Annotated in this window: 113 protein-coding genes, 1 tRNA gene, 1 other RNA gene and 3 pseudogenes (2 of these 118 running past the window's edge); 42 read left to right on the forward strand and 76 right to left on the reverse strand. The window is 51.0% G+C overall.

Annotated elements, in window-relative coordinates; translation table 11 throughout:
- Positions 1 to 226 carry the 3' portion of a BolA family protein gene (locus L2Y54_RS15870; RefSeq protein WP_236497519.1) on the forward strand. It extends 89 nt beyond the left edge of the window, so only the last 226 of its 315 coding nucleotides appear in the window; the start codon falls outside the window, past its left edge; the stop codon is at positions 224 to 226.
- Positions 227 to 338: 112 nt separating this feature from the next.
- Here L2Y54_RS15870 and L2Y54_RS15875 read toward each other — a convergent pair whose 3' ends face one another.
- Together L2Y54_RS15875 and L2Y54_RS15880 are read right to left on the reverse strand one after the other, a co-directional pair.
- The gene (locus L2Y54_RS15875; protein ID WP_236497522.1) at positions 339 to 842 is read right to left on the reverse strand and encodes an Rrf2 family transcriptional regulator; all 504 of its coding nucleotides are present in this window, start codon (positions 840 to 842) and stop codon (positions 339 to 341) included.
- A gap of 136 nt (positions 843 to 978) precedes the next feature.
- A complete protein-coding gene (locus L2Y54_RS15880; protein ID WP_236497524.1) occupies positions 979 to 2,145 on the reverse strand; it encodes a tetratricopeptide repeat protein in 1,167 nt (388 codons plus the stop codon).
- A gap of 156 nt (positions 2,146 to 2,301) precedes the next feature.
- On the opposite strand from L2Y54_RS15880, the gene L2Y54_RS15885 reads away from it, so the two are divergent.
- The 5 genes from L2Y54_RS15885 (at position 2,302) to L2Y54_RS15905 (ending at position 9,829) form a co-directional block, all read left to right on the forward strand.
- A complete protein-coding gene (locus L2Y54_RS15885) occupies positions 2,302 to 2,961 on the forward strand; it encodes an NBR1-Ig-like domain-containing protein (RefSeq protein WP_236497527.1) in 660 nt (219 codons plus the stop codon).
- Positions 2,962 to 2,986: 25 nt separating this feature from the next.
- Entirely contained in the window at positions 2,987 to 4,951 is a 1,965-nt protein-coding gene (locus L2Y54_RS15890; protein ID WP_236497530.1) for a TonB-dependent receptor, read from the forward strand.
- Complete coding sequence (locus L2Y54_RS15895) at positions 4,952 to 5,704, forward strand: HesA/MoeB/ThiF family protein (protein ID WP_236497532.1); 753 nt, start codon at positions 4,952 to 4,954, stop codon at positions 5,702 to 5,704.
- A 139-nt stretch (positions 5,705 to 5,843) separates the two neighbouring features.
- Complete coding sequence (gene mscL / locus L2Y54_RS15900) at positions 5,844 to 6,254, forward strand: large-conductance mechanosensitive channel protein MscL (RefSeq protein WP_236497534.1); 411 nt, start codon at positions 5,844 to 5,846, stop codon at positions 6,252 to 6,254.
- Between the two features lie 149 nt (positions 6,255 to 6,403).
- Positions 6,404 to 9,829, forward strand: coding sequence for a DEAD/DEAH box helicase (locus tag L2Y54_RS15905; protein ID WP_414718432.1), 3,426 nt, complete (start codon positions 6,404 to 6,406; stop codon positions 9,827 to 9,829).
- Here the strand turns inward: L2Y54_RS15905 and L2Y54_RS15910 are convergent.
- The 11 genes from L2Y54_RS15910 to L2Y54_RS15960 form a co-directional block, all read right to left on the reverse strand.
- Entirely contained in the window at positions 9,809 to 10,618 is an 810-nt protein-coding gene (locus L2Y54_RS15910; protein WP_236497540.1) for an SGNH hydrolase domain-containing protein, read from the reverse strand. The genes L2Y54_RS15905 and L2Y54_RS15910 overlap by 21 nt on opposite strands.
- An 11-nt stretch (positions 10,619 to 10,629) precedes the next feature.
- Positions 10,630 to 11,757 carry an acyltransferase family protein gene (locus L2Y54_RS15915; RefSeq protein WP_236497543.1) on the reverse strand — a complete coding sequence of 376 codons (1,128 nt, stop codon included), beginning with the start codon at positions 11,755 to 11,757 and terminating at the stop codon, positions 10,630 to 10,632.
- A gap of 7 nt (positions 11,758 to 11,764) precedes the next feature.
- A complete protein-coding gene (locus tag L2Y54_RS15920) occupies positions 11,765 to 12,691 on the reverse strand; it encodes a nucleoside/nucleotide kinase family protein (RefSeq protein ID WP_236497545.1) in 927 nt (308 codons plus the stop codon).
- 117 nt (positions 12,692 to 12,808) lie between these two features.
- Positions 12,809 to 13,276 (reverse strand): hypothetical protein, encoded by a 468-nt coding sequence (locus L2Y54_RS15925; protein ID WP_236497547.1) that lies wholly within the window; start codon positions 13,274 to 13,276, stop codon positions 12,809 to 12,811.
- 36 nt (positions 13,277 to 13,312) lie between these two features.
- Entirely contained in the window at positions 13,313 to 13,495 is a 183-nt protein-coding gene (locus L2Y54_RS15930; protein WP_236497549.1) for a hypothetical protein, read from the reverse strand.
- On the reverse strand, positions 13,455 to 14,156 hold the full coding sequence (locus L2Y54_RS15935) for a Crp/Fnr family transcriptional regulator (protein ID WP_236497550.1): 702 nt from the start codon (positions 14,154 to 14,156) through the stop codon (positions 13,455 to 13,457). The genes L2Y54_RS15930 and L2Y54_RS15935 overlap by 41 nt, the downstream gene beginning before the upstream one ends.
- A 138-nt stretch (positions 14,157 to 14,294) precedes the next feature.
- Positions 14,295 to 14,996, reverse strand: coding sequence for a c-type cytochrome (locus L2Y54_RS15940; RefSeq protein WP_236497552.1), 702 nt, complete (start codon positions 14,994 to 14,996; stop codon positions 14,295 to 14,297).
- Positions 14,993 to 16,345: an NAD(P)/FAD-dependent oxidoreductase gene (locus L2Y54_RS15945; protein ID WP_236497554.1), complete on the reverse strand. Its 1,353-nt coding sequence runs from the start codon at positions 16,343 to 16,345 to the stop codon at positions 14,993 to 14,995. Before L2Y54_RS15945 ends, L2Y54_RS15940 begins: the two co-directional genes overlap by 4 nt.
- Entirely contained in the window at positions 16,342 to 16,899 is a 558-nt protein-coding gene (locus L2Y54_RS15950; RefSeq protein WP_236497556.1) for a c-type cytochrome, read from the reverse strand. Before L2Y54_RS15950 ends, L2Y54_RS15945 begins: the two co-directional genes overlap by 4 nt.
- 10 nt (positions 16,900 to 16,909) lie before the next feature.
- Positions 16,910 to 18,133, reverse strand: coding sequence for a hypothetical protein (locus L2Y54_RS15955; protein ID WP_236497558.1), 1,224 nt, complete (start codon positions 18,131 to 18,133; stop codon positions 16,910 to 16,912).
- A gap of 3 nt (positions 18,134 to 18,136) precedes the next feature.
- Positions 18,137 to 19,534: a c-type cytochrome gene (locus L2Y54_RS15960; RefSeq protein WP_236497559.1), complete on the reverse strand. Its 1,398-nt coding sequence runs from the start codon at positions 19,532 to 19,534 to the stop codon at positions 18,137 to 18,139.
- A gap of 270 nt (positions 19,535 to 19,804) precedes the next feature.
- On the opposite strand from L2Y54_RS15960, the gene petA reads away from it, so the two are divergent.
- The 7 genes from petA (at position 19,805) to L2Y54_RS15995 (ending at position 25,898) form a co-directional block, all read left to right on the forward strand.
- A complete protein-coding gene (gene petA / locus L2Y54_RS15965; protein WP_236497562.1) occupies positions 19,805 to 20,401 on the forward strand; it encodes a ubiquinol-cytochrome c reductase iron-sulfur subunit in 597 nt (198 codons plus the stop codon).
- 31 nt (positions 20,402 to 20,432) lie between these two features.
- The gene (locus tag L2Y54_RS15970; RefSeq protein ID WP_236497564.1) at positions 20,433 to 21,332 is read left to right on the forward strand and encodes a hypothetical protein; all 900 of its coding nucleotides are present in this window, start codon (positions 20,433 to 20,435) and stop codon (positions 21,330 to 21,332) included.
- A complete protein-coding gene (locus L2Y54_RS15975; RefSeq protein ID WP_236497567.1) occupies positions 21,329 to 22,198 on the forward strand; it encodes an alpha/beta hydrolase in 870 nt (289 codons plus the stop codon). The genes L2Y54_RS15970 and L2Y54_RS15975 overlap by 4 nt, the downstream gene beginning before the upstream one ends.
- A 29-nt stretch (positions 22,199 to 22,227) precedes the next feature.
- Positions 22,228 to 22,692 carry a peroxiredoxin gene (locus L2Y54_RS15980; protein ID WP_236497568.1) on the forward strand — a complete coding sequence of 155 codons (465 nt, stop codon included), beginning with the start codon at positions 22,228 to 22,230 and terminating at the stop codon, positions 22,690 to 22,692.
- Positions 22,693 to 22,789: 97 nt separating this feature from the next.
- A complete protein-coding gene (locus tag L2Y54_RS15985; RefSeq protein WP_236497570.1) occupies positions 22,790 to 23,176 on the forward strand; it encodes a DUF6858 family protein in 387 nt (128 codons plus the stop codon).
- Positions 23,177 to 23,184: 8 nt separating this feature from the next.
- Positions 23,185 to 24,153: an SLAC1 anion channel family protein gene (locus L2Y54_RS15990; protein WP_236497571.1), complete on the forward strand. Its 969-nt coding sequence runs from the start codon at positions 23,185 to 23,187 to the stop codon at positions 24,151 to 24,153.
- 77 nt (positions 24,154 to 24,230) lie between these two features.
- The gene (locus tag L2Y54_RS15995) at positions 24,231 to 25,898 is read left to right on the forward strand and encodes a glutamine--tRNA ligase/YqeY domain fusion protein (protein WP_236497574.1); all 1,668 of its coding nucleotides are present in this window, start codon (positions 24,231 to 24,233) and stop codon (positions 25,896 to 25,898) included.
- A 54-nt stretch (positions 25,899 to 25,952) separates the two neighbouring features.
- On the opposite strand, the gene L2Y54_RS16000 is transcribed toward L2Y54_RS15995, so the two are convergent.
- The 7 genes from L2Y54_RS16000 to L2Y54_RS16030 all read right to left on the reverse strand — a co-directional run bounded on the left by L2Y54_RS16000 (position 25,953) and on the right by L2Y54_RS16030 (position 31,571).
- Positions 25,953 to 26,237 (reverse strand): hypothetical protein, encoded by a 285-nt coding sequence (locus L2Y54_RS16000; RefSeq protein WP_236497576.1) that lies wholly within the window; start codon positions 26,235 to 26,237, stop codon positions 25,953 to 25,955.
- Between the two features lie 43 nt (positions 26,238 to 26,280).
- A complete protein-coding gene (locus tag L2Y54_RS16005; protein ID WP_236497578.1) occupies positions 26,281 to 27,945 on the reverse strand; it encodes a PqiB family protein in 1,665 nt (554 codons plus the stop codon).
- Entirely contained in the window at positions 27,938 to 28,573 is a 636-nt protein-coding gene (locus tag L2Y54_RS16010) for a paraquat-inducible protein A (protein WP_236497580.1), read from the reverse strand. The genes L2Y54_RS16005 and L2Y54_RS16010 overlap by 8 nt, the downstream gene beginning before the upstream one ends.
- Complete coding sequence (locus tag L2Y54_RS16015; protein WP_236497582.1) at positions 28,566 to 29,180, reverse strand: paraquat-inducible protein A; 615 nt, start codon at positions 29,178 to 29,180, stop codon at positions 28,566 to 28,568. Before L2Y54_RS16015 ends, L2Y54_RS16010 begins: the two co-directional genes overlap by 8 nt.
- A gap of 84 nt (positions 29,181 to 29,264) precedes the next feature.
- Positions 29,265 to 29,657, reverse strand: coding sequence for a hypothetical protein (locus L2Y54_RS16020; RefSeq protein ID WP_236497583.1), 393 nt, complete (start codon positions 29,655 to 29,657; stop codon positions 29,265 to 29,267).
- 30 nt (positions 29,658 to 29,687) lie between these two features.
- Positions 29,688 to 30,575 carry an MvdC/MvdD family ATP grasp protein gene (locus L2Y54_RS16025; protein WP_236497585.1) on the reverse strand — a complete coding sequence of 296 codons (888 nt, stop codon included), beginning with the start codon at positions 30,573 to 30,575 and terminating at the stop codon, positions 29,688 to 29,690.
- Positions 30,576 to 30,587: 12 nt separating this feature from the next.
- Positions 30,588 to 31,571, reverse strand: coding sequence for a DUF6174 domain-containing protein (locus L2Y54_RS16030; RefSeq protein ID WP_236497586.1), 984 nt, complete (start codon positions 31,569 to 31,571; stop codon positions 30,588 to 30,590).
- Between the two features lie 206 nt (positions 31,572 to 31,777).
- Between L2Y54_RS16030 and L2Y54_RS16035 the strand changes: the two genes are divergently transcribed.
- Positions 31,778 to 33,955, forward strand: coding sequence for a hypothetical protein (locus L2Y54_RS16035; protein ID WP_236497587.1), 2,178 nt, complete (start codon positions 31,778 to 31,780; stop codon positions 33,953 to 33,955).
- Between the two features lie 58 nt (positions 33,956 to 34,013).
- Here the strand turns inward: L2Y54_RS16035 and L2Y54_RS16040 are convergent, their stop codons facing one another.
- Together L2Y54_RS16040 and L2Y54_RS16045 are read right to left on the reverse strand one after the other, a co-directional pair.
- Entirely contained in the window at positions 34,014 to 35,174 is a 1,161-nt protein-coding gene (locus tag L2Y54_RS16040; protein WP_236497588.1) for a mechanosensitive ion channel, read from the reverse strand.
- Between the two features lie 48 nt (positions 35,175 to 35,222).
- Entirely contained in the window at positions 35,223 to 36,098 is an 876-nt protein-coding gene (locus tag L2Y54_RS16045) for an OmpA family protein (protein ID WP_236497589.1), read from the reverse strand.
- Between the two features lie 256 nt (positions 36,099 to 36,354).
- Between L2Y54_RS16045 and L2Y54_RS21980 the strand changes: the two are divergent.
- Positions 36,355 to 37,223, forward strand: a pseudogene (locus L2Y54_RS21980) (IS982 family transposase).
- 138 nt (positions 37,224 to 37,361) lie between these two features.
- Here the strand turns inward: L2Y54_RS21980 and L2Y54_RS16060 are convergent.
- The 9 genes from L2Y54_RS16060 to rpsF all read right to left on the reverse strand — a co-directional run bounded on the left by L2Y54_RS16060 (position 37,362) and on the right by rpsF (position 46,119).
- Positions 37,362 to 37,718 (reverse strand): Spy/CpxP family protein refolding chaperone, encoded by a 357-nt coding sequence (locus L2Y54_RS16060; protein WP_236497592.1) that lies wholly within the window; start codon positions 37,716 to 37,718, stop codon positions 37,362 to 37,364.
- A 121-nt stretch (positions 37,719 to 37,839) separates the two neighbouring features.
- Positions 37,840 to 38,535, reverse strand: a complete 696-nt coding sequence (locus L2Y54_RS16065; protein ID WP_236497593.1) for a response regulator — start codon at positions 38,533 to 38,535, stop codon at positions 37,840 to 37,842.
- 12 nt (positions 38,536 to 38,547) lie between these two features.
- Positions 38,548 to 40,014, reverse strand: coding sequence for an ATP-binding protein (locus tag L2Y54_RS16070; RefSeq protein WP_236497595.1), 1,467 nt, complete (start codon positions 40,012 to 40,014; stop codon positions 38,548 to 38,550).
- Between the two features lie 80 nt (positions 40,015 to 40,094).
- Positions 40,095 to 40,823 carry a hypothetical protein gene (locus L2Y54_RS16075; RefSeq protein ID WP_236497597.1) on the reverse strand — a complete coding sequence of 243 codons (729 nt, stop codon included), beginning with the start codon at positions 40,821 to 40,823 and terminating at the stop codon, positions 40,095 to 40,097.
- 91 nt (positions 40,824 to 40,914) lie between these two features.
- A complete protein-coding gene (gene alr / locus L2Y54_RS16080) occupies positions 40,915 to 41,988 on the reverse strand; it encodes an alanine racemase (RefSeq protein WP_236497598.1) in 1,074 nt (357 codons plus the stop codon).
- A gap of 26 nt (positions 41,989 to 42,014) precedes the next feature.
- Complete coding sequence (gene dnaB / locus L2Y54_RS16085) at positions 42,015 to 44,888, reverse strand: replicative DNA helicase (protein WP_236497600.1); 2,874 nt, start codon at positions 44,886 to 44,888, stop codon at positions 42,015 to 42,017.
- Positions 44,889 to 45,021: 133 nt separating this feature from the next.
- Entirely contained in the window at positions 45,022 to 45,468 is a 447-nt protein-coding gene (gene rplI, locus L2Y54_RS16090) for a 50S ribosomal protein L9 (RefSeq protein ID WP_236497601.1), read from the reverse strand.
- 12 nt (positions 45,469 to 45,480) lie between these two features.
- Positions 45,481 to 45,708 (reverse strand): 30S ribosomal protein S18, encoded by a 228-nt coding sequence (gene rpsR, locus L2Y54_RS16095; protein WP_093069105.1) that lies wholly within the window; start codon positions 45,706 to 45,708, stop codon positions 45,481 to 45,483.
- Positions 45,709 to 45,732: 24 nt separating this feature from the next.
- Entirely contained in the window at positions 45,733 to 46,119 is a 387-nt protein-coding gene (gene rpsF, locus L2Y54_RS16100) for a 30S ribosomal protein S6 (RefSeq protein ID WP_236497603.1), read from the reverse strand.
- 262 nt (positions 46,120 to 46,381) lie between these two features.
- On the opposite strand from rpsF, the gene L2Y54_RS16105 reads away from it, so the two are divergent.
- The 5 genes from L2Y54_RS16105 to L2Y54_RS16125 all read left to right on the forward strand — a co-directional run bounded on the left by L2Y54_RS16105 (position 46,382) and on the right by L2Y54_RS16125 (position 50,866).
- Positions 46,382 to 47,233 carry a serine/threonine protein kinase gene (locus L2Y54_RS16105; protein ID WP_236497604.1) on the forward strand — a complete coding sequence of 284 codons (852 nt, stop codon included), beginning with the start codon at positions 46,382 to 46,384 and terminating at the stop codon, positions 47,231 to 47,233.
- On the forward strand, positions 47,230 to 47,541 hold the full coding sequence (locus tag L2Y54_RS16110; RefSeq protein WP_236497606.1) for a hypothetical protein: 312 nt from the start codon (positions 47,230 to 47,232) through the stop codon (positions 47,539 to 47,541). The genes L2Y54_RS16105 and L2Y54_RS16110 overlap by 4 nt, the downstream gene beginning before the upstream one ends.
- A gap of 65 nt (positions 47,542 to 47,606) precedes the next feature.
- Entirely contained in the window at positions 47,607 to 48,122 is a 516-nt protein-coding gene (gene xrtH, locus L2Y54_RS16115; protein ID WP_236497607.1) for an exosortase H, read from the forward strand.
- Complete coding sequence (locus L2Y54_RS16120) at positions 48,119 to 48,730, forward strand: exosortase H-associated membrane protein (RefSeq protein WP_236497609.1); 612 nt, start codon at positions 48,119 to 48,121, stop codon at positions 48,728 to 48,730. Before xrtH ends, L2Y54_RS16120 begins: the two co-directional genes overlap by 4 nt.
- A gap of 441 nt (positions 48,731 to 49,171) precedes the next feature.
- Entirely contained in the window at positions 49,172 to 50,866 is a 1,695-nt protein-coding gene (locus tag L2Y54_RS16125; RefSeq protein ID WP_236497610.1) for a N,N-dimethylformamidase beta subunit family domain-containing protein, read from the forward strand.
- A 36-nt stretch (positions 50,867 to 50,902) separates the two neighbouring features.
- On the opposite strand, the gene L2Y54_RS16130 is transcribed toward L2Y54_RS16125, so the two are convergent.
- Positions 50,903 to 51,928 carry a hypothetical protein gene (locus L2Y54_RS16130; RefSeq protein ID WP_236497613.1) on the reverse strand — a complete coding sequence of 342 codons (1,026 nt, stop codon included), beginning with the start codon at positions 51,926 to 51,928 and terminating at the stop codon, positions 50,903 to 50,905.
- A gap of 114 nt (positions 51,929 to 52,042) precedes the next feature.
- Between L2Y54_RS16130 and L2Y54_RS16135 the strand changes: the two genes are divergently transcribed.
- Positions 52,043 to 53,194, forward strand: a complete 1,152-nt coding sequence (locus tag L2Y54_RS16135; RefSeq protein WP_236497615.1) for a deoxyguanosinetriphosphate triphosphohydrolase — start codon at positions 52,043 to 52,045, stop codon at positions 53,192 to 53,194.
- 1 nt (position 53,195) lies between these two features.
- Here the strand turns inward: L2Y54_RS16135 and L2Y54_RS16140 are convergent, their stop codons facing one another.
- Entirely contained in the window at positions 53,196 to 54,452 is a 1,257-nt protein-coding gene (locus L2Y54_RS16140) for a YihY/virulence factor BrkB family protein (protein WP_236497616.1), read from the reverse strand.
- A gap of 98 nt (positions 54,453 to 54,550) precedes the next feature.
- On the opposite strand from L2Y54_RS16140, the gene L2Y54_RS16145 reads away from it, so the two are divergent.
- Positions 54,551 to 55,240, forward strand: coding sequence for an iron-containing redox enzyme family protein (locus L2Y54_RS16145; protein ID WP_236497619.1), 690 nt, complete (start codon positions 54,551 to 54,553; stop codon positions 55,238 to 55,240).
- 85 nt (positions 55,241 to 55,325) lie between these two features.
- Here L2Y54_RS16145 and L2Y54_RS16150 read toward each other — a convergent pair whose 3' ends face one another.
- Complete coding sequence (locus tag L2Y54_RS16150) at positions 55,326 to 58,097, reverse strand: S8 family serine peptidase (protein ID WP_236497621.1); 2,772 nt, start codon at positions 58,095 to 58,097, stop codon at positions 55,326 to 55,328.
- Between the two features lie 257 nt (positions 58,098 to 58,354).
- Entirely contained in the window at positions 58,355 to 59,365 is a 1,011-nt protein-coding gene (locus tag L2Y54_RS16155) for a DUF2235 domain-containing protein (protein ID WP_236497623.1), read from the reverse strand.
- Positions 59,366 to 59,552: 187 nt separating this feature from the next.
- Between L2Y54_RS16155 and L2Y54_RS16160 the strand changes: the two genes are divergently transcribed.
- Together L2Y54_RS16160 and L2Y54_RS16165 are read left to right on the forward strand one after the other, a co-directional pair.
- Complete coding sequence (locus L2Y54_RS16160) at positions 59,553 to 60,182, forward strand: response regulator (RefSeq protein ID WP_236497625.1); 630 nt, start codon at positions 59,553 to 59,555, stop codon at positions 60,180 to 60,182.
- Positions 60,179 to 62,008 (forward strand): sensor histidine kinase, encoded by a 1,830-nt coding sequence (locus tag L2Y54_RS16165; protein ID WP_236497627.1) that lies wholly within the window; start codon positions 60,179 to 60,181, stop codon positions 62,006 to 62,008. Before L2Y54_RS16160 ends, L2Y54_RS16165 begins: the two co-directional genes overlap by 4 nt.
- On the opposite strand, the gene bioA is transcribed toward L2Y54_RS16165, so the two are convergent.
- Positions 61,953 to 63,263 carry an adenosylmethionine--8-amino-7-oxononanoate transaminase gene (gene bioA, locus L2Y54_RS16170; protein WP_236497629.1) on the reverse strand — a complete coding sequence of 437 codons (1,311 nt, stop codon included), beginning with the start codon at positions 63,261 to 63,263 and terminating at the stop codon, positions 61,953 to 61,955. The genes L2Y54_RS16165 and bioA overlap by 56 nt on opposite strands.
- A gap of 211 nt (positions 63,264 to 63,474) precedes the next feature.
- Here bioA and L2Y54_RS16175 point away from each other — a divergent pair, with 211 nt between their 5' ends.
- A complete protein-coding gene (locus L2Y54_RS16175; protein WP_236497631.1) occupies positions 63,475 to 64,086 on the forward strand; it encodes a lytic transglycosylase domain-containing protein in 612 nt (203 codons plus the stop codon).
- On the opposite strand, the gene L2Y54_RS16180 is transcribed toward L2Y54_RS16175, so the two are convergent.
- Together L2Y54_RS16180 and ubiH are read right to left on the reverse strand one after the other, a co-directional pair.
- Complete coding sequence (locus tag L2Y54_RS16180) at positions 64,083 to 64,688, reverse strand: 2OG-Fe(II) oxygenase (RefSeq protein WP_236497632.1); 606 nt, start codon at positions 64,686 to 64,688, stop codon at positions 64,083 to 64,085. The genes L2Y54_RS16175 and L2Y54_RS16180 overlap by 4 nt on opposite strands.
- Positions 64,685 to 65,899: a 2-octaprenyl-6-methoxyphenyl hydroxylase gene (ubiH, locus tag L2Y54_RS16185; protein ID WP_236497635.1), complete on the reverse strand. Its 1,215-nt coding sequence runs from the start codon at positions 65,897 to 65,899 to the stop codon at positions 64,685 to 64,687. The genes L2Y54_RS16180 and ubiH overlap by 4 nt, the downstream gene beginning before the upstream one ends.
- A 192-nt stretch (positions 65,900 to 66,091) precedes the next feature.
- Between ubiH and L2Y54_RS16190 the strand changes: the two genes are divergently transcribed.
- Positions 66,092 to 67,930 (forward strand): gluzincin family metallopeptidase, encoded by a 1,839-nt coding sequence (locus tag L2Y54_RS16190; RefSeq protein ID WP_236497638.1) that lies wholly within the window; start codon positions 66,092 to 66,094, stop codon positions 67,928 to 67,930.
- Here L2Y54_RS16190 and pepP read toward each other — a convergent pair.
- On the reverse strand, positions 67,927 to 69,279 hold the full coding sequence (gene pepP, locus L2Y54_RS16195) for a Xaa-Pro aminopeptidase (RefSeq protein WP_236497639.1): 1,353 nt from the start codon (positions 69,277 to 69,279) through the stop codon (positions 67,927 to 67,929). The two genes, L2Y54_RS16190 and pepP, sit on opposite strands and share 4 nt — an antisense overlap.
- Before the next feature lie 10 nt (positions 69,280 to 69,289).
- A complete protein-coding gene (locus L2Y54_RS16200) occupies positions 69,290 to 69,844 on the reverse strand; it encodes a UPF0149 family protein (RefSeq protein ID WP_236497640.1) in 555 nt (184 codons plus the stop codon).
- Between the two features lie 74 nt (positions 69,845 to 69,918).
- On the opposite strand from L2Y54_RS16200, the gene L2Y54_RS16205 reads away from it, so the two are divergent.
- The 4 genes from L2Y54_RS16205 (at position 69,919) to L2Y54_RS16220 (ending at position 71,301) form a co-directional block, all read left to right on the forward strand.
- Positions 69,919 to 70,158: a hypothetical protein gene (locus L2Y54_RS16205; RefSeq protein WP_236497641.1), complete on the forward strand. Its 240-nt coding sequence runs from the start codon at positions 69,919 to 69,921 to the stop codon at positions 70,156 to 70,158.
- A 5-nt stretch (positions 70,159 to 70,163) separates the two neighbouring features.
- Complete coding sequence (locus tag L2Y54_RS16210; protein ID WP_236497642.1) at positions 70,164 to 70,475, forward strand: cell division protein ZapA; 312 nt, start codon at positions 70,164 to 70,166, stop codon at positions 70,473 to 70,475.
- A gap of 54 nt (positions 70,476 to 70,529) precedes the next feature.
- Positions 70,530 to 70,709: non-coding RNA, 6S RNA (gene ssrS, locus L2Y54_RS16215), on the forward strand.
- Between the two features lie 115 nt (positions 70,710 to 70,824).
- Complete coding sequence (locus tag L2Y54_RS16220) at positions 70,825 to 71,301, forward strand: DsrE family protein (RefSeq protein WP_236497643.1); 477 nt, start codon at positions 70,825 to 70,827, stop codon at positions 71,299 to 71,301.
- On the opposite strand, the gene L2Y54_RS16225 is transcribed toward L2Y54_RS16220, so the two are convergent.
- Complete coding sequence (locus L2Y54_RS16225; RefSeq protein WP_236497644.1) at positions 71,291 to 71,707, reverse strand: sirohydrochlorin chelatase; 417 nt, start codon at positions 71,705 to 71,707, stop codon at positions 71,291 to 71,293. The two genes, L2Y54_RS16220 and L2Y54_RS16225, sit on opposite strands and share 11 nt — an antisense overlap.
- An 81-nt stretch (positions 71,708 to 71,788) precedes the next feature.
- On the opposite strand from L2Y54_RS16225, the gene L2Y54_RS16230 reads away from it, so the two are divergent.
- Both L2Y54_RS16230 and L2Y54_RS16235 read left to right on the forward strand, forming a co-directional pair.
- On the forward strand, positions 71,789 to 72,865 hold the full coding sequence (locus L2Y54_RS16230) for a DesA family fatty acid desaturase (RefSeq protein ID WP_311196199.1): 1,077 nt from the start codon (positions 71,789 to 71,791) through the stop codon (positions 72,863 to 72,865).
- Positions 72,792 to 73,469, forward strand: coding sequence for an NUDIX hydrolase (locus L2Y54_RS16235; protein ID WP_236497646.1), 678 nt, complete (start codon positions 72,792 to 72,794; stop codon positions 73,467 to 73,469). The genes L2Y54_RS16230 and L2Y54_RS16235 overlap by 74 nt, the downstream gene beginning before the upstream one ends.
- A 228-nt stretch (positions 73,470 to 73,697) precedes the next feature.
- Here the strand turns inward: L2Y54_RS16235 and L2Y54_RS16240 are convergent, their stop codons facing one another.
- The 8 genes from L2Y54_RS16240 to L2Y54_RS16275 are packed head-to-tail and all read right to left on the reverse strand — an operon-like array spanning position 73,698 to position 81,338.
- Positions 73,698 to 74,441, reverse strand: a complete 744-nt coding sequence (locus L2Y54_RS16240; RefSeq protein WP_479688083.1) for an amino acid ABC transporter ATP-binding protein — start codon at positions 74,439 to 74,441, stop codon at positions 73,698 to 73,700.
- Entirely contained in the window at positions 74,442 to 75,485 is a 1,044-nt protein-coding gene (locus L2Y54_RS16245) for an amino acid ABC transporter permease (RefSeq protein WP_236497648.1), read from the reverse strand.
- 3 nt (positions 75,486 to 75,488) lie between these two features.
- Positions 75,489 to 76,493 (reverse strand): amino acid ABC transporter permease, encoded by a 1,005-nt coding sequence (locus tag L2Y54_RS16250; RefSeq protein WP_236497650.1) that lies wholly within the window; start codon positions 76,491 to 76,493, stop codon positions 75,489 to 75,491.
- Positions 76,451 to 77,482 (reverse strand): amino acid ABC transporter substrate-binding protein, encoded by a 1,032-nt coding sequence (locus L2Y54_RS16255; protein WP_236497651.1) that lies wholly within the window; start codon positions 77,480 to 77,482, stop codon positions 76,451 to 76,453. The genes L2Y54_RS16250 and L2Y54_RS16255 overlap by 43 nt, the downstream gene beginning before the upstream one ends.
- Before the next feature lie 13 nt (positions 77,483 to 77,495).
- Positions 77,496 to 79,052 (reverse strand): apolipoprotein N-acyltransferase, encoded by a 1,557-nt coding sequence (lnt, locus tag L2Y54_RS16260; RefSeq protein ID WP_236497653.1) that lies wholly within the window; start codon positions 79,050 to 79,052, stop codon positions 77,496 to 77,498.
- A 35-nt stretch (positions 79,053 to 79,087) separates the two neighbouring features.
- Entirely contained in the window at positions 79,088 to 79,960 is an 873-nt protein-coding gene (locus L2Y54_RS16265; RefSeq protein ID WP_236497655.1) for an HlyC/CorC family transporter, read from the reverse strand.
- A 14-nt stretch (positions 79,961 to 79,974) separates the two neighbouring features.
- Positions 79,975 to 80,433 carry an rRNA maturation RNase YbeY gene (gene ybeY, locus L2Y54_RS16270; RefSeq protein ID WP_236497656.1) on the reverse strand — a complete coding sequence of 153 codons (459 nt, stop codon included), beginning with the start codon at positions 80,431 to 80,433 and terminating at the stop codon, positions 79,975 to 79,977.
- Positions 80,430 to 81,338, reverse strand: a complete 909-nt coding sequence (locus tag L2Y54_RS16275; protein WP_236497658.1) for a PhoH family protein — start codon at positions 81,336 to 81,338, stop codon at positions 80,430 to 80,432. The genes ybeY and L2Y54_RS16275 overlap by 4 nt, the downstream gene beginning before the upstream one ends.
- A 252-nt stretch (positions 81,339 to 81,590) precedes the next feature.
- Between L2Y54_RS16275 and L2Y54_RS16280 the strand changes: the two genes are divergently transcribed.
- The gene (locus L2Y54_RS16280) at positions 81,591 to 82,733 is read left to right on the forward strand and encodes an FIST signal transduction protein (protein ID WP_236497660.1); all 1,143 of its coding nucleotides are present in this window, start codon (positions 81,591 to 81,593) and stop codon (positions 82,731 to 82,733) included.
- Entirely contained in the window at positions 82,720 to 84,552 is a 1,833-nt protein-coding gene (locus L2Y54_RS16285; RefSeq protein WP_236497662.1) for a response regulator, read from the forward strand. Before L2Y54_RS16280 ends, L2Y54_RS16285 begins: the two co-directional genes overlap by 14 nt.
- Before the next feature lie 31 nt (positions 84,553 to 84,583).
- Here L2Y54_RS16285 and murB read toward each other — a convergent pair whose 3' ends face one another.
- The 9 genes and pseudogenes from murB to L2Y54_RS16330 form a co-directional block, all read right to left on the reverse strand.
- Positions 84,584 to 85,591 (reverse strand): UDP-N-acetylmuramate dehydrogenase, encoded by a 1,008-nt coding sequence (murB, locus tag L2Y54_RS16290; RefSeq protein WP_236497663.1) that lies wholly within the window; start codon positions 85,589 to 85,591, stop codon positions 84,584 to 84,586.
- Between the two features lie 84 nt (positions 85,592 to 85,675).
- Positions 85,676 to 86,626 carry a cytochrome-c oxidase, cbb3-type subunit III gene (gene ccoP, locus L2Y54_RS16295; RefSeq protein WP_236497665.1) on the reverse strand — a complete coding sequence of 317 codons (951 nt, stop codon included), beginning with the start codon at positions 86,624 to 86,626 and terminating at the stop codon, positions 85,676 to 85,678.
- A gap of 2 nt (positions 86,627 to 86,628) precedes the next feature.
- Positions 86,629 to 86,856 carry a cbb3-type cytochrome oxidase subunit 3 gene (locus tag L2Y54_RS16300; RefSeq protein ID WP_236497666.1) on the reverse strand — a complete coding sequence of 76 codons (228 nt, stop codon included), beginning with the start codon at positions 86,854 to 86,856 and terminating at the stop codon, positions 86,629 to 86,631.
- Positions 86,857 to 86,904: 48 nt separating this feature from the next.
- Complete coding sequence (ccoO, locus tag L2Y54_RS16305; RefSeq protein ID WP_236497668.1) at positions 86,905 to 87,663, reverse strand: cytochrome-c oxidase, cbb3-type subunit II; 759 nt, start codon at positions 87,661 to 87,663, stop codon at positions 86,905 to 86,907.
- 17 nt (positions 87,664 to 87,680) lie between these two features.
- A complete protein-coding gene (gene ccoN / locus L2Y54_RS16310) occupies positions 87,681 to 89,126 on the reverse strand; it encodes a cytochrome-c oxidase, cbb3-type subunit I (RefSeq protein WP_236497669.1) in 1,446 nt (481 codons plus the stop codon).
- A 155-nt stretch (positions 89,127 to 89,281) separates the two neighbouring features.
- Positions 89,282 to 89,641 (reverse strand): diacylglycerol kinase, encoded by a 360-nt coding sequence (locus L2Y54_RS16315; protein ID WP_236497671.1) that lies wholly within the window; start codon positions 89,639 to 89,641, stop codon positions 89,282 to 89,284.
- Positions 89,642 to 89,653: 12 nt separating this feature from the next.
- A pseudogene (locus tag L2Y54_RS21925) lies at positions 89,654 to 89,758 on the reverse strand (SEC-C metal-binding domain-containing protein); the annotation flags it as partial.
- 697 nt (positions 89,759 to 90,455) lie between these two features.
- Positions 90,456 to 91,355, reverse strand: coding sequence for a DMT family transporter (locus L2Y54_RS16325; protein WP_236497672.1), 900 nt, complete (start codon positions 91,353 to 91,355; stop codon positions 90,456 to 90,458).
- Positions 91,356 to 91,370: 15 nt separating this feature from the next.
- A complete protein-coding gene (locus L2Y54_RS16330; RefSeq protein ID WP_236497674.1) occupies positions 91,371 to 94,529 on the reverse strand; it encodes an SdrD B-like domain-containing protein in 3,159 nt (1,052 codons plus the stop codon).
- 227 nt (positions 94,530 to 94,756) lie between these two features.
- On the opposite strand from L2Y54_RS16330, the gene L2Y54_RS16335 reads away from it, so the two are divergent.
- On the forward strand, positions 94,757 to 95,017 hold the full coding sequence (locus tag L2Y54_RS16335; protein WP_236497676.1) for a hypothetical protein: 261 nt from the start codon (positions 94,757 to 94,759) through the stop codon (positions 95,015 to 95,017).
- A 23-nt stretch (positions 95,018 to 95,040) separates the two neighbouring features.
- On the opposite strand, the gene L2Y54_RS16340 is transcribed toward L2Y54_RS16335, so the two are convergent.
- On the reverse strand, positions 95,041 to 96,294 hold the full coding sequence (locus tag L2Y54_RS16340; RefSeq protein WP_236497678.1) for an MFS transporter: 1,254 nt from the start codon (positions 96,292 to 96,294) through the stop codon (positions 95,041 to 95,043).
- A gap of 90 nt (positions 96,295 to 96,384) precedes the next feature.
- On the opposite strand from L2Y54_RS16340, the gene L2Y54_RS16345 reads away from it, so the two are divergent.
- The 3 genes from L2Y54_RS16345 to L2Y54_RS16355 all read left to right on the forward strand — a co-directional run bounded on the left by L2Y54_RS16345 (position 96,385) and on the right by L2Y54_RS16355 (position 99,887).
- Positions 96,385 to 97,452: a polysaccharide lyase gene (locus L2Y54_RS16345; protein WP_236497679.1), complete on the forward strand. Its 1,068-nt coding sequence runs from the start codon at positions 96,385 to 96,387 to the stop codon at positions 97,450 to 97,452.
- A gap of 2 nt (positions 97,453 to 97,454) precedes the next feature.
- Complete coding sequence (locus L2Y54_RS16350; protein ID WP_236497680.1) at positions 97,455 to 99,791, forward strand: mechanosensitive ion channel family protein; 2,337 nt, start codon at positions 97,455 to 97,457, stop codon at positions 99,789 to 99,791.
- Between the two features lie 21 nt (positions 99,792 to 99,812).
- Positions 99,813 to 99,887, forward strand: a tRNA-Arg gene (locus L2Y54_RS16355).
- 333 nt (positions 99,888 to 100,220) lie between these two features.
- Here the strand turns inward: L2Y54_RS16355 and L2Y54_RS16360 are convergent.
- Positions 100,221 to 101,213, reverse strand: coding sequence for an IS110 family RNA-guided transposase (locus tag L2Y54_RS16360; protein ID WP_236497681.1), 993 nt, complete (start codon positions 101,211 to 101,213; stop codon positions 100,221 to 100,223).
- Positions 101,214 to 102,459: 1,246 nt separating this feature from the next.
- Here L2Y54_RS16360 and L2Y54_RS16365 point away from each other — a divergent pair.
- Positions 102,460 to 103,328: pseudogene (locus L2Y54_RS16365) on the forward strand (IS982 family transposase).
- A 13-nt stretch (positions 103,329 to 103,341) separates the two neighbouring features.
- Here L2Y54_RS16365 and L2Y54_RS16370 read toward each other — a convergent pair.
- From L2Y54_RS16370 to L2Y54_RS16445, 16 genes are all read right to left on the reverse strand, one after another.
- Positions 103,342 to 103,626: a hypothetical protein gene (locus L2Y54_RS16370; protein WP_236497682.1), complete on the reverse strand. Its 285-nt coding sequence runs from the start codon at positions 103,624 to 103,626 to the stop codon at positions 103,342 to 103,344.
- Positions 103,627 to 103,635: 9 nt separating this feature from the next.
- Positions 103,636 to 105,078, reverse strand: a complete 1,443-nt coding sequence (locus tag L2Y54_RS16375) for a DUF3987 domain-containing protein (protein ID WP_236497683.1) — start codon at positions 105,076 to 105,078, stop codon at positions 103,636 to 103,638.
- A gap of 49 nt (positions 105,079 to 105,127) precedes the next feature.
- Positions 105,128 to 106,078: a toprim domain-containing protein gene (locus L2Y54_RS16380; protein WP_236497684.1), complete on the reverse strand. Its 951-nt coding sequence runs from the start codon at positions 106,076 to 106,078 to the stop codon at positions 105,128 to 105,130.
- On the reverse strand, positions 106,075 to 106,269 hold the full coding sequence (locus L2Y54_RS16385; protein WP_236497685.1) for a helix-turn-helix transcriptional regulator: 195 nt from the start codon (positions 106,267 to 106,269) through the stop codon (positions 106,075 to 106,077). Before L2Y54_RS16385 ends, L2Y54_RS16380 begins: the two co-directional genes overlap by 4 nt.
- Positions 106,270 to 106,330: 61 nt before the next feature.
- Entirely contained in the window at positions 106,331 to 107,539 is a 1,209-nt protein-coding gene (locus L2Y54_RS16390; protein WP_236497686.1) for an FtsK/SpoIIIE domain-containing protein, read from the reverse strand.
- Position 107,540: 1 nt separating this feature from the next.
- Complete coding sequence (locus tag L2Y54_RS16395; protein WP_236497687.1) at positions 107,541 to 108,332, reverse strand: hypothetical protein; 792 nt, start codon at positions 108,330 to 108,332, stop codon at positions 107,541 to 107,543.
- 95 nt (positions 108,333 to 108,427) lie between these two features.
- On the reverse strand, positions 108,428 to 109,309 hold the full coding sequence (locus tag L2Y54_RS16400) for a hypothetical protein (protein WP_236497688.1): 882 nt from the start codon (positions 109,307 to 109,309) through the stop codon (positions 108,428 to 108,430).
- Positions 109,310 to 109,312: 3 nt separating this feature from the next.
- Positions 109,313 to 109,870 (reverse strand): M23 family metallopeptidase, encoded by a 558-nt coding sequence (locus tag L2Y54_RS16405; RefSeq protein ID WP_236497689.1) that lies wholly within the window; start codon positions 109,868 to 109,870, stop codon positions 109,313 to 109,315.
- Positions 109,870 to 110,379 (reverse strand): hypothetical protein, encoded by a 510-nt coding sequence (locus tag L2Y54_RS16410; RefSeq protein ID WP_236497690.1) that lies wholly within the window; start codon positions 110,377 to 110,379, stop codon positions 109,870 to 109,872. The genes L2Y54_RS16405 and L2Y54_RS16410 overlap by 1 nt, the downstream gene beginning before the upstream one ends.
- Positions 110,376 to 111,338, reverse strand: coding sequence for a hypothetical protein (locus L2Y54_RS16415; RefSeq protein ID WP_236497691.1), 963 nt, complete (start codon positions 111,336 to 111,338; stop codon positions 110,376 to 110,378). Before L2Y54_RS16415 ends, L2Y54_RS16410 begins: the two co-directional genes overlap by 4 nt.
- Before the next feature lie 74 nt (positions 111,339 to 111,412).
- Positions 111,413 to 111,580: a hypothetical protein gene (locus tag L2Y54_RS16420; RefSeq protein WP_236497692.1), complete on the reverse strand. Its 168-nt coding sequence runs from the start codon at positions 111,578 to 111,580 to the stop codon at positions 111,413 to 111,415.
- A gap of 239 nt (positions 111,581 to 111,819) precedes the next feature.
- Positions 111,820 to 112,014, reverse strand: coding sequence for a hypothetical protein (locus L2Y54_RS16425; protein ID WP_236497693.1), 195 nt, complete (start codon positions 112,012 to 112,014; stop codon positions 111,820 to 111,822).
- Positions 112,004 to 113,140 (reverse strand): tyrosine-type recombinase/integrase, encoded by a 1,137-nt coding sequence (locus L2Y54_RS16430; RefSeq protein ID WP_236497694.1) that lies wholly within the window; start codon positions 113,138 to 113,140, stop codon positions 112,004 to 112,006. Before L2Y54_RS16430 ends, L2Y54_RS16425 begins: the two co-directional genes overlap by 11 nt.
- Positions 113,137 to 113,442, reverse strand: a complete 306-nt coding sequence (locus L2Y54_RS16435; protein WP_236497695.1) for a hypothetical protein — start codon at positions 113,440 to 113,442, stop codon at positions 113,137 to 113,139. The genes L2Y54_RS16430 and L2Y54_RS16435 overlap by 4 nt, the downstream gene beginning before the upstream one ends.
- Before the next feature lie 95 nt (positions 113,443 to 113,537).
- The gene (locus tag L2Y54_RS16440; protein WP_236497696.1) at positions 113,538 to 114,173 is read right to left on the reverse strand and encodes a Rha family transcriptional regulator; all 636 of its coding nucleotides are present in this window, start codon (positions 114,171 to 114,173) and stop codon (positions 113,538 to 113,540) included.
- A gap of 31 nt (positions 114,174 to 114,204) precedes the next feature.
- Positions 114,205 to 114,375 carry a hypothetical protein gene (locus L2Y54_RS16445; RefSeq protein ID WP_236497697.1) on the reverse strand — a complete coding sequence of 57 codons (171 nt, stop codon included), beginning with the start codon at positions 114,373 to 114,375 and terminating at the stop codon, positions 114,205 to 114,207.
- 103 nt (positions 114,376 to 114,478) lie between these two features.
- On the opposite strand from L2Y54_RS16445, the gene L2Y54_RS16450 reads away from it, so the two are divergent.
- The 3 genes in view from L2Y54_RS16450 to L2Y54_RS16460 are tightly spaced (at most 11 nt apart) and all read left to right on the forward strand, a layout consistent with a single transcriptional unit that may run on beyond the window.
- Positions 114,479 to 115,078, forward strand: coding sequence for a TraY domain-containing protein (locus tag L2Y54_RS16450; RefSeq protein ID WP_236497698.1), 600 nt, complete (start codon positions 114,479 to 114,481; stop codon positions 115,076 to 115,078).
- An 11-nt stretch (positions 115,079 to 115,089) separates the two neighbouring features.
- Positions 115,090 to 115,281 (forward strand): hypothetical protein, encoded by a 192-nt coding sequence (locus tag L2Y54_RS16455; RefSeq protein ID WP_236497699.1) that lies wholly within the window; start codon positions 115,090 to 115,092, stop codon positions 115,279 to 115,281.
- 8 nt (positions 115,282 to 115,289) lie between these two features.
- A protein-coding gene (locus tag L2Y54_RS16460) for an ATPase (protein ID WP_236497700.1) crosses the window boundary here: on the forward strand, positions 115,290 to 115,343 show its 5' portion. It continues 552 nt past the right edge of the window; 54 of the gene's 606 nt are visible here — the first part of the coding sequence; its start codon is at positions 115,290 to 115,292; its stop codon lies off the right edge, out of view.

A 115,343-nucleotide genomic window follows, 5' to 3' on the forward strand; every position in this document is an offset into this window, starting at 1 on the left:
TGTGCCGCCCGGTTCGGAATCGCATTTTAAGGTGACGGTTGTGAGTGAACAGTTCAATGGAAAAATGCTGATTGCACGCCATCGGCAGATTAATGGCATTTTGGCAGATGAATTAAATGGGAAGATTCATGCGCTGGCATTGCATACGCTGACGCTAGAAGAGCACTTTGCTAGAGGTGGGAAAGTGGCAGAATCGCCCTTGTGCATGGGCGGCGGCAAGGCATAAAAAAAAGCGGGGTTGTTGGCTCAGGACAACCCCGCTGGGAGATGCTGCCTTTAATATCGGAGGAGTGCGGGCAGCAGTGCGAAAACGTTAGCGTTATCTCTTATCTTTCAACCTACATAGCCATTTGATGTCCCATGCTCGGTCTTAGTTCCCTTGCGGGGAACATTCTGGCAATTAAACTGGCGGTTTCACCCATCTGGTAGGTTTTACGCGGCAGTTCATGACCTTCCATTAAGCTATCCAGCGTAATGTCTTCCATGAAGCGGTAAAACTGACTGCTCAGGTCTAACCACATGCGTTGCACCAAATCCTGACCCCGCATTGCAGTACTGTGCGAGGCATTCAGTTCTACAGCAGCGTCGTCTTCAGCGGCTTGGACAATTTCTGCCAAGGTAATTTCATCAGCATGGCGGCTCAAACGATAACCACCACCTGGGCCACGAATGCCTTCGACCAAGCCTTCGTTACGTAAGCGGGCGAATATCTGTTCTAAATAAGACAACGAAATCCCCTGCTGTGTTGCCAGATCACCCAAGCGCACTGCACCTTCGTCATCGTGGATAGCCAAAGCCAGCATCGCCATAATCGCATGTTGACCTTGTGTGGATAGTTTCATGTCTGTCTCCTAACTGAGTACTTGTCATTGATCTTTCATACGCACTATACGGGGACACAACACTAAGAAAAAGTCGAAATTTTTAATTAAACAGATCGAAAAAATCGAACCTTTCTTTTGAAAACATTACAATTATTTAACCTTTCCGTAACATCTCCAAATTACGTTGGGCATCGGCATTACCTTTAGCAGCAGCATCATTGAATAATTTTTCTGCTTTTTTAGGGTCTTTATTGACCCCTTTACCCAAGACCAATAGCACACCCAAGTTGTTTTGCGCCTCAGTAAACCCCGCTTTAGCGGCTTTATCATACCAGTAAGCGGCTTGCTTATCGTTTTGCGTGACACCTCGCCCATCTTCATACAACAATCCAAGGTTGTATTGGGCTTTGGGGTAATTTTGCTTGGCAGCCTGCTCATACCAATACGCAGCTTCGCGCAAATCCGCTGGCAAGCCACCGATACCGTCTTCGTACATCGTCCCCAGCATCAATTGCGCCTGTTTATCGCCTGACTCTGCTGACTGACGCAAGACTTCAGGCTCGATGCCCGTGAGATCCAGTTTATCCGATACAGGCTGCTCATCCTGAGCGGCGGGTTGCGCCAGCATGGGCAGAGATACGGGCGTGCTAACCGGTTCCGGGCGACTGGCAGGATCAACCACCGGAATCGACGGCATAGTGGCAGCCGCTGCTACTCGCGTTTCGGCACGTTGCCGGGGTTCTTGCATTTTCAGGTTGTTGGAAGTGGCAATCGCTTGTGCAGGCGCACCATTATCAAGTGAAAGCAGCGCCAAGCGGGCAGCAACATGGCCTTGTGATGCCGCCTGATCGAACCAGTGACGTGCCTGTTGGTCATCAGCAGGCACGTATTGCCCATTCGCGTACAATAATCCCAACCCATATTGCGCTTCCATATACCCGGCTTTGGCAGCACGCTGCTGCCAGTCTAGCGATTGCTTAAGATCGGCTTGCGGATTTTCCTCATTGCGATACAGCATGGCTAACTTATATTGCGCCTTAGCATCGCCGCTCTCCGCCGCCGCTTGTAACGCAGCCAATTCACCGCCAACGTTAGTCTCTGTTTTACGGCGGTTGCGATACCAGTTTTCCACGCTGGAACCCTTGGATGCCCCGTCTGCTTGCGGCATGGCTGCGGGCGCGGGAATGTTCCCATTCCAGGGTGGCGGAGCTTCATTCATATTGACTGGCTGTGCGGGTGCAATGTGAGGGTTAGCAGTAACAGAAAATGGCAAGATGGCACTCGCCGTCATCCCCAATAGCAAAACTTTTATTATTCTCATGGCAGCCCCGATGCGTAATAGATGATTTTGATCATAAATTTTTATAACTAATGATTATTTTGCCGCTCAGCAACCTAACCTCAGATGAATATTTCTTTTCAACCTCCCATTGCTATAGTATTAGTCTGGAGTAAGCCGTTTTAAGGGGAAACATGGGTGTCTGCGCTGGATCTCGCCAAATACATCAAAAATCGCCTGACCGCGTTAAACATGACGATGGTAGCTGCCGCAGACCGCTCCAAGATTTCGCGCCAAACATGGCATAAGCTCCTAAATGCCGACATAGACGAGGCAAAACTCTCCACGCTCTTGAAAGTCGCGGAAACCTTGCAAACACACCCACTTAGCATGTTGCGCATTTATTTTCACGGTAAACAACTTAGTCACAGCACCACCCAATCCAGCGGGAACACTAAATTTGCCAGCGGATTTATTGCTGATATTACTTACCCCGACAATAGCATTGTGCAAACCGGACAAGTCTTTGAGAAAATCTGGGAGGTCGAAAATCTCGGCACTCATGCTTGGGTGAACTGGCGTTTGCAATGTGTGGATGAGCACCTAAGCGTACAAACACTCAAAGGCTCAGAACACTATAACGGTAACGGCTCGCAATATAGCTTAATGCCCTTAGCCGACAGCATCCCTATCCCGCTAACCCAACCGGGTGAAAAAGTGCGTTTGCATGTGCAATTTCGTGCGCCCGACTATCCATGTACTACTATTTCACATTGGAAAAGCACCGATGCCGAAGGCAATATCATTTTCCCCCATCTGACTGGACTGTATTGTCTGGTCAAGGTTATCTCACTGTAAAAGCAATAAAATCAACTTAAACATCATGGAATTACCTAACAGCGACGTACTCATCGTTAACGTGCAGAGTACCCCACGACGCTTGTCCATTTACGGGCAAGTCCCTGATAAACTGCCTCAGTCCGGCATCCGTATTAACCCGCAACACACGGGCAATAACGGCAGTAACCGGCTGGAAGATTTCGCCGATTACACCCCCGGCGTACAACTTGGGCGCAATCAGGCGGGAATAGGCAGCGACCTCTACCTGCGCGGCTATGCCCTCAATGGCAATATGCAACTCGATGGCTTGCTGGATGTGCAAGGGTTTTACCTGCGCGACCCCGCCACCCTGGACAGCATTGAGATCAGCAAAGGCTTGAACTCCGTCTTGTTTGGCTCAGGCTCACCGGGTGGCACAGTCAATTACGTCAGTAAGCAACCGCATTTTTCACCACAACGAAGCTGGCAATTATCAGCAGGTTCACCCCACAGTGTGCATGGCGTGTTAGATGTGAACCAACCGTTCGCGCAAAGCGATTGGGCAGGGCGCTTGCTCATGATCGGGCAACAAGCGGAAACCGGACGCGCCAACGTCGGTGATGACCGCTTTACGTTTTTACCTTCACTCTTGTGGCAAACCGACCAGCAATCCTTGTTACTGGAGCTGGAACACGGCAGGCAAAACCGCGAATACGACTTTGATAACGTCTTTTATCAGGGCAAACCGATCTACAATGTTTCCTACGTTGACCCACGTTCTTACGCCCAACGGCACATGAACCGCGTGAGCGGCACGTATACCCGCGATTGGGGCAAAGGTTGGGAAACGTTGCTGCAAGCCAACCAGATCGACGCCAAGCGCGATGAACGCTGGATCGGATTTGCTTATTTACCAGCCAAAGGCACGTCGTTGCCCGGCTATTACCGCGATGCCCAATACACTCAAGCGCAACAAGCGCTGCGTGCTGAAGTTTCACGGCATTACACCCTCGGCATCAGCCAACACCAGACGCGCCTTGGTGTTAGCGGGCATTCGGTCGAAATTGACTTGAAACGCCAATTTCGCACCGGTTTATTTACCCTAGACCTGTTCAACCCGACGTTTGATTTCCCACTGCCGGATGCTGACAAGCTCACCAAACGCGAATCCATCACCTTGCGCAAGGAACGGGCAGCATATTTGCAACACCATGCTGAAATCGGCGAGCAATGGGGAGTTCATGCTGGAATCCGCAACAGCCGATACCAAGCCGATTACACCTCACCCACCCTCGCCTTTCAGGAAACCGATGCCGATGACACATCTGCCTCACTGGGGTTGACCTGGCAAGCCACCCCACACTGGCAAGCATTTGCCAGCCGCAATGAATCGTTCGCGCCTAATATTGGCATGGATAAAAACGACCAGTTTTTTGACCCACTCCAAGGCGTGCAGCATGAAATGGGTGTGCGTCATCAGCATGAAACCCGGCATGGCAAACCTGTCAAAAGCCACCTGAGTGTCTACCGCATCGACCAGAAAAACGTCACCACCCGCGACCCTAGCGAACCGGGCGCATTGATGCTCACCGGCAAAACACGCTCACAAGGGGTGGAAGCCAACCTCAGCATCCCCATTAGCAAAACCCTGATGGTTAATACCGCGTACAATTACAGCGATTCCCGTATCACTGAGAACAACGACGGCAACACCGGCAATCACTTGCACAATGTCCCCCGGCATAGCGGCTCACTGACGCTGGATTACGCCCCCAATGCCCGCACTCAGCTCACACTTGGTGCAGTCAAGGTCGGCAAGCGCCCCGGTGATGATGCCAATAGCTTTGAAGTTCCCGCGTATACGCGGCTGGATGCGGGTGCAAACTGGCAACTCAACCGCAAAATCACGCTCAAAGCAGGCGTGCGCAATTTGCTGAACGAGGATTACGTGGCAGCAAGCGAAGGCACCGATTTTATTGTACAAGGGCGTAAACGTACCCTGACATTAGGACTGGAGATAGATTTCTAAATGGACGACACACAACTCCTGCGCTATAGCCGCCAAATTCTGCTCCCTGAAGTAGACATCAGCGGGCAAGAACGCCTGTTAGCCTCAAAAGTGCTGATCATCGGCATGGGCGGATTAGGCGCACCCGTCACGCTTTACCTTGCCGCTGCCGGTGTCGGGCAACTCACCTTGGTCGATTTTGATACCGTGGATTTGAGCAATTTACAACGCCAAGTGATTCACACCACCGCCACCATCGGGCAACCCAAAGTCGTGTCTGCCGCGCAAGCTGCTCGTGCATTAAACCCAGACATTCAGATTCATACCATTCAAAAGAAACTTGAGTACCATGAATTACTTAGCGTGGTTACTTCACACGATGCGGTAGTCGATTGCAGCGACAACTTCCCCACGCGCTTCGCACTCAACCTTGCGTGCAAAACCGCATCCAAACCGTTGATTTCAGGTGCAGTTATTCGTTTGGAAGGACAAATTACCACTTTTGATTTCCGCCAGCCGCATAGCGCCTGCTACCGCTGCCTTTACGATGAAAACGGCACGCAGGAAGACACCTGTAGCACCACCGGCATTCTTGCGCCACTCGCCGGTATTATTGGCAGTATGCAAGCCGCAGAAACCCTCAAAACCTTGCTGGATTTACCTACCCTAAACGGGCGGCTATTACTGCTGGATGCCAAGCAAATGCACTGGCGCGAAATGCGTCTAACCCAAGATCCAAGCTGCCCTGTTTGTGCTCTCAACCTTCAAAACTAACGCGCTTATTCCGAAAACTCTGAATATTGTCTTAAAAAGCTGGCTCAATAAATTCTTTAGATATAACCTATAAACGGTGAACCAAAATCACATTTGCACCGTCGAACAAACGGGTTTTTCAAAAAATTTGGAGGTATGTATGAGCTTCGTCAGTGAATTCAAAGAGTTTGCCATGAAAGGCAATGTGGTCGATCTCGCCGTGGGTGTCATTATCGGCGCGGCATTTGGCAAAATCGTTTCAGCATTGGTGGATGGCATCGTTATGCCACTGTTGGGCTTGCTTGTCGGCGGCGTCGACTTCAGCAAGGCGGCTATCATGCTGAAAGCAGGCGACCCGGCAGCGGTTCCCCCTATCCCTGATTTAGTGCTGGCGTATGGCGCTTTCGTCCAAACCATTTTTGATTTTGTGATCGTTGCCTTGGCGATTTTCGTAGCCATTAAAGCCATGAACAAGCTGAAGCGCAAAGAAGAAGCTGCTCCCGCACCGGAAGCACCGTCTAACCAAGAAGTTTTATTAGGCGAAATCCGTGACCTGTTGAAACAGAAATAAATCACCTGTTTTCACAAGGATGTGAACAAAACGCATGATTTGTTCACATCCAACCTATCAGAATACGGTGTAATTGCCGTGACAAAGCCAGTCCTTCATTGCACAATGTTACCCGACTAAAAATTCAGTCTGGTAGATACATAAACGTAATGCATTTGAAACCTAAACATCTCGACTTACTTGCCGACAACAATATCCCCTCATCCGTCTTATTCAATGTCTTCGGCACGGTAACGCTGGAGCGGGGTATCGACTATTACGACAACGGCAAAGTCACCAATTTTCGCGCCGAAAAAAGTGGTGGTGGCAATGTCTCCATCACCGCCAAAGTACAAGGCAGCGGCAAAGAACCTTACGTCACCGTCATCAATTACAACGAACAAACACCGCGCTGGATCACCGGCGTTTGCACCTGCCCCGTCACCGTAGCCTGCAAACACACCGTCGCCGCCTTATTTGAATACCTCGAACACGCCCGCAAACAGAAAGCCAGAGAACCGCAACGCAAGCCCGTGCCAGCGTTTACCGCCGCCACCATGCCTACCACTGCCAAAGCGGTCACGCGCTCCCCTATCGACGTATGGTTACAAGGCTTAAGAACAACTGCCAGCGACACCACCGAAACTTCACTATTTAGCCCGGAAAACGACACCCTCAGCGCTGATTTACTGTATTTTTTAGATACCGACGCTCACCAACAACCCACCTTGAGCTTATACAAAGCCAATACCCTCAAAAAAGGCGGTTACGGCAAACCCTCACACGTCCAACTCGAAGCCCTGCTGACCCCATACCGCGCCCGCAACTTTGCGTATGAACCCTTGGATTTAATGATCGCGCAATTACTTGCCATGCCCGGAATGCGCTTTTTGCATCACTGGAACAAGGGCAATCTGAGCGGCAAACACGGTGAGCAAGCCTTACGGGAAGTGCTGAAAACCGGACGCGCTTTTTGGGCAACCATTGACACTTGGCAACGCGAAGCCCAACCCTTACAGCCGGGTGCACCGCTAGGCTTGCAATTCATTTGGCAAGCCAACGATAAGCAAGAATTCACCGTTGAATTGCAAACCGAGCGCCCCATCACTGCGCACTTTTGGCTCAACGGCAAACTCTGGTATATCGACACCACCACCCGCACCTGCGGCTTACTGGAACACCCCGACCTTAACCCCGCGCAAGTCGAAAAATTCCTGAATGCGCCGCCGATTCCCGCCGCGCAAGCCGAAACCGTTAGCGAACGGTTGCTGGAAGCTTTGCCGGATGTGGATATTCCCGCACCCTCGCCGAAAATCCGCCAACACATTGACGATTTACACGCCGAACCCACCCCGGATTTGTATTTGCGCTGCACCCGCCTGCCGGATACGGGTCACGATACCCACATTGCCAGTTTGCGCTTTAACTACGCAGGGCATGTGTTGCAACCCGCGCAACACAAACCCAGCAGCTTGCACAAAGTCGGCGCAAAACGTTACCGCATTCACCGCAACCTTGCGACGGAACAGGACGCGCTCGACACGCTTGCCGATTACGGTTTTGAAAGCGTCAATACGCGCTTTAGCGACCTGCACCGCCTCGAATTGCTGATGCACCCCGATACCCCATCACTGACGGCGTTACGCTGGAACGATTTCCTCGATCACGGCGTGACCGCACTGCGCGATTCCGGCTGGAATGTCACGTTGGACGACAATTTTGACCTGCATTTCGACATCGTTGGGGATCTCGATGCCGCGTGGGAAGAAAGCGCGAATGGCAACGACTGGTTTGAAATCAGCCTCGGTTTTGAAGTCGACGGGCAACGCATTAATCTGTTGCCGATTCTGGTGGAAATGCTGGGGCAAATGGAAAGCCCGCAAGCCTTGCGCGACTTGCTGGAACGCCAGCCGTACATTTTCGTGCCGCTTTCCGGCAATCGCTGGGCAAAACTCGAATCGCACCGCCTCGCCGGAATCCTCGAAACGCTGGTGGAACTCTACGACCACCAACCGCTGAATGCCGATGGCAATTTAGAACTCAGCAAATACCAAGGCACGAATCTGAGCGCACTGCTCAATGCCCCCGGCATGAAATGGAAAGGTGCAGAAGAACTGCTGGCGCTGACCCAAAAGTTACGGGATTTCCAAGGTATTCAAGCCATTAGCCTACCTGAAGGGCTGAATGCCGACTTGCGCCATTATCAACACGAAGGCTTGAGCTGGCTGCAATTTTTACGCGAATACCAGTTCAATGGTATCCTCGCCGATGACATGGGCTTGGGCAAAACCTTGCAAACCCTCGCGCACCTACTCATCGAAAAACAAGCGGGACGCTTAACCCAACCCGCCCTAGTCATTGCCCCCACCAGCTTAATGGGCAATTGGCGACGCGAAGCCGCACGTTTCACCCCCGACTTGCGGGTGCGAGTGATTCACGGCAATGACCGCCACCGGCATTTTGACAACTTGGGCGAATACGACCTGCTGCTCACCACTTACCCCTTGATTGTGCGTGACGAAGAACAGTATTTGCGCCACACCTTCCATTACCTGATTTTGGACGAAGCGCAAGCGATCAAAAACGCCGCGTCACGCACCACCCAAGTCGTCTACACCCTCAAAGCGCAGCACCGTTTATGCCTGACGGGTACACCTCTGGAGAATCATCTGGGAGAATTGTGGTCAATGTACCATTTCCTGATGCCCGGTTTTTTGGGTGCGCACGACAAATTTACGCGCCTGTTCCGCAATCCCATTGAAAAACAAGGCGATGCAGGCAGGCAACAGCAATTACGCCAGCGCGTTCTGCCCTTCATGTTGCGTCGTACCAAGGAACTGGTTGCCAGTGAATTACCGCCGAAAAGCGAAATCATCCGCAGCGTGGCGCTCGAAGGCAAACAGCGCGACCTTTACGAAACCGTGCGCTTGGCGATGGACACCAAATTACAGGAAGAAATCAGCCGCAACGGTTTCGCTCGCAGCCACATTATGATCTTGGATGCCTTGCTGAAACTGCGCCAAGTGTGTTGCGACCCGCGTCTGGTGAAACTCGACAAAGCCAAAAACGTCGACCAATCCGCCAAGCTCGAATTGTTAATGACCTTGTTACCTGAAATGTTAGAAGAAGGCCGTAAAGTACTGTTGTTCTCGCAATTCACCTCGATGCTGGCACTCATTGAAGCCGAACTGGTCGCCGCCAATATCGTTTACGCCAAACTCACTGGGCAAACCAAAAACCGCGAAGAAGTCATTGCCCACTTCCAAGAAGGTGATGCGAAAGTGTTCCTGATTAGCCTCAAAGCTGGGGGTACAGGGCTAAACTTAACCGCTGCCGATACAGTGATTCACTACGACCCTTGGTGGAATCCGGCAGTGGAACAACAAGCCACCGACCGCGCTTACCGCATTGGGCAAGACAAACCTGTCTTCGTCTACAAACTGATTACCGAAGACACGGTAGAAGAAAAGATTCTCAAATTGCAGGAAAAAAAGCAGATGCTCGCCAATGGCTTGTATTCAGAAACCGGCGCACAAGAAGGCGTGCGCTTCAGTTCCGAAGATTTGCTGGATTTATTAAAGCCCTTGGAGCAATGATTCGGTAAACAATAACTTGCCGACGTATTTTGCCCCGGCGGGGGTTAAATGCCCGCCGTCATACGACAACAATTCTCCCGCATCGGTGAACAGGCGGCAACTGTCACCCTCACCGCAAATCAAGCGTTGCTGATCAATAAACACCTTATCACCCAAGGTTTCGCGTAGCCATTGGTTGCCCGCCAAGGGTTTGGGATCAACCTTGTTACGCAATGCCAAACGTTCATCGGCAGACAGTTTCAGGTAATTCCTGATGGCAATTTTGCCGAAATCTTTTGCCCCAAGGACGATTAATTGCTGATCCGCCCGTAGCTGCATTTGCTGGATCGTCTCCGGTAACAATTTCGCCGCCCAGTCTTGCCAGCGTGCCACCATAATAATGACATCCGCCTCGGCAATTTGTGCTGCTGCTTGCATCACATTATCGGATTTTGCGCACAATGCCGTATCTTTCGACTGGATAAACGCCGCGCCTTTGTCACCCCATACCATCTGGCAACGGGTCGGAATATAACGGGTACTGAGCTGATAATTGCTCAAATAGCCATTTTCCAACACGCCGTTGAAAAAATCCTGCGCGTGACTGTCGCCAATAATCAGCGCTTTTTTACGCGCATCCGCCTCATCAAACGGTTTTTTCTGCACCGCAAGAAAGCGCTGGCGGGTGTATTCACCACTGGCTTGGGTATCCGCTGCTTTGAGTAAAGTGTCAGCCGACGTATCTGCCCATACCGGCATCATGCCACCGATACAAAGCAACCCCAGCAATAACGGCACGTAAATTTTCATCGTAGCTCTCTTTAATCCGCAAAACGACCGGCAAAACCGTCCGTCAATACCAACGCTGCACCCACTGCAATGAACAGCACGCTACCGATCAGCGCACCGGCAAATACTTGCTTACGAGTAAAACGCTGCCGATTGCGAAACGGTTTTTCCACAAAACGCCAGCTAAACCACGCCAGCCCCAAACTCAACGCTATCAACGCTGCCATGACACTCAGGCTTGGTTCTTCCAATGCTTGCATCCGTGCAAAGACGAATACCGGCTGATGCCACAAATACGCACTGTAAGAGATCAATCCCACCCACACCAACGGTGGAAATGCCAGCAATTGACCAACCCACGTCGCGGGCGTTGCGAACACAATCAACAACACCGCGCCCAGCGTCGGCACTAGCGCATACAGACTCGGAAACGGTATCCCCTCATCAAAGAACAATACCGCGTAAACCAGTAGCGCCATACCGCATAGACTGCCGATTTGCGCCAAGGTTCCTTGTGGAAACGGGTGTTTTTGCCAATAAAATGCTGCCAATGCCCCCAGCAACAATTCCCATGCACGGCTGGGAATCAAATAAAAATTGGCCTCTATCGAACTGCGCCACAACCATTCCGACCAACCCAAACTCAGTAACGCAATCACCGCCAGCAAGCCCAGCAGCCAGCGCTTACCCAAGCCCCACGCCAGCAACATGAACAGCGGGAACACCAAATAATACTGTTCCTCAACCGCCAAGCTCCAGGTATGCAATAACGGAATCTGCTCTGCCGTCGCCGCAAAATAGTCCGTTTGCAGCCAAAACAGAATGTTGGAGGCAAACACAACCACTGCGATCAAGCTTTCCCCAAATGCAACCAACTCATGTGGCAACAGCAACCACCACGCCACGGGCAAACACACCAACAATACAAAAAACAGCGCGGGCAAAATGCGCCGGGCCCGCCGTTCGTAAAAGCCCGCGAGGCTGAACGTCCCCGTCTCAAGTTCCGCCAAAATAATTGACGTAATCAAATAGCCACTGATGACAAAAAAGACATCCACGCCCACGAATCCACCGCTGAACGTGGTGAATCCGGCATGAAACAGCATCACGGGCAGCACCGCTAGGGCGCGTAACCCGTCAATTTCCTTGCGATAAATCACGGTTGTGTTATTCCACTAAACCTAACACGCCAGCGCCCCGATCCTCCGGCACGTCGGTAATGCCACGCAATTGGCGGCTGTCATCAATCAGGTTATGAATAATCGGCATCAACACCAGCTCAATCGCCATCAACATCTTGCTGCTTGGTACTACCAGCGTATTACGGCGTGACATGAATGCCCCCGGAATATCGTGCAGCAACGGGATAAAATCAGGCAAGAATTTCGGCGCAAACCGCATCACCAAATAACACTCATCCGGGGTTGGCACGGCTTCTGCCCCAAACGGATCCGACGTATCCACCAAAGGAATAAGCTGGAAATTAATGTGGGTTCGCATGAATTGCGGGGTAATGTGATGCACATAATCATGCAAACGATTCAACAGCGCGGTTTTCGCATCTTCCAACGCCACGCCTTTTTCTTTGATTTCGTGCTGGATTTTCGCCATCCACTCCAGATTCGCATTCGGTGAAATCCCAATCGACAAATCGGGATATTGCGCAATATCAATATCATCCACTACCGCCGCGCCGTGCAAGCCACGGTACAACAATAAATCACTGTCGGGATCCATCGGTTCCCACGGCGTAAACGTGCCAACGACTTGCCCATACTTAGCGGCTTGCCCCGCTGTGTGCAAATAGTGGCGGTATAACCCCCTGCCCACAGCCGCGTACTCGAAAAATAAGCTTTCCAGCTTATCCAGATGATTGCCTTCGGGGCCAAAATGCCCTAGAACACGCCCCTCTTCCTGCGCTTTACGCACTTCATCGCGCATCGCCGTGCGGTCATAACGACGAAACGCGCTGCCGTCGATATACACAGCCTTGACCCGTTCACGGTAAAAAATCCGCTCTAATGCCTGAATAACCGACACAGAACCGGACTCCATCGCGCCGGTAATCGCCACAATCGGGTGTTTTGCTGACATGAAACCTCCTTCTTAAAACATTGTGGCGTAGAGCATAACACCACCCCATTCTGTTGGGATAGCTACCCAAGAAGTAGGGAAATCCACCAGAAGCCATGTCAGCCAACATTGAACAAATCAAAAATTATCAGCCAAACCCGCTTCATCCTTGACGAACAGGATCTCAGCCACTTTGCCTGCTTCCATTTTCACCATCGTGACGTGGTTTTTTTGACGCGGCATGAACGCGGCTTCTTGCGCGTCATACGCCAATAAAATGTCATACGGACGCTCCTGCATTTTCGGAATCGCGAACATTTTAGTGATCATGCTCGGCATCCCGCTAATATCCGCAAGAAAATACGCCTGCTTGCTGCTCAGAAATGCCTTGTCTTGCTTAAGTAAATAGTCATTCACCAAGTCAGAAGCCGGTTTTTCAATAGTAAACAACAAGGTTTGCACATCCGCTGCGACGGTGATCGGCTTGTCGTGCTGATTTTTCAAAGTAATCGGGGGCAAAGTATCGCCAACCTTCAATTCCACCGCCAATACTGGCGCGTTCAGACCCAAGCACAACAGGGTCAGTAATAACCATTTCTTCAACATAGACTCGCTCTCCATTTTACATTAATGATCGTGGTGTTAATGCCCGCTATCCAGACTCCACTGGTATTGCAGCATGAATTGGTCAAAAGCCTTATTCACGGCTTCGCTGCGTCTGTCACCGTTGGTGTCTTCGCCAATAGCCAAGTTACGGTCAGAGCCTGTATTGGTAGCGGCGTAATTACAAGGTAATCCCCGCCGCTTGACGTAATCCGGCAGCATCCAGTATCTGGATGTTGCCGCGAGACTCACCGATAAAGCCTTGGCGCTTCCAATCCGCAAAAAAGCGGCTGACGGTTTCGATAGTCACGCCCAGCAATTCACCGATCTCAGCACGATTCAGCGGCAACGCTACCCAAGTATCCGGTGCATTTCCTGCACACCAGCTCAATAAAAACGAAGCCAGCCGTTCAGCCGCTTTTTTCGCGCCTAATTCCACCAACATGCTTTCGGCACGATGCAAACGTTCCAACCAACGTTTGGTCATTTCCGTCTCAATCTTCGGGTGAGTTTGCTTGAGTTTCAGCAAATCCGCCAATGGCAAACGGCAAACCTCCACCGCATTGAGCGCAATCGCCGAGTGTTTATAATCCACCCCTGACAAACCACCAAACCCGAAGAAATCCCCATCGCGCAGCAATTGCACAATGTGCGAACGCCCATCTGCTAAGGTATTGACAATTTTGACAAAACCGTGGCGCAAGGTGAAAGCGTAGCGGGCTTCCATTCCCTGATGGTAGATAATTTCATCCGGCGCATACTGGATAATCGCAGGCTGAAACGCCTGAATTTGTTCCACTTCGGTGGTATCCAATGTCGAAAAAATGGTGATGGGGCGAATATTACAGGTCGAGCAATGACCTTTGGTTTGGTGTTGTGACACGCGCGTTACCCTTGAGAAATATTATTAGCGTTTCATAATATACCCATGTCGTCCTCGACTGCAAAATTAAGGGTAATTCCAAAAAAATCCCCGACCGCAGCCGGGGAGACGTGCTAGGAGGAGGAAGCACTAACGAAACTATCGCGTGTGGTAATACGCTGCCAACTGCCGAATTTCCTCATCGGTCAGCTTAGCGGCGAATTGCGCCATTGCCTTATTAACATCATTATCGCGTGCACCGTTTTTATACAGCATCATGGTGCGAATAAACGCTTTTTCCGACTGCCCCGCCAGTGCTGGAGCGGCTTCTTTACCGCCCTGCCCCTTCACCCCGTGGCATGACGCGCACGGTGTCAGCAAGCGCGTCGGATCGCCTTTACGCACCAGCCGTTCCGCATCCGCGTGCGCTGAGGCTTTCACCCTGGCTTCGTGTGCAGGCAAACTCGCGTAATACGCTGCCACATCCGCCATATCCTGCTGGCTCATTGGCTCGACTGCCACCGTCATCAGCTTGCTGCGCTCATCTTCGCTACGCAAACCCGACTGATAATCCAGCAACATTTTGTAGGTGTAATCGGTTTTTTGCCCCGCAACGTTTGGCCAATTGCTGGTCGGGGCAATGCCATTTTCACCGTGACACGACGCGCACATCAGTTGCGAATTGAGGTCTTTACCACGGGAAATATCACCCGTAGGCATATCCGCCAACGCCACGCGCAAGGTAGCAGGCTTCCATTTAACCGCATCCGCCGCTTCATGCGCGGCATCGTTTGCCCAGCCCCAACCGGACACCAACAGCGTCGCGGCTACGCCAATTAAGGAAAGTTGGAACGTTTTCATGCAAAACAGTCCTCCGTGAAGGATTTCATCCAAGCCTGCTGATAGACCGCGCCCATGCGAATTTGCGCTGGGGTCGCATCCAAACGCAAATAGCGATTGAATTTGCCCACACGCTGAATCTTGTTGTCGGCTTCCGCTAACTCAAACACGTCGGCGACATACAAGCCGTAATCCGAACCTGCCAGCGCGTAACAGGTGTTTTCCCAACTGGGTGTTGGGGCTTCGCGTCCGGCGAGGATTTCCACCAACGCCCGCGCCAACGATTTGGCTTGCGTATTCGCGGAAAAGCCTGATTTGGGCATCGCATCGGTATGGCAAGCGTCGCCAATCACATGCACATGCGGATGTAAGGTCGATTCAAAGGTCTTGCGCTGATTCGGACACCAACCTTTGTCATCGGTTAGCCCCATTGCGCTGGCAATCTTTCCGGCACGCATCGCAGGCACGATATTAATCACATCCGCCTTAATCTTGCCGCCCTCGGTGGTGACGGTCATGGTTTCCGCATCCACTGACACGGGTGTCCCCCCGTCTTTGGCAGGAATCCATTCCAGAATCCCCGGCTGGCTGTGCTGCTGGATTTCAACGCTATCCGGTATCCCTTCCAGAAATTCCTTAGGCATCGGAAAACCGTATAAACGGTTCCAGCCCAGCATCATGGTCTGGTCGGTGACAAACTTATCTTTCGGGTCAGCAATGATGACCTTGGCTGTCGGATTGTGTTTTTGCAGCCATTCCGCCACCAGTGCGGGGCGTTCATACGGCCCCGGCGGGCAACGGTAAGGGTTGGGCGGCGCAACCATCAAAAACGTCCCGCCTTTGGGCAACGCTTTAAGCTGATCGGCGAGCAATTGGGTTTGCGCCCCCGGAATCCAACCCGATGGGATTTTACTCTCAGCCAGCGCGTAGGAATAACCAGCCAACTTGTCGTACAACAACTCAATCCCCGGTGACACCACTAGCTTGTCGTAGCTGACTTTGCGCCCACCTTTCAAGCTGACATTGCGCTTGTCAGGGTCAAAACCGGTTACTTCGTCAATGATCACATTCACGCCGTATTTGGACTGAAGCGCGTCGTAAGTAACGTGCAAATCCTCCATGCCAATATGCCCCGTCAGCACTTCGGTCGAACCGTAAGGGCGAATGTAGATCGGGTTCTTTTCGATCATTGTGACCTTGATCGCTGGGTCAAACAAGCGCAGGTATTTAGCCGTGGTTGCGCCACCAACCCCACCGCCAATAATGACCACATGCGCTTGCGCCCCCGCAAATGCGCTACGGATAGGAAATGCGCCCGCCAGCGCGGTTGCGCCGAGCAGCCCCAAAAATTCACGTCGATTCAAACTCATGGGGAAACCTCCATAAAATAACGCGCCATGTCGCGGATTTGCTGTTCGCTCAAGCCGTTGGCAACCGTGCCCATCAGGGTCGATTGGCGTGCGCCGTCGCGGAAATCCAGCATGGTTTTAACAAATTCCTGCTCCGGCATTCCTGCCAGCGGCATGAAGGCTTCGTTTTCCAGCGTGCCGTTCGTGCCGTGACATCCGGCGCAGGTATGGGCGAGGATTTCGCCCGCTTTAGCGGCAGGTGCCGCCTCGAAGAAACCCCTCCCCGTCCCTCCCCTTATCAGGGAAGGGTGCAAGAGAGCAGCAGCACCCTCTTGTCCCTCCCCTGACAAGGGGAGGTTAGGAGGGGTTTCTTCTTTCCCCATTTCTTCCTGAATCAATTCGCGGATCATCTCGCGCAATTCGTCTTTGGAAACGCTGTCGGCAGCAGGTGCTTTGGTTTCTGCTTTAGCTTCAACCGCTTTCACGACTGTTTCCACCGCTTTTTTCTCGTCTGCCTGTACCGTGCCAATGCAGGACACCAGCAACAGCGGCAATAGGATCGTTTTCAGTTTCATCATTGCCCCCTTAGCGTAGCCACACCCACAACCCCAGCACAAAAAAGTGGATAATCCACAACGTGATGAGGAGGATGGAAAGATTACCCAAGCGCGTCACCGCAGGCGAAGGCGTATACACCCCGTCGGTTTGCCCCGCTTGCCAAGCCACGGTGAGGAAATAGCTCAACACCAAGCCACCAATAATGACAAACGTGCCAAAGAACAACAGCGTGCTGTACCAGTCCATATTCACCGGATAATCCAGCGCGTTGTAGCCAAAATCGCCAAACAGGATATTCCAGCGCAACACTTCCCGCGCAATCGCCACCACAATCCCCGTGATGGCTGCCAGCCCAAACAGACCGTAGCCAAACAACGGCGCATTCACGCGGCTACCAATGAGTTTCGGCATGACAGCGGTGAGGGAGATAAGCACCGCTGCCAGCCCAACCCAAGGGGAGAACCCAAAAGCGGCCTGACTGTCTGGCAGTGTCGCCATCCAGCCAATGCCGAAGGCCAGTGCTACGATGCCACCGGCGAGACTCAAGACCGTTGCCAGCCCTTTCAACCATTGCAGATAACCGTTATCCACATCGGTACGGTGGCTAATATAATGGCGGTAAGCAAACAACCAGCCGCTGATCACCAACACCGACAAGCTGATAAAAAACCCAAAACGCCACCCGTTGTAATCGTGCAACTTGCGCCCTGACGCATCAATTTCACCATTCGGCGCATACCACTGCATCCACTGATCCGGCGACAACATCTGATAAGTGAGGACGTGCATAATAAAACCGACCACCAGCATCAACGCCAGTGACAGGATCATCGAGCCGGGACAAATGGTTTTCTGCGTTGCCAAATGGTGGTTTTTCGCGTAGAAAAAATACATCAGCAAGTAAGCGACGGTCAGGATCACAATAAACCCAATCACCCACCAGGCCGACAGCACGTTCGAGGTGTACCAAAACGGGTCATAAATCACCTGCACAAACAGCAAAGGCGCAACCCCCAACACCACCGCGACCGACACGGCAATTTTCGCCACGCCCAACATCGCCTGCGCCAATTGGCGTTGATAAGCCGCTTTCGACAACGCGCCCCAAATCACCAGACCGGACGCGCCCAACATCACCTGCACCGCGAGGATGTGCAACGCAAACGTCAACACCCCCAGAATCAGGAACAACACCGGGTGCGAAGGCACACCCGCCACATCGCGCAAGGCGTATAACATTTCAGCATTCATGGTTTATTTCTCCCCTGCTTGTGCCAATGGCTTGCGGGTAGCGGCATAGTTTTCTGCCACCGTGTCATCTTTCAACGCGCCAATGTAGACTGCCAATGCTTCGGCTTCCTCATCGGTTAGCGGAATTTTCGGCATGTACAAGGTATTGCCCGTCGCCAATGCGCCCAGCAAATAATCTTTGATCTCACCCACATCGGTATTACCCCCGAAATACTTCGCCAGCGGACGCATCCCCGTATCGGTCAAAGAATGGCAGTTGGAACACGCCGTCATTGCCAGCGCATGACCCACCGCCCGCGCATTATCCGGCGTGACGGTACGCAAGTTTTCCGGCAAAAATACATGGCTTTTTAGGAAACCTTTTTCCTCCAACAACGGAATTTCCGATTTAATCCCCAACCCCGGCACATCCCGCGCAATAACCTGATTGGAATACACGTATTGCCCCGCCACGAAAGGCTTGCGGATGGACTCACGCGCCACTTCCTCAGGCCACAAGCCGAACACCAGAATCGCCACCGTCATCACGCTCGCTATTGCTGGCACAATCAAACGCGGCATCACCAAGGTAAACAGGAAATACGCCAAAATACCGCTCAACACCATCATCAGCGCAGGCTGGAAATAATCTGGCAAACGGTTTTCCAACACGATATGCGCCTGTTCCGGCAGGGTATGCAGATACCACTGGAACAGCAGCGAACCCGCCAAGGTGGAAACAATCCCCAGCACTGCCAAACGGCGCAGCATGGCTTTCTTGAACGCCAATTCCTTAATACCCGACGCGACAATCCCGCCAACCACCGCCGTCATGGTGAACATAAACGCGGTACGCATCGCCAATTGCGCAAAGGTATTCGCGCCGTAGAAACCGTTGAGGTAGCCGCCTTCGGTGAACCACACTTCCTTGCCCGGCCACATCATGAATGACAAAATTCCGATAATAATCAGCATCGTGGTGTAAGAAGCCAGCCCGAAAATGACCGCAATGCGCATGTGCGTTTTCTGGTCAACCTTGCCGACCAGATACACCACCAGATACACCCCAACCACTTCGATGACGAAGAACACCCACTCGGTTGCCCACTTCCACACAAAGCTGTGGATCAGTGCTGAAATCCCGCGTGGGCTGGCAACCGTGGTCGAAAACCAGATACCGGGGCCGGTAATCGAGCCAATCACATAAGAAAATACCAGCAGGAACATGCCATACTTTTTGATGTAATCGAGCAATTCCGGCTTGTCTTGCCGATAAGCCACCACCGCAAGGTAAGCGAACACCATTGCCGCGCCCACCGATGTGTGGGATGCCAAGACGTGAATGGTTGAAATGACAGCGACAACCCAACCGCTCCCCAACATTGGCTCTAACCACGTGGGATATAATCCGAGCATTTCCATGGAAATCTCCTTGTTGTTTACCTAGCAATAACCCTGAAGTCATTGCACCCTAAAGCAGGGTGTGGAGATTCTGCCTTTTCCAAGTAAATCGCCTTGCGATTTTTAAAAGATCGAAAAAATCAATGGAAAAACCGTGAAACCACCACTTTCTTGTTAAATATCAATCGAAAAATCGTATGACTGGTTTGCCATTTTTCAATGCTTGCCCTGCCGTAACCGAGTATTTTGCTCGACTATCGCCTGCAACCGCATTACTGGAGTTAAGCATTCATGGCACACATTAAAACCAATCTTACCCGCCGCAGCCTGCTGGTTGCCGCCACATCGGTGGTAGGTGCAAGTGGCGCTGCCGCCATTGCCGCGCCGTTTCTTGCCTCTTGGTCGCCGAGTGCGCGGGCATTAGCGGCAGGTGCGCCGGTTGAAGTGAACATTAGCAAAGTCGAGCCGGGACAATTGCTGCGCGTTGTATGGCGCGGCAAGCCGGTCTGGGTCGTGAATCGTACCGATGAAATGCTGGCAAACTTGCCCGCCAACGATGCGAATTTGCGTGATCCCGCTTCCGCTGTGCTGGAACAGCAACCTGCCTATACGCAAAATGCACACCGTTCCCGCCAGCCGAAATACTTGGTACTCGTGGGGATTTGCACGCATTTGGGTTGCTCGCCGAGTTACCGCCCCGAAGTTGCGCCGGAAGATTTGGGTGCGGATTGGAAAGGTGGCTGGTATTGCCCCTGCCACGGTTCGCGCTTTGATCTAGCTGGGCGTGTGTACAAAAACGTACCGGCGGCGACAAACCTGGTCGTGCCGCCGCATTACTTTAAGGATGATGCCACCCTGCTGATTGGTGAGAATGGTAACGTCGCTTAAACAACACTTGCAGAATTCAAGGATAGAAAACATGGATGTATTAACCCGATCCGTAATCCTCGCCTGCTTTACCTCAGGCTGCATTGCCCCCGCCCATGCGCTGGAATTGCGCTACGGCAGCGGCGATTTCGACATGGGCGCAGCCGCCAAGCCATTTATCAGCATGGATACGTCACTGGAAGTAGACACCTGGACGCTGGCAGAACCCCACCGCAATATCAACGCTTCGCCACTGTATTACCAATTCCGCGCCGATTATTTCGACTCGGATACCGTGAACCAGATGACCGACCTTGCCAGCTTGCCGCTGACCAGTAACCTGCCCGTGATCGGTAGCAGCGTCACGGATTTGATTGCGGACAATACCGCGATTCCCGTCCCCGCCGATTACCGCATCCACGGCGTAAACCTTGATGTAGGCGTGGGTTACGATGTGCTAAAAACTGCGCGTGGGCATGTCGGTGTCGGCGTGAATACCGGTGTCAGCACGCCATTCATGAAAGTGCGCAATGCCCTGCCCGCTGCCAATCTCGCATTGAAAATGCTGGATACCTTTGATACCGAAATCACCACTTACAAAGCCGGTATCGCTGTGCAAGGCAGCTATCAGGCAACCCCTTGGCTGAAAGTCGCGGGCAATGCCTCCCTCAACCACCAAACTGGCGAGATGGATAACGGCTGGGTCGGCTCCGGCATCGACATGGATGGCACGTACCGCACGCTGGAAGTCGAAGCCAAGCTCAAACCCGCCAAACTGCTGAACCAGCCGCAGTTGAAAAATGCCTTTGTCAGCATCGGGCATAGCCGCAGTGACTGGGATTACGACAGCGCCGCGATTAACACCCCCATCGGCAGCGCCAGTATTCCGGGTATGTTTGATGCGGATTTTGCGCATGACAGTACGTGGATCGGGGCGGGCTACGACTTTTGACACTGGCATTGCTGATCATTGCGGGAATTATCATCGGCGTTGCCGCGCTGTTCATGCTCGGCATCCACTGGGGCTTTCGTGCGCCACGCCAAATAGAGCAAGGCACGCCAGAGGACTTAGGCTTTGCCTTTGAACAAGTATGGATTCCCAGCGTTGCCAACAAACGCTTATTCGGCTGGTTTTTACCCGCTGGCAATGCCACGCAAACGCTGGTCATCCTGCACGGCTGGGGCAGCAATGCAGAACTGATGTTGCCCATCGCCGCGCCCTTTCAGCAAGCGGGCTTGAATGTGCTGCTCTTCGATGCCCGCAATCACGGGCAAAGTGACACGCACAGCTTTTCCTCCCTGCCACGTTTTGCTGAAGATTTGGAGAGTGCGCTCGCTTGGTTGCACGCCAATCATCCGACGGCTTGCGAGAAGCTGGCATTGCTGGGGCATTCGGTCGGCGCGGGTGCGGTATTGCTGGCTGCGTCGCGGCGTACCGACATTGCGGCGGTGATTAGCGTTTCGGCGTTTGCACACCCTGAATGGGTGATGCGCCGTTACCTGCAAACTTTGCATATGCCCCACTTCCTGATTCGCGTCATCAACCATTATGTGCAATGGGTGATCGGGCATCGCTTTGCGACAATTGCGCCGCTGAATAGCGTATGCCAAATTACCTGCCCCATTTTGTTGGTACACGGGGTAGACGATCAGGTTGTGCCACTCGCGGATGCACATGCCATCATCAGCCATTGCCCGCAAGCGCGTTTAACCCTGCTGGAAATTCCCGACGCGGGTCACGCCTCCGTCGATAAAATCGAGGAACACGCGCCCGCATTGCTGGCTTTTTTATGGAAGGCGGGTTTCAGGCTATCGTAGCGGCTGTTTTATTTTTTGGAGACCCGCTGATGTTACAAGCCAAGCAACCTGCCCCCGCGTTCAGTTCCCCCAATCAGCACGGCAAAACCGTGTCACTGGCTGATTTCGCAGGCAAACAACACGTCGTGCTGTACTTTTACCCCAAAGACGATACCCCCGGCTGCACCATTGAAGCGAACGAATTCACCGCACTGGCAGCCGAATTTGCCGCGCATAATGCCGTGGTGATCGGGGTCAGCAAGGATGATTGCGGCAGCCATCAAGCCTTCATCGACAAATTCGGGCTAAAAGTGGAACTGTTGGCGGATACGTCCGGCGAAGTCTGCGCGGCTTATGGCGTGTGGCAGGAAAAGGAAAAGAACGGCGTGAAAAAAATGGGCATTGTGCGTTCCACCTTCGTCATCGACAAAAAGGGAATGCTGGTGGAAGCGTTGTATCAGGTCGATCCGAACGGACACGCACAAGCGATGTTGGATGTGATCAAACAGCAATAACCCAGCACTTTAGTTTGCTATTTTTCAATGCCAAACCAGCCAGCAACCACTAGAATCCCCCACTTTTAACGCTTTACACTTGTAGAAGGAATTTCCCATGAAACACATGATGTTGCAAGAAAAATACCCCGTTTTTACGCTGGAAGTTGGTAAAAACGAACTGGCAAACCCCACCATGCAGGGCATCGTGGATTATTTCTTGGCAAAAATCGAAGAACATCCGGTGGCGCGTTTCATTGCGGTGTTTGATCACTATTCCCACACCAAAGCCCTGCCACAAGGCGAAATCAACCCCGCGATTTTGGACGCAAAAGATGTGGTCTTCTGCTTCGGAACACACCTGCCTAACCCTCAAGTTTTGGCAGTGCGCCCGCGTTCCATCGGCATTGCAGAAATGGCTGATAGTTTTGTGGTGAGCTACATGGAAGCCCCCATGCCATTGGCGAACAACGCGATGGAAGCGTGGGTAACTGCGTTAAAATGAAACCTGTCATGGATACCCACACACCACACGGGCGTTTAGCCTTTTTCCCGATCTCCTTCTTTTCAGTGGTGATGGGTTTGTCAGGTCTGACAATTGCGTGGGAAAAAGCCCAGCAGGTGTTTCAGCTTGATTGGGGGATTACCCCTTGGCTGGTTGGACTGACTGTCGGCGTATTCAGCCTGCTGTTACTGATGTATCTGAGTAAACTTTGGCGGCATCCACAACGTGTAGCGCAAGAATTAGCGCACCCGGTCAAACTGAGCTTTTTCCCAACGATTTCGATCAGTTTGTTGCTGATTGCGGCGGCATTGCAGGGAATGAATGTCAGTTTTGTGTTACCCGTATGGGCAGCGGGAATCTTGCTGCATCTGGCGCTTACGCTGTATGTGGTGAATAAATGGATGCATCACGAACATTTCCAGATTCAACACATTAACCCCGCGTGGTTTATCCCGGCGGTGGGGAATGTGATTGTCCCGGTCGCGGGTGTGCCGTTGGGGTTTGTGGATGTGTCGTGGTTTTTCTTTAGCATCGGCATGTTTTTCTGGCTGATTTTAATGACGTTGGTGTTTAACCGCATGATTTTCCATCAAGCAATTGATGTGTTTTTACTGCCAACCTTGTTCATTTTAATTGCGCCGCCAGCAGTCGGGTTTATTGCCTATATGCGCTTGGAAAATGAGCTGGATGCGTTGGCGCGGATGCTGTATTTCTTCGGGCTATTTTTGACGCTGCTGTTACTGAGCCAGTTTGGGCGGTTTGCTAAGTTGAAATTTGGTTTGCCTTGGTGGGCGTATTCATTCCCGACGGCAGCGATTACGATTGCGAGCTTTGTGATGTATGAAAAATCGCACGTCATGGCGTATCAGTGGATTGCGACTGGCTTGCTGGCAATGCTGACGGCATTGGTCACATTGCTGGTGGTATTAACGCTCAGAGCCGTGTTCAAACACGAGATTTGCAAGCCGGGGCATTAAGCACGGCGCTGGACTGGACAACGGCGGTGCTTAATAGTCTAATTCCTGCATTGCAATAATTGACAAGAACTACCCCCATGAGCGAAGAAACCAGCAAACCACTCAATTTTATTGAACGTATCGTCAAAGAAGACGTTGAAAGCGGCAAAATCACCAATGTGCGCACGCGCTTCCCCCCCGAACCCAACGGCTATTTGCACATTGGTCACGCCAAATCCATCTGGCTGAACTTTGGTTTGGCGCAGAAATTCGGCGGCAAGTGCAACCTGCGCATGGATGACACCAACCCGGAAAAAGAAGACGAAGAATACGTCGAATCCATCAAAGCGGATGTGCAATGGCTAGGTTATCAATGGGATGGCGACGTACATTACGCCTCCGACTATTTCGACCAGTTGTATGATTGGGCGGTTTACCTGATTAAAGCGGGCAAGGCGTTTGTGTGCGATTTGACCGCTGACGAAATGCGGGCATACCGTGGCACGTTGACCGAAACGGGCAAAGAAAGCCCCTTCCGCACCCGTTCTATCGAAGAAAACCTCGAACTGTTCACGCAGATGCGTGACGGTGCATTCCCCGATGGCAGCCGCACGTTGCGCGTGAAGATTGATATGGCATCGTCCAATATCAATTTGCGCGATCCGGTGATTTACCGCATTAAACGCGCCACGCATCATCAAACAGGCGATAAATGGTGCATTTACCCATCTTACGATTACGCTCACGGGCAAAGTGACGCGATTGAAGGCATTTCGCATTCGGTGTGTACGCTGGAATTTGAAGTGCATCGTCCGTTGTATGACTGGTTTATCGACAATATTCCCGTGCCTGCGCAACCGCATCAGTACGAATTTTCACGCCTCAACATCAATTACACCGTCACTAGCAAGCGTAAGCTCAAGCAATTGGTGGATGAAAAGCACGTTGATGGCTGGAATGATCCGCGTATGCCGACCGTTTCCGGCTTGCGCCGTCGGGGTTTCACCCCCAAAGCCATCAATGATTTCTGCGAAATGGCAGGCGTCACCAAGGTCGAAGGCGTGGTTGACCTTGGCATGTTGGAATTCGCTATCCGCGAAGATTTGAACAACATTTCCCCGCGTGCCATGTGCGTCTTGCGTCCGCTCAAAGTCACGCTGACCAATTACCCAGAAGACCAAGTGGAAATCATGACCGCCCATGTCCATCCGCAAAATGAGGCAATGGGTACGCGCGAAATGCCGTTCTGCCGCGAAATCCTGATTGATCAGGACGATTTCCGCGAAGAAGCCAACAAGCAGTATAAGCGCTTGGTGTTGGGCAAACGGGTACGCTTGCGCAATAGCTACGTGATTGAGGCGGATGAAGCGGTGAAAGATGCCGACGGCAATATCATCGAAATTCGCGCTCGCGTGATTGAAGACACGGTTGGCAAAGACCCAGCCGATGGCGTGAAAGCCAAGGGCGTGATTCACTGGGTGTCAGCACGTAATAACGTGGATTGCGAAGTGCGTTTGTATGACCGCTTGTTCAGCGACCCGGCACCGGATGCGGGTGGTAAAAACTTCTTGGAATTCATGAATCCGCACAGTTTGGAAATCCTCAACGGCTGTAAAGGTGAAATCGGGCTGGTGCAAGCCACGCTGGAAGACCGTTATCAGTTTGAGCGGGAGGGGTATTTTGTGTTGGATTCCAAGTATTCGGCTGCCGATAAGCTGGTGTTTAACCGGGTAATTGGGTTGCGGGATACTTGGGAGAAGAAGTAGAAGACCCTCACCCCCCGCCCCCCTCTCCCGGAGGTAGAGGGGGAGGAAGAAGGGTTAGAGCTTGAATGACAGGAGCATTGCTGCGATAAAAGCCGCCAAGTATATCCACGGGAAGGCGATTAGGTAGGTGATGAGGTGGGTTGTGCCTGCGGCATACGCCCACCATGCGCCAATGCCTGAAATCGCAAAGGCTAACGGCACGCCAAACGCGGCGATTAGTAGTGCGCCCGCCCAGGCGACTTGCATATTGGCGATGCTCATGACGCTGCCCATCGCCAAGAATGCGCCGAGAAGAACGCCAATCACACTGACGAGGGTGTTGATCCAGAGTGTTGCCATTGATGTTTCCCCTGTATTGATTGGGTAGCACGATACCACAACATCATTCCCCCTGCTTACCGCGCAGCAGTGAACTGGGCTGGCGTTGTAACGTTTCAGTCAAACTGCGTAACGCGCGGGAAGCAGCGGTCACCTCCTCCAACATCTCTTGCAACTGGTGTTGGGTGGGGGAGTTTTGTGCCGTCAAACGGTCAATCTGCGCCATCGAGCCTTGGATTCTTTGCATGGTGTTACCCAAATCCTGACTGATTTTATTGACATCGCTGGTCACACTGGGCAAGGTGTTTTTATCCACGGTTTTAAGCGTTTCCTTAGCGGCCTTCACCGCTTGTTCCGCCTCGGATAATACCTGATTGAGATTATCCACGGTTTTATCCAATTTACCGCTATTCACCAATTTATTAATGCCAGCCAAGGTTTCATCAAGGCTTTGCATAATATCAGCAGCTAAGAAAGGTAATTCTTCAAACGCTGTTCCGGTGGTGGGAAATTCACTGTAAAACTGCGTCGTCTTAATGGTTGCCGGTAGCGCATCCTTTTCCATACTGAGCGTAATCACTTTCTGCCCGGTTAGAAAACTCACGGTATCCAGCTTAGCACGTAAGCCTTTTTCCACTAATTGACGCATGGCGACTTCACCGGTTTCCTTGGTGAAAGATTCATCGAAATATTGAGGCTGGATATACACCAACACCGGCACGCGCACTGCCAATGAATCCATATCCATTTTCATGCCAATGTTTTCAACTTTACCAATGGGAATTCCCTGAAACTCTACATCTGACCCCACACCCATACCGCGCACAGAACCATCAAAGTACATGACGTAATACAATCTAGTCGCGTATTGTTTTTCCTGTGAGTCCGCGTAATTGCGATGTAATACAAAGGTATCCCCCTGTTTACTTACGTCACCACCTGCGACTCCGGCAGGCGTTTCAAATGCAACACCCCCGATCAGTACGGAAATCAACGATTCCATGCGGAATTCTGCACCCGTTGAATTCATATTAAGTTCTACGCCACTGGCATTCCAGAAGCGGGTATTTTCATGCACATAGCGAAAATAAGGTGCACGAATAAACAGTTCCAATTGCACGCGATCCTGATTATCCAGCAATTCGTAATCGATCACCTCACCAACCTGCAATTGTTTGTAAAAGACTGGCGCTCCCACGTCCATTGAACCTAAAGAATCCGATATTAAGAAAAAACGCTTACCGTCTTCGGCGGGTGTAATAACAGGAGGGCGTTCCGCACCTTTATAAAAACTCTGGTCATCGTTATTCGTTCCCGGATCCATGCCAATATAGGAGCCAGAAAATAATGTCCCCAAACCGGATACTCCAGAACGGTTCACACGCGGGCGTACCACCCAAAAACTGGCATCACTGCCCAGATGCCGCCCGATTTCTTTATTTAACTCGATAACGGCTTCAATGTGTTTTAGCTCATTATCCAATTTGAGCTTTTTGACTTTGCCAACCGTTACCGCTTTGTAGCGCACTTCGGTTTTGCCCGATTCAATACCTTCTGCACTGGAAAATTGCACCGTTACAATCGGACCGCGCTGATACCACGCCTGAAACAATAACCAGAAACCAATCAATAATGCCGCCAACGGAATTAACCATACCAGCGAAGGCCAGCGCTGCTCCCGCAATTCCACATCCGGCAGATTATCATCAAGCCCTTTATTATCATGCATTCTGCTGTTCCTCTTGCCGGGTAATATCCCAGATCAAGTGCTCATCCAACGTCCGGGCAGCAAACATGGTTAACACCACCACCGCCGCAAATGACAAACTGCCCAGATTGGCATCAACCCGCGCCAAATTGCCAAATTGTACCAGCCCCACCAAAATCGCAATCACAAACACATCCACCATTGACCAGCGCCCCACGTATTCGGTGATACGATACAAGCGCATCCGGTCATATTGCCGCCAGCGTGAACGCCGCTGAATACTGATCAACAAAAAACTTAAGGTAAACAATTTCAACAAAGGCACGACAATGCTCGCCACAAACACAATCAATGCCAGCGGCCACTGCCCGGCTTCCAGCAAATGGTAGACGCCAGTAATAATGGTATCTGGTTGCCCTGCCCCCAACATATACACGCTCATAATTGGCAACATATTCGCCGGAATATACAAAATGGCAGCAGCGATCAGCAACGCCCAAGTGACTTCCACACTATTGGACTGCTGTGCAAACTTCACCCGCGCCCCACAACGCGGGCAATGCATGACCTCGAAGCGCTTCAGTTGCCGGGGCGGATGGCTCAAATGGCTACAAACACGGCATTGCAGCAAAGCCCCGTGCTCAGCCATGCTTTTTCTCCAGCGCACGCCAGACGCTAAACGGGTCCAATAATGCCGTGGCTGCCGCCATCGTCAGGATAAGACCCGCAAATGACCAGAAAGCCGCCCCCACAATTAGCGTAGCGAGATCACCCAATTTCACCACTGCGACCAGCACCCCTAACATAAAAACTTCCAACATCCCCCACGGTTTGAGTTCACGCATCCAACGGAACAAAAAAATCGCCATGTTCGAGCGCCAGCGATAGCGAATAGTCAACACCACCACCAAGAGCGTCAGCAATTCAAATAAGGGGAAAACGATAATATTGAGAATAATCAGCCCTGCCAAAATAGGGTAGCCCTGATCCCAAAATGCTAGGCTCGCCCCCAGCAAATGCAACTCCTGTTCCGCCCCTTGTGCGCGTAAACCCAATAACGGAAACACATTGGTCAACACAAACAACGTCAGCCCTGCTAAGGTCAGCGCCAACACCGCATCCAGCATATTCGGGCGATTGCGGTATAATACCGCCCCACAACGGCTACAATTCGCGGTTTTACCCGGCGCGACCGGGCGATAACGGTGCAACTGACCGCATTCCTGGCAGGCGATAGGTTCGGCTGAAACTGACATGAATGATGCAATTAAATCCACACATAGAATTGCGTGCATTGTATCGTACTTAGGCTAAATCTGCCTGAACCACCGCTATTTGCTTTAGACAGTATTCTTCGGGGGCGAAATATCAGGACTTACATCACTCAAACTAATGGAGATTTCAATACCATTTCTGACTTCAATATAAATCAACCGGGTTTCATCGCGCACCCAAGAACACCGCCTATAAGTTTTAAATGAATACTCATTGCGTTGGTTAACCACGTGTTGCTGAGCCTTACCATCACTTAACAAATCAACAAGTTGAATACTTATGTTACGTATGTATTCATGCAAGTTATTGGATAAGCCATTATCCCCTATTGGTTGAAATGCACTCACCCCATTGACGGGTAACAACTTACCTTGATAAGACACGGCTACACGATTAAGTGAGTGAGTACCTGCTTGCTGGGGTTCTCGTCCTTTTGTACTCGGTAAAATGCCTGCCATTACCCCTCCTGACGCTGATAAGTAGCGTTGTTACAATAAGACGCCCAACTTTCTAAGCAAAGCATCACTTAACGCACCGGCTGCCACCTGATCAAATCCCGCAAACATTGGGTTAGTATTGATCTCCAAGAACTGCCACTCCCCCGTATGCGGGTCAGTTTTGAAATCAGCCGCTGCGAAATCCAGCCCCAAATGATTCGACAAGCACGCCAACTTTTCCACCAAATCACCCGGTACATCCACCACTTGCATCCGAGTAGCGGACGCTGAGCGGTAATCCAATGCCTCCGTCTGAATCAGAAAACCAAACCAAGTGTTACCAATACGAAATACCCGCAACTCCGGCGAAGCTAAACGCCGTTGCACAATCTGCGGGTAAGACAGTATGTTATTACCCGTGATTTCATGCACTGCCAACGGGGTACAGTAAGCGCCGCCCGTCACAGGCTTAGCCACCCACTCCCCATGTTCATGCAACCGCGTCATGGCGAGAAGATCGTTGCTGACATACGTATCAGCAACGTTAAACCCCATGCTCAACGCCAAGCGCAACATGTAAGGCTTATTAACCCCACCACACGGCAGGAACTGCCGATTACACAACGCAATATCCGGCGAACTTAATAGCCAGCCGGATACGCTAACAAACCATTCACGCGCTGCTGAATTATCTTGCGCATTGTTGCTTTTCAGGTAAGCAAACACATCCTGTCGGATAAATGCTGCCGATACCGCGACCTCCTTGTCGTCATCCAGCAAACGGTTTTGGTGAATATCCCAATGCAAACGCGGCGAACCCGATTGCCCTGTGAGCAAACAATGCACGGGAATATCATGCAATGCCGCCCGTTTCAGCAGACGTACCAATTGAGGGTCAGTGTCACCGCCTGCCAATAGCAATCGGGGCTTTATTGTCATGGTTGAATCACCTTATTTGTAATCGTGATGCCCGCCGTCTTCTTCGCCAATTGCCAATGTGGTCACAATCGGGTCATCCACTGGCGGCAAACCACCGTCTTCCTCACCCAGTGCTAAGGTCGTGAATTGCGGTTCTGGCTGGAAATTACTAATGGTGTAGCCCATTTCCTCATCCGCTATCTGAACGCTTTGATCAATATAAATCGACGCTGGCAAACCGTATTGCTTGTCGTAGCTGACATCAACCTTAGCCGCACCGCTTTTGATACCCTGCTCCACCAAATTAAACAAACCGTCAGCATTCAAATTGTAAATAGACTGCCTATTTGTCTGGCGATCATCAGGGAGCAACTCACCGGTATCCGCATAGGTAGCCGACTTCACGCTCCCATCACGCACTTCAATATTAATCGGACGAATCGCATCGCCCCGACAGAAGCAATTGCGCTGCAAGGTAAACGAGTAATCGTCAATATCCAGCGAATCCCACTTTTTGCGGTTCGCGTCCAACTGTTGTTGCGCATCTGAGCTTGTAGAACCGCCTGCATTAATGGCTTTAACATCCTGTGCTGTCAATTTCTTCCGCGAAATTTCCCCACCGGTAATGCCGCCGGAAATGACCAAGGTATCGCCAGCACTGAGCTTGCCATCCTTTTTACTATCCAGCACCTCGTAACTCAACGCACCATTAATATCGAAACGTTCGCGCACCGCTTTGTCTTGCTGCCGCGTCAGTTGCAGCGGTTTAGGCTGCGGCTTGGATGGCTCAGTCGGGGGCAATTTGTCACCAATCACCTGAATCAACTGCATAATGAGCTTGATTAGGGCTTCATTATCGCCTTTTCCAAAGGTGTTGTTGCCTGACTTGCTTTGAATGGCTTTCACCGCATCGCCAAGCACGCTAGTAGCAGTTGCCAGCGTAGCGGCTGAACTGCTGCTGTTTTGAGTAGCAGTCTGCGTTGGCTTGATGCTACTGCCCTGTGTTATCCCTGTCATCGTGAATCCTCCAGTGTTAGGGGTATATGCCCAATTTGGCATGTCCCATTCTTCGCGCTTGTACCGCAAGTACCGATTACCTTCAGACGAGCAGACATTTTCCCCTTATGAGCGGTAAGGCTAAGCGCTACACTTGAACCCATCGCCAATATGCTTTACAACACCAATTACTCGTCAATTTCGCCTTAATCGCTTTTGGAGGACACATGGCAACCCGCGAAGAACTCAGCGCACAAGCATCCGCCTGCAACGACGCAGCCTCATACGCCGCCCTTGCTAAACAAGCCGCAGCCGAACCCGCCGATTTGGACTACGCCAAAGAATTGCTGGCAAAAGGCGAATCCAACTGCTCTTTCCCCGCGCATTACGTCGCTGTTGCGGAAGGCTATGTAGCGGCTGGTGATAACGACAAAGCCGCAGCCCTATACGACGAAGCAGCCAATGCCTGCTTTGATGCCAAAGAAAAAGCCGAAACCGGCTATAGCATTGCCAAATTCCTCGGCGACCGCGACAAAGGCCGCGCCCTGTTGGAAGAAGCCATCAGCGAAACCACCAACACCACCGAATTACTGTCTTATGCAGGCTACGTCCAAGACGCACTGCAAGACAATGCGCTTGCCAACAAACTGTTCAGCAAAGTCACTGCCAACTGCAAAAGCATTGCCGATTACCAGAAACTGGCAAGCGACATTAAAAACAGCGGCAACCCCACTACCGCGCTGATGGTCTTCAAAAAGGCCGCACCTTCCAGCAGCGAAACTGCCGACGTGGTGAGCTTCGCGAAAGGTTTGAAAGACCTGTTCGGCGATGATAAAGAAGTTGCCGCCACACTAGCCGATGCGGAAAGCAACTGCATGTTCCCCGCGCAATTCGTCGCACTCGCGGGTGGTTTCATGAACCTGCTCGGCGACAAAGCCAAAGCCGAAGACTTGCTGGAACAAGGCAAAAACTTCGCCATGAGTGGTGAAGAAAACCTCGACCTTGCCACCGGTTACGCCAGCTTGCTGGGCGACCAAGCCACGGCTAAAGAGATGTACGGTGTTGCACTGAACGAATTCAGCGGCAAAGAAGACCTGCTGAAACTCGCCAGTGCCGCTGCTGCCAACATGGACGACAAAACCATCGCAGGCAAGGCTTACGACAAACTCGCCAGCAAGCTCAGCACCCATACGGACTTGGCGATGCTGGCAAAAGCGGTCAATGACAACCTCGGTGACAAAGACCGCGTTGCCAATATTTACGCTGCTGCTGAAAGCAAAGCCACGACTGCTGCCGCCTTAGTCTCACTGGCGGGCGAAGTCAACGCCAACCTGCAAGACCCTGCCAAAACCAACGCCCTGTACGCCAAAGCGGTTGACGCTTGCAAAGTTTACACTGACGCCACCAGCATCCTCGAAGCGCTGGCGAAAAACCCAGCCGATGCCGCGCTCGCTGCCACATCCCTGCAAAAAGCGTTGGAACTGACCGAAACCAATGCGCAAGTGTTAGACGTGGCACAACGGGCGCACAAACTGACACCGGGCGACAATACCGTCGTCATCCAAGCACTCGACAAAGCCGAAGCTAACGTCAGTTCCCTCGATGAAATGCGCAAACTGGCAAATGCCTCCAAGCAATTGCTGGCAGATGATGCCGAGCGCAACGACCGTATCGGTGCGAAATTGGCTAAACGCGAAGCCAGCCAAGCACGTTACACCGAATTCCAAAATCAGGAAAAAACCCTAACCCGCCCCAACCAGTTCATTGCACTCGCAAGCGCGGTGGTCGAAGAACTGGAAGACACCTCTTACGCCAGCCAATTGCTGACCACGGCGGAAGAAAAAATGCAGGATGCAGGCACGTTCAGCTTTGCCGCTTACCAACCCCTGATCGTTTCCGTTGGCAATCTGGTGAAAGACAAAGCATGGTTAGCCCGTTTGCTCGACTTAGCCGCGAACAACAGCAATACCTTTGCCCAAGTGCGCAACCTCGGCGAAACCGTCAGCAAGCAACTCAGCGACACCGAGTTTGGCAAAACTTGGACGCAGCAATTCTACTCCGCGCAACTGGAAAAACTGGATGCCAGCAACGCCAGTACTTTCGAGTACAACAAGCTCGCCAAAGCCGTCAAAGAGCATTTGGATGACGACGCACAAGCGCAAATCATTTTGGACAAAGGCGAATCCAAAGCTCAAAACCATTTCCACTTCGCCTACATGGCGGAACTGGCGCAAAAATGGGGCAATAGCAGCAAAGCCGAAAGCCTGTATGCCAAAGCCACCGCCGCTTGCCAAGATGCCAGTCAGCAACGTGAATTGGCGGATCTGATGCGTAAAGCTGGTGTGGTTAGCACGGCTGCACAAACAGCAACGCAATCTCAAGGCGGCAAGGGTACTTACTGGTAAACAAAAAAAGGGGAGTATGAAAATACTCCCCTTCCTCTATTGGCATGATCAAACGCGGTTATTTGATTTTATCTGCCCAGCTATTCGCAATCCGCTTAGCCGCTTCACGCCCACCTAAGCCAAATGCCAACGCCGCTGCAATCGCCACTGCACCTAACGTGAAGCCAAATGCCATATTCACGATATTATCTGCCAGACCCATTGCCCGCAGCCCCATTGCCAGCACTAAGCCCAAAATGGCGAAACGTGCGATACTGGCAATCCCGGCGCTACCGTACTGACTCAACTTGTTATAAGCCAAGGTACTCAGGAAATAACCCACCAACAGGATAACGCCCCCCACCAAGATACCGCCACCAAACTCCAGCACTTTAGCAAAGATATTGGAAATAATATCAATACCCAAGGTGTTAACCGCCGCCGTTGCCGCCGTCAACATGGCAAAGAACATAATCACATTGCCAACCAATTTGGTAGGGGTGAATGAGTCACTAAACACGCCGGTCAAGCCTAGTTTTTGTGGCATACCATTGAGGTTGACGCCATCCAACACGCTGGTCAGCATCGACACCACAAACTTGGCAACAAAATACGTGACTGCCAGAATAATGCCAGCACCAATGATATTCGGAATAGCTGCCAACAACTTATTCAACATACCCGATGCCGGTTCCGTAATCGACGGGATATTCAAAACCCCCAAAGCACTAACGGCAACGGGAATCAGGATAGCGGCAAAGATGAAAGAACTGCCGATTTTAGACAGCTTCACGCCTTGTGTGCCTTGATCGCCCATTTTAAGCGCCAATTGACGGTCAACTTTGCCGAGGGCAACGCCGGTTAATTCCGAAACAATTTTCGCGATTACCCAACCCGCGTAACCAATCACGCCTGCCCCGATAATATTGGGGATAGCCGCCAGGAACTTATTCAGCATGGTTTTCAAAGGCGCTAACACGTCGGTTAACCCAAAATGCTGCAATACCGCCATGAGCACAAAAATGGTCAGCAAGGCTTTAATCAAGGAAGCCAGTGGCTTCGCCAAATTAGAACGCTGCAAGAAACCCACTTTTCCCAGCATACGTCTGATAAAGCCAGCAATAAAGCTGACGACAATCAACCCTACAATCAGAATTGCTAAACCGATCAAGGCATGACCGAGTTTACCGGAGGCTAGCCCCCCTAACATACTGGTGAGAGATGATGAGATTCCATCCATAGTGATTACTCCTGTCAATTAAATGAGGTTACTGTGTGAATATTGCGATTATTTAAGAATCAAGGCATCAATACGCCGATTACGCTCACGCGCCGAATCGGTATTATCAATACTGATAGGTTCCGAACTGCCCATGCCCATAATGCGTAAACGTTTACGGTCTATACCCGCCTGAACCAAGGCAACGCCTATTTCATTGGCGCGGATCAACGACAGTTCCGTGTTATCTTTGGCAGTACCGACTTCATCCGTATGCCCACGAATCAATAATTTAATGTCTGGATTGGCGTGTAACAATGCCACCACTTGCTGAATCTGCGTGGTCGATTGGCTATTTGGTTTACTTGACCCAGAGTCAAATTTGATTTCATCGAAAACAATCGGCTTATCAACGTCACGCTTGGCAATCGCATCACGGAACGCCAGCCCGAAACGGCTGGAAGCCATGTCAATCTGACTACCATCAGGAAGCGTATACTGTGTCGATTGCGGTGCTGGCGGTGTGCTTGGCGTGCTATCAGCACCTGAACTTGCCGAACCAACAGGTCCTGCATCCAATGCGGCTGTTGCCGCTGCCGCTTGGGTAGTTTGCATCGGCTCTGGCGCTGCCGGGGTAGTTTGAAGCGGTTCCGGCGCTGCTTTAGCTGTTAAAACGGCATCACCAGCATCCGCCTTCTTGGCAGCTACCGCTGTGCTTACCTCAGTTGCCTCCGCCGTAACCGTAGCCTTATCAGCAGACGCTGGCTCCGCTGCCATCATCACTACTTGCGGTGCTTGTGTATTAGCGGACATCAGCGCTGTGTCGTCACCGTCGCCATGATTCAAAAACCAATAAAGCAACCCAAATAATAGGATTACCCCACCCGCAATTGCGTACTCTTGCATTGGCGTCAGGTCATCATTATCTGTGATCGTATCCAACATATTCACCTTCCCTGTTGATTGTTCTGAAATGTGTTACGCTAATTCTAGTCAATTTTTTCAAATAGACAGGTTTTTTTAGCTTAATTTATTCAGTAATACACAATCATTAATCAATATTGGGAAAATTTTGCTTAATTCAATTTATTACTTAAATCATTAAAATAACCTGAGTTCGGGATAAGGTAAGGCGCAGCCTTTCATGGGAGAATGTGAGTAACCACACACAACATTGACCCCACCAAAGGCTGCTACTGAGATGCTAACACGGTTATTCTGTGCCATTGACGATTTTTGTCAGGACTTTCATCCCGAATGGAACAAAACGTTATTGACCCCGAAAGGCGGGCATCGTCGTCGCCACAGTGGTCTTGGCGATAGTGAAATCATGACGATTTTGGTGCATTACCACCAAGTGGGGTATCGTACTTTCAAGTGGTATTATGAGCGTCATGTCAAAGTATTTCTTAAGGGTCATTTCCCGCAACTCCCTAGTTATCAACGTTTTATTGAGTTAATGCCGCGTGTTCTTTTGCCACTAACCCTGTTTATGCAGCAACGCTGTGAAACGGGGCGAGGTATTGCCTTCATAGACTCTACCCCTTGAAAGTCTGTGAAAATTTGCGTATTCCACGTCATCACACCTTTCGCAAAGACGCAGGGCGGGGTAAATCGTCAACAGGCTGGTTTTATGGGTTCAAACTTCATTTGGTCGTGGATGACTGCGGCAATATTTTATCGTTTGCCATTACTTCGGGTAATACCGATGACCGTAAGCCCGTTCCCACGTTGCTGAAAAAAGTGGTCGGCAAAGTCTTTGGTGATCGTGGCTACATTTCCAAGGCATTGACAGAATCGTTGGCAGAGCAAGGGGTTGAATGGATTACCTCGCTGAAGAAAAACATGAAACCCGTGGCGCGTGACACGTTCGATACACTGATGTTGCGTAAACGGAGCATCATCGAAACCATCAATGATCAGTTGAAAAATATTTCACAAATTGAGCATTCACGCCACCGTTCACTCACTAACTATATGATTAACATCATTGCTGGCTTGGTGTCATATGCCTATCAAGATAAAAAACCAGCACTGGATTTAAAAACATCAGCATTGGTTGTGATCTAAATTGAGGGATGGCTTATCCCGAACTCAGGTTAAAATAAATAAATTTTTTGAAGACAAAAAAATGGGCAGTCCATAGACTGCCCTAAGCGAGGTGAAATATGACTCAAAATAAGACTAAATAAAAATAATCAAGCCGACTTAAAAACCGCCAAAATTACCGGGCGCAGGCGCGGCAGGTGGTTGCATATTACCCTGAAAACCGCCCATGCGATTGCCTTTGCGTTCGCCGCGTTGCTGTTCCATTTCTTGGAATTTAGCCGCTTGTTCCGGTGTCAACAAGACTTGGATGCGCTGCTTGGTCTCATCGCGCAAAGCCTGCATTTTGGTTTGCTGTTCTTGCATAATGCTATCCACTTGCGCAGATTGCGTATCGCTCAGACCAAGGAAGGTTTTCATGCGATCCATGCCTTTGCCGCCACCAAAACCGTGGTCAGCGAATGCAACGGAAGCGCCCATTGCGCCGATCAATGCTACTGCGATTAATGCTTTTTTCATGTTGTGTTCCTCTTTTGTAACTCGTTAATCAATAACTTGGTTGATGAGGAACATATTACAGGCAGATTGCGCACCAAATTTGCTGCAATTGTGCAAACAATGCGGAAGTCACACGGCGAAATTACACCTCGAACTTGTAACCCACCGAGTAGACTGAGTGGATAAGCTCTTGATTTGGTAAAATTTCTGACAGTTTTTTACGTAATTTTTTGATATGACTGTCAATTGTGCGGTCAGACACAATGCGATTATCGCTATACACCTTATTCATTAATTGGTCGCGCCCGAAGATTCTGCCCGGTTGTTGTTTCAGCGTCGCCAGCAATTCAAATTCCACCAGTGTTAGGGTAATCTCCTGCTGCCCGGCTCTGACCACTAAACGGTCACGATCCAGCGCCAATAAAACAGGGGTAGGGTTGGAAGTCATCGCCGCGCCTGATATATCCGCAGACATAACCTGCCCACGCCGCAACACGGCTTTAACCCGTGCCACTACTTCACGCGGGCTAAACGGTTTGCAAATATAGTCATCCGCACCCAGTTCCAAACCCAACAAACGGTCAATTTCCTCGACCTTTGCTGTCAGTATAATGATCGGAATCAGGGAAAACTGGCGGATTTCCTTACACACCTCCAAGCCATCTTTGCCCGGTAACATGAGGTCAAGCAAGATGAGGTTGGGGGAAGTTTGGCGTACCCATTCGCCCACACCAAGACCGCTATTGAGCCAATGGGTACGGTAATTGGCGTTTTGCAGATATTTTTGCAGCAAATCGGCAATTTTGGGTTCATCTTCAACAATCAGGATCTGTTCCATGCCCTTATCCAGTTAACGATGCAGTGGTAAGTGGACACGAATTTGCAGCCCACCGAGTGCCGCATGAGCCGCACTAAGTGTGCCGCCATGTGCTTCAACGATATTACGGCAAATGCTCAAGCCTAAACCTGCCCCGCCGGTTGCTCGGTTGCGCGAACTTTCCACCCGGAACAAACGTTCAAACAAATGTGGCAATGCGTCATTCGGCACACCGGGGGAAGAATCTTCAAACAGAATATCAATCCACCCTGCTTGTAACTGGGTGCTGAGGTGTAATTGCCCCGGCTTATCGGTATAACGCAGGCTATTTTCCAACAGATTTTTGAACAATTGTTGTAAACGTTGAGGATCGCCTTGCACCAGCACCGCTTGCTGTGCCAAACCTTGCGTTTGCACTTGTAACCCCTGTTCTTGCAACACAGTGTGATGCAGGGTCAGGGTTTCACGCAACAATGCGACAATATCAAGGGTTTCTTTGCGATAACTGAGCGCCCCACTGTCTGACATGGAAAGGTCATAGAGATCACCGACCAAGCGCTGCAAATGGCTCACCTCCTGATGCAAGGAAGCTAATGTCGTGGTATTCGGCTGATTGATACCGTCTTGCAGCGCTTCAATTTCGCCGCGCAAAATCGCCAGTGGGGTACGCAATTCGTGAGCAATATCGGCAATCCATTGCTTGCGCGAGGCTTCATTCTGCTGCAAGCGTTCTGCCAACTCGTTGAAATCGCGGGTCAGCAAACCCAGTTCATCGCGCCCTTGCGGTGTCATCCGCAGGCTGTAATTGCCATCCGACAGTTGGCGCGTGCCGTTGCGTAAGGCTTGAATCGGTTTACCCAAATGCCGTGCCAATAAAAATGACAATAGCCCCGCCATCGGTAAAGCCAGTAAGAACACCACCAGCCACACTGTGCGTTGCAAGCGGGCAGCAAAATCCACATCCACTTTTTCCGTCAGACTCTGGCGACGATGCATCCCTAAATAACCAATGGTTTTACCCGCTGATTTTAGCTCCAACAAATTATCCGGCACACCCAAGCGATTACTACCCTTCACCCATTCACGTTTGGCATCCAATAAGATCATACGCCCCACAAAGCGCTCCATCCGTTGCGCAATATGAGCGCGTGGCGAGGGCATTCTGCCCAATTCACGTTCACGCAAGGGAGGGGGTGGGAAAGGCGGTTCTGGGTCAAACTTGTCGCCATTAGCCGGGAAAAAGCTACTGCGTACTGCTGACATGAGAATGGATGTCCATAGCTGGGGATTCTGTTCAAGCTCCTCCCAACTGCCACGGCTTTCATAGACTTCGACCAAGCGGCTTTCCAGTTGCGTTAGCGAGCGACTTTCTTGCTCATTGAGATAATCCAGAAAACTGCGGTTGAGCCGATATTGCAGTATCGCCCCCAGCCCGCCAGCAATCAGCAGGCAGGCGAGGAAGATAGCCATAAACAATTTGGTACGAATACTTAACATCATGATGCCAATAGAGACAACCGCAACGCCACAATAGTTGCAAGTTTAGCACCATACGTGCCAGTGCTTGTATCGGCACTGGTTCATTGGTATTTAATTTCCAGCCAGATATGACCTTTGCTACCAGACTTTTTGACCTGAACGATTTCAATTTCACGACCGGGAGCCAGATTGCCGAGGGATTTACTCAATTTACCACCACCTTCGCTGCGCTTGCCGGGAGGATTCTCACGCACGGTTGCGCCCCACGTTAAGGCATACTTGGCACCACTGACGGGCAATTCTGCTCCAATTTTCAAGCCCTGCTCAGACCACTTGCCATTGGTAAATTGCCCGGCATAAATCCAGCCAGTAGCTACCGTTGTGCTGCTGCTGTCAGGCTCAGTTGGTGTGGTTGACGCTTCAATTATTTTTTCTGATGCTTCAGCCGGAGTAGCAGGGGTCGCCGGAGCCTTCTCAGGTATTTCCGGCTGCGGCACGGTAAGCGCCGCCAAGGCTGGAACCGTCACGGCAGTTGTCTCTGGTTCGGCTTGATCAGCAACGGCTGCCACACTTGGGCTACTCGCGGGAGCAACGGGTGTGGTTGCCTGTTCTGATACCGCTGGACTTGCTGCTGGCTCTGGAAGCTTGGCTACGCTTGGTGCTTCAGCTATTTTAGTAGAGGTATCACTGGTGCTGCTTGCCACAATACTTTGCGAAAACAGAAAAGCCATGCCCGCCATCAGCAATGTTGTGCCGATCACCAAGCCGATCAATTCACGTTTCATTTGTTCACGGCGACCACCTTTTACGGTGTATCTTGCTGTTGCCATCTGGAGCCCATCCATGATTTGATTAATGTGTTCAAAAAATAGGATAGCAAATTCTTATTTAATTATCAGCAATAAAAAAAGATTTATTTCATCAAAGATATTCATGCCTACAAAGATTACCTGCATTGCACAGGATTTCGTAACTAATCGTCCCTGCGGCTTGGGCAACTCTATCAACGGAAAGGTGCTTGCCCCATAGTTCAACCTGATCTCCAACCCGTGCTTCAATGGCGGTGAGGTCGATCACGATCATATCCATCGACACACGCCCTAGCAGGCGCGTTTGCTTGCCGTTTATCCAAACCGGTGTTCCCGTTGGTGCATGGCGTGGATAACCGTCGGCATAACCAATCGCCACTACACCAGTGCGGGTATCCTCCGGGCATATCCAGCTTGCCCCATAACCAATACTTTCGCCTTTCGGAATGGTATGGATAGAAATCAGCGGTGCCACCAAGCTCATCACCGGCTGCAAACCGTCACGTTTAGCATCGCCATTCACAAACGGAGACGAGCCATACAGCATAATGCCGGGGCGTACCCAGTTCACATGGGTTTGCGGCCAACCCAAAATACTGGCGGAATTACCGATGCTACGCGGTGCTTGCAACCCAGCGGTGTATTTGGCAAAGCGTTCCAGTTGCTGCGGGGTTTTGTCACTATCTAACTCATCGGCGCACGCCATGTGCGTCATCAACCACGGATTGGGCTTGACGTTTGGGTGTTTAACCAAGCGTGCAAATAAATGCTGCGCTTGCTCGACCGGAAACCCCAGACGGTGCATTCCGGTATCCAGTTTCAACGCAACATCCACTTTCACCGCAGCAGGCGCACTATCGAGCAATTCGAGTTGGGAAAGGTCATGCAACACGACGCGGAAACGGTGTTCGGCAGCAACTTTCATACCTTGAAGATTATTAAAACCCTGCAATACCAAAATGGGGTGGATAAAACGTGCCTGACGCAATTCTGTCGCTTCCGGCAGGCATGAGACCGCGAAACCGTTCGCATTGCTAAGGGCTTCAGCCGCTTTGAGCATATTATGCCCGTAAGCATTGGCTTTGATTACAGCCATTGCCAAACTATTAGGCGCAGCTTCGCGGCAGCGTGCAAGGTTATGCCGCAGGGCAGCAGTATCAATAATGGCGCGTGCAGATCGTTTCATGCGGGCAGTGTAGCGGTTTGTGCCAATTATTCAAATCCTGGGGTATAAATGTCAGGGGTAAAATTCTCAAAACGGGTGTATTTACCGAGGAACGTTAACCGCAAACTGCCAATCGGCCCGTTACGCTGCTTGGCAATGATGATTTCTGCCGTGCCTTTGTCGGGGGATTCGGGGTTGTAGACTTCATCACGGTAGATGAAGATGATTAAATCTGCATCTTGTTCAATCGCGCCCGATTCACGTAAATCCGACATTACCGGGCGTTTATTGGGGCGTTGCTCCAAACTGCGATTGAGCTGTGACAATGCGATCACGGGAACGGCGAGTTCCTTTGCCAGCGACTTCAAACCGCGTGAGATTTCGGAAATTTCTGCCGTGCGGTTGTCGGTGCTCGTGCCGGTTTGCATCAGTTGCAGGTAGTCCAACACAATCAAGCCGAGTTGCCCGTGTTCACGCATCAGACGACGGGCGCGGGCGCGAACTTCGGTCGGGGAAAGTGCGGGACTATCATCGATGAACATGGGTACATCGGCAAAAATTTTCACCGCCGTGGCAATGCGCGGCCAATCTTCATCGGTGAGTTTTCCCGTCCGAATGCGGTGCTGGTCAACCCGCCCCATCGAAGACAGCAGACGCAGGGTAAGCTGTTCGGCGGGCATTTCCATGCTGAATACGGCAGTCGGGAGTTTTTTATGCGCAGCGGCGTATTCGGCAATGTTCATCGAAAAGGTGGTGTTATGTACCAGCACATCATCCGCAACAAAATTGTGCGTATTCGGTACGCTCAAATCATAAACTTGCTGTTCACCCAAATAATCAATGGATTCAATTTCATCCCAATAAAGATCACTGTGCGCAAGCGCAGCAAGTCTATCAGATGATAACGCGACTGCCATTTCTGCCAATAACTCACGACTTATGCCGCGCTTATCCACATGGAAGTTATGTCCGGGTTTACGCCCCATGCGTTGAGCTAATTCAGCCCAAGTCAGCTCTCCTTTGCAGTCTGCAACAATTGCCCATGTTTCACTTGGTAACGTATCTAAGATGACTTTGGGTGTTTTTTCTTGGCTGACCGTCAAGGCTTTTTGCACGGCTTCTTCTTTACCGTACACGCCAATTTCTTCTAAAAATTGGCGAACGTGTTGCTGATGTGTAATACGCAATTCATAAGCGGCACGATACTCGCCCTGATACCGTATTTGCCGATGGCGTAATTTCGCAAGAATGCCAAAACGTACCAATAAATGCTGCATATCCCGCGCTAATGCATAGCTAACCGTGCTATACGAAATACCCGCTTGGACACCGTTTTGGACGTAGACACTGCCATCACACGCAAACGCTCGATTCAGGAAAACCGCCATCAATGCACGTGGCAATTCATATACAGGCGCAGGTATACGCTTTTCATGAGCATTTTTGCCCATCAAACCCAATGTTTGTAACCATTCCGTCACTGGATTTGGCGCAGAACGTGTCGTTGCAGCACTGCCATGAGGCATTAACGCTGAGGGTTCCACCTGAAGCTCCCGACACAAAATACTGAACATATCCCCAGCAGGAACCGCTTTACCTACTGACCAATAATGTACCGTTGCCACGGCAACGCCTAGTTGTCGCGCCAATGCATTCAAACTTAGGGAAAGTTCTTGCAAGCGGTATTTGAAACGAGCAGCAAAATCTTGCCTCGCTTCGTGCTGAAATACGGTATCAGTTGCCACACGAATACTAGGGGTGCGTTGCCCCTTGCTGTCTTCCAAGCGCCATTGCACGCCCGGAAAATCGTCGAGGGCTGCAATAAAATCTTGGCGTATCCGAGGGTTAATATTGGTAAATTGCGGGCAACTTTGTGTCAAGCCACCATCAGTTAAAAAATAAGCGATGAGTTTGGTGCGCTGTTCTGACAGCGTGCCTTTACCAAAAAACGGCAAAATACGTGGCACGGCAATACGTTTGCCGATCTTAATGTCCGCTAATGGCTTCCAACCTTCAATCGTAAGGAAAGGATGCGTCAACGTGGTGGTGATTTCACGCCCAAGCGCAGTGCGTACCCGGAACACCGGCTTGATGCCATCATCAACGTATTGCGACGGTTGCGCGACTTGCAAACGTAGTTGTGCGTTTAGCGTAGCCAGCGAGCCTTGTTGTCGGGCAACCAAATCATCAATAACCTCTAAGCGACCCGTGATCGGATTCAGTACGCGGCTGCCAGTAACAATGCATTTCCCCATGGACGGCCTGCCCGCCACGATGATCAAGTCCCCCTTCTGCAAACCTGAAGTCATTTCATCCAATTGGCTATAGCCGGTGGAAACGCCGGTAATATTGGTGTCGAGTTTGCTTAATTCCTCGATATGCGCCAAGGTAACTTTGAGCAAATTTTTCAGCGGCTTGAACACTTGCCCTTGTTTTGTGCCTTGCTCTGCGATTTTGAAAACTTTTTGTTCAGCTTCATCCAGCAATTCTTTACTGGGGCGACCTTGGGCAGTGAAGGCGGAATCGGCAATGCCTGTCCCCACGCTGATTAGTTGGCGCAGCACCGATTTTTCGCGCACGATGTCAGCATAGGCACGAATATTAGCGGCGCTGGGAGTGTCTTTCGCCATTGTTGCCAAGTACGCAAAGCCACCGGCATTCTCCAGTTCATTGCGCTGCTTGAGCCATTCCGACACCGTGACCAAATCCAGCGGTTTACTGTCTTCCACCAAATCGGCGATCGCGCGGAAAATGAGGCGGTGATCTTGCCGGTAAAAGTCACCTTCGGTTATTTTATCCGCAATGGTATCCCACGCGGTACTATCGTTAGCCAACCCGCTCAGCAACAAGCCGCCCAGAACAGATTGTTCGGCTTCGATGGAATGCGGGGGAATTTTGAGTGATTCGTATGAGTCTGCCATGTGCTAAGTTTAACGAAAATCAGCGGCAAGCGTTAGGGATAGAACGGTGGGAAAGCTGTGGATAAATGAAAATGCCCCATAGAACTTTTCAGCACTACAGGGCATTTTACACAAGGCATTGTTAAATCAGAAATTATTCTGCTTCAACCACAACCTTGATGGTAGTGTCGACTTCAGCGTGCAGATGTACGCCGATTTCAAACTCACCCAAGTGACGCAGTGCGCCATCCGGCATACGGATTTCGCGGCGTTCAATCTGAATACCAGCGGCTTGAATCGCTTCGGCAATTTCGATATTGGAAACTGACCCAAACAACTTGCCTTCGTTACCGGCTTTGCCTTTGATAGTCAACACCAACTCAGACAGTTGGTCACGACGCGCTTGTGCGGCTGCCAGAATCGCTTCGGCTTCGGCTTCCAGTTCTACACGACGGGCTTCAAACGCTTCCAGATTGGCTTTAGTCGCCATCTTGGCTTTGCTTTGTGGAATCAGGAAGTTGCGGGCATAACCAGGGCGTACTGATACGACATCGCCTAGCGTGCCGAGGTTTTCCACTTTTTTCAAAAGAATGACTTGCATCGTACTCACCTTTTACTTGTGCTGATCAGTGTATGGCAGCAACGCGAGGAAACGCGCACGCTTAATAGCGGTTGCCAGTTGACGCTGATAAATCGCTTTGGTACCTGTAATGCGGCTAGGTACGATTTTACCGGTTTCGGTAATAAAGCTTTTCAGGATGTCGAGATCTTTGTAATCAATCTCGGTAATGCCTTCAGCCGTGAAACGGCAGTATTTTTTGCGGCGGAATTGACGTGACATAAATTAGCTCCAGATCAACCGTAATTATTCGTCGTCAGATGAATCATCATCAGACAGTACTTCTTCACGCATACGTCTAGCAGGCTTGCCTTCCGCGTCTTTTCTCAACGGGGATGGCTCAGTGACAGCCTTGTCCATGCGCATAGTGACGTTACGGATAACCGCGTCGTTGAAACGGAAAATGCTTTCCAGTTCAGCCAGTGTTTCCGCGCCGCATTCGATATTCATCAGCACGTAGTGTGCTTTATGCAGCTTATTGATAGGGTAAGCCAATTGGCGACGACCCCAGTCTTCCAGACGGTGAATAGCACCACCGCTTTCCTGCACCATGCTACGGTAGCGCTCTACCATTGCCGGTACTTGTTCGCTCTGATCCGGGTGGACCAGAAAGACAATTTCATAATGTCTCATGACAGTTTCCTTTCGGGTTAAACAGCCTCCCATTAATGGTGAGGCAAGGATCTTGGGCAGATGCCCATAGAAAAGCGCGGAATTATGGGTGACTCAGGCAGGTTTGTCAATTCGGATTGTACTGAATTACACTGAATTTCCCCGCTAATACCAGGTAAGGCGACGCCTCGGTCACTAATGTCCTACACTATCCATAAAGGTTGATCAGAACACCAATACCTAGCAAGCGAGGGCTAATGGACATTAAGACAGGAACAGCCGCGTGAAACACCGTTTACTGGCACAGTATCCGTTGGCATTACCGGGCTATCAGTATCTCAGCATACTGCACGAAAGTGACAATGCCATCATTTTGCTGGCTAATAATCCCAGCGGCTCGCCTGTGGTGATCAAACGCTTCAAATTTGATGCCAGCCACTTACCACAAGATTTAATCAACGAATTCATCTTGGAGAGCAAAGCCTTAGGCTTATTCGCCCACCGAGGGTTAGTGCAACCGCTGGATGCAGGAATAGCGTCTGGCGCATTGTACATGATTATGGAATATGTACAGGGTGTGACGTTGCGACGGCACTTGGCGACCATAGGCACTCCCCCCTTAGCACAAGCCCTGCAATGGTTCGAGGAAATCACGCTTGCCTTGGGGGTGATTCATGGCATTGGCTTGCTGCATCAAGATCTGAAAACATCCAACATCATCGTGCGCCACGATCAATCGTTAGCGTTGCTGGATTTTGGCTTGGAAATCCGTTTACTGATAGCCAGTGGATTCCTGCGTGAAGATGAAATCTATTGCACCCCCTATTACATTAGCCCCGAACGCATTATCGGCGACCCACCGGATGAACGTACCGATTTGTATGCCCTAGGGGTAATACTGTATGAGTTACTGGTTGGTCATAAACCCTATGAGTCCAATACACTGAGTGAACTCTTGAAAAAACATGCAGTTGCCCCCATACCACGTCTGCCTGACAACCTATCGGTTTATCAACCCTTGATAAAGGGTTTATTGGCAAAGTTCCCTGAAAACAGGCTACAGTCAGCCAATCTGGTGGTACGATTATTGCAGGAAATATCTCAAAGGGTTAACGCAGGGAGTTCCATCTCATGAAAAAATCAGCCAAATGTATTAGTTCAAAAGCCGTAGAATGCCAACCATCCGTCGTGTTTTATTTCATGCGCATCGCCAGATGGGTGGCTTTATTGTTACTGACAGGTATCGGTGGCATGAGTGCTGCACTCCAGTTTCAACGCCATCAAGACATTAGCTGGCTGTTTGTTTCAGTCTGCATTCTCTGTGGCATCATTTTATTCTGGATTGGGCATTCCATTATGAAAAGTGAATGTGCCACCCGCCGCCGTTGCGGTACGTGTAACAAAACAACTGGCATCGGCAACATCACGATACGGCAGATTTAAACACTACCCATCAGTCGAGTAATCAGTTAAAATGATGTGGTTATAAAAATAAAAGAAAGTGGGCTATGTTACGTTTCCTTCTATTGTTTCTATTGTTACAAGGCGTGTTATTCGGCGTTGAAATACTCCAACCCGTGCAAACAGCCGTCATCCTTCCTTGGACGAGCTTGTTAGCTGACGTAAGCGGTTGGTTAATGACAGCATTTGACCCCAATGTGGCTACCTCAGGCAAAGTAGTGCGCAGTACGGTGAATGGCTTTGCCGTGTCAATTGAGCCGGGGTGCAATGGGGTTGAGGCCATGATTGTATTGCTGGCAGCCATTATGGCGTTCCCTGCCCCCTTCGTGTACAAGCTGAAAGGGTTACTGTGGGGATTCGTTGCCATTCAGAGCATAAACCTGTTGCGGATCATTAGCTTATTTTACCTAGGGCAGTGGAGCGAGGTATTGTTTGACTGGGCGCACCTCTACATTTGGCAAGCCCTGATTATGCTGGATGCGCTTATTGTTTTCCTCATCTGGATTCGTTACCTACCAGGGCAACATACCTCCCCAAGCAAACCAGCAGAGGTAGCCGCATGACCAGCAAACCACTGCACCGCTTTATGTTCGGCGTACTGATTTTTTTCCCGCTTACTTTCTTTCTTTGGTATATCAGTGCCGCCTATCATCTCGCGCCCATTACCTTGATAACCAGCAAACTCATGAACATCTTTGTGCCTGATGCCCTCATGTGGCTGCGCCTGGACGGGCATATGCTGGTATTAGCCTCTAATTTTGGACACGATAGCAATGGGGTGATTGTTTCACCACCCGCCGGTGATGACGTGCTGGGCTTCCATCTTAACCCATTGATTTACAGCTACAGCTTACCACTGCTAGCCGCGTTGATACTCGCCACCCCCAGCCCGCGCAAATGGTCGAACTTGTTGTGGGGCATTTTGTTGATTCTACCGACTGAAATTTTCAGCATGGTGTCCAGTGTCCTGAAAACACTGACGTTTGATGTAGGCGCTGCATTCCAAATACAACAAGGCATTTCCGCAACCGGAGCAGACATCATCGCCCTGAGCTATCAAGTGGGTACCTTACTACTGCCGATGGTTGCACCATTAATTATCTGGGTTGCACTGAATCGGGACTTTTTACTCCACCTTGCACCACAATGGGAACAATCGTTCACCCGCTAGCGATACCTTTTGTCGGAAAATATTACAAATATTGGATTTACAAGGGAAAACCCCAGTGTCTACGGTCACTCTCAAGCTTGAGGATCATTATAAAATAGGGTCTACTCCGCACCCGACAAAGACTTTGACAACATGGACTATTACAATGGAACACTCACTTAAAAATTTATACGTCGCCATCGCTATCATGGCAATACTGGTCTTGCTGAATGTCATTCTTACCGTGAATGGTCTCTCGCCGTTCTCCTTATAGATACATTCTGCATGTCGTAAAATCACCTCACTTTATCTGCTTATGAATGCGCTTTCACTGGGTTCTGTAGTGTAATCCTCGTATCGCCATCAACTCATAAATAAAAACAATGATGCAAATTAATACAAATCTATAGTTTTCGATTAGAATAACTTAACTTATAACCCCAATGAACAAAGGATTGACTTATGGGAAGCGATCCTGGAGAAGACTATATGGCTACTATATTACCCAATCACCCTCACCTGACGGCTAGCAAATTATCAACCGGGCTGGTTAGCGCAGTGGGGTTACTCGGTCTGGCACTATTTTCACAAAATGTCTTTGCGAATACAGACAACTCTCTATGTAACTTTAAAAATGGTGATGTATTCACTGAAATTTGTGGCTACGTTGAAGCAAGTGCAGTTCAAGTCGGCAAGCCAATGCGTGTTCATGTTTCTAGTACAACACCTGATTTCGCCATCAACATACAACGTGCAGGCAACAAAGACCCTGATGCCGTCAGCAGATTTGCTTTCAGCGCGGCAGGTAATCATAAGCCTAGCGCTATCAGCTACAACGGTTTGAACTGGGGTGCTGGCTATAATGTTAATATTCCTAGCGATTGGAAAAGTGGCATTTACGAGCTTAGCTTCAATAATGGCCGAGGCGATTACTCCGAATTTGTCGCTATTAAATCGTCACAACCGGGAACCCACTCCAAAGTATTGGTATTGGACAGTTTACCGACAAAAATTGCTTATTCCCCTATCGGTGGCAAATCCATGTATGGATTTAATTCCACAAATGGACAAGCATCAGCAACCGTTTCAATGGAACGCCCTACCGGACGTGGGCAGTGGACAGAACACCGCGAATTTGTCACTTGGCTCGACCAACAAGGCATTATCTACGAAGCAGCCTCGATGATGGATCTCCACCGTGATCCTTCATTACTGAGCCAGTATAATTTAGTCATCTTAATTGGACACAATGAATATTGGTCAAAAGAAATGCGCGATAACTGGGATAACTACCTCGCAGCAGGCGGTAATGGAGCGATCTTTAGCGGCAATACCATGTGGTGGCAGGTACGCTTTAGCTCTGATAATAAACAAATGATTTGTTATAAAAATGCCAACAATGACCCATTAAAAAACGATAACAACCGCGTCACCGTCAACTGGTTTAACTCCCCAATTCACAGACCAGAAAATCTCTCTACAGGGGTTAGCTTCAGACATGGTGGCTATGCGAATTACACCGAAGGCGCGAGCAATCATTATCTTAACGAAGGATTTACTGTAACCGATGCCTCTCATTGGGCATTCGAGGGTACTGGTTTAAGCAATCAAGGTGTCTTTGGTCATAAAACGGTTGGTTATGAAGTCGATGGCGCATTGTTCAAAATGGTAGATGGCAAACCTGTTGTCATCGGTGGAGATGGTACGCCGACCAATTTCCAGATTTTGGCAACAACCCCCGCATTTGCCATCAATTCACCGTCTGGCATACCGGGTATTGTCCCTAATAACCATAATGGTCAAGGCTGGGGAACGCTAGGAGTATTTAAACCAACCGCAACCAGTGGCACAGTGTTCGTAGCACCTACTATTTCTTGGGCAAGTGGTTTAAACGACCCGCAAGTAGGGCGTATTACCCGTAATGTTATTGACCGCCTGAGACACCGTACCCAACAAGCACCTAGCTCAGGCGGCACGACGGACACCGGCACATCGACCAATACTGGCAGTAGTAATGCGACTACGCCCAACAACACCTCAAGTGGAACTCAAGTCGTCGTGCAAACCAGCACTGGCGGCGGTGGCGGCAGTTTGCCACTCAGTGCACTCTTATTAGGTTTACTGGCTATGGTTGGCCTAAAAGCACGTAAGTCCTAATCCCCCAAAGAGTCGCATTTCTTAGCCCCTCGCCTGTCAAGGAGAGGGGTTGGGGTGAGGTTCTTCATCGGAGTCAGAACCATTACGTGGCGACTGGGCGTGAGAATCCTTATCTTTTTTCCAAGACTCCAAACTGATCACCTTGTCTGGCGTATCACTGCGCTTACCTGCCACATGCGCATGACCCAGCAACACCGAAGGATTTCCTGCTAGGAATTCGCGCATCAAGCGTAATTTCAGGCTGTTTGGAAATTTGCTTTGACTCTGGTCATTTTCCAACGCCTCTGCCTCTTCTTCGGTTAAGGAATTGACCAGCTTTTCCCAACGTTCATTCAGCGCTTGTTCGATGCTGGCACTGTCCGCTTCCAATTTCGCCAACACATCCGCAGGCAATGAGTTCAGGTATTCATCAATATTGCCCAGAATCTTGCCGAAGCGCATTTCCAACAAAGCGCGAAGCACTTCATCCGTCCACTGCTCTTCGGCATACTTCGCGAAGCTATCGGTATCACTGATTAACAAACCATCGGAACTAACCGCACCCTGCTCTTCACCGTAACGCCGCCACAAAATATGCAATTGCGGCAAAAACTGCTCCAGACGCAAATATTCATCCGTCGACTTCGGCTGAAACGTTACCGGCTTAAACTGCGGGTAAAGCTGGCAAAATTGATACAATGCACTCACGTATTGAAACGGGTCAAAGCTCAGCGTAATGACATTTTCATCAAAATCTTCCGGTGGTTCATCGTCCTCATCGTCTGCCAGTTCAATATCAAGAAACGGCTCATAATGCTCATACACAATGTCCCAGAGGATTTTATCATCGCGATGCCGGACAAAAATGGCTGATTCCACCTGAAATTCAGGTAAATCGGGGGTGGTATTCACGATCCAATAGTCACCGGTTGCCTGAGCGCTACGCACAAGCGCACGAAAGTCCAGCAACCCAAACGGGATTTCCATAATGCGGTCAGGGTGGCTATACCCTTCGAGAACAACCAATTGCACCGATGGCGAACCGCCTTCGAGCGTGACGACAAATGACAGACTCTCTTCCATAATTCCAACTTAAGCGACTAACCGCGTTATATTACCACGAACGCTGACTATTCCCAGCAAACCTTAAGCACCCTACACTACGGCATTACTCACACAGTCATGACGGAGTTTGAAATGCCAGCCAGCGCCCTTTATGCAGCACAACCGGAATATACCCAAGGGCGACGTTACTCCGAACCGCCCCCGCAATACCGGACCGAATTCCAGCGTGACCGCGACCGCATTATCCATTCCAAAGCCTTCAGGCGGCTGGAATACAAAACCCAAGTTTTCGTCAATCACGAAGGCGATTTATACCGCACCCGCCTAACGCATTCGCTGGAAGTGGCGCAAATCGCCCGCACCGTTGCTCGCAGCATGGGGCTTAACGAAGACCTGACCGAAGCGATTGCGCTTTCCCACGACTTGGGTCACACCCCGTTTGGTCACGCCGGGCAAGACGCGCTCAATACCTGCATGAAAACGTTCGGCGGTTTTGAACACAACCTGCAATCACTGCGGGTGGTCGATGTGCTGGAAGACAGCTACGCGGAGTTCCCCGGTATCAACCTCACCTTTGAAACCCGCGAAGGTATTCTCAAACATTGCGCGGTCAAACATGCAGCCACACTCGGTGATGTCGGCGCACGCTTCCTCAATAAAACCCAACCGTCATTGGAAGCACAGCTCACGAACCTTGCGGATGAAATTGCCTACAACAATCATGACATTGAGGATGGCTTACGTTCCGGGCTAATCACTCTCGCCCAATTGCAGGATGTGCCGGTATTTGCAGCGGAATATCGCGCGGTGTTGCAGAATTACCCGCAATTGCAGGGGCGGCGACTGATCCGCGAAACCTTACGGCGCATGATCGGACGCATGGTGGTGGACTTGACCGAAAGCAGCCAAGCCGCGCTTAGCGCATCGGGCGTACAAAGCTTGGCACAAGTACGCGCTCAACCGCTGGCACTGATGCGCTACAGTGACGACATGCGCCATCAAAAGAACGTACTGAAGAAATTCCTGCGCGAAAACCTGTATTTCCACCCGACGGTTTACCGCATGACTTGGCGGGCACAAAAGGTGGTGCAGGCACTCTTCAATGCTTACATGGACGATGTGCGCCTGCTCACCCCAAAGTATCAGGCATTCGCCAAACGTTACGAAACCGACGAAGGTGAAGTGGGGCGGGCGCGGGCGATTGCTGATTTCATCGCTGGGATGACTGACCGTTATGCCATGCGCGAATACGGGCAATTGTTTGATCTCTCAGGGCTACGCTGACTTACTGCACCTCAACCGGTTTCACAGGCTCAGTCTCCAAGAGTTCCTTAACGGTCATCTGCGGGTTCTCTGCCAATTCTGCCAACCAAACCGCAGATAAGCCGGTTTGCTGACGGATTTGTGCCGCCTGGCGCTGCTGCTGGGTGTCGCCTTGCCAAAAGTAGCGGCGCATGTCGGCAACTGTCAACCGTTCCGGGGTGCTGCGCAGTAAGTAATGCGCCAGTTCGCCATCATCACGGCTGAGAACACCATAGGCTATCAAGTCATCCAACACATCTTCCAGCAGGAAACGTGAGACCGGAATAGCGCGGCGCAATTCATCCAGAGTCGGCGGTGGCTGTTGCCGGAGAAAACGTTGCCCCACCTCACGCAGCACGGCTGCCGCGAGCATTTCACGGGTTTGCACACTCGCCTCGGCAGGTTGCTGCACCAAATACACCGCGTCGGGGTATTGGAAATAATACGCCAGCCGCGCCCCGGTCAACACAATAATCCAGCCCACATACATCCATAACATGAATAAAAACAAGCTGGCAAAAATCGAATAAATCGCCGTTTGCTGCCCAGAACTAACCACAAACACCGCAAATAACCAGCCTGCGATTTGCCACACGATGCCAGCAAATGCAGCACCGCCCAAGGCTGCCCAGGGTTTGACCCGCGTATTCGGCATAAACAGGTACAAAAACGCAAACGCCAAAATAATCAACAGCGTGGGGCTAAGTTGCACTACCACACTGAGCGTCATTTCCAATGCAAAGGTGGAATGCAACCAAGCGTGGTTGGTCACTGCCGTCCACATTCCCAACGCCGAAAACAGCAGGATCGGGCCAACCAGCACCACACTGAGGTAATCGCGGAATTGCAACAGCAAAGAACGCGGGCGTTTCACCCGCCAAACATGATTGAACGCTTCCTCAATCTTCTGCATCAGTGACACCACGGTGTATAGCAGCATGATCAATCCCGCAAAGCCCAACACGCCCACTTGCACATTATCGACGAAACTTAGCACCTGTCGGGTCAATTCCTCGGCTTTTTCACCTAAAGGCATCAGTAAATTAAGCAGTAATGGCTCTAACTGGTTGTGTACCCCGAAACCTTTGAGCACCGAAAACGCCAACGCCAGCAGCGGCACCAGCGACAATAAAGTGGAATACACCAGCCCCATCGCCCGCAGTGTAATGTTGCCCTGATGCATATCGTGAAACAGGGCAATAATCAAAGCATGTGAGAAATTCAACCATTTCTTGAGCATTACGGTCGTTTATCAGTAAAAACTTATGGAAAATTCCGGTTTAACCCCCACTGCTGCTACAGTTGGGCACGTCAACCCATTTTAGAAGGCACAGCACCATGAACGCACCTGTTTTCCTGCAAGAACTCAAAGAACGGGTCAATGCCCACCCGTTTTTACGTCACCCGTTCCTGCAACAGTTTTCGACACAGCCGCTGACATTTGCGCAAGCCCGCACCTTCGCACTGTTGTATTACCCCCATATTTTGCGCACCCGTTTGTATCAGGCAAATGCATTGGGCGTTACCCCGGATGAGCGCATTCAAGCCGTGCTGGCTGATATTTTGTATGACGAATACGGTAATGGCGACCCGTCCAAATCCCACATGGAGGTTTACCGCAAGTTGCTACGTGCCGTGGATTGCAGCCCGGAAGAGATTACCAACCCGCCGATCACGCCCGAACAGCAAGGTTATATCGACACCATGATGCGCATTACCCAAGGCACTGACTGGCTGGCAGCCGTCGGGGTGGCGGGCATTGCCGGGGAATGGCCAATTCCACCGTATTACCGCCTGTTACTGACAGGGTTACGCACTGTACCGGGCTTGGATGACGATGCACTGGAATTGTTTATCGGGCATATTGACTTGGATATTGAACATTCCCGCATGATTGAGGAAGCCATTATGCCGCATCTGGAAACCCGTGCAGGGCAGGATTCGCTGTGGCGCGGTATTAACCTCAACCTGAATGCGCGAATCGTGCAATTGAATGGATTGCAGCGTGAAGTGTTTGGTGCTGGCTAAACCCTAAACGGGGCAAGCATAAGCTCGCCCCGTTGCTATTAACGTTTAGCCAGTATTATTAGCGTTTAGCCAGTATTATTAGCGTTTAGCCAGAATTCTGCGTATCGGCAAACACACAAGGAGCATCCGTGTAACTCCATGCCTGTAATTCCAGTGGCACAGATCCCTGACCAGCCTGTAACAGACTTTTACGCCGCTGTATTTCCAATTCTAGCAACTCATTTTCCAGACAGGCTTTGCGGGCTGTGGCTCGCTCACGTTCCAGACGAATATGCTCGGCAGCTTCCTGCATTGGGTCACAGGATGAACAATGTGCCAATTCCGCTTCATATAACGTACCATCGGTTGGCAATGTCAATAGACGTTTGCCTTGTGCCATTTCGCCGACCGTCGGGGCGTGGCTCAAGAACCGACTGATTTCCTTACCAGTGTCATCATCCAGATCGTCAGCAAAACGCCACGGCATTTCTTTGCCAATGCGCCATTCAACCGCTTCAATGTAAGATGAAGCGCTGTACAGTTCGTTTACCCTGCGCACGTAGTAGGTCACGGCATGACAATGATTGGTGTTTTTCAGGATGCGGCTGGTTGCTGTACGGTGTTCCTCATCTTCAAACGTGCTAATTGTCAAAGATCGTTCCGCTTCAATAGCCTGTGATGCAGTAACGGCAAAACGATTGAATTGCTCAAACGATGTCTGCACCGATGCACCGCTTGCCAGACTGGTTTCGGTATCTACCCCAAATTCTCCGCTGAATTTAGGTGCACCAAAGAAACCCGCCAACCCACCTCCCGCAGACACTGAAGTATCAGCGTGTGTGCGAATATCATTGAGGATGTGGGTATAGGTATTGGCATCCATACTGCTACGTGTCTGTGATAAGGAACTTAATACCTGTCGGAACGAGGTATGCACACTGACCCGCTCACTCGCGGACCTGACACGCCGGTAACGGTCATACTCATGAATACGAATTTCTTCACCCGGTAACAAGGTTGTCGTGTACAACAAGCCACCTTGCTGCCGCCCTTGCAGACAGAGAGCATGACGATAGGTGACTCTGATTTGCAGACGTTGTTGAGAATGCATTAACTGATCAAACATCCGTGTTTCATAAAAATACATGCAACGTTCATGCGGCAACCATGGCACTGGCGCAGGTGCACGGCACGCAGTAGGCGTCTTCTGTAAGCAATCACCACCACAACCGCTACAAGGTTGCGCTACATCGGCAGCATTATTAGTTGGTATTAAGGCACAGGCTGCCAGCAATGCGCGTTCCGCATTGATACGCCCGTAACCGACTTCCTCATTCCACACCCCGCTGGGCTTAGAGGGTAGATGTGCATAGACGTATAACGCCGGTGAAATTTTGTCACAAGTCTTTTCGATCAAATGGCGTACTTGCACATTACTGAATGAAGGGTTCAGGCTCAGGATCAGTGCCGCCAAACCAGCTACATGTGGTGTGGCAGAGGACGTACCATTAAAGCCCAACGTGTAATCATCTGTTGAATAACCGTCAGTACCGAAACGATCCGTTGTAGGAATTTCCAAACAAGGGGCGACAACATCGACATCCGCCCCGTAACAAGCACCCCACCAACTTTCGCTGGAACTATCACCACTGCGTTTACGTTCGTCACTACGGTTACTACCGCCCACGCAAAGGGTGCGGGCATCACTACCGGGGAAACGTGACAGGGGCTGATCTTCATTACCAGAGGCTGCGACCAAAACCAATCCTTTATCATACGCATATTGCAACGCATCACGTACAAGGTCGAAATCCCAAAAATTCCAATCGGCATACACCCCAAAGCTCATGCTGATTACCCGTGCTCCGTTATCTGCTGCGAAGTACAAGCTTTCGGCAATATCCACATCCGCCCATGTTGCGGTAGCAATAGCCATGATTTTGACACCCGCAGCCACGCCAGCAATACCTTGGTTGTTATCAAACCGCGCCCCGATAATGCCAGCACATGCTGTGCCATGATCACCCACTGGGCTACCATCCGGTATATCACTGGACGCATTCCACGATTGTGGGTGCAACAATAAATCGTGATGCCCCAACTCCACACCCTCATCAATCACTGCAACGGTAATGCCAGGGCTGCCGCGCGTAATTTCCCAAGCACGCGGAATACCGATGCGTTGCAGCCCCCACTGTTGGGCAAACAAGGGGTCATTCGGCGTAAACTCTTCCGTCGGAACTTCGCAGCGCTGCGTACCACAAGTAGGTGAAAACAGAGGAATATTTTCAAATTTGACCGCATCATCCACCGAGCTTGCTGTCAATGTTTTAAACGAAGCACGCGCTTGTGCAGCCGCTGTCAATGCCGTATTGCCTTTCGCAGTACTCGCATTATCAACAGTGACCGCTACCCATCCCGGTAAACGGCTAGGACGCTGCGTATCAACCTTGAGATTGCTTGCCAAAGGCGCTAGACCACCGGCACGTTTAAGCACATTTTCTTTCAGGTAAAAACGGGTTGGGTTAATGGCAAACACACTTTCTGCTGCACTGCCTGACTGAGAACGCATACCAAAGGCAACCCATGCCACTGCCGCACTGTTTTCCAGTTGTTCCAGAACTGCCTGACTGATGGTATCGCCAGACTGGGCTTCTACCCAAGCCAAACCATCGGTTTGGTTTACTTTTAATGCAGGGCGAGCGTTAGTGCTTTTCACTAAAACCAGCCCCAAGGATTGCAACAACTGTTGCTTGTCTTGTTGACTGATACTGCTCATCCAACGGATTGCTAGATAACGGGATTCTTCCCGCACCGCTCCTGCTGCCGGATGCATCAGGGTAGCCCGTTCCGTTGTTGTTAATTTTCTCGTAGCCATTGTCTCTATCTCCTTGGTCAGTTTGCTAAATGGGCAGCTTTATCAACTGCCGACAAGGAGTATTCTCAATAAAAACAAAGAAATAAATAATGACGCACTTACGGTATTTTCGAATATGGCCATCACTTGCTCAGGTGATGAAAATTAAGCTAATGAGCATATTAACGCCAAAAAAACCGCCACAGGGCTTTCCCCATGACGGCTAAGGTGCAGACCAGATAAAACGGCAATCAATCTACCGCCTCAAGCTATTCACTTTACAACAAGGCTTCGATGTTTTTCGGGCGGTAAGTCGGCACCGCTTTGATACGTGCAAATACAGTGGAATGCAGGTTAGTCCGCTCCCCCTTGAAAGCCCGTCGAAAACCTGAACCCAGTGAAAACACCTGATAGAGTTTGTGGTTGAAATCACAGGCAGGGTTTGGCTCGACTGATTCCGGCAAGTTGGCGTAATCCAGCCCCAGACCCGTTTTAGCTGCCTCATCCAGCATCCACTGCAACGTAATATCTGCCAATCCACGGGTTTCATGCTTGCCGCCGCCCACTGCACCGTGATGCCCGACAAACCACATTTCCTGCAAATCCACCCCGGCTTGTTGCGCCTTGTTCGACAACTCCATATGAGTGACGTTGAACACCTCACGGGTTTCATCCAATGCAATGGCATGGCGCACCCGCTGCACAATCGGGCTAAGTTTGGTATCGTGAAACTGGTATTTCTTATTGATCAGATTATCCAGTGGAAAATAAGGCAACAGATCCGGTATCCCCAATGCACCTACCGTATCCCAGCAGCCCATAAAATCAATCAGCACCTCGCGTGATAACTTCTGGCGGAAAGCGGCTTTGGTGGAGGCTTCGGGTCTGATGTCGCGATCACGATAAAGGCGATACGCTTCCGCCGACAACGTAATCCAGCGCCGTTCCAGCAAACCGCAGGCGTAAATAAAACCAGCGAGGCTGCGTACTGTGTAAGCCCCACGGCTGAACCCAAACAGGCAAATTTTATCGCCAGCTTCATAATTCAGGCACAGGAAACGGTAAGCATCCAGAATGTTTTTATCCAGCCCCAAGCCAAATGCACCACTCAGGTAATGGCTGATACCGTTACTATCCGCCCCCAAGCCTTCATCATAGTAAATTACCTGATTAAGACCCGTGTCGTCTTGATCACGCAACGCTTGTACCAACTTAACAATATTGGTGGGACTGTCATTGTCAGGGCTTTGCCATGTCCCGTCACAACACACAATTAAACGCTTTGCCATGAATAGCTCCTCTTGCTCCTGCTTGATTCGGTCACTTTAACACCCTTGGTGATAACAGTTTAATCACACTAACGAGTGATAATTTCCAACACCGCATCCCTAGAACGAGTGATTACAAAAATATCAGGTGAACGCTTACACTCACGACTAGACTCAAGTTTTAGCCACAACCCCTGTGACCACTGACATGAATAAGCCCATCAGCATTATCGTTGTCGAAGATGACCCGGTTGTCCTCAACCGTTTCATGACCATGTTCACCACCAACCCAGCGTTCCGGCTGATTGCCGCGTGCAGCAATGCGACTAGCGCCCGCAGCGTCATCAATAGCGACACAGCCGACGTATTGCTCACCGATCTGGGCTTACCGGATGGCAACGGCTTGGATTTAATTCGCCAGTGCAGCGATTTGCACCCCGACACCCAGATTATGGTGATCAGCGTCTTTGGCGATGAAAAGCACGTTATCACTGCTATCGAAGCAGGTGCTACCGGGTACATCCTCAAAGATGACGACTCGATGGAAGTAGAACAATCCATCCAGCAAATGTGTGCCGGTGGTTCACCCATCAGTCCAGCGGTCGCCAGCCACTTACTCAAACGCCTGCGCCCTGAAGCCGATGAAGTCAAACTAACCAAGGCGGAAATGGAAATCCTGCGTTGCATCGCCAAAGGTTACACCGCCCAAGAAGCGGCGGATATGAAACACATTTCCTACCACACCGTCACTTCGCACATCAAAAGCATCTACCGCAAGCTGCACATCAGCACCCGTGCTGAAGCCGTCTACGAAGCTGTCAAACGGCATTTGTTATGAAAATAGTGTCAGGTTTACGGATTTTCTGGTGGCTTCCCCTTTACTTGTTCGTGCTTTACCAACTGACGCTGCAACTGGACACCTTAGCCTCTAGCCCAGAATCTAGCTGGCAAACACCCATCACCGTAGCGGAAACCGGCGTAACGCATACCACTGGCACGATTCGTATTCCAGACAATATTCACAGTCTGACCGAACCGATGTTGCTGATTTTACATATCAATCAGAACATCATTATTCGTTACCCTAATGGTGATGTCGTGGGTACTGGCGGCAGCATGGAAACCCCGATTTCACGTAATAAACACCGCCCCTTGCTATTCCGTTTGCACGCCCGAATGGTGTCACCCGGTGATCACCTCAGTTTTGAAATAGCATCCCCACGCCGCACCGCTGCCATCGCCAATGTTTACATCGGGCCAAACGCAGTCCTAGAACCGGTATGGCAACGCCATAATCTGATGCGCCAAGGTGTCGTTAAAGTACTGATCGCCACCTTGCTGATTGCCGCCCTATTGATCAGCAGCATCTGGTTATTTTACCCGCGTCGTAAGGAATACCTTTGGTATGCCATTGGCACAGCGCTGTGGGCAGCACACAGTACCAACCACGTCATCCGTGATATTCCGGTCAGTGATTGGCTGTGGGCAGCACTAGTCCCATTCACGATTGGCGTGAGCATACTCGCCATTATCACCATGATTTACTACTACATGCCGTTAGGGGAAAAAGGTGAACGTCGTCATAGCCGCTCGCTTAAGTATTTATGGGCAGGTGCATTGCTGTTAGCCGTTCCCCTGTTTTTTCTGCCTTACGCATCGGGTTTACAGGCAAAATATCACCTTGTCTGGTATAGCCTGTTAGTGATGTTGTTCATCTTGGTACTGGCTTATGTGGTGCAGATTTACTGGGAACAGCAAACCACCAAACGCCTTTTATTCGTGCTTTCCGGGTTTGCCATGCTGGTATTTGGTATGCATGATGTCTGGGTCTATGACCGTAAAGATGATATTACCCGCCCTTACCTGCTGCATTTCGCCGCCATGTTTACCTTATTGACCCAATATTTTCTATTGGTACGGCGCTTTGTATTAAGCCTGCGCGAAACTCAATATTACGCCCACCATCTGGAAGAACTGGTCAGCGAACGCGAGCAAGAACTGGAAGCCAATTACCAAAAAATGCGGGTCATGGAACAGGAAAAAGCCGTGGTTGACGAACGCGAACGCATTATGCGCGACATCCACGACGGTTTCGGCGGGCATCTGGTTTCCACGCTGGCAATGTTGGAACAGCCCGACACCCGCATTCCTGTGATCAAAGAACATATTCAGGATGCCCTGAATGATTTACGGCTGGTAATCGACTCGCTGGATTTTGACTCGCAAAACATCACCACCGCACTGGGCATGTTCCGCAGCCGCAATAGTCGCAAGATCAAACAAGCGGGATTTGAACTGCATTGGGCGGTGGAGGACATTGCCACGCCCGCTGGTTTCGGCGCAGAAAAGACGCTACAACTGTTACGTATTGTGCAAGAAGCCATCACTAACGCCATTAAACACAGCGGCGGTAACACCATCACGATCAGCACCGGCACAGATCCCGACGGTGAGCATAGTTTCGTGCAAATCGTCGATAACGGAGCGGGGATACCAAGCAATTACCAGCCCGGCAAAGGTTTGACGAGTATGCGCAAACGCGCCGCAGCGATTGGGGCGCAACTCTCACTTGGCAACGCCTTTTCTGATAGGGGAACAAGCCTGCGAATTACTCTACCACTAACTGTTCAAGCCCTGATGCAATCACCGCATACGCCTGTTTAAGCTCAGCTTCGGTCACACAATACGGTGGCAACACATACACCACATTCCCCAACGGACGCAATAATAAGCCCCGTTCATGGAAAAACGCTTTGAGTTGCGCCCCTATCGCCGAGGTATAACCGGCATCAGCCGCCACCACATCGAAAGCCGCAATCGTTCCCATGACCCGTACCCGCTGTACCAACGGATGCCCTGCCAAGGTTGCCAGCCCTTGCCGTTGCCAGCGTTCGATTTGCGGCAATTTTGCCAGCGTCTGTTCATCCTCAAAGACTTGCAAGGATGCCAAGGCTGCCGCGCACCCCAAGGAATTAGCGGTGAAAGAATGCCCATGAATCAACGCCCGGTCAAAGCTTTCACCCAAAAATGCCGCGTAAATGGCTTCGCTGGCAACTGTCACCGACATAGGCAAAAACCCCGCAGTCAGCCCTTTCGACAAGCAAATAATATCCGGTGTCACTTGCGCCTTGAGGGAGGCGAACAGCGCCCCCGTGCGCCCAAATCCCGTCATTACTTCATCGAAAATGAGTAAGATACCGGCTGCACGTAAACGGGTCGCTAAAGCTTGCAAGAATTCGGGGCGGCACATACGCATCCCGGCGGAACCTTGCACCAACGGCTCCATAATTACCGCCGCGAGGGTATCGCCGTGATCGGCAAGGTAAGCGTCAAGCTGTGCTAAGGCGGCTTGCTCTTTGGCGGCGACTGCCGTATCGCCATCCCACGTTTCGGGGAAGGGTAACAAACCGACTTCAAACAACATGCTGCCGTAAGTGTCAAAAAATCCGCAACCTTTACCCGCCGACATCGCCCCTACCGTGTCGCCATGATAGCCGCCTTCAAAGGCGAGGAAACGGGTACGCTGGGTTTCACCGTGATTGCGCCAGTATTGCAGTGCCATTTTCAACGCCACTTCCACCGCAGTGGAGCCGTCATCACTGAAAAACACGCGGGTAAGACCAACCGGCAAGCGTTGCACCAGTTCGTGTGCCAGTTGCGCGGCGGGTTGGTGCGTGAATCCGGCGAAAATCACCTGTTCCAGCGTGTGCGCTTGGCGGGCAATCGCGGCGGCAATAGTGGGGTGAGCGTGTCCGTGGATATTCACCCACCATGAGGAAATCAGGTCGAGGAATTCGCGTCCATCTTCGGCGTAAAGACGAATACCTTGCGCGGACGCAATCGGAATGGGATCGGGCGCAGTTTGGGCTTGGGTGAAAGGATGCCAGACGTGGCTGCGGTCTAGGTCAATAATGTTCATACAAATTTTCACCTTGAGAAATCAGTTGTTGAAGACCACCAATCATCCGAGCCTTTCCTCCACTCTGCATTAACCTGCTTAGCCTAACACGGAACCCCACACCGTACCCACAACCGAAGATGCACACAACTCACCCAAACCCTGTCCCCCGCCTACGTTCTAGGATAGAATCCCCAACGTGTCTTTTTAAAGTAGTGTGTACAATTTGCCTATGAAACTGAAATCGTTTACCGCGCAGCTCGCCATGTGCGTTGCGTTGCTGGGTGCGTCAACCAGTAGTCTTGCCGGGTCGTGTGATAAACAACATGTGAACGTGATCCGCCAACAAGCACAGCCTTATCAACAAGCTATTAACCAAGCCGCCATCAAATACCGCGTAAACCCCGCCCTGATAAAAGCCGTGATTACCGCCGAAAGTTGCTTTCGTAATGAAGCCAAATCGCACAAAGGTGCTGGCGGCTTAATGCAACTGATCCCCGCCACTGCAAAACGCTTTGGGGTCAACGATCGTTTTGACCCGGTTGAAAATATCGACGGTGGCACACGCTATTTGCGTTGGTTATTAAACCGTTATAACGGCAGCATTCCCCATGCGATTGCCGCCTATAACGCCGGTGAAGGCAGGGTTGACCGCTACGGGGCGAACGTTCCCATTCAAGAAACGGCTGTGTATACCCGACGGGTATTAAACGCCTACGGCAAATTAGCCAGTAACGGGAACCGCCCCCCGGCACGCGCCGTACAACCACAACTCATTAGGGTCAGCCACGCTGTCAAGAAACCAGCGCCACGCTTTATCTGGGATGAGTTCGGCGACAATTAAAAAACATTGCTAGGGCGGCGCAACCACCCCGTCAAGCTGAAGCGCTCCCGCGTTGCCGGGAGCACTTCATGCCAGAACACCTCACTGCGGAATAGTGCCAACTGCCCCGCTTGAGGTATTATATCCACGTATTCCCCACCCGCATCACCACTGGTATACAAGCGTAATTGCCCGCCATCCGCCGCTGCCCACGCCTCATTCAAATACAGCACCGCGCTGATAATCCGCGCTGACGTACCCCGGAAATTATCCAGATGTTGCTGATAACACGCCCCCGGTGGATACACCGCAAAATGTGCCTCAAACTCCGTCAACCCCAAATACAACGACTGATTCAGATTCACCCGCAAGGCTTCAATGAAACCCTGATAGTCTGCCAACGCGCCCGTCTCTGCCGGTTCCAGCCATAACACCTGATCCCCACGGATTGCCTCATTCACATTCAAACCTTGCCCGCGCCCAATCCCCGCCGCGTGAAACGCACCGGCTGCCCGGTTTTGCTGCGCTTGCTCACGCAATTCACGACACTGCGCCACAGACAACAAATCAGGCAATACCACCCAGCCACGTTCGACCAAGCCATCCACTACCGTATCCATCATACCCGCAACCCCAAACCCCGCGACAACCGCGCTTGCTGATGATTCAAGCCCATGCTTTGGCGCGTAATCCAATGCCGCAACGCTGGTACACGATCCACCGCCAATAAGCCACCCGCCCGTGCATGACCCAAGGGTGCAAAATCGTTGGAAAACACCCGTACCAGCGTATCGGTATACTGCACCACCGCTGCATAATCCGGTTGCCGCCGCTGTTCATACACACTCAGCAACGCAGCATTGCCAGGGTCTGTCCCCGTTTGTGCCGCTTCTGCCAGCAAATCCGCCAAGGTTGCCACATCGCGCAAGCCAAGATTCAAGCCCTGCCCCGCTACCGGGTGTAAGGCATGGGACGCATTGCCAATCAACACCGCCCGCCCCGCTACTTCACACACCGATTTCTGCAACACCAACGGGTAAGTGGCTCGCTGCCCTACCCTGGCAAATTCACCCTGCCGATAGCCAAATTCCGCCTGTAGTTTGCGCAGGAAAGCCGCGTCATCCAATTGCATGGTGGCAGCAACATCCGCATCCTGATGTGTCCACACCAGCGAATAGCGCCCTTGCGTCAAGGGCAACAATGCCAGCGGGCCATGCGGGGTAAAGCGTTCGTAAGCGGTATGCCGATGCGGTTCTGCCGTGGTGACATTCGCAATGAGGGCAGTCTGATGGTATTCACGCCGTGTCACCGCAATGCCCAACATTTCGCGCACCTTGGAATTCACCCCATCCGACACCACCAGCAAACGGGTTCGCACCGTGTCCACCACGCCATCGCGTTCGATACTCACCGTCACGCCATCCGCATCCTGTTCCAGCGCAAACACACTGGCGGGAACGTATTGCGCAATCTCACCTGCCGCTAATTCGTCGTACAACAAGCGCCCCAGCACCCGGCTTTCCACCACATAACCCAAAGCAGGCACACGCTCCTGCGCGGCTGACAAACGGGTTGCACCAAAATGCCCACGATCCGAAATGTGAATGTGCTGAATAGTCTCCACCCCCGAATGCAGCTTATTCCACAAACCCATCCCCCGGTAAATGCGGCTGGAACCATACGCCAGCGCAATCGAGCGGTCGTCATAACTTGGCTGCTGCGCTGCACCGAAATGAAAGGCTTCGATCAAGCCGATTTTCAACTTCAACGGTTGAAGTGCCACGGCTAAACTTGCCCCTACCATCCCACCACCGACGATCAAAACATCAAACATAGCGCTGCTCACTGGCTGAAATCATGCTGCCATCCTTGAACAAAGCAGACACGCTGTCAAGCGACCAACACTTTACCGAAAATCGCCTATACTCTAAGCAAGGAGGCGATATTATAAGCCTTCATATCCGGGCAGAGGGGCTGCGGAAATAAATCGAACACACATTAATCCACATACGACGAGGGCAATATCATGACAACCAAACTCATGGGAATGTTACTGCAAGACCCATCCGCACCTGATTTATTCCAAGATTACGAATTCCCAATAGAGACCGACTTTCTGGCTGGCATGAGTTCCAGCAAACTAAGCCTGCAAGATACCGATGAATACGGCTCACGGCTCTACCAAGGGCTGGATTGGGCTACCGCTGACCTGTCCTTCGCCACTCTGAACAAAAAGGGTGATTTCATCGACAACCCCCAATTTCATCAGGTCAATACCTTTGCAGCGACAGCCTACACACTCGGTCTGGTGGAAAGCGCCATCGGGCGCGAAATGAAATGGAAACACAACGCCCAACTCATTCTGCGCCCACACGCTTTCGACGGTCCTAATGCCTATTACGACCCGATGTCACCGTCGCTCAATTTTGGCTCTTTCACCTCGCCATTCCGGCGCGCGCCCATCTGGACGTGTTTATCCCACGACATTGTGTCACATGAACTCGGTCACGCTATCCTCGACTCCTTCCGCCCGCAGTACGTCTATTCGGAAGAAGTCGACACTGGCGCAATACATGAATCCGTCGGCGACATGATGTCGATGTTCACTGCCCTCAGCCATAAGCCGGTGGTAGAACATTTATACCGCGAGTCCGGCGGCGACATGATGAACCCGAACTTAGCCAGTGGGTTGGCAGAAGAATTCGGCATCGGCTTATGGGGAGTCAGCTTTCCATTCCTACGTTCCGCCCTGAGTGGTCCGAACTATGATCAAGCCTCTTCTCAGGTTCATGCCCGCTCCACGGTCTGGACAGCCGCCATTTACGAGATTCTCGCCACTATGGTCGCTGAATCGCTCACCCTAGCCGTCAAAGCAACGCTGGAAAACGCTCCCAGCAGTGGCAAGCCACAAGCACAAATGAACCCAATCCAGCAGATGATGATCCAACAACACAACCCGGTGTTTGAGGATTACTATGCTGACCAAGAAAATCACGACAACTTCGATGTGTTCTTTGACGCTATCGTTTCCGCCAGTACTCGCGTTAAAGGCATGATGTTGCGGGCGCTACAAGACATTCCTCCTACTGGTGTGACGATGCTAACCTTGGCACGGGTTTTCTATAACGCAGATGCGCGGCTCTTCCCCGACGACCCTAACCCGCGTGAACTGGCTAAAGCGGTATTCCAACGCCGCATGTTATGGATCGACGAAATCGACCTGAGCGCCCCCGGTGTCGGCGCTAACTTTGAAGAAGCTTTTTACAGTGGCAGTAATACCGCGATGCTCAAGGCGGTCTATGAAAATGCCGAGGCACTACGCATTCCCATGGGTGAAGGCGCACGTATTCTCAACGCACGCATCAGCACCGTTACCCGCACCATTGATGCAGGCAGCGAACAACGTGGCAGTAACACCAAAACCGTCACCGAACGTTACCTGTATTTCACCTACGAAATGGTGGTTGACATCTGCCCTGAATTTGGCTGGTTCATGAACATTGCCAAGGGTGGCACCTTGGTCATTGATGAAAACTGGAACGACCTGCAACTCACCACCGACCCCGACACCTATCTCTACCCTGAAGGCGGTGAAAATGGCGAGGGTGGCGAACCTGTAGGCGCTCGCATGTTACGCATGGCGAAGCAACGCTTCACCCGCATCCACCACCGCTCACTGCGGGCATTCCGCGACGGTTTGGTCGACGCGGATGGTCACTTACCCAGTGGGGAACACGCCCTGCCGTTCAAAATTGCCAAGCAATCCAGCGGTGCGACCCGCCCCGTTCGCCACCGCTGCAATCTGAAAGAGCATCTGCTGGGGATTGCGGGCAAACACGCGAGCTTCCCGTTTGATGTGGATTAACGCTGCATCAATGCCTCAATGTCGTCAATTTCTTTGACAACCGCCGCCGACAGCACCTCGTTGCCGTCGGCGGTAATTAGCACATCATCCTCAATCCGAATGCCGATATTCCACCATTGCGGGTCGACATTATCGGCGGGGGAAATATACAGCCCCGGCTCCACCGTCAACACCATGCCCGGTTGTAAGGTGCGCCATTCCTCACCGTGCTTGTAATCGCCCACGTCGTGGACATCCATCCCCAACCAATGCCCGGTTTTGTGCATGTAAAACTGGCGGTAAGGCTCTTCAGGAGCGGGTTCTTCAAGATTCGTCACCTCAGGCTTTTTCAACACCTCTTCCAGCGTGCCGCTCAATATGCCCAAATCGAGTAACCCTTGCGCCAACACCTTCACCGCCGCTTGGTGCGGGTCATCCCACGTATTGCCGGGAATAGCGACAGCAATCGCAGCCTGTTGCGCATCCAGCACCAACTGATACAAGGCCCGTTGCGCGGGGCTAAATTTGCCATTCACCGGAAACGTGCGGGTAATATCACTGGCGTAGCATTCGTGTTCTGCTCCCGCATCAATCAGCAGCAAATCACCGTCATGCAACACCTCACGGTTTTCGATGTAGTGCAAAATGCAGGCATTTTTACCGCCGCCCACAATCGAGGTATACGCGGGTTCCATCCCCATGCGCCGGAATTCGTGCAGCAATTCGGCTTCGACTTCGTACTCGTATGTTCCCGGCTGGCACAGTTGCATCGCACGGGTATGCGCCCGTGCAGCGGTTTGCGCGGCATAACGCATCACTGCCACTTCCGCCGCTGATTTAAACAGGCGCATTTCGTGCAGAATCCGATCCAACATCACAATGCTGTGCGGCGCACGTATCCCCGCCCGCGCTCTGGCACGCAAGTGATTCACCCAACGAATCAGATGCAAATCAAACTCAGGGTTTGCGCCCAAATCGTAATGCACTTGATCACGCCCGATCAGCAATTCCGGCATCAGCTTGTTTAAAGCGCTAATCGGGTGCGCATCATCCGCGCCATGCCAATGTTTTGCGCCTTCCAAACCAGCGCGAGTGCCTGACCAGCGTTCCGCTAATTCGTTTTTTTCGCGGCAAAACAATACGTATTCGCCTTGCTCACGCCCCGGCACAAACACCGCCACCGCTTCCGGTTCATTGAAGCCAGTGAGGTAATGGAAATCGCTGTCTTGGCGAAACGGGTATTCCGCATCACGGTTACGCACTTTCAAGCCGCCAGAAGGCACGACTGCCACCGCATCCTTACCCAATTGCGCCAACAACTGCCGCCGCCGTGCCGCGTACTCTTCCTTCGGAATCATCGGTTTTTGCATGGTGTTCTACTCAATGAATGTGGGGTGCTGCTTTCATCGGTTGCAGTTCTTCGTTCATCATCAACACCCCGACGCGCAGGTACTCGATAATTTCCGCGAGTGATTCTTCACCCTCTTCCTCGTCTTCCATTTCCAGCTCACCGGAACTGCCGATGCGTACCACATCTTCTGCCCATTCACGCGAATCGTCCGGCAAGGTGCGCATGTCTTTCACCCCCGCCAGTGCCAACCCGAAACTGAAACCCTGACACCAATCTTGCATCGCTTCCACACGGGTTTCCAAGGCATCGTCTTCGGGTAAAAATAATTCAAACGCCATGTCTGAATCATTTAATTGTTGGCGGGTTGCAGCAAATAAGTCTTTCAGCAAGCTGCGAGCTTCCTGCACATGAAAATCCTGCGGGTTGCCATCCAACGCCTGCGCTAACCAGGTTTCTGGCGGCGTTGCCTGATCAACCACCAATAAACCGCACGCCATCCCATGAATTTCTGCACTCGAAAAATCCACGTCAGCACGCCCTAACGCCCGCTCTACGCCTACATAATCCGGTAATTCACTCTTCAAAATTATCTTCTCCCTGACAAAGCACTATTATGAGATGATTGACGTGGTTTCGCACTCTTTACTACCATTAGCGTATGAATACAAAAGCCCCCGACCTGACACTGCAAACTCAACTCGACGCCATCGAACAACGGATGGAGCGTCTCTTGAGTCTCGTTGAAAAATTGGCGACTGAAAATGCTGACTTGAAAAAGCAGGAAAAAACCCTTGCTCAAGAATGTCAGGCATTGCGTAGCCGCCATGATAAAGCCAGCAATCAACTGGAAGCCCTGATACAGCGCCTGAAAACCCAGCCAACCGCAACCGGGGCATAAGCCATATGGAAAAAAACATCCAACCCGTCAGTGTTCGCATTCTCGACAAAGATTATATGGTCGCCTGCCCGCTAGGTGAACAGGATGCCCTGATTGCCTCTTCGCGCCGGGTCGACCGGGAAATGCGCAAAATCCGTGATTCCGGCAAAGTGTTGGGCAGTGACCGCATTGCCGTCATGGTTGCCCTCAATCTTGCCCACGAACTCATGCACGGCAAGCAGCACCACAACAACGCATCACCCGACCCGGCAACACTGGAACATTTGCAAAAAATACAGCAACGCTTGGATACGGCACTTGATAAGCACAAAGCTTAAGCACTTGTCAATTCTTCCCCTTACTCAATAAATGTAATACTATGATCAACAAGAGCACCTCTGGGGGACTCGTGAGAAGATGGGTATTATCCTTGAGCCTAATTTCTTACCCCGGGAGTGGTTGTAATGGCTTGGTGTGCATGACCGCCCGACGGTAAGCCTGAAAGCCATTCGCCGCACCCACTTGAACCCCTGGTTCAAGGTCGAAGTCTTCCACGATTTTCTGGAGCGTGCTCCTACTTTTCTCCTACCACCTTTTCCTTCCTTATTCACTGCTTTTTTGAGTTTTCTCAAACCCTGATTTATACCATTTGTTATAGTGAGCGCTCCATTAGGAGGAAATTAACAGATGATATTAAAACCATTTCTTGCTGCCAGCATGGTGGCAATTGCTTTATTGAGCGTACCTTTTTCTGCCGTAACCGCTACAGATGCAGCCCCAAAAGCTGCTGAAAGTGAAGCCACTAGTAACGACACGCGCCGCTTAGTGATTCAGGTCAACAAACGGGAAGAAGACTTTCAGGATCATCTGCTGTCTAACATCGTCAATCTGCAAAAACATTACGGTATGGATGGCATCGAAATAGAAGTGGTTGCCTATGGCCCCGGCGTTTGGTTAGTCACCGAAAAAAGTGCGTTTCTCAAGCGCGTGGAGAGCCTAATGATGCAAAACGTCACCTTCACCGCTTGTGGCAATACCTTGGATACCGTGGAAGCATCCAGTGGCACACGCCCGGTATTGCTCGATGGTGTCGAAGAAACCCAAGCAGGGATTGCCCGGATTATTGCCCTCCAAGAAGAAGGCTGGAGCTACCTTAGCCCGTGATACACGCCGGGTAAGTGCAGTTAGCCCCCTTGCACTCACACGCAGTTTGCGCAGATTGCAAAATCAGACTCGGCATCAAACCCGACACCCCCAAGTACGGTGCCATACGAATCCTTACTTGGGGGTTTTCGCGTTGTTTAGCCTGTACCAATTCAGGCACATCCGTGACCACATGCCGACCGGCTGACAGAAAAAATGGCATAATGGTAACAACCGTTGCGCCCTGATCAATGCATTGCTGGATACCGTCGGGAATGGACGGTTCTGCCAACTCCAGAAAAGCACTGCTCACGTAAGCGTAATTCGTACCCGGCTGTTCGCCGACTTTAGCGGCAAGTGCGCGGATTTCGTCATTCGATTGAGTACGGCGACTGCCGTGCGCCACAATAAGTAAAGCTTGCATCATGAATCCTTGGGTAAACCCTGTATCTATAAAGGGTGAATGTAGTAGAGTATTCCTTATCATAATAGAGGAGGGATAAATCGTATGGGTTTACTGTCGACATTAAGCGGATGGCAATTAGTACTCGTCACACTGGGTTTAACTCATATTACCATCGCAGCGGTCACTATTTTTCTACACCGCACCCAAGCGCACCGTGCGCTGGATTTAGGGTTCATTCCCTCCCACTTTTTCCGCTTTTGGTTATGGCTAACCACCGGCACTGTTACCCGCGAATGGGTCGCTATCCACCGCAAACACCACGCCAAATGTGAAACGCCCGAAGACCCGCACAGCCCACAAACCCGTGGCATCAACACCGTCTTGTGGAAAGGTGCATTGCTCTACAAACAAGAAGCCAAAAATCAGGAAACGCTCGAAAAATACGGCAAAGGCACACCGGACGACTGGTTGGAACGGCATCTTTATACGCCGCATTCATGGCTGGGAATTGTACTGATGTTAGTCATTGATGTGGTGTTATTCGGTTTGCCCGGCGTATTGGTCTGGGCAGTACAAATGCTGTGGATTCCCTTCTGGGCAGCCGGTGTTATTAACGGTCTGGCGCATTTCTGGGGCTATCGTAACTGGAACACCACCGATGCTTCCACCAATATTTCCCCGATCGGCATTTTAATCGGCGGCGAAGAACTGCATAACAACCACCATGCATTCGCCTCTTCCGCACGGCTTTCCAGCCGCTGGTATGAATTCGATATTGGCTGGTTCTACATCCGCATTTTAGAAATATTGGGCATGGCGAAAGTGCGCAAAGTTGCCCCACGCATCCGTATTAATCCTAACAAACTGACCGTAGACTTTGACACCGTGACCGCTGTGCTCGGCAATCGCTTGCAAGTGCTGTCAAACTTTGCCCAGCAAGTCATCAAGCCCGTGACCAAATCAGAATTGCGTCACCAAGCCGTGCTCGCCGAAAGCCAAGCCCTACAAACCGTGTATCTTTACCAGCAGCGCCTGCATCAATTGTGGGAACGCACCACGCAAAGCCAGGAAGCACGGCTGGAAGCAGTACAAGAATGGATCAGTAATGCAGAAAAAACCGGCATTGCGGCATTGGAACAATTTGCACACCGCCTGCGCGGGTATTCGGTCAGCGCCTAATGCAGCCACCACCATGAACGGCATTGACCAACTGACAGCAAGCGACATTAGCCAGCGTTTACAACAACGTGGTGCCACAACCCATGATGTGGCGTTGGATGCGTGTCGCGAAGCCGGGGTGTTAGTGCCGTTTGTGCGGATGGACAATGCATGGCACTTGCTGTTTATCCGCCGCCCCGAATCGGTGCGCGATTATCACAGTGGGCAGGTCGCCTTTGCCGGGGGCAAACGTGACCCGGAAGATACCGACCTGACTGCCACCGCATTACGTGAGGCACACGAAGAAATCGGTATTTTGCCGCAAGATGTTGATATTTTGGGGCAACTCAACCCGCATCACAGCGTAAGCCGCTTTCTGATTGTGCCAACCGTTGCCCGTGTACCCTGGCCTTATGAACTGGTGCTTAGCCCGCAGGAAGTTGCTCGTGCTTTCACCATTCCGTTAACTTGGCTGGCACAACCACAACACCACCAAATACGTTACCGACACTTAACCGACGTGCCAGAACCGATACCGATTGTGTACTTTCAGGAATACGATGGGGAAATTTTGTGGGGAGCAACGGCTAGAATCACGCTGTCATTGTTGGCTTGCTTGCAATAAACCTCTTAGAAAGAGACGCCCACAGCAAGAACACGAGGAGAGAGAGGAGGAGGAGAGAATCCCTCAATGTCCGTGCGCTGTGGGCGCTTGCAAATGATCCAGAAGCTAGGAGGAGGAGAGAGTCTTCTGAATCACCTATGCTGCAATGCAACAAATAGTAAGTGTTTTCGGTGCAGTGAGCAAGCTATAATTTCTAAACCAATGGGTTAGCTTTTCTAACCATTGGGTTTAATGTACCAATATTTTCACCAAAAATGCCTGCGTGCGTTCGTTACGCGGGCGATTGAAAAAATCGTGCGGGTTATTTTCTTCCACAATCTGCCCCGCATCCATGAAGATCACGCGGTCAGCAACGGACTTCGCGAAACCCATTTCGTGGGTGACGCACAGCATGGTAATGCCCTGTTCGGCGAGTTCGGTCATGACATCCAGCACTTCCTTGATCATTTCCGGGTCAAGTGCAGAGGTGGGTTCGTCGAACAGCAATACTTGCGGGGTTAAGCACAAAGTGCGGGCAATGGCGACGCGCTGTTGCTGTCCGCCGGAGAGTTGCAACGGGTATTTGTGGGCTTGCTCGGCAATTTGTACACGCTGTAGTTGCACCATTGCCCGCTCTTCCGCCTCGGCTTTGGAGAGTTTGTTGACCTGAATCGGCGCAAGCGTGAGGTTTTCCAGCACGGTTAAATGCGGGAACAGGTTGAATTGCTGGAATACCATACCGACTTTACGGCGCACTTCGTGTAACACTTTCACGTCATCGCTGAGTTCCAAGCCATCCACCATCAACTTACCCTGCTGATGGGCTTCCAAGCGGTTGATGCAGCGGATCAGGGTGGATTTACCCGAACCGGAAGGACCGCAAATGACGATGCGCTCGCCTCTGCGTACCTGCAAGTCGATGTCACGCAGGACGTGGAACTGGTTGCCGTACCATTTGTTGACTTTGGCGAATTCGATCATGTAGTCAGACATTTAATGCACCTTCCCCCGGTTCACCTGCCGTTCCACCCATTGGCTGTAGCGCGACAAGCTGAAACAAAACACGAAATAAATCGCAGCGATAAACAGATACCCTTCCAGCTTGTACGGCATCCAGTTCGGGTCGCTGTTCACGGCGAGATCCAGCGAGCCAGTCAGTTCGTACAGGCTCACAATCGTCACCAACGAGGTATCTTTGAAGGTCGAAATGAAGTTATTCATGATGCCCGGCACGACGGTTGCCAAGGCTTGCGGCAAAATAATCTTGCGCTGCATCTGCCAGTAAGTCAGCCCCAACGAGGATGCCGCCTCGTACTGCCCACGCGGAATCGCCTGCAAACCACCGCGAATCACTTCCGCCAGATACGCCGCCGCAAACAACGTCATTGCCACCAATACCCGCAGCAGCACATCAATCGAGAAACCTTCCGGCATAAACAGCGGAAACAGGAACGATGCCATGAACAGCACCGAAATCAGCGGCACACCCCGGATCAATTCCACATACACCGTACACAAGCTACGAATCACGGGCAGATCAGACAATCGCCCTAACGCCAACAGCACCGCCAGCGGAAAAGCCCCCACCACCGACAACGAAGCCAGCAAAATGGTCAACGGCAAACCACCCCATTGATCGGTTGTCACCACACTCAGACCAAAGACACCGCCATGCATCAGGGTGAAAAATACCGCCAACACCCCCAGCCACAACGCCGCCAACCAGGGTTTCCAAAATATCCGCATACAGCTTGCCAGCAATAATGCCATCAGCAACAAAGTCGCCGCGAACGGTCGCCACTGCTCCTCAAACGGGTAACGCCCGAAAATAATCACGCGATACTTTTCTGTGACCACACCCCAACACGCGCCCGTACCACGCGCCGTATTGCATTGCGCCGCATCGGCTGCCCACACCGCATGATGGATACCCCAACCCCACAGGTGCGACACTGCGTAGACCAACAGCATTCCCAATAGGAGCGTTACCGCACTATTGAACGTATTGTTAAACAAATTGGCGCGTAACCATGCCATTGCCTAACGCTCCTTAATCGCCGCACGGCGATTGTAAGCATTCATGAATACCGAGGTGAGCAACGAAAGCGTCAGGTAAACCGCCATAATCACCGCGATACACTCCACCGCCCGCCCCGTCTGATTGATCGAGGTATTCGCAATCGACACCAGATCCGGGTAGCCCACCGCCACTGCGAGCGAAGAGTTTTTGGTCAAATTCAAATACTGATTGGTCAACGGTGGAATAATCACCCGCAACGCTTGCGGCAACTGAATCAAACGCATGGCCTGCCCCCGACTCAAACCCAGTGCCATTGCAGCCTCATGCTGTCCACGCGGTACGGAGGCAATGCCACTGCGCACGATTTCCGCAATAAAGGCAGCAGTATAAAGCACCAGACCCAACAATAACGCCAGAAATTCCGGCGAAACATTAATGCCACCTTTAATACCAAACCCGGCTTTAACCGGCATATCCCCAAACCAAGGCAAGGTTAAGCCTGCTTTGGTGAGAAACATACCAAGAAAAGGTTCGGCTTCCCGCGCAGTCGGCAAAAACTCAACCAATAACAGATACCACAGCAGCAATTGCAACAGCAGCGGGATATTGCGGAAGATTTCCACATACGTCAGGCATAAGCCACGGATCAAGATATTCTGGGAAAAGCGCCCTACCCCCAGCAATACGCCGAGGATAGTAGTGAGAATAATGCCAATGACGGCAACTTTTAGGGTATTACCCAAGCCGGTAAGGAAAGCTTTCCAATAAGGTTGCGTCGACTCAAACCCAAACAGGCTTTCGCTGATGTCAAATCCGGCAGGTTGTGCGAGAAAACCGAAACCGCTTTGGATACCACGGGTACGCATGTTTTCCAGCGTATTGTCAGCAAGGATGGCGATGCACAACGCCACTAGCAGCAACGCGGCAAGCTGGTAGAGCCAGCCGCGTATTTTTTGGTTGCGCCAGAAGGTCATGAACACGTTTAACGAATCGGCGGCGCGTACATAATCCCGCCCTGATTCCACAGCTTATTCAAGCCGCGCTCCAGTTTCAGCGGGGAATTTTTACCGACATTGCGCTCGAAAATCTCACCGTAATTGCCAGTCGCTTTCAAGGCACGGTACGCCCATTCCTTATCCAGACCCAACAATGTACCCATATTTTCAGCCGTGCCAAGAATACGCTGGATATTGGGGTCATCGCTGGTTTTCTTTTCATCCAAATTCGTTTGGGTAAGCCCGTATTCTTCGCCTTCGATCAACGCATTCAGCACCCACTTGCTGATTGCAAAAAACTCATCATCACCCCGCCGTACCAACGGCCCCAACGGTTCTTTGGAAATAATTTCCGGCAAAATCAGGTGTTCATCGGGATTTTTCGCAATGGTACGTTCCGCCGCCAAACCGGAAGCATCGGTGGTATACGCTTCGCAACGCCCACTGTGGTAAGCACCCGTGGCAGCTTCATTCTTTTCAAACACCAGCGGTTTAATATCCAACTTATTGGCACGGGCAAAGTCGGTCAGGTTTTTTTCAGTCGTAGTGCCAGATTGCACACATACCGTTGCGCCATCGAGTTCCTTGGCACTGGCAACTTTCAGCTCTTTTTTCACCATGAAACCTTGCCCATCGTAATAAATCGTGCCGACAAAGTTTGCCCCCAGCGACGCATCACGGGTCAATGTCCAGGTCGTATTGCGTGACAAAATGTCAATTTCGCCCGATTGTAAGGCGGTAAAACGCTGTTGTGCGTTCAACGGCACGTATTTCACCTTGCTGGCATCGCCCAATACCGCTGCGGCCAGTGCTTTACAATAATCCACATCCATCCCGCTCCACTTGCCTTCGCTATCAGCGGAGGAAAAACCCGCCAGTGCCACGTTCACACCGCACACCAATTGATCACGGGACTTAATGGTATCCAAGGTTTTTCCCGCCTGAGCGGGCAAACTGAGCATGACAGCCGTACACAAAGTAACGCCCGCCAAAGCACGCGCAAGAGTAGTTGTTAGCATCGGTGTTCCTCTTTTAATAAAATCTGCCGCGCAAGAATAGCAACGGAACACCCAACAGTATAAACATCAATGGAATAATCAGCCAATTGCCAACTCGCACATAAGGGGTTGCCCCTTGCATCGGTGTGGCATAACCACTGATCACGGTGGCAATACGCGGCTCAGCAGTGGCGGTCACTTTACCCTTTTCATCAATAATCGCGCTAACCCCGTTATTGGTAGCCCGCAACAAATAGCGCCCAGTTTCCAACGCCCGCATCCGCGCAATTTCCGCGTGTTGTGCGGGTTCAATTGAGCCGGTAAACCAACCGTCATTGCTGACATTCACCAACATGGTCGCTTCCGGCAATCCGGCAATCATTTCTTCCGCAAACGCATCTTCGTAGCACACCGACATGCGCATCGGCTGACCTGCCACCGTAAGGGTATTGGTGCCTTCCCACGCCGTTATATTGCCCACCGGCAATTTGACGATATGTTCCAAAAAGCGCAGGTAATCCAGCAAGGGAATGTATTCGCTGAACGGCACAAGGTGTTGTTTAGCATACACATGCTCCCCCGTATTGATGGAAACTTCCACATCACGCTCACCACCCACTGCCATAATCGCGTTATACACCGCTTCGGTATCGCGATTTACATGGAAACCACCGACCAATAAATCGGCTTTCGCCTCACGCGCCCAATCCTGTAACGGTAACATCACATCCAAAGACTGCGGGAAAAAATCGGCAAGTGCTGTTTCCGGCCAAATCACCAGATGCGAGGTTTCGACATTTGGGTACTTATCCCCATCCATCAAATCCAGATAAGCTTGGATATTGTCATTACGGAATTCGCGTGACCACTTGGTTAATTGATCAACATTGCCTTGTAACATACTGACAAATAACGGCTCTCCGGCTGGAACTGTCCAACGCACCTGCCCTAAGCCAAACCCACCGGCTACCGTCACCAACGCCAATACACCGGCAATAATACGTTCACGCTGGGTTCCCAACACCAGCAACACCAACACACCCGCACCCAAAGCCACCAGCCAACTGACCCCTAACACCCCTGTGATGGGTGCATAATGTGCCAACCAAGTATCAATCTGACTGCTACCCAATTGTAACCAAGGAAAACCCGTTAAAAACCAACCGCGAAACCATTCGGTCAATACCCAAATCGCCGGAAATGCCACCAATAAACGCACCGCTTGTGGCAAATGTGCGACGTACCCCGCTAACCAGCCAAACACCAGCAAGAACAGCGCCATAATCACCACAAAAATGGCCACCATAAAAGCCGCGATGAAAGAGTTTGCCCCGCCGAAAAAGTGGATACTGACATAAATCCAGTGTGCACCACCGGCAAATAGCCCCACCCCGAACACCCACGCCAGCCACAAACGTTGCTTAGTTGGCATCGGTTTGAGATTCAGCCAGAACAATACGGCGGGTGCAAAAAATGCAAACGCACGCCATTCGATAGGCGCAAACGCCAAAGCGACGGATAAACCTGCCAGCAAGGCCAGCAGGTAGTCAAATTTTGAAAGGGAATGACTAGAATTACGAAAAGACAGCATTATTGGAATATCCAGCACAGCAAAATGTGAGCGGATTATAACGCAGGCACTTCCTCAGAACATGAATTTTCCGTCTGGGGCAGCACTTCCAGCAACAAAATACGCCGCGAATCGCTGCGCAATACCCGGAACAGCCAGCCCATTAACACCACTTCTTCACCCTGACGCGGAATTTTACCCAACTCATGGATCACAATCCCCGCAATGGTATCGAATTCCTCGGTGTCGAATGCCGTTCCCACGGTCTCATTGAATTCATCAATCGGCGTCATGGCTTCCACAATGAAACGCCCGTCACCTTGCGGTTGAATATTGGTGGAAATGTCTTCCTCATCATCGTGCTCATCGTCGATGTCCCCGACAATCTGTTCCAGCACGTCTTCAAACGTTACCAAACCGGAAATACCCGCGTATTCGTCAATGACCACCGCCATGTGGTTGCGGGTTTTGCGGAACTCGGTCAGCAAGCGGTTCAAACGCTGACTTTCGGGGACAATTAAAGCGGGGCGGATAATGTCATCAATTTTGAAATCTGCTTCACGCCCGCTGTATTTGAGCAAGTCTTTTGCCAGCAATACCCCCACCAAATCATCGCGGTCTTCATCCACCACGGGATAGCGCGAGTGTTCAGTTTCAGCAATGCGGGCAAGAATTTCAGTGAAATTATCTTCGTGGTAGATAAAGTTGATTTGTGAACGCGGAACCATGATGTCGCGTACTTGGAGCGCACCAAATTCCAATACCCCTTGCAACATCCCCACCGTTTCGCCCGGCAGGAGGTTTTTTTCGTTAGCCCGTTGTAAGTCGTCGATCAAATCCTCCCGACTTTGGGAAGTAAGATCAAGTTTGTGAATCAGCCATTGTTTCCATCGCGGTCGAGGTCGCGAGTCACCTATGTCAGTTTTCATTGTTCCTCTGTGAGTTAGTGATAAGGATCGGGAAAGCCGAGTTTGCTAAGGATAGTGGTTTCTAAGCCCTCCATTTCCTCGGCTTCGGTGTCTGTTATATGGTCATAACCTTGTAAATGCAATAAACCGTGTATCAATAAATGTGCCCAATGTTGGGTCGCGGTTTTGCCTTGCGCGGCGGCTTCACGTTCGACCACAGGCAGGCAAATAACCAGATCACCGAGGTATTCAATGTCATCGTCATCCTCTGGAATCGGCGGCGCATCGTAAGGAAACGACAATACATTCGTCGGGTAATCTTTGCCGCGATAAGCGCGGTTAAGTTCCTGACTTTCGGCTTCATTAACGATACGCACGACCACACCGGCTGCTGCATCTGCCGACCATGCGGCTTGCGCCCAACGCAATAAATCCGCTTCAGCAGGAATGGCTGTGTAAGCTTCTGGGTTTTGAATATCGAGTTCTAGGCTCATGCGCTACGATCCCGCTCAAAACCTTCATACGCCGCCACAATCTTTTGCACCAGTTTGTGCCGCACCACGTCACGCCCGCTAAACCAGTTAAAGCTGATGCCTTTGACACCTTCCAGAATTTCCGCCGCCTGGCGCAAACCGGAGGTTTGATGGCGCGGCAAGTCAATCTGGGTAATGTCACCCGTGATCACGGCAGAAGAGCAAAACCCCAAGCGGGTCAGAAACATTTTCATTTGTTCTGTGGTGGTGTTTTGCGCTTCATCCAGCAAAATAAACGCATCATTCAAGGTACGCCCACGCATATAAGCCAAGGGTGCGACTTCAATGACATTGCGCTCAATCAGCTTATTGACTTTTTCGACCCCTAACATTTCGTACAAAGCGTCATACATCGGGCGTAAATACGGGTCGATTTTTTGCGACAAGTCACCGGGCAAGAAACCTAGTCGCTCGCCTGCTTCCACCGCCGGGCGCACCAGCACCAAACGCCGCACCTCATCACGTTCCAAGGCTTCGACCGCACAGGCAACTGCCAGCCAAGTCTTACCCGTACCGGCGGGACCGATGCCAAACGTAACATCGTGGGTGCGGATATTCTGGATGTACTGACTTTGCGCCAAACCTTTGGGTTTAATGTAACCGCGCTTGGTGCGGATGCGCACATCGTCGCCGGTATTGGCTTGCACCTTGTCGAGATTGGCTTCTTGCAGGAACAGATGAATGCTTTCCGGGCTAAGAACCGTTTCCGCCGTTTCGCGATAAAGGTCGTGCAGTAGATTGATGGTTAACTGTGTAGTCAGCGGCGTTCCGGTAATCTGGAACAAATTACCGCGATTGCTCAGTTCAACGCCCAAGCGATGCTCTAATTGACGCAAGTGCTGGTCAAATTGACCACACAAGTTCATTAAACGCTCAGTATTTGCAGGTTCAAGCTCAAATTGAACGGTGTGCCTGTCACTTTCCGTTGCAGCAGTGGTTGTAGTAGTCAAGAAGACTGAGAATTCCATAAAGAGATGATTGTGAAAGTATAGCCACAGCGTTACTCAGGTTCAACTGTTCCGACAAATGGTAGAACCATCAAGGGTCATCTCGTGATATTATTTCGAACAAATAAAATCTATCAAAATAATGACGACGCACATTCGGGGGAAACAACCGTGCAAGTTACGCTAAGTTTTTTTACACAGGCAACAGGGTGGCATAAACCCTTACCGGATGTTGACTCACCTCAAACCTTGGTGTTGATATTCAGCCCTCCCGATAGCAAGCAATATCAAAGCACTATAGAACAATTACATGCTCACTATCCACTGGCAGTGATCACAGGCTGTTCTACTGTTGCTGGTGTTTTCAACGAACATTTACTGGAAAATGCCCTAGTGGTAGGCATTATTCGTTTTAAAACAACCCACCTAGCCTTTGCCAGTGCGGAACTAGCGCATTCAGACCATTCATTTCAAGCCGGTGAACAAATTGCTAAATCCCTCAATAGACCTGATCTTAAAGGGATTCTTATTCTAACCGATGGCCTTAACACCAATGGCAGTGAATTAATTAGTGGCTTAGCGTCGGTTGTTAATGAAAGCAACGTTACCATCGTCGGCGGTTTAGCCAGTGACAAGATGCAATTTGCCTCCACTTGGATCTTTCACCAAGGACAAGCAGCTTCACGACGTGTCTCCGGCGTTGGTTTTTATGGAAAAGAGCTGGTTTTTACCAGCTATGCCCGCGACGGCTTCAAGCCTTTTGGCCCTGAACGTGTCATTACCCGTTCAGCAGGCAAGACCCTGTATGAAATTGATGGTCGCCCTGCCCTACAACTCTATAAAGAATACCTTGGGGAACACGCGGCTAACTTACCCGCGACCGCCTTACACTTTCCCTTGGCTATCTGGAACCAAACCAAAGATCACTACATGGTGCGTACCGTGGTATCCATCAATGAAGCGGATGACAGCCTGGGGTTTGTAGCCGATATTCCACAAGGCTATAGCACACAATTGATGTATGGCAGTTTTGATAATTTGCTGGACGGTGCAGAAATAGCGGCGCGTAGCTTAGCGGATCGTCTACCGCCCAAGACGCCGGTATTCGCGCTCACCATCAGTTGCTCTGGGCGCAAACTCGTCATGGGCGATGACGCTGACCAAGAATTAGAAGCCACGCTCGAAAATCTTCCTGCCGGTAGTCAACAGCTTGGGTTTTACTCCTACGGTGAATTAGCACCCACTGCACTCGGTGGGTATTGCTGTCTGCACAACGAAACCATGACCTTAACGGTGATGTATGAAGGAAGTTAAACCCCTCCACAAGCGTTTACAAAAACAATTGAAGCGCTGCGGATTACTTCAGCACGGTTTGCCGGACGACCAGAACAAATGGCAAAACTTTCTACACCAAATTGACCTCTCCTACACCGGCACGAGTGACGCGCAATATTTGCTGGAACGCTCGCTTGAGGTGTCGTCGCAGGAAATGCGCAAATTGTACGACGACCTCAAAACGGAAACCGAACAACGTATCGAAGCCTTACACAAATCCGAACAAAAAACCCGCTTCATGGCGAATATGAGCCACGAACTGCGCACCCCAATACACGGTATATTGGGTTCCCTTGAAATCGTGAAAGATACGACACTGGATGCGCGTCAGAAATTATTCGTCGATACCGCGTATGCCTCCTGCGAAGTTATGCTGGATGTGATTAACAATATTCTGGATTTTTCCAAGCTCAAAGCAGGGGGTATTGAACTGGAAATTATCGAGTTTTCCCCGCGTGAATTGGTGGAAAACATCAGCGGCATTATGTCAACGATGGCGCAGGAAAAAAATCTCGAAGTTCAGTGTTACATTCCCGAAAACATTCCTGAGCGCGTCAAAGGCGACCCCGCCCGCTTACGGCAAATGCTAATGAACCTGGTTGGCAATGCCGTCAAATTTACCGAACGCGGCGAAGTGTATACCGGCTTGGAATTACTGGAAATCCGTGATAACAAAGCCGTACTACGCTTTGAAGTCCGCGATACTGGCATCGGCATTCCCCTTGCCATGCAAAAAAGTGTGTTTGAATCGTTTGTGCAAGTCGATGCCTCCATTAACCGGCGTTACGGCGGTACGGGTCTGGGGTTAACCATTGTACGCGAGTTTGCCGAAATGATGGGTGGGCGCATTGGGCTGGAAAGCGTTCCCGGTCAAGGCACAACCTTCTGGTTTGAAATCGCTTTCCCCGTCACCGAAAATCATGCATGGGATAACACCAGCCACCACTTAGAAGGTCGCCGGATTCTGGTCGTGGACGATAATGAAACCAACCGGCGAATTCTGGAAAACTACCTGCAAGCCTGGAAAGCTGAAGCCATTATCGTCAGCAATGGGCATGATGCCTTGCACAAACTCGAAGAATCCATCACCCAGCAAAAACCGATCGACCTTATGCTGCTCGACTGGTTTATGCCGCAAATGGATGGCATCGCCCTAGCAAAAACCATCCGCACGGATAACCGTCACGCCCAAACCCCGATTGTCATGCTCACCTCTTACGGCATTTCACTCGAAAAACAACAACAAGCGGGCGTGCAAGCTGCCGTTACCAAACCGGTGCGTTCCATCACCTTGCGGGATGTATTACTGGATACCATCCGGCGGCACGCGCTCAATGATCAACCCAAACCGACGCCATCCACCACACTGCCGTTCCCCAATATCGTCTTGAAATCCGTAGCATCGGTCGAGCCAGCGATTTTGTTAGCGGAAGACAACTCCGTCAATGCCCTGATTGCGGTCACGATGCTGGAAAAACTCAATATTCCAGTCGATCACGTCACGACGGGTAAATTAGCACTGAAAGCCCTACGTAACCGCCCCTACAAACTCGTGCTGATGGATATTAATATGCCGGAAATGGATGGTTACACGGCTACCCGCTATATCCGCAAATGGCAAAAAGAAGGCATATTCAAGCAGCATATTCCAGTGATTGCCATGACTGCCAATGCCCTCAAAGGCGACCGCGAGCGCTGCCTGAAAATGGGTATGGATGATTATCTGGCAAAACCTGTTAAACAAGAGGAACTGCTCAAGGTCGTCGAGCAATGGTTGAAAGAACCCCTCACCCCCTAGCCCCCTCTCCCTCAAGGGGCGAGGGGGTATTTCAGATCACCCGTGGTTCCGGCTCTAAGGTAATCCCAAACTTATCCTGTACCGAGGCAATAATCGCTTGGGCAAAATTCCACACCTCTGCACCCGTGGCGTTGCCATGATTCACCAAGACCAAAGCGTGTTTGGCGTAAGTGCCTGCGTCACCGTCACGTTTACCTTTCCAACCACACTGGTCAATCAACCAACCCGCTGAAGTTTTGACCTGATCGTGCTGCGGCCAGCCGGGTATCTCAGGGAATTGCGCTTTGAGTGTCGCCCATTGCACTGGTGCAATCAGCGGATTCTTGAAAAAACTGCCCGCATTACCAATCTCAGCAGGGTTCGGCAATTTGCTTTGGCGAATCTGGATAATGGCATCGCTGATCAAACGTGCGTTTAACGTTTTCCCGTCCAACTGCTCTTTCACGCCAGCATAGTCAATTTTCCACTGCGGCTGGCGCGGCAAACGAAATACCACGGCGACAATCAACCAACGATCCGGCTCTACCGATTTGAAGTAGCTATCACGGTACGCAAAACGGCACTGTTCGGCACTAAAATCGCGGATTTCTGCGGTGCGCCAGTCTAAGGCTTGTACTTCATACACATGATCCTTCAACTCTACGCCATAAGCGCCAATATTCTGCATCGGCGCTGCCCCAACCGTTCCCGGAATCAACGATAAATTTTCCAGCCCGGCAAAGCCTTGCGCGATAGTCCATTGCACAAATTCGTGCCAGTTATTGCCCGCTCCCGCCCGTACATAATGGTAATTTTCATCCTGCCCTAACACCTCTAAGGTTTCCAAGCGCACTTGCACCACTAAGCCGGGGTAATCATTAACGAACAGCATATTGCTGCCGCCACCCAGAAATAACAGTGGCAACTCAGGGTGTTCCTGTTGCCAAGCCATGAGGGTACGTACCCCGCTCAGCTTGTGCAAGGTACAGAAATAACGGGCTTTGGCTGCTAACCCAAAGGTATTGAGTGCTTTCAGGGAGTAATTTTCGCGAATCTTCATGTGGAAATCGTGTGTAGTAAAAAATTCATGACGCAAAAAGGCCGGAACGAATCCGGCCCCTATCATACCTGAAAACAGCTTGCCTTACTGCGTGCCAGCACCAGCGGACATCTGTTGCAGGTAAGCAACCAATACTTTGATTTCAGTATCAGACAAGTTACGACCGTCTTTACCGAAGGCAGGCATTTGGGGTTTAACACCGTTATGGATAACCGCTTTCACTGCTTCCAATTTAGCTTCAGAAGTTTCTGCTGCTGGCAAATTAGCTACCGTCCAGATTTTGTCAGTCAGGTTAGGAGCACCTTGAGCGTGCATACCCTTGCCTTCGCTGGTATGGCACATGTAACAACCACCTTTTTCACCTTGGAAGATTTTTTGACCTTCAGCAGCGGCAGCAGCATCCACAGCAGATTCACCAGACAGTGTTAACACATAGTTAGCCACTTGGTTCAACTGCGCTTCATTAAATGTCTTACTGTAAGCAGGCATGTAACCCATACGACCATAACGAAGGGTATTTTCCATTGCCGTGGTGTCACCACCCCACAACCAATCGTCATCCACCAGATTAGGGTACATACCAACCACACCTTGACCACCAGACTGGTGGCAAGCGGCACAGTTGTCACCGAACATCCCCACGCCATAAGAACGCACGAAGGAAGACATATCCGGGTCTTGCGCAATCTGCTCATAAGATGCCGCGCCAACCTTGGCGAGGTATTCTTGCTGCTTGACCGCTGACTCACCGTTTTGCATGTCATGGGCTAACAGCGCACGCATGTTCCAGTGGGTGGTTTTCTCTTCACCCGCATCAGTCTTATAGGTAATGTCGTTACCAATACCTTTCAGATAGGTATTACCGATCGGCCATGATGGGTACATGATCCAATACACAATAGTAAAAATGATTGTGCCGTAGAATGTCCACAACCACCAACGTGGCAGCGGGTTATTAAATTCTTGCAGCGTATCATCCCAAACGTGACCAGTAGTTTCTGCGCCGGTCAGTGGATCTTTAACAGGAGTAGCCATAACTATTTCTCACCTTTTGATTGGGAAGCCGCCTCTGCTGCTTTCACACGTCTGTCTGCTTCATCTTCATCCATCATCGGCAGGTAGCGATAGGATTCGAGCCTTTCGCTACGCTTACGACTGGAATAAACGTAGATGACGATGCCGACGAACGTCGTAAAAAAGATCAGCAACGCAACCGTCTTGCTGTTACCTAGATCCAAGATCCATGTCCAGAAGTCTGTCAGCATTTGATCCTCACTTTGTCAACAGAGGCCACTATCCAGTAGCACAGAAAATTAACGGAATTGAATGAAGTGGTCTTCATCAAACTTTTTAAAGTCAACCATCGTACCCAGTACTTGTAGGTAAGCAACCAAGGCATCCATCTCACTGATGTTGTTCGGATTACCATCGTAGTTACCTGCTTTAGCCTGTGCCATCAGGTTGGCTTCTGCTTGATTGATGTCGAGTTTCTTAGCAACCTCTTCACCAAATCGCTTCACGTTATCTTCGTATTCAACCGTGGTTTGTGAGTAAGGCACACCCACACGCTTCAATGCGATCATACGCCCCTGAAGATCTGACAAATCCAGATCCGTGGTTTGCAACCAAGGGTAGTTAGGCATAATGGATTCAGGCACAACCGAACGCGGTGCAATTAAATGCTGAACTTGCCATTCGTTAGAATACTTGCCACCGACACGCGCCAAATCCGGGCCAGTACGCTTGGAACCCCATTGGAAAGGGTGATCGTACTTGGATTCAGCCGCCAGTGAATAGTGACCATAGCGCAGGTCTTCATCACGGAACGGGCGAATCATCTGGGAGTGGCAGGTGTAGCAGCCTTCGCGGATGTAAAGATCACGACCACGTTGCTCCAGCGGCGTATAAGGACGCACGACCTCAAAGCCCGTCTCTGGATCTTTTACATCTTCCACCGTCTCATTGATATAGTGCAATGGAACGATTTCCACCAGACCACCGATACTAATAGCAACCAGGGTCAGGACAATCAACAGCCCCGAATTGGTTTCGATACTTTCGTGTTTAAACATATCTCAACTCTCCCTGATTATGCCTGAGTCGCCGCAGTCGCTGGAACACTGGATTCCTGCTTTGCACGCGCAATGGTCATGTAAATGTTGTAAGCCATGATGATCATGCCAGACAGGAAGAACAAGCCACCCAGTGCACGCGCAACATACGGGCCGTGCATGAATGCCACGGTTTCAACGAAGGTGTACGCCAAGTTGCCATACTCATCGAACGCACGCAGCATCAAGCCTTGACCGATACCTGCTACCCACAATGCTGTAATGTACAGAATAGTACCGATGGTTGCCAAGAAGAAGTGCGTGTAAACCAATTGTGTGCTGTACAGCGTGGTATTCCACAGACGCGGGATCATGTGATAGAAAGATGCAATCGAGATCATCGCTACCCAGCCCAGAGCGCCGGAGTGAACGTGACCAACGGTCCAGTCAGTGTAGTGAGACAGCGCGTTAACGCTCTTCAACGACATCATCGGGCCTTCAAAGGTCGACATACCGTAGAACGACAGCGCAGTGATCATAAACATCATGATCGGGTCAGTACGCAATTTATCCCATGCGCCAGAAAGCGTCATAATACCGTTGATCATACCACCCCAAGATGGCATCAACAGCATAATGGAGAAGGTCGCTGCCAGTGTAGACGTCCAGTCAGGAATCGCCGTCCAGTGCAGATGGTGAGTACCTACCCACATATACATGAAGCTCAACGCCCAGAAATGGATGATCGACAAACGGTAAGAGTAAATCGGACGACCTGCTTGCTTAGGCACGAAATAATACATCATCCCCAAGAATGCCGCTGTCAGGAAGAAACCTACCGCATTGTGACCGTACCACCACTGCGTCATCGCATCTTGTGCACCAGAGAACAAACTGTAAGACGCGGCAGAAGTCAGACTAACTGGCACGGCCAAGTTATTGAAGATATGCAACAGGGCAGTAGCCAAAATAAATGACATGAAGAACCAGTTAGCCACATAAATATGCGGTTGGTTACGACGCATCAGCGTAGTGGTGAAGATCAGGAAATAAACCACCCAAACGACTGTAATCGCAATATCAATAAACCAGACTGGTTCAGCGTATTCGCGACCTTGTGTGTAACCTTGCAGATAGAGCAAACCAGCAATCAGCACGGACAGATTCCAACCCCAGAAGGTGAAGTTAGGCCAGAACGTGCCACCGGTCAGACGCGCTTGGCAAGTACGCTGCACAATGTAATAAGAAGTTGCAAACAGCGCATTACCACCGAAACCGAAGATAACACCACTGGTGTGTAGCGGACGTAAACGTCCGAAAGTGATCTGGGCAATATCGAAGTTCAGAAACGGCCAAGCCAATTCTGACGCGATATACACACCGGCAGTCATGCCGAGGATACCCCAGATGATCGAAGCTATCGCGAATTTCTTCACGATATCATAGTTGTATTGCTCTGAAGAGAGTGCAGCACTATGAGCCATCGTTTGCCCTCTGGATTAACAAGATTGAAAAAATAAAAACACCGTAATGGGCGGCAAGCATACAGTAAAAAACCACTTAAGAAAACGTTAATACTGCGTGAAAGCACGCACTCTAGCAGAGCATAGTGCGTCTAATGCACTCAAATTGATTTAGATCAAGAAAGCATGAAGCCCCAAATGATAATGACGTTGAGAATGGCGACTGTTACCGCTGCAGAACCCATGTCTTTCGCCCGCCCGGAAAGTTTATGGCGCTCCATGCCGGTACGGTCGACCACCGCTTCCACCGCAGAATTCAACAACTCTACAATCAGCAAAAGCAAAATGCTGCCTATCATTAACGCCTTTTCTACGCCATTGTCGCCTAGCCATAACGCCAAGGGGAAAGCCAACGCCATAACCCACACTTCTTGGCGAAACGCTTCCTCGTGTTTATAGGCGGCACGGAAACCTTGCCATGAATATTGCGCTGCTTTAATGATACGAGTGAGTCCGGTGTTACCGCTGTAAGCCATTTTGATAACCCCTTACTGCATACAACATTTTTTGTATTTCTTCCCGCTACCACACGGGCAAGGCTCATTGCGCCCAATCTTCGGCTCGGCACGAATCACCTGTTCGACCAGCGGCGCATCATCCTCGTCTTCATCATCAGCGTCGTCCTCTTCCACCTTGTAGCTAGGACGTGGCGTATCACGCTTGGTACGCAACCCCATGCCCAACTCCACATCTTCCAAATCACCGCTGACCGTCCAATCCACCTGATCTTCCGCAAACGCCACCCGAATCGCAGGCATCGCCTCCACCGCACGCAACGCCACCAATTCCGCCACGATCAGCCCGCGCAAACCATAATCCCGCGCTGCCGAATGCTTCAAGGCATATACCAAGCGTTCGATCACCGGCTTACGCAACTTGCTGTGGCGCTTGCCGGTTTCCACCAAACACTGCAACGCCAACGGAATCGCGAATTCATCGTTACGCTTATCCAATACATAATCCAGCAGCGGATCCAACGCCGCATCACAAGCAGCCGCCACGACCGTCGGAATTTCATCCACCGCCCAATCGTCTTCCGCCACCACGTCGAAAATGCCGATCAGCTCATGTAACCCCGCAGGCATCAAATGCAACAACGCCCGCCAGGAATGCAACGGCACCCAATAATCCGCGCCATCGCTTTCCACAAAACTGTTATCCGCCACCAACTCCACCAGCGTCGGCGCATCCGCCGCCGTCAACCCGTAGCCAGAATAATCGCGCCAAGGGCGGTTATCGGTCGGCTCACCCAATACCGCAAAAATCTTCACAATGCGTTGCTTATCCACATCAAATCCTTTTCTTGTTTGCCAGCAAAATCCCAGCAGCTACTAATATCATCCCGATTGCATGGTAAAACTGCAAGCGTTCCCCCAGCAACAACGTCGCCAACAAAATCCCAAACACCGGCATCAAATGGCTAAACTGCCCCGTGCGACTTACGCCCAGCTTTTGCGTGGCATGATTCCAAAACATATATGCCAACAACGACGGAAACACCGCCACATACGCAACACTCGCCACACTCAGCGTTGTGAACGGCATGGTCTGAAACGTGAAACTTTCATACAGATACAGTGGCAAAATCGCCAACGCCCCCAAGGTAATCGAAAACCCCAAAATAGGCGTTCCCCGCAAACCTTGCGGCAACTTACGCAATAACACCGTATACAACGACCAATCCAACGTTGCCAATACAATCCACATATCGCCGCGATTGAACGCCAACTGCTGCAACACCTGCCAATCCGCCTTGGTAATAATCACCAACACGCCCACCAACGATACCCCGATCCCCAACCATTGCGCCAACGTACTCTTTTCATGCAGCACCAAGCCCGCCAACAAAATCATCGTGATCGGCGTAACCGATTGCAGCAATACCCCATTCGTTGCCGTGGTGGTTTGCAAGCCGACATACACCAGACTGTTGAAACCCGCGATCCCCAGCACCGCCAACGCCAACACCAACCGCCAATGCTCACGCGCCAACGGCAACGCCACTCGCATCGAACCCCACGCAAACGGCAATAAAATCAACGCCGCCACCGCCCAACGCCAAAACGACAAGCCCAACGGCGGCACGTCGGCATGGATAGCCCGTGCCAAATTAAAATTACCCGCCCAGAACGAAATCGTCAGTACCAGCAGCAAGTAAGGGGAAAACCGATCAAGAAATGAATGTTGCATCGCCGCAGTATAGTCTTATCGCACCTGCGCCGTAATCCGTAACTGCCGATGCCCCGCAGCAGCCAACCAGCCCACCTGCCACACCCCCGTCAGCGGATCGTATTCCCCCAACGGACTCGCACTCTGGAACGCCAAACCAGCAGGCAACAGATCGTGAATTTGCACGCCGTTCGCGTCATGCGCCCCCGTATTGCTGACCACCAACGTATACACCACCGCCTCACCCCGCTTTACCGCTGGCTTATTCACGCTTTTGCTCAAACTCAAATCGGTTTGCTGGGGCAAGGTCAAACCCAAATCCCACGAATTCGCGTGTGCGCCCGCCACCAACGCAAACACCGGCGTTTTGCCGGTCGCATCCGCATCACTATCGGTTTGCGGATTACCACTCATGCCACTGGCAGTTGGCACATACCCCGCAGGAAAACCACTAAACACCAAGTAATAATCACCGGGCAACACGGACTCAAACCCATACAGCCCCGCCGCATTCGTCTGAGTACTCGCCACCAACGCCCCATCAGCAGAATGCAACGCCACCGCCACCCCCGCGACTCCCGTTTCATCGGCATCCTGCACCCCATCACCGTTGGCATCCCACCACACCCTATCGCCCAAGGATGCAGGCAGCGTAACACCCAGATCATAACCCGCCGTCATGCTCCCCGCCGCGCCCGAACGCGCTTCATCAATACCTTGCAGCGGTATTCCTGCCAGCGGATTACCTGCCAAATAATTATCCGGCTTATCCAGTGCAATGCGGTAAACCGTATCAGGCGACAAGCCCCACATAGCGTAATACCCAGCAGCATCTGTCACCGTTTCTGCCACCAACGTTGCGCCGTCATACACCCGCACGGTCACGCCTTCGATTGCCGCTTCATCCGCTGTTTTTTGCTTATCGCCATTGTCATCAAACCACACCGTGCCACTCAAGCCTGCCACCGCTGCGGTATCCACCATCACCAACCCCACTTTGGGTGGCTCAGTCGTTAACAAAGTTTCAGTGGTTTTGGTAACGGTATCGTAATAACTCGCTGTATAGGCAAAGCTATTCCATGCAATGCTGCCACTCGCAGGCGTTGATTCACTCGCTAATTGCCGCACCGGCACAGTGATGCGTAGCTTTTCCCCCGGCTGCAAACCACCACTTGGCACAGCCGTAAACTGAAATTCGGCATTATTTGCCGCGTATTGCACCCCAGCAGGCACTTCACCCGCCGTCAATGCCGTCACCGCACCATCACTGGCAATCCGTTGCAGGCTAATCTCACCCGCCAGCACCAAACTCCACTGCGAGCCACGCGCTCCGCCTGTTACCAACGCAGTATCGCCCACAACGGGCAAAACATCGCGCACATCCACTTGCGTATTCGTCACATTGCCGGTGTTGCGAATTTCCAGCACATACGTTCCCGCCCCGTTCAACCCCGTCTTGCCCGTATTCGGAAAACGGCTCAATGCGCTGTCCAGCTCACCCTGTACCCACTTCACGCTATCCAAGGTCGTCAATTGCGGCACACTAAAATTCATATTGCTGGAACGGCAAAATGCCCGCGCAGTCTTGCCCGCATCCGCACCGTTTACGCACGTCACTTGCGGGTAATCGCCCGTCGAAAACTGCGCCACATTGGTCACAACCGTTCCCGCCAACACACCGGGGCGAATTCTCGCACTGAAATACACCGCCATGCCCGTATCTGACAACCCCACTGGCAACTGACAACCGGGGAATTCCCAGCGCAATTTCACCCGCCCATCCGCCTGCACGGTACGGCTGAAACGCGGTATCTGACACGCCGTTTGTTCCGTCGTTACCCCATTACTCGGCACGGCAACTCGCCACCAATTGCCCGCCTGCCCTGTGACATAATCCAAACTCGCAGGCAACACATCTTCCAAAATCGGGTATTGCGTACCGGTTCCCGATAATTCATCCACCGCCAACGAGACGCGATAGACGTAATCATTGCTGGCGGGTGCAGGCGCGACAACTGGCTTCCAAGCGGGTACGGCATACACCACCGTCGAACCATCCGGTGACACCACACCGCCCGTCGGAGTAATTTTGCTAAGGCTCAAAATCGGCTCGCCCTGCCCCACTACTGGCACCAGCGGCGCACAGCTTATGCCATGCAACGACGATTCCACGCAATTGCGCAAGCCATCACCCACATAATCCGCATCCACCACCAGCCGCACATCCAGCGTTTGTTTGGCAAGGTTCGCGCTCACTGCCCAACGCAAACGCTTGATGGATGTCACCAACATCCCCGACGGCAAGCGCGTTGACACACACCCGGTCGGATTCCCCGCTGCATCGTGCAAATTACCCGCCCGTCCTGCGGCGAATTCCGCTTCCGCCCAATCCGAGACTGGCAAATTCAAGGGGTGAAACGCCCCCGTAGCCGTGGCACTGCAATCCACTTCCGGGTAGTTCATCAATTTAGGGGTATTCGACGCAGTTGCCAGCAACACTTGCGTTCCTGCTGGCAGCGTTTCCACTACCGTGTAAGCACTGGTGCTAGTGGGCAAATTCACGCTCCAACGTTCCAAACCACCCGGCTGTACAAAAGCCGCGCTGCCTGTTTTCGTAAAACCGGGGCTGGGTGCAGGTGGTGGAGTCGGGCATGGCGCATCAATTCCCGCTGGCACGCTAACATCCGGTGCAATCGAAGTCGTCGTTACCCCAGCACTCGCCGCGCTTGCCACATTGCTGACGACGGCTGGCGGTGCGGCACTTCCACAAGTTGGAAATTTCACCTGTACTTTGAGAATCCCCGTCGAACCTGCGGCTAAGCCATCGGCTGGCACGCCTTCCGGCAAACTCTCAACCGGCGTGGCTAAGCGCCAGCTTACGGTTTTATCGACAACAGTGACGGCTGCCACACTACCCCCCATCGGGGTATAACTGACAATTTTCAATGGAGCAGGCACGGTGTCGGTAATGCTAGGGGCTGCACAATACAGCTCGGTCATACTTGCGCACCGGTAACGCAGGGTATACGTGAACGTTTCACCCGCCTGAGGTGTGACAGTACTCACCTGCTTGCTGATCAATAAATCTGAACCCGCTGCGAACACAGGTTGTCCACCCACCAGCGAAAATAATGCAATCCCTACCCACGCCCAAAACACTATCCTGATGGCAGAAATATAATAATAATTAAACACAAACAAGCCCACCGATTTTTAATCAAAAATTATTTTTTATAATTTAATTTTATAATAAAAACATCCCTAATGCCACCCACTGATTAAAAGTATTAAATCCCCAAGGGGAAACCCTACGTTCGTCGGATTTAAAGCACCACCCGTCCAATGTTATGATAGGATCGTCATCTGAGGCTTAACCACAGAATACACATAATATAAAAACACACTAGGACGAGGAAACACACATGAGTATCGGTAACGCTATTCAAAAAGGCACGTTAATTTATATTTACGACCATAACGGTAGACAAATAACATCTGTATCCGCCCCCGGACGTTGGCCTGAAGACGGTCTCAAAGGCTTCACTGCCAATACCGTCAGCATCCAAAAAGGTTCACTCATCTACCATTACGACGAAATGGGGCATTGTGTCGGCAGACCACGCCCCGCACAAGCACCGCTCCCTGCAACACAACAAGGCAAGCGCGAACCGTGTACCGCTTGAGTAAGAAATTACCGAAAGTGCCCTTACCGACGCGGCACTTTCCACAATAGCCAAGCACCAATCCCAAACAGCAGCAACACTGCCAGCAAACCTAAGCGGGGTGAATTCGTCAATGCCCCGACCCAAGCCACCAACAACGGCCCCAAAATCGCCGCAAACTTACCCAACATATTGTAAAAACCAAAAAATTCCGCTGCCTGATCCTGCGGAATTAAACTCGCATACAAGGAACGGCTCAACGCCTGCACCCCACCCTGCACCAACCCGACCGCACCCGCCAGCAAATAAAACTCCCGCGCATCCGTCATCTGCGAAGCCATTACCGTAATCACCACATACCCTGCCAGCCCCACCAAAATACCGCGTTTCGCGCCAATCCGATTCCCAATCCACCCAAACGCCAACGCCGCCGGAAACGCAATAAATTGGGTAATCAACAATGCCGTAATCAAACTGTCATTCGCAAACCCCAACGCCTTCCCGTAATCCACCGACATGAGGATTACCGTATCCACCCCGTCGATGTAAAACCAATACGCCAACAAAAACAGCCACACCACCCGCAACTGCCGGATATGCCGAAACGTATCCCGCAATTGCGCGACCGACTGCCGCAGCAAGGTAAATACCGGCGGGCGGACTGCCTGCACAGGTGCACGTTCCCGCACCCACCACCACAACGGAATCGAAAACAGCGCCCACCACACCGCCGTCACCCCAAACGCCCAACGTACCGCTGCAATGTCATTCGCCAACCCAAACCACTCCGGCTTCAAGGTCAGCAATACACACGAGGCAAACAACAAACCGCCACCCAAATAGCCTAAGGCATAACCCAGCGCTGATACGCGGTTAAAATCTTTTTCCTCCGCCACATCCACCAACAGCGCATCGTAGAAAATATTCGCACCCAAAAAACCCACCACTGCCAGCACAAACGCAAACATTGCCCACTGCCACTGGCTTTCCCCCACCATAGTCAAACCCAAGGTCGCACATACCCCCAAGGTCACGAAGCCCGCCATCATCGGCTTTTTAATTCCACCCTGATCCGCTACTGTCCCCAAAAACGGGGCGAGTAACATAATCGACAAACTCGCCAGCGCATTCGCCGTCCCCAAGTGCAAAGTAATATCTTCCGATGGCAAGTCATTAGCCCAATACTCCCGAAAGAAAATGGGAAAAAACGCCACCATCACCGTGGTGATAAAAGCCGAGTTTGCCCAGTCATAAAACGCCCAAGCCCAACGCTCGCGAGTGGTTGCGGTCACAGTCATGCTGTCATGCTTCCTTATTTTCCTTTATCGGTATCAATCAACTAAACTAGTCTTAAACCAATAATACCCAAATCGTTTATAATCCACAGTATGAATATACATATCACCCTATCCCTACTGTTTGCTTTCCTGCTGTCCACCTCCGTGCTGGCAGCACCGCAAGATGTCCGCACCATCCCCATGACCAACGCCCAGCAACCCTTCGAGCTTGCCGCCAAGTTGCAGTGGAACCCGCATGACAAAGCATGGGACAAAGTGCTAGTACTCTACAACGGCAACCCCAGCCCCCCTGCCACTCACCCGGTCTGGCAGTATCTTGACGGGTTAGACATCCCCCAACGTCAGCCCAAAACACCCGGCGAAAACTTGCATTACAAAGCCTTTCACTTCAATGCCTATTGCAGTGGCACAACACCCCTGACCTCTGGTAAACCACTACGCATTACCTTCGACCAAAATACCTTAGGTAACTACACCGAAACCGACTACTTCCGCGACTGGAACTGCCCAGGCTGGAGCATGGGGCTAAACAACGTCAATATCGTCAAAGGTCAGGATGCCCGTAATGGTCAAGGCTTACGTATCAAGCTACTCAAAGGCTCATCAGGTTGCCATAGCGACGATTGTGCCAACTGGAAACCCCACATCGGCGCACAACTCGATAGCCTGTATTACTCATACTGGGTCAAATTCCCGGAAAACTTCGACTTTGTGCGCGGCGGAAAACTCCCCGGCATTGGCAGTGCTGAACCCCGTGTTGGTGGGGAAAAACCTAACGGACGCGATGGCTGGAGCGTGCGCACCATGTGGGAAAAAGACGGCAAACCGGGGCAATACGTCTACCACCCCGACCAGCCGAAAAACTTCGGCGACTTTTTCCCATGGGATACCCCACCGCTGGAAACCGAAAAGTGGTATCAAATCAAAACCTTCGTGCGACTCAACACCCCCGGCAAACGCGATGGCATTATCACCACCTGGCTGAATGGCAAACAAGTGCTGGACAAGCGCGACCTACGCTTCCGCATTGGCGCTGATCTCAAGATTGAGCGCTTCCTGTTTGCGGTATTTTTCGGGGGTACTGGAGCAGAATGGGCACCCAAGCGCGATATGCTGCTTTATCTTGACGACTTTACGCTCTCAGCCACCCCGCACTGATTATGATGACAGCGCATACCATTTTCACGCAGCGTTGGCTTTGCCTGATACTGTTAACCCTATTGGCATTGCCACTACCGACCACCGCTAATGAGTTTTCCATCGAGCGTTTGGATGAGCTAAGTACGCAACTCAACGCTGCTGAAACGCTTTTTCAGGAACAAAAGTACCCGGACATCAGCAAACTCGATAGCCTGACCACCACCGCAGCGAGTTTGGAACAAATCGCCAAAACCTGTGTGGCGCAGCAGGAGCAACAACAAATCCAAACCCAACAAGCCATAGATAGTTTGGGTGAAGCCAATACCGACGAAGACGAGGAAGTCAGGCGCAAACGCAAAGAGCTGACCGAGCAAAAACAGCAACTTGAAAAAACCTTGTCACAATGTCGCTTACTCAGCCTGCGTGCTACGACCCTCTTGACCGATGCTCGGCAATCCCGTCAGGCTTTGCTCACACAACAGTTACTTGCCCCCAGTGCTTCCATACTCAACCATTTACAAGTGATTCTGCTGGAATCCGGGGTATGGAAAGCTGAAATTAACGGTTTGGTGCACACACTCAGCAACCTCCCCTTGAATAAAACGCATGTGTGGATCGCACTCGCCTACGGTATCGCTGGGTTGGTGGCGGGGTTATTTTGGAGTGCTCATAAACGCCGTCAGTACCGCGAAACCTTGCCACCGATCCACGCGACCAGCCCTACGCTGGCAGCGGTGTGGATTAGTCTGTTGCGCTTTTTACCGTTCACCTTGTTTGCAGGCTTAGCGGCACTGTCCCTCTATTTTGCGCCGCCGGGGGTACCGCTTATTTTGCAGTTTATGCAGGCATTGCTGTTATTTAGCGTTAGCTACGGGATTATGCACTCGCTATTGCGCCCTGCCGGACAGGTTGAAGGCGTTGTTCCAGCCACCCAACAAACGGGACACAAATTATACTTTTGGGCACGGCTACTGATCATTCCCGCCTTAATCGGCACGATTTTTCACTCACCGCTGTTAGATTCCGCCGCGCAAATCAGCACCTCCCCCAGTAATTTAGTGGGTTTAATACGCATTGCATTGGGTACAGTGATTGGCTTTGCACTCGCCCGCCTGATTTGGCTCATGTCCGATCACTTTTTATTTATCCAACGCACGCGGCTGCATTGGTTGGCAGTGGGCGCATTACTGCTGGCGGTCGCCAGTTTGTGGCTAGGCTACCGCAATTTTTCAGTATTCTTGTTTACTGGGGTGTTTGGCACGCTGTTTTTATTACTGGCAGCTTGGCTGCTCCTCAAAATTCCAGCGGAAATCTTTGATGGGCTGGATGTCGGGCGTACCCCTTGGCAACAACGTTTGCGACAACAGTTAGGGCTACGTAGCAATCAACTCGTGCCGGGCTTACTGTGGCTACGCCTTGCCAATACGCTGGTGGTTTCCGGCGTATTGTTGATTTTGTCGCTGCGGCTGTGGGGAATGCCGGAACAAAACTTCACCCTGTTACTGACACAACTCGCCAGCGGCATCCAGATTGGGGGATTCACCCTGGAACCCTTGCGCATTATCGGTGGCTTGCTAATAGTAGCGTTGCTGGTCAGCCTTACCCATGTGCTGAAAAAGAATCTCGCGGAAAGCTGGTTACGCCGCACTACCCTGAGCCGGGGCGCACGCGAAGCGATTACTACCGTTTCAGGCTATACCGGCATTTTGCTGGCAATTTTAATAGGCTTGTCGGTGGCTGGCATTCAGTTTGAAAATTTGGCGATTATTGCGGGGGCTTTATCGGTCGGGATCGGCTTTGGCTTGCAAAACATCGTCAATAATTTTGTGTCGGGTTTGATTTTGCTGTTTGAACGCCCTATCCGCCGGGGTGATTGGATCACCGTGGGTACGGCGGAAGGTTATGTGCGGGATATTAGCATTCGCTCAACCACCATCCAAACCTTTGATCGTTCTGATATTATTGTACCAAACTCGCAAATCATTTCTGGGCAAGTCACCAATATGATGCTGAATGATAATTTCGGCAGAGTGATCATTCCCGTCAATGTGGCTTATGGTGCCGATACCGAACGGGTTATGGAGATACTGCAAGAAGCAGCTAATACGCACCCGTTAGTACTGAAAGACCGTAGTGATATGAAAATCAACGTATTCTTTCGATCATTTGGCGATAATGCGCTAAATTTTGAATTACGTTGCTTTATTCGCGATATTGAAACCAAAGCCAGAGTCACCAGTGACTTGAACCTAGCGATTGATAAAGCGCTGCGCCAACAGGCAATACCCATGTCCTTTACGCGCAGTGAGCCGTATACGTGGTCAGGAAAGACTGTCAAATCACCGGATTTAAGCTAGAATACGCGCTTCTTACCGTTTGGCCCCATAGTTTAATGGATAAAACGGCCCCCTCCTAAGGGGCAACTACAGGTTCGATTCCTGTTGGGGCTGCCATTTCTGAAAATTGCAAGCATTCTTTCTTGGACTTTGTGCTGTATGTTTAGTAAGCTGTGACACAGGTGAGCTATCACGCCACCTTTGGCTCTTTTACAATTTGCCAGCCACTAAACTGATCAAAAACCAGTCTTATGCGTTCATTCTGAGAGCCTGAAAATGCTAACTTTGAAGTACCGATTTGATGTCAAAATTCATACACCCCAAGTTGTTGAAACTAAAGCGTTTCCGACGAACGGCGGGGTTTGAACACCGCCCTGATTTAAAAGAGTATCGTCTTGAGGTCAACAAAAAATCCATAGGGATTTTTTATTGACCCCGCTATTGAATACCCTACATCGTTGGTGAAAATACCTGCTGGTTCTTCAACACACCAAAACAAATATGCACCAGCTTACGCATGGCAGCCGTCATAGCCGCCCGTTGGTGTTTCTTTTGATCCAGCAATTTGCGGTAAAACTTTTGAACAATGGGATTGTGAGTAATCGCCGCTACCACTGGCATAAACAGCTTGCCACGTAACTCAGGATCCCCCCGCCGTGAAATACGCGGACGCTTAAATACGCTGGTTCCTGACGTTCGCTCCACCGGCACTAAGCCCATGAACGCGGCAACTTGTGAGGCTTTGGTGAAGTCCCTGCTACGTATGAGTGCAATCATTCGTTGCGCTGTCAACGCCCCAACACCGGGGATGGTAGCCAACAATTTCTGGTCGTGTTTCAAACCGGGGTGACGGTCAATATGGTCGTCGATTTGGTCACGAATCGTTTGCATCGACTGCTTGAGGAATTCAATGGATTCATCCAACGACTCTTTGACGGTTTTCGGGTAGCGTTCGCGTAGTTGCAAGGTATCCAGACGATTTTCTTCTTGCTGCATGGTCGCTTGCAGAGTATCAAGCCGGTCTAGCAATGCATGTAACTGCCTGATTTCCAATGGTGCGGGTTGCCAAATCCGTGGATTCATCACCAGACCAAAACGCGCCAGCATGACGCTATCCTTACGGTCATTCTTCGACAAATTGCCCAAACTCGCCGCAAAATCACTCACCTGTTTAGCGTTAACCAGACAAACTTGGCAGCCGTGATCATGCAGATACAACGCCACCCCTTCATGGTAAATATTGGTCGGTTCTAGCGTAATCCGTAGCCGTTCAACCGTTACTCCCGTGTTTTTCAACAGCCAATCCAGCAGTTCTTCATAGCCTTTAGGGTGATTAGGCAGGCTCTTGGGCTTCACCTGCAAGGGCTGCAACTGGCGCAACCAAGCAATTTGCAACTTGTCTTTCGCCACATCTATGCCGATGGATACAACAGTGTCTGTCATGGGACTACTCCTTGTGGTTGACGCTATCCTGATCAAAAAGCGGTTTGCTCATGCCATCCTATTGTGCAATCTTTCAGCGGCTTCCCTTGTAGAATACAGCCTCAACCCGTGCTATTTTTAGCGATGGGTGGACTCAAGTATCGTCCAGCCTGATCTCCTGAAAAATGGAAGGTCGGTTCCTCTTCTCACAGGCTCGAAGCCTCGGATTAAGACCAACTCTGACCTTCCGACTGCGCAACCTCTTCCGCTCTTTAACAGTTTAGCTTATCGGAAATTCTATGCTTTAAAGATACAAGGGATTAAGACGCATAAATGCAATCGCAAACGTCGCGCCCCACCGGCTTGAATGCTGCCCTGTTTGGCAGTATTGTCATCAAGTAGGTCGGACTTTAGTCCGACGTTCTTTAGGTTTTGTTGGGGAGATTGTCGGGCTGAAGCCCGACCTACAGCCAGCCACAATCCTTAGCTTAGGATTAGGCGGTCATCCAATACTGCTTCCAAGATTGAACATATACCCACGACACATGAATTTCGATTGCCTTGGTAGGGGCAGACCTCTGTGTCTGCCCTTCTTCAAGCAAAGAGGGCAGACACAGAGGTCTGCCCCTACTGTGGGTGTATTTGGCAGACGTGCAGGCACAAAAAAGCCCTTACAGATTGTAGCCTGTAAGGGCTTTTTCATTATGTATTGGTCGGGACGATACCCATTGAAAGAATTTCATAAGAATATGATTAACAAAGACTACCTACTAAGTAAAAAATAGCCATACCGTAACGATACCGCGCCACCCATTGGATGCGTGAATGCTCTTGATTAGAGAAAAAACAAAAAAAGTTCCTACATTTCCTGCAAAGTGAAAAAAGAGAGTATAAAAATAGTATAAGTTATTATTTTATATATACTTTTCCTTGCTCCTTACGTGTAGGAAAAACTTCCTACAAACTTCCTACATTTCCTACACACTTCACCAGCCACAAAAAAGCACCAGCCACAAAAAAGCCGGGTATCGCTCCCGGCTCGCTGGCATTCATTCACCCCAATGGGGGAAGTTACTGACGTTTGTTTAAGTTCACCCTCTGTTCAAGTAGCCACTGTGTTGCAATAGTGCTGGCCTTGCTGCTGTCGTGTCGGTCTGGATGGCAAAGCATAATTAACCTGAGTTCGGGATAAGGTAAGGCGCAGCCTTTCATGGGAGAATGTGAGTAACCACACACAACATTGACCCCACCAAAGGCTGCTACTGAGATGCTAACACGGTTATTCTGTGCCATTGACGATTTTTGTCAGGACTTTCATCCCGAATGGAACAAAACGTTATTGACCCCGAAAGGCGGGCATCGTCGTCGCCACAGTGGTCTTGGCGATAGTGAAATCATGACGATTTTGGTGCATTACCACCAAGTGGGGTATCGTACTTTCAAGTGGTATTATGAGCGTCATGTCAAAGTATTTCTTAAGGGTCATTTCCCGCAACTCCCTAGTTATCAACGTTTTATTGAGTTAATGCCGCGTGTTCTTTTGCCACTAACCCTGTTTATGCAGCAACGCTGTGAAACGGGGCGAGGTATTGCCTTCATAGACTCTACCCCCTTGAAAGTCTGTGAAAATTTGCGTATTCCACGTCATCACACCTTTCGCAAAGACGCAGGCGGGGTAAATCGTCAACAGGCTGGTTTTATGGGTTCAAACTTCATTTGGTCGTGGATGACTGCGGCAATATTTTATCGTTTGCCATTACTTCGGGTAATACCGATGACCGTAAGCCCGTTCCCACGTTGCTGAAAAAAGTGGTCGGCAAAGTCTTTGGTGATCGTGGCTACATTTCCAAGGCATTGACAGAATCGTTGGCAGAGCAAGGGGTTGAATGGATTACCTCGCTGAAGAAAAACATGAAACCCGTGGCGCGTGACACGTTCGATACACTGATGTTGCGTAAACGGAGCATCATCGAAACCATCAATGATCAGTTGAAAAATATTTCACAAATTGAGCATTCACGCCACCGTTCACTCACTAACTATATGATTAACATCATTGCTGGCTTGGTGTCATATGCCTATCAAGATAAAAAACCAGCACTGGATTTAAAAACATCAGCATTGGTTGTGATCTAAATTGAGGGATGGCTTATCCCGAACTCAGGTTAATTAAGCGTTTCAGCATATCCGCCGGAATGCCGCCGCCTTTGTCGTTTGTTGACTTTGGGGCATGTGCGGATTGTTCGCCGTTTACCTTCTCATAAAGCCATTGGGGAACAGAAAGGCTTAACCACTCGCCCCTTTTCGGGTGGCCCTCCATGATCGTGCAGTATTTCCGCGAATACCACGCTTTGATTCCAGTTAGTTCGTCATCCAGCAAAATAGCCTTATCGCTGATTGCGGTCACGTTGCCGCTGATAGTGACATTTGCCATCTTGCTACCTCACGCTATCAGTTTCAGAGTAGTGATTTTCTTACCGTTTGCCGCATCGAACTCCTCAAATTCCCCCACAATACCCTTATCTATCAATCCGTCGATGGTATCGCGCATGGCTTGCCCCGTTGATGCCTTGGGTAATTCCGACCACGGTTTTGATTTGCGTTTTGCTTGATCGAACTGCCGACGTGTTGCCGTCCGTTTTTCCGATAAATAGGCAATAACGGAATCTTCAAGGGCATTCGTGCCGATCACGTCTAACTCGATTAACAGACGATAGGTATATTCGAGCATATCCCGGACTATGCCTATAGCCGCATCTACCCACTGACTAGGAATTAATCCCGGCGGACATTCATCCAGAATCGCCAGATTTGCCGATATTTTCATGACCTGAATATCTACCTTACCGACAATGCTCTTTAAGGTTTGGCTGCTGTATTTGCCGCCGCTGATCGTGTGCGGCTCTACCTCGTCTTTCAGTGCAAAAACCTTGTCCCAATCATCACGGCTTAACCGATAGCCCGACAGTTGGTCAATTGGCTGGTTTTGGGTTGCCAATACCGTTAAGCCCCGCATAATGCGATCGTATGCGCCTTGGTCGCCCTCATTGGGAAAGTGGCGATGTTCGCGTCCGTGCTTGCGCTTGCCCAATAGGGATTCTTCAGAAATCATCAGGCAACGTTCCGCCGCTCCCGAATGGTCGCTCTGTGTAAGGACTGTCTGCACTAATCCGGGTTGCGCAATATTCACCACTGCTCCAATAACATCACCGTTATATGCCCCGCGCTTACTGCGTTTGCTGCTGTGATGTTCCGCGCCGTGTCCCTTTAACCAAAGATCGTTATTAGTCTTGCCCGTGCTATAACTTGCGCCGCTGATTGAATTAGCAAGCCCCTTTTCAGCACTTGCCAGCGCAAAATATCCGCGTGTTGCTTCTAGCGTTTGGTCTAGCCCTTCCGGGGTCGCATCCGTGTCATACGAAAAATCAGGAAACGGTTCGTTAAACTCTTCGTTTGCGGCTTTTGCTGCTTGTTTACGTGACTGCCAGTCGGATACAAGCGCTTTCACACTAGAAAAAACAGGCGTTTGATATGTTTTGAGCATCCAGCTTTTGCCCGTACCCGAATCATGCTCTGCAAGAATGTACAATCCTAAAGGCTGGTATCCACGATCTTCATACATGACCACATAACACCGTGCCGTTACAGTAGACACGATGCCAAGCCCTACCAAAAAGCTGGTATTCACGGGTATCTTGGTCATTTTCGCCACGTCCAGCACGTACCGCTTAAACATGCAATCGGGGATATGTTGGAGCAAATCCAGCTTATGAACTGGTGCCGTTTTCGGCTCTTGTGCGGATTGCTGGCGGTTTGTGCTTGCCGGATACTCAATTACTGTTGCACCTAATCCGTTAGATTTTGGCTGATTTTTGGAGGTTGTCATGATATTATTGTCCTGTTAAAAATGATCTTGAAACCTGATTAGTTCGCCGCTAGTCGGGTTTTTTTTTGCCTGTGATTTCTTGAAAATGCCAGTCGCACCAGTCGCCGCCAATCGGGGGAATGATGACCGCCGCGTTTATGGCTGTTGCCGCCTGGGTTGCGTAGTACTTGCCGGGGTTGTTGATCGTTTGCCCTGCTACCTTAATAAAGCTCTCGGTGTCGTTATCCACTGCAAACACAATCTCTGCATCTGGATACCGATCACGCGCCCACTTGCCAGCCGATAAAAGATTGCTGGTTGCGAACGCCACGATTACGGGTGATCGGGTACGCATGTGTACCGCGCAAGCTGTCGCCCAGCCTTCGGCGATGTACAAGCGGTTCTCAGTTTCGCCAGTGGAAAGACCGCCACCTAGCCACAAAAGCCCATCCTTGAACGTGCCACGCATCAGCTTGAATCCGGTGGTGGTAATTTGCTGAATACCCTGCAATGTGCCTCTGTGGTCGTATACGGGTATCAGCAAATCATTGGGGATGATGTATTGCGCTTTTGTGTCGGTAGTCGCTGGCGCAAGCTCATAATGCTTGGTCGCTTGCCGTGCTGCGAGTGCAAGGATTCTTTTACCCAACGGGTATGGGTGGTTATGGTTTGCAAGTACTGACTCGTTAATGACCGTTTGCAGGATTGCCAGCAATGCCACCCGGTCACGTTCCGCCTGTTGCGCCGCTGCATCCGCTCTTGCTTGCGCCTCTTCCCGCTTGCGCCGGTATTCGAGCGGGTCGATATACTCACCTTGCCCGCCTTCCCATTCCTTCCATACGTGGATTTCGTCGGTTTTGTGGTTGTGATAGCGAACAAGCCGACCTTTTGGCAGGTAATGCCCAACATAGCCGATCTTGTCCTTACCCTTGCCTATTCCGTTGTGCCATGTACCATCAATAACGGGGTTGTCGATTGACACACCAACGTTTTGCATCATGTGTTCTTGCAAACTAATCATACTGACGGCTTGCGCGAGTCAATCCACGCATCAATTAACGACTCATGCCAGCCTACCGTTGTTTCTGTGAGCTTCACCGCCGCCGGAAAATCGCTGTTAGGGTCTTTTGCCCGACGGTATATACTGGATTTGCTTAATCCGGTTTTTTTGATAACAGCTTTGAGACGGATAATATTGGTTTTTTGGTTCACGGTTTTTTGTCCTGCTTGAATTTAAATTTATATATACTGCTTTAATCATTTCTTATGGTTGTTAGATTGATATTTCGATAAACGCTCCCCTCCCACGTACAACAGAATCCCCGCCATTTCTAAACATGAACGCGCCAGCGCCCGGCAAACCTTCCGCGCCCGGTTCATCAATCGCTACCCCGCTGGCTTTGCTATCGGGTACGCGCATAGCGAGGCGAATATCAAACATATCGCGGATCTCAGTCGGCAAGGTTTCGGCTTTGGGTTTTTGAATACCCAAGGTGACGAATACACCAGACGCGGCATGAACACGGCTTAATTCACCCACCACGGCTTCCACTGTCTCTTTGTCCAGTGCGCGTAACTGTGGGTATTCATCCACGTACACCATGATGGGTGCGGGGCAAACATCCGGGCATTTCGCCTTATACTGAAACCAGTTATCGCAACCCACTGCGACAATTTCTTTGATACGTTCACGCGCCTGCTCAACAATGGCTTGCAGTGTTGCCAGCCCTTCCCGCATATCCGCCGTGAATGTTGCGCATTGTTCCCGGCACAATGTGCCTTTCGCGTCGATGATGTGAATCTCAGGTTTCAATCCTGATAGGCGCATTGATTGAATATCAGCCCGGATTGCTTCTGTTTTACCGCTGCGGGTTGTGCCACTAATCAGCATGTGGGGTGCGTCTTGGCGGCTGTAGGTAACGTGATTGCTCAACACATCCCGTCCAATATAACCAATCAGTTTACCGGGTGTCAGGGCGGATTCATCAAACGCCACGGGTAGCCACTCTGCCCGCTCCAAGGGGGCAAGAATGATAGACAGGTCACGTCCTGCGGTGGGTATCCAGCCTAGCGCATCAGGTGCAACACCCAACACGCTGGCAACCCGTGGCAATACCTTGGCAATTTGTGCAGGGTCATCATTGGCAACCATGAGTAGGCGATATTGGGCAGAACGGCTTTCAATCGCTGTTAAATCGTGGTTGCCGGTTGCCTTGCGGAGTCGTGCGGTAACAGCGTCATTGGTGTTGGCGGCTGCATGATCGCGGGTATCAATCACATCCAAGTCACTGCCAAGCAAACAATTGTCGCGCCTCCATGCCGTGAGCGCTTGGCGTGCTACCCATGCCAGCCCTAATGCACTAGCGCCCGCTACAAAATTCCCTGTCACCAATGTTGGCATGGTCAATAGGGTTGCGGCTGTCACTGTCTGCAAATTGGTTTCAGGGTAAAACTGCTCTAAATCTAACGTGCCGATTCTCATGTTATTCACCTGCAAGGATACGTGGGTCGAGAGTGGGTGAGCCGTTTACATTGGCAATCAATGGGGTGTGGATTTGCGGCTGTGGCTCGGCGGTCAATACCGCTGCCACCACACCGACTACCAGAAAGCCGATCAGTGCCGCCGCCGCTGGGTTCGCCTTCACCTTGTCACCAAAGGTGGCGGGTTGTGCGGGTAGGCTTGAGGTGAGCTTGTCCGCTTCTTGGCTGGCGGTGACGGTACGCATTAGCGCCTCCTTGCGACGTTGGGCGAATGCTTCGGCTTTCCGTGCAGTGTCGAGCTTGCACTTTTCGGCGTAAGCGCGTTCTGATTCGGCTTTTGCTGCCAGCTTTTCGGGTGTAGCGGCAAAACTGGATAGCACTGTATCCAGCAAACCCGGCTTGTGTCCGATCTTGTCGTAGGCTGCCCACGCGGTAGACCGTTCGCCGGTTTTGATGATGATGTTCAGTTCTACCAACAATGGCAGAATATGCTCATAACCCCATTTGTTAGGCATTCCATCCGGCGTAAGTTGTGCGCCTAACTCGACGGAACGGACGGTCTGCCCGGTGTGGTAGTGAGTCATCGCTAACGCCAAACTCCGCCCCACGATGATGGGTTCAATGCCCAGCTTGTCGGCGGTGGATTCGATCAATCTGATAGCTGTATCAGAGGTCAACAGCTTGGCGATAGCAGCACGTCCTTTATTGTCACGATAGGATGATTCGGTGAGTTTTTTCTGCATATTTTGCAGTAGCAACTCGGTATCGTCTGGTTTGTTAATATCGTCTGTCATGGGTGAAACCCTTAAAATGATTAAAATTCAATCAGAAATTAAGCGGGAATTAGCCGGAAATTAGAATTCTTCGGGAAATGCCGGGGGGTCGCCCTTTAATTTTTCACTTCCAGCCACTTCAACCAGGACGGTACGGCTCTGGTATTTTCTGCGCATAAATTCGAGCGTTTGTTAATGGATGCTTCACCCATCGCGGCATAGTCACTGGTGTTGGTGCCGAATGCGTCATTGGAGTCCTTCCCTCTTGCGTACCAGCTAATTGCAGCCGTTAAGCCCTTCAAATGCGACGCTGCCGCGAACCCGGCAATTTTCTCTTGTTGGGATTCCAGCAATACGCGGCTGTTGAATCCGTCCGCAATGTTGGCATTCGCCAGCACGGTAACGGCACGATCTTGTAGCAAGGTGTCATGCAGAAATGCCGGTTTGCCGCCGCGCAATTGCCAGTTATTCGGATTGTTGAGAAATGCGGTTTGGTCAGTGCCGTTGCGAACATAGCGGGGTGCATCATCAAACGCCTCGCGTTTCACCAAACCGACGATTGCCAAGGCTTCAGCACCCATTGCGTAACCGGCAAAATAGCCAAACTGGTTGCCGGGGTGTTGGTAGTTGCCACTGGATTCACGCGCCAACAATGCAGACCGCCACCGGCATGACTGCAACGGCGACAAACCGACCAGCGTTAATGTGCCACTGGGTGCGGTATAGGAGCGGTCAACGTTGCCGGTATAGTCGGCGAACGCTTGCCCAATGGTGTAGAAATGGTTTTGTGCCACGTCGATACGCGGCTCAATAGCATCTTTGAACGGTGCAGGCAGTTGCGGGTAAAACACATAGCCAAGACCCACCACCACCGCACCTGCAATGGCGGCGAATAACCACGGCATTTCGGGCATTGTTTGGCGGTAAGTCTTGCGGGTGAGTTTTTCGATACGGTCAAGACGCGCATCAATGTGGTTAAAAATGGCTTCGTTTTCCATTGCTTAGAGTCCCTTAGTAGTCGGGTCGATAAATTGCCCGTGTTGCTTTAAACCTAGGTGCAAATGTGGTCCAGTAGAACGCCCGGTATTGCCACAAGCGCCGACAACATCCCCTGCCCTTACCTGCGCACCGGGTTTGCTTTCTGTGGCTGAAAGATGTGCATAGAGTGACTGCATCCCGTCTGCATGGTCGATTGCTACCAGCAAACCGGAATGCCCCGCCATGCCTGCAAAATTGATAACACCATCGGCAATAGCGCCCACGGGTTGCCCAACGTTGCAGCGGTAATCCTTGCCGTTATGCATGGTGTACTTGCCTGTTTTGGGATGTGTGCGCATTCCGAACGGTGAGGTTACGACCACACCGCCCTCTAATGGCTTGCGGAATGCGCTAGGCTTTGCCCACGAAAACAGGTAAGCCACCTCTTGACGCGCTTGTTCAAGAAGGTTGGAACCGCCACCGACCACGAAACCCTGATACATTGGCGGGATGATTGCCACGCCCAGGGCAATGGAAACCGTCCACGTTGCAACAGGGCTGAAATAGGTGGCTAAGCTCATTATTCATCACTCCATACCCAACGGTTGCCATCACTGGCAATGGAGCAATTGCGCCGCCCGGATTCCGTGCGCGTCCACTTCAGGTTAGCGTCACATTCGGCGGCTTCGGCGGCTGTCAGTTGGCGAATGGCACGGTATTGGCTGGTGCTGCTAGTGCTATCAGCCACGCCATCCGCTGCACTGGTTGCGCCGGTTTTGGCGGCATTTACCAACGCGCCAGCCATGCGCCCCGCTTGATCGGTATTGACGGTTAATCCCGCGTACCCTATCGCACCAGCCACCACCACCACCGCCAGCCATGCGGCTACCGCAGAACCCTCCTTTAACACAAGAAATCCCGTACCCGCTGTCGCTGCTCCAAACGCAAAATCGGCGACTTCATTACCGGGGAAATTCAGGATTGGGCTACCACCGACCATTACCGACAACGCTGACGCGCCGCCTGCTACCATCAAACCAAGCCCGACGATGTTGGAAATACTCCCATTGGTTGCACGTATTAAGCTCATTTCACGATCCTCAGTTTGTTGCTGTAGCGGTAGCGTGTTGAGCCGCCTTCACCGGATTTTTCCAAAATGCCCGCCGCCCACGCCTCCTTGATTGCCTGCTTTGCTTGCCATTCCGTGCAACCAAACGCCGCCGCCCGAATCATGGCAACGGTGACAAAACCGTTAGGGTCTTCTCGCACCTGCATTGCTGCCAGCAATTCATACGGAGTAGAAATGACTGGGGTAGCGGCTGCCTCTACCTCCTCTACTGCTAGGGGTAGAGGGTAGCGGTCAGGGGTAGCGGTTTGGGTAGAGAGGGTAGAGACTGGGGTAGAGGTCTCTTGAATCAATAACTTAGAGTTGCGGCGAAACATGCCCGCGAGTAGCAATAAAGCGGGGCTAACGACCTCTAGCAAGCCCGCCACTACCCACGGGTAGATGCCGCCCGTTGTAGCGGTAGCGGTTTGGGTAGCGGTCTCTACCCGTGGGGTAGGTGTTGAAAGTTTATCGACCTGCGCTTGTAACGCGGCATATTCCGCCGGGTACTTACTTTTCTGTGTCGCCCGCAATTCAGCCGCCACGGTTGCCAGTGTCGCCATGCGGGTTGATTCCTGATTCATGTACAGGGTGTCGGCTTCGGTCGCTGCGCTAGTTGTGTGTGTAGCGGTTTTCAGTTCGCTACTGGTATGAATGCCTGCGACCATTGCCACCGCGAAAACGGAAGCCATTGCGCCGGATACAATACGGTGATCGGTGTTTTCAGAGGTGGCGACGATGTGCCAGCCTGCATAAATTGCCGCTGCACTGCTGGCAACCATCACACCACCGGGGAACATGCCAAACAGGTTAGCCGCTGCTGGGTACGCTGCTGCTGCACTGGTGGCACTGGTAATGGCTGCCACGATTCGTAGGGTTAGTGGTGCGTATTTGTTTGATGAGGGGCGCTCAGTCGAGCGTAATTTGCTATTATCGTTTTGCATTTTCAGTTTCCTTAACAAATTGAAAGTGAAGTCCTGCCTCAGTGTTGGAAGCATTGAGGTAGGGCTACTATTATTTATGCGACTTGCTGTTTCTGTTGTTCCTCTATCTCCTTAATCTTTTTGATAAAACGATTAATTTGCGCATTAAAGCTGCGATCTTCTGCTTTAGCTTTCTCCCTAACCCACTGTTTTAACTCTGGCTCAAGCCGTAGCGGATATGATTTCTGTTGCGTTTCTTTCATTATGCTTCCTCGTCAAAGAACTTAAAAGAATCTTAGATTCAGAATCTTAAAGTGTCAACTAAATTCTTTGATTCAATAAGAATCTTCTTAGAGAAACCTAAGAAGGAAGGAGCAGGGAAACCGAAAAAGATAAGGCAAACCGCCCTCCTGGGTGGTGGCGATCAGTAAAAGGTGTACTACAAAAAGAAAGGGGTAACTTTTTACAGTTACCCCTCTTCTGATCCCAACAACGTTAGTGGTTAATGAAAGGTTTTATCCCGTGGCTGTGGAATGGGCGGGTATTGCTGCCAACCCTCCGCCTCTGGGTAATCGTTCAGTGCTGGAATCCGCCAGAGTGTGCCGTCATTGCACAGCGCAACGAGCCACATCCCATCCTCTGCATCAGAGGTCACGCTGATTTGCACCGGCACACGGTTGTTAGGCTTAGATGTCATTGCCAAGCCCCCCCATCATGTTGCGCATTTTGCCCATATTGACTTGGATATAACCCATTGTCGTGGATAGGTTGGTATGCCCTAGCAACCGCTGCACCTCCTTGATACCCTCTATGCCGCCATCACCGTTAGCCAGTTTGGTAGCAAACGCATGGCGGAAACGGTGGGGACTGATTTCTACGCCCGCCAGCTTGCCAATGCGTTTGAAACCGCCGGAAACGTGGTCTACGGTCATCGTTTTGGCGATGTTGCCGTCAGTGCGGTAGCGGTTGTTAAACAGAGTCACATTAAACACCTGGTCATCCAGATAGATGCTACGGCGCAATGCCTCTTCGGTTTTGCGTTGCAGTTCGGAAAATCCCGCTATTAACTGGTCGGGTAGGGGAATGTCCCAGCCGCGTTTGGTTTTGGAGTGCGCCGCTTGCAGGTGGATGATGCCGCTTTTGAGGTGAATATCGCCCCACGTCAACCCAACAACCTGACGACGACGCATACCGGTGTAATACAGCGTCCGAATCAGTACTTTCCAAAACCATGCAGGAAATACAGCGAGGTTGCCGGGGCTGTCCAGCCATTCCATTACCGTTTTTATCGAACTGTCGGTGATGGCCTTGGGCGCGTTATCGTAGATGACGATGGTTTTAATGCCGTCCATGATGGGCTTCAGATCAAACCCCCACGGTTTGGCAGCATTGAGCAGCGCCCGGAAATGGCGCACCCAGATGTTATAGGTATTCGCCGCGTTTTTGCGTACATCCAGAATTTCCGTTTTCACCTGCAAAAAATGCTCACGCTCAATCAGGTGGATATACCAAACACCCGTCACCTCGACAAAAAGCTTGATAGCAGCTTCCAGCATAACAACGTAGGAAGTGGAGGGGCGGCGCTCCGCCATGAACAGATCCAGCAGGCTATACAGGGTTAAATCTGTGTGCTGGCGGTCGGTGTATCGAGTGACAGAGAATTGACCATAATTACTGCTGGCGACCACAGGAACGGAAATGCCACCCTCACAGCCAATGGCTGCCACTGGCTGAACCTTGTTTAGCCGCCCCTTCTTCCGCAGGATTTTGGGCATTTGCCGGGATGTTGGCTGTTCTGGGGTGTCGATGATTTCAAAAATCATGCTGCACCCCCGTTAGTCCGCGAACTGAACAGCCCGTCAAGATCGTCGTGGATTCGGTCGATAGCACAGGAAAGTTCCTGCACCTGACGGTGTACCAGTGACACGGAGGAAACGACTTTGCTCCAATCAGCCAGCCGGGTACTGGTTTCATCCAGCATCCATGTGACGGATTTCAGTTCCTCGATTTGCTGGCAAACATCCTGTAAGCGCCCAAATGCGGCGCGGTGTTTGGCGGTGATGTTGGTTAGATTGTCTGAATTTGGGCGCACGGACGGGCGCAAGTTGTTATCATTCGGTTTCATTTACTGGTATCTCCAAAGTAGTCAGTAAGTGGGCTGTTTGGTGTTCCACCACCTTGCAACCCTTAAGCGCCCCGCATTGTTGGGGCGTTTTCGTTTCAGTGAATTGTATTCAGGGTGATGTTGCTACCTATGCGGGTTATCACGCCTCTCTGTTCAAGTTCCGCGATGGTTTCCCGCATTACTTGCCCAATGGCTGATTTAGGGCGTATTAATGCCCACGGTTTAGCCTTGCTCTTGGTTTGTTGAAAATGCCGCGCTGTCATTTCTTTATGCTTCATCAGGTACTTGATTACATCCGCCGCACGTTCATCTTGTGGGGGGAGTTGTGCGGGTGTGCAATGGGAAAACGCACGTTCAAGACGGCTTGCCACTTCCTCAGCATTCGCCATGCTTGCCCGAAGGCTTGCTACGGCATTAATTGCCGCTGATGCAAGGGAATACTGTTGCTCTTCGAGTTCCTGCCAGCGGTCGACAATCCGCATGAGAAGGGAAGTGTTTAACCGTGCTGATACTGCGATGGATTGGCGCTTGTTCAGTTGGTAGGTTTTTGTGGTCTGTCCCTTGTCGTTGTATACGATGTCCAAAATGGACACCGTGCCAAAATCAGGACTTTCAGCCATTGCCGCTACCTTCAACATTGCCTTGTCATGGCGAACGTCTAACAGATCGGTGATTTCTTTCAGGGTCATGGTTTGGGCGTTTCCGCCAGTTGTGGTTAGTGCAAAGCTCATTACTGGTGTCTCCATTGGGTTGGGTTATGGCTTACGCCGCCTGCTTCTGTTCTGTTACCTCCTCTATCTCCTTAATCTTTTTGATAAAACGATTAATTTGCGCATTAAAGCTGCGATCTTCTGCTTTAGCTTTCTCCTTAACCCACTGTTTTAACTCTGGCTCAAGCCGTAGCGGATATGATTTCTGTTGCATTTCTTTCATTATGCTTCCCCTTCAAAGAACTTAAAAGAATCTTAGATTCAGAATCTTAAAGTGTCAACTAAATTCTTTGATTCAATAAGAATCTTCTTAGAGAATAAATACGATGAAAAAAGAATATCAGCAGTTGCCCTCTTATCCCTTGCGCCTTGAACCTGAAACACGCGCAAAGCTCGAAGCCATAGCCAAGGCTAACGGTCGGTCATTGCACGCAGAAATTTCTATGCGGCTTGAGGACTCTCTACTTCCCCGACCCACAGCCGAGTGGAAACAGATTCTCGATCCTGCCGTGTATTCCCTGTTGGAAGGTGAGTCGTCCAGATGGAGTCAAACGTTTGAAGAGGCTCTTAACTACAGGTTACAGCTAGCTTTCGACAAGCGGCTTACTGGGTTACTTCTTGACGACCTATCTTCAGAAGCAGAAGCTTTGAAGATGTCAGAGGGCAGGACTGTTTCAATAGGAGCTATATTGGATAGGCGGGTGCGGGATGGCTACCTGAAAATGAAACAAACTGCTTACCCTTTCTCAGACCCAGAAAACCTACAAGAGCAGAAATATGACGGGTCTAAGTTTGATAGCTATGCTGATGAATTTATGAAAGAACTCGTAGCGCAAACTGTCCGTGACCAACTTGCCAAAGCAGGTATCGTTGTTCCTGGCGGGCAATCTAGCCAAAACGAGAGCGATCACACAAACGAAGGATAAGTTTTATAACCATGACAGAGCCTAAACAACCCGTCGATTTGCCAGAAGACGATATTTCTGATGAGCAGTTAGAAGCAATCACTCAACGAATGATCAAAGCGGTGATGGAACGTAAAGCTATTGCTCAACGTAAGTTGAACGACGATCTTACCGCCGCCATGTTGCAAGCTGAAGCCTACTTTCACCACACGAAAGCAAGCTGAGGTCTAGCATGAAACCAAGGTTGATCATCATTGCCGGGCCGAATGGCTCAGGTAAAACGTCG

Origin of the sequence: Thiothrix winogradskyi, assembly GCF_021650935.1 — a bacterium.
Taxonomy (GTDB): Bacteria; Pseudomonadota; Gammaproteobacteria; order Thiotrichales; family Thiotrichaceae; genus Thiothrix; species Thiothrix winogradskyi.

Coding starts and splice junctions, on each gene's coding strand:
- L2Y54_RS16070 (WP_236497595.1), bottom strand. CDS start 40,014: ATGATGTTAAGTATTCGTACCAAATTGTTTATGGCTATCTTCCTCGCC.
- L2Y54_RS16410 (WP_236497690.1), bottom strand. CDS start 110,379: ATGAGCTTAATACGTGCAACCAATGGGAGTATTTCCAACATCGTCGGG.
- pepP (WP_236497639.1), bottom strand. CDS start 69,279: ATGCAAAAACCGATGATTCCGAAGGAAGAGTACGCGGCACGGCGGCGG.
- L2Y54_RS16345 (WP_236497679.1), top strand. CDS start 96,385: ATGAATATACATATCACCCTATCCCTACTGTTTGCTTTCCTGCTGTCC.
- L2Y54_RS16275 (WP_236497658.1), bottom strand. CDS start 81,338: ATGAACTTGTGTGGTCAATTTGACCAGCACTTGCGTCAATTAGAGCAT.
- L2Y54_RS16285 (WP_236497662.1), top strand. CDS start 82,720: ATGAAGGAAGTTAAACCCCTCCACAAGCGTTTACAAAAACAATTGAAG.
- L2Y54_RS16240 (WP_479688083.1), bottom strand. CDS start 74,441: ATGTCTGACTACATGATCGAATTCGCCAAAGTCAACAAATGGTACGGC.
- L2Y54_RS16350 (WP_236497680.1), top strand. CDS start 97,455: ATGATGACAGCGCATACCATTTTCACGCAGCGTTGGCTTTGCCTGATA.
- L2Y54_RS16040 (WP_236497588.1), bottom strand. CDS start 35,174: ATGGATGGAATCTCATCATCTCTCACCAGTATGTTAGGGGGGCTAGCC.
- L2Y54_RS15960 (WP_236497559.1), bottom strand. CDS start 19,534: ATGGAAATGCTCGGATTATATCCCACGTGGTTAGAGCCAATGTTGGGG.
- L2Y54_RS16425 (WP_236497693.1), bottom strand. CDS start 112,014: ATGACATCTAAGCCTAACAACCGTGTGCCGGTGCAAATCAGCGTGACC.
- L2Y54_RS16175 (WP_236497631.1), top strand. CDS start 63,475: ATGAAACTGAAATCGTTTACCGCGCAGCTCGCCATGTGCGTTGCGTTG.
- rplI (WP_236497601.1), bottom strand. CDS start 45,468: ATGCAAGTCATTCTTTTGAAAAAAGTGGAAAACCTCGGCACGCTAGGC.
- L2Y54_RS16445 (WP_236497697.1), bottom strand. CDS start 114,375: ATGAAAGAAATGCAACAGAAATCATATCCGCTACGGCTTGAGCCAGAG.
- mscL (WP_236497534.1), top strand. CDS start 5,844: ATGAGCTTCGTCAGTGAATTCAAAGAGTTTGCCATGAAAGGCAATGTG.
- L2Y54_RS16380 (WP_236497684.1), bottom strand. CDS start 106,078: ATGATTAGTTTGCAAGAACACATGATGCAAAACGTTGGTGTGTCAATC.
- L2Y54_RS16210 (WP_236497642.1), top strand. CDS start 70,164: ATGGAAAAAAACATCCAACCCGTCAGTGTTCGCATTCTCGACAAAGAT.
- L2Y54_RS16020 (WP_236497583.1), bottom strand. CDS start 29,657: ATGGCAGGCATTTTACCGAGTACAAAAGGACGAGAACCCCAGCAAGCA.
- L2Y54_RS15910 (WP_236497540.1), bottom strand. CDS start 10,618: ATGAAAATTTACGTGCCGTTATTGCTGGGGTTGCTTTGTATCGGTGGC.
- L2Y54_RS16120 (WP_236497609.1), top strand. CDS start 48,119: ATGACCAGCAAACCACTGCACCGCTTTATGTTCGGCGTACTGATTTTT.
- L2Y54_RS16075 (WP_236497597.1), bottom strand. CDS start 40,823: ATGGCAACAGCAAGATACACCGTAAAAGGTGGTCGCCGTGAACAAATG.
- L2Y54_RS15945 (WP_236497554.1), bottom strand. CDS start 16,345: ATGAGTTTGAATCGACGTGAATTTTTGGGGCTGCTCGGCGCAACCGCG.
- lnt (WP_236497653.1), bottom strand. CDS start 79,052: ATGCTGTCTTTTCGTAATTCTAGTCATTCCCTTTCAAAATTTGACTAC.
- L2Y54_RS16360 (WP_236497681.1), bottom strand. CDS start 101,213: ATGACAGACACTGTTGTATCCATCGGCATAGATGTGGCGAAAGACAAG.
- L2Y54_RS15980 (WP_236497568.1), top strand. CDS start 22,228: ATGTTACAAGCCAAGCAACCTGCCCCCGCGTTCAGTTCCCCCAATCAG.
- murB (WP_236497663.1), bottom strand. CDS start 85,591: ATGAAGATTCGCGAAAATTACTCCCTGAAAGCACTCAATACCTTTGGG.
- L2Y54_RS16335 (WP_236497676.1), top strand. CDS start 94,757: ATGAGTATCGGTAACGCTATTCAAAAAGGCACGTTAATTTATATTTAC.
- L2Y54_RS16325 (WP_236497672.1), bottom strand. CDS start 91,355: ATGCAACATTCATTTCTTGATCGGTTTTCCCCTTACTTGCTGCTGGTA.
- L2Y54_RS16245 (WP_236497648.1), bottom strand. CDS start 75,485: ATGGCATGGTTACGCGCCAATTTGTTTAACAATACGTTCAATAGTGCG.
- L2Y54_RS16005 (WP_236497578.1), bottom strand. CDS start 27,945: ATGCATGATAATAAAGGGCTTGATGATAATCTGCCGGATGTGGAATTG.
- L2Y54_RS16160 (WP_236497625.1), top strand. CDS start 59,553: ATGAATAAGCCCATCAGCATTATCGTTGTCGAAGATGACCCGGTTGTC.
- L2Y54_RS16255 (WP_236497651.1), bottom strand. CDS start 77,482: ATGCTAACAACTACTCTTGCGCGTGCTTTGGCGGGCGTTACTTTGTGT.
- L2Y54_RS16430 (WP_236497694.1), bottom strand. CDS start 113,140: ATGATTTTTGAAATCATCGACACCCCAGAACAGCCAACATCCCGGCAA.
- L2Y54_RS16010 (WP_236497580.1), bottom strand. CDS start 28,573: ATGGCTGAGCACGGGGCTTTGCTGCAATGCCGTGTTTGTAGCCATTTG.
- L2Y54_RS16030 (WP_236497586.1), bottom strand. CDS start 31,571: ATGACAGGGATAACACAGGGCAGTAGCATCAAGCCAACGCAGACTGCT.
- L2Y54_RS16370 (WP_236497682.1), bottom strand. CDS start 103,626: ATGGCAAATGTCACTATCAGCGGCAACGTGACCGCAATCAGCGATAAG.
- L2Y54_RS16110 (WP_236497606.1), top strand. CDS start 47,230: ATGAAAAAATCAGCCAAATGTATTAGTTCAAAAGCCGTAGAATGCCAA.
- L2Y54_RS15920 (WP_236497545.1), bottom strand. CDS start 12,691: ATGTCAGCAAAACACCCGATTGTGGCGATTACCGGCGCGATGGAGTCC.
- L2Y54_RS15875 (WP_236497522.1), bottom strand. CDS start 842: ATGAAACTATCCACACAAGGTCAACATGCGATTATGGCGATGCTGGCT.
- L2Y54_RS15905 (WP_414718432.1), top strand. CDS start 6,404: ATGCATTTGAAACCTAAACATCTCGACTTACTTGCCGACAACAATATC.
- L2Y54_RS15995 (WP_236497574.1), top strand. CDS start 24,231: ATGAGCGAAGAAACCAGCAAACCACTCAATTTTATTGAACGTATCGTC.
- L2Y54_RS16400 (WP_236497688.1), bottom strand. CDS start 109,309: ATGGAAAACGAAGCCATTTTTAACCACATTGATGCGCGTCTTGACCGT.
- L2Y54_RS16225 (WP_236497644.1), bottom strand. CDS start 71,707: ATGATGCAAGCTTTACTTATTGTGGCGCACGGCAGTCGCCGTACTCAA.
- L2Y54_RS16155 (WP_236497623.1), bottom strand. CDS start 59,365: ATGGCAAAGCGTTTAATTGTGTGTTGTGACGGGACATGGCAAAGCCCT.
- L2Y54_RS16205 (WP_236497641.1), top strand. CDS start 69,919: ATGAATACAAAAGCCCCCGACCTGACACTGCAAACTCAACTCGACGCC.
- L2Y54_RS16045 (WP_236497589.1), bottom strand. CDS start 36,098: ATGTTGGATACGATCACAGATAATGATGACCTGACGCCAATGCAAGAG.
- dnaB (WP_236497600.1), bottom strand. CDS start 44,888: ATGGCAGACTCATACGAATCACTCAAAATTCCCCCGCATTCCATCGAA.
- L2Y54_RS16265 (WP_236497655.1), bottom strand. CDS start 79,960: ATGAAAACTGACATAGGTGACTCGCGACCTCGACCGCGATGGAAACAA.
- L2Y54_RS16140 (WP_236497616.1), bottom strand. CDS start 54,452: ATGCTCAAGAAATGGTTGAATTTCTCACATGCTTTGATTATTGCCCTG.
- L2Y54_RS16060 (WP_236497592.1), bottom strand. CDS start 37,718: ATGAAAAAAGCATTAATCGCAGTAGCATTGATCGGCGCAATGGGCGCT.
- L2Y54_RS15930 (WP_236497549.1), bottom strand. CDS start 13,495: ATGCTGCCGGATTACGTCAAGCGGCGGGGATTACCTTGTAATTACGCC.
- L2Y54_RS16440 (WP_236497696.1), bottom strand. CDS start 114,173: ATGAGCTTTGCACTAACCACAACTGGCGGAAACGCCCAAACCATGACC.
- L2Y54_RS16130 (WP_236497613.1), bottom strand. CDS start 51,928: ATGGAAGAGAGTCTGTCATTTGTCGTCACGCTCGAAGGCGGTTCGCCA.
- L2Y54_RS16165 (WP_236497627.1), top strand. CDS start 60,179: ATGAAAATAGTGTCAGGTTTACGGATTTTCTGGTGGCTTCCCCTTTAC.
- L2Y54_RS15895 (WP_236497532.1), top strand. CDS start 4,952: ATGGACGACACACAACTCCTGCGCTATAGCCGCCAAATTCTGCTCCCT.
- L2Y54_RS16340 (WP_236497678.1), bottom strand. CDS start 96,294: ATGACTGTGACCGCAACCACTCGCGAGCGTTGGGCTTGGGCGTTTTAT.
- L2Y54_RS16135 (WP_236497615.1), top strand. CDS start 52,043: ATGCCAGCCAGCGCCCTTTATGCAGCACAACCGGAATATACCCAAGGG.
- ccoN (WP_236497669.1), bottom strand. CDS start 89,126: ATGGCTCATAGTGCTGCACTCTCTTCAGAGCAATACAACTATGATATC.
- L2Y54_RS16300 (WP_236497666.1), bottom strand. CDS start 86,856: ATGCTGACAGACTTCTGGACATGGATCTTGGATCTAGGTAACAGCAAG.
- ubiH (WP_236497635.1), bottom strand. CDS start 65,899: ATGTTTGATGTTTTGATCGTCGGTGGTGGGATGGTAGGGGCAAGTTTA.
- L2Y54_RS16395 (WP_236497687.1), bottom strand. CDS start 108,332: ATGACAGACGATATTAACAAACCAGACGATACCGAGTTGCTACTGCAA.
- L2Y54_RS16315 (WP_236497671.1), bottom strand. CDS start 89,641: ATGGCTTACAGCGGTAACACCGGACTCACTCGTATCATTAAAGCAGCG.
- L2Y54_RS16390 (WP_236497686.1), bottom strand. CDS start 107,539: ATGAGAATCGGCACGTTAGATTTAGAGCAGTTTTACCCTGAAACCAAT.
- L2Y54_RS16065 (WP_236497593.1), bottom strand. CDS start 38,535: ATGGAACAGATCCTGATTGTTGAAGATGAACCCAAAATTGCCGATTTG.
- L2Y54_RS16150 (WP_236497621.1), bottom strand. CDS start 58,097: ATGGCTACGAGAAAATTAACAACAACGGAACGGGCTACCCTGATGCAT.
- L2Y54_RS16035 (WP_236497587.1), top strand. CDS start 31,778: ATGGCAACCCGCGAAGAACTCAGCGCACAAGCATCCGCCTGCAACGAC.
- ccoO (WP_236497668.1), bottom strand. CDS start 87,663: ATGTTTAAACACGAAAGTATCGAAACCAATTCGGGGCTGTTGATTGTC.
- L2Y54_RS15990 (WP_236497571.1), top strand. CDS start 23,185: ATGGATACCCACACACCACACGGGCGTTTAGCCTTTTTCCCGATCTCC.
- rpsR (WP_093069105.1), bottom strand. CDS start 45,708: ATGTCACGTCAATTCCGCCGCAAAAAATACTGCCGTTTCACGGCTGAA.
- bioA (WP_236497629.1), bottom strand. CDS start 63,263: ATGAACATTATTGACCTAGACCGCAGCCACGTCTGGCATCCTTTCACC.
- L2Y54_RS16190 (WP_236497638.1), top strand. CDS start 66,092: ATGACAACCAAACTCATGGGAATGTTACTGCAAGACCCATCCGCACCT.
- L2Y54_RS16025 (WP_236497585.1), bottom strand. CDS start 30,575: ATGACAATAAAGCCCCGATTGCTATTGGCAGGCGGTGACACTGACCCT.
- L2Y54_RS16435 (WP_236497695.1), bottom strand. CDS start 113,442: ATGAAACCGAATGATAACAACTTGCGCCCGTCCGTGCGCCCAAATTCA.
- alr (WP_236497598.1), bottom strand. CDS start 41,988: ATGAAACGATCTGCACGCGCCATTATTGATACTGCTGCCCTGCGGCAT.
- L2Y54_RS15880 (WP_236497524.1), bottom strand. CDS start 2,145: ATGAGAATAATAAAAGTTTTGCTATTGGGGATGACGGCGAGTGCCATC.
- L2Y54_RS16235 (WP_236497646.1), top strand. CDS start 72,792: ATGCAGAAAAAACCGGCATTGCGGCATTGGAACAATTTGCACACCGCC.
- L2Y54_RS16230 (WP_311196199.1), top strand. CDS start 71,789: ATGGGTTTACTGTCGACATTAAGCGGATGGCAATTAGTACTCGTCACA.
- L2Y54_RS16415 (WP_236497691.1), bottom strand. CDS start 111,338: ATGCAAAACGATAATAGCAAATTACGCTCGACTGAGCGCCCCTCATCA.
- L2Y54_RS16375 (WP_236497683.1), bottom strand. CDS start 105,078: ATGACAACCTCCAAAAATCAGCCAAAATCTAACGGATTAGGTGCAACA.
- L2Y54_RS16420 (WP_236497692.1), bottom strand. CDS start 111,580: ATGAAAGAAACGCAACAGAAATCATATCCGCTACGGCTTGAGCCAGAG.
- L2Y54_RS16145 (WP_236497619.1), top strand. CDS start 54,551: ATGAACGCACCTGTTTTCCTGCAAGAACTCAAAGAACGGGTCAATGCC.
- L2Y54_RS16015 (WP_236497582.1), bottom strand. CDS start 29,180: ATGTCAGTTTCAGCCGAACCTATCGCCTGCCAGGAATGCGGTCAGTTG.
- xrtH (WP_236497607.1), top strand. CDS start 47,607: ATGTTACGTTTCCTTCTATTGTTTCTATTGTTACAAGGCGTGTTATTC.
- L2Y54_RS16220 (WP_236497643.1), top strand. CDS start 70,825: ATGATATTAAAACCATTTCTTGCTGCCAGCATGGTGGCAATTGCTTTA.
- L2Y54_RS15970 (WP_236497564.1), top strand. CDS start 20,433: ATGGATGTATTAACCCGATCCGTAATCCTCGCCTGCTTTACCTCAGGC.
- L2Y54_RS15950 (WP_236497556.1), bottom strand. CDS start 16,899: ATGAAACTGAAAACGATCCTATTGCCGCTGTTGCTGGTGTCCTGCATT.
- L2Y54_RS16125 (WP_236497610.1), top strand. CDS start 49,172: ATGGGAAGCGATCCTGGAGAAGACTATATGGCTACTATATTACCCAAT.
- ccoP (WP_236497665.1), bottom strand. CDS start 86,626: ATGGCTACTCCTGTTAAAGATCCACTGACCGGCGCAGAAACTACTGGT.
- L2Y54_RS15985 (WP_236497570.1), top strand. CDS start 22,790: ATGAAACACATGATGTTGCAAGAAAAATACCCCGTTTTTACGCTGGAA.
- L2Y54_RS16405 (WP_236497689.1), bottom strand. CDS start 109,870: ATGAGCTTAGCCACCTATTTCAGCCCTGTTGCAACGTGGACGGTTTCC.
- ybeY (WP_236497656.1), bottom strand. CDS start 80,433: ATGAGCCTAGAACTCGATATTCAAAACCCAGAAGCTTACACAGCCATT.
- L2Y54_RS16180 (WP_236497632.1), bottom strand. CDS start 64,688: ATGATGGATACGGTAGTGGATGGCTTGGTCGAACGTGGCTGGGTGGTA.
- L2Y54_RS15940 (WP_236497552.1), bottom strand. CDS start 14,996: ATGAAAACGTTCCAACTTTCCTTAATTGGCGTAGCCGCGACGCTGTTG.
- L2Y54_RS16000 (WP_236497576.1), bottom strand. CDS start 26,237: ATGGCAACACTCTGGATCAACACCCTCGTCAGTGTGATTGGCGTTCTT.
- L2Y54_RS15925 (WP_236497547.1), bottom strand. CDS start 13,276: ATGTTGAAGAAATGGTTATTACTGACCCTGTTGTGCTTGGGTCTGAAC.
- petA (WP_236497562.1), top strand. CDS start 19,805: ATGGCACACATTAAAACCAATCTTACCCGCCGCAGCCTGCTGGTTGCC.
- L2Y54_RS16455 (WP_236497699.1), top strand. CDS start 115,090: ATGACAGAGCCTAAACAACCCGTCGATTTGCCAGAAGACGATATTTCT.
- rpsF (WP_236497603.1), bottom strand. CDS start 46,119: ATGAGACATTATGAAATTGTCTTTCTGGTCCACCCGGATCAGAGCGAA.
- L2Y54_RS15890 (WP_236497530.1), top strand. CDS start 2,987: ATGGAATTACCTAACAGCGACGTACTCATCGTTAACGTGCAGAGTACC.
- L2Y54_RS15955 (WP_236497558.1), bottom strand. CDS start 18,133: ATGAATGCTGAAATGTTATACGCCTTGCGCGATGTGGCGGGTGTGCCT.
- L2Y54_RS16450 (WP_236497698.1), top strand. CDS start 114,479: ATGAAAAAAGAATATCAGCAGTTGCCCTCTTATCCCTTGCGCCTTGAA.